The 113,794-nt window shown below is 71.7% G+C and carries 104 protein-coding genes (2 of these 104 running past the window's edge); 75 read left to right on the plus strand and 29 right to left on the minus strand.

What is annotated here, in order from left to right:
- From rplE to glmM, 22 genes are all read left to right on the plus strand, one after another.
- Nucleotides 1-72, plus strand: the 3' end of a protein-coding gene (rplE, locus tag AC3RJ6_RS10215; RefSeq protein ID WP_491426946.1) for a 50S ribosomal protein L5. 513 nt of this gene lie to the left of the window's left edge; the window shows 72 of its 585 coding nt (coding positions 514-585); the start codon falls outside the window, past its left edge; its stop codon occupies nt 70-72.
- A 173-nt stretch (nt 73-245) separates the two neighbouring features.
- A complete protein-coding gene (rpsH, locus tag AC3RJ6_RS10220; protein ID WP_491426947.1) occupies nt 246-644 on the plus strand; it encodes a 30S ribosomal protein S8 in 399 nt (132 codons plus the stop codon).
- Nucleotides 645-650: 6 nt separating this feature from the next.
- On the plus strand, nt 651-1,187 hold the full coding sequence (gene rplF, locus AC3RJ6_RS10225) for a 50S ribosomal protein L6 (protein WP_491426948.1): 537 nt from the start codon (nt 651-653) through the stop codon (nt 1,185-1,187).
- A gap of 2 nt (nt 1,188-1,189) precedes the next feature.
- The gene (gene rplR, locus AC3RJ6_RS10230) at nt 1,190-1,549 is read left to right on the plus strand and encodes a 50S ribosomal protein L18 (protein WP_491426949.1); all 360 of its coding nucleotides are present in this window, start codon (nt 1,190-1,192) and stop codon (nt 1,547-1,549) included.
- Nucleotides 1,546-2,244 (plus strand): 30S ribosomal protein S5, encoded by a 699-nt coding sequence (rpsE, locus tag AC3RJ6_RS10235; RefSeq protein ID WP_305038252.1) that lies wholly within the window; start codon nt 1,546-1,548, stop codon nt 2,242-2,244. Before rplR ends, rpsE begins: the two co-directional genes overlap by 4 nt.
- Nucleotides 2,244-2,429, plus strand: a complete 186-nt coding sequence (rpmD, locus tag AC3RJ6_RS10240; RefSeq protein WP_130353506.1) for a 50S ribosomal protein L30 — start codon at nt 2,244-2,246, stop codon at nt 2,427-2,429. The genes rpsE and rpmD overlap by 1 nt, the downstream gene beginning before the upstream one ends.
- The gene (gene rplO / locus AC3RJ6_RS10245) at nt 2,429-3,094 is read left to right on the plus strand and encodes a 50S ribosomal protein L15 (RefSeq protein ID WP_491426950.1); all 666 of its coding nucleotides are present in this window, start codon (nt 2,429-2,431) and stop codon (nt 3,092-3,094) included. The genes rpmD and rplO overlap by 1 nt, the downstream gene beginning before the upstream one ends.
- 133 nt (nt 3,095-3,227) lie before the next feature.
- Complete coding sequence (secY, locus tag AC3RJ6_RS10250) at nt 3,228-4,553, plus strand: preprotein translocase subunit SecY (protein ID WP_491426951.1); 1,326 nt, start codon at nt 3,228-3,230, stop codon at nt 4,551-4,553.
- On the plus strand, nt 4,550-5,191 hold the full coding sequence (locus AC3RJ6_RS10255; RefSeq protein ID WP_491426952.1) for an adenylate kinase: 642 nt from the start codon (nt 4,550-4,552) through the stop codon (nt 5,189-5,191). Before secY ends, AC3RJ6_RS10255 begins: the two co-directional genes overlap by 4 nt.
- A 5-nt stretch (nt 5,192-5,196) precedes the next feature.
- Nucleotides 5,197-6,024 carry a type I methionyl aminopeptidase gene (gene map / locus AC3RJ6_RS10260; protein WP_491426953.1) on the plus strand — a complete coding sequence of 276 codons (828 nt, stop codon included), beginning with the start codon at nt 5,197-5,199 and terminating at the stop codon, nt 6,022-6,024.
- 93 nt (nt 6,025-6,117) lie between these two features.
- Nucleotides 6,118-7,779, plus strand: a complete 1,662-nt coding sequence (gene ptsP, locus AC3RJ6_RS10265; protein WP_491427163.1) for a phosphoenolpyruvate--protein phosphotransferase — start codon at nt 6,118-6,120, stop codon at nt 7,777-7,779.
- Between the two features lie 242 nt (nt 7,780-8,021).
- Nucleotides 8,022-8,243, plus strand: a complete 222-nt coding sequence (gene infA / locus AC3RJ6_RS10270) for a translation initiation factor IF-1 (RefSeq protein WP_011186713.1) — start codon at nt 8,022-8,024, stop codon at nt 8,241-8,243.
- 68 nt (nt 8,244-8,311) lie between these two features.
- Nucleotides 8,312-8,425 (plus strand): 50S ribosomal protein L36, encoded by a 114-nt coding sequence (rpmJ, locus tag AC3RJ6_RS10275; protein WP_008361054.1) that lies wholly within the window; start codon nt 8,312-8,314, stop codon nt 8,423-8,425.
- Between the two features lie 194 nt (nt 8,426-8,619).
- Nucleotides 8,620-9,000: a 30S ribosomal protein S13 gene (gene rpsM / locus AC3RJ6_RS10280; protein ID WP_231430112.1), complete on the plus strand. Its 381-nt coding sequence runs from the start codon at nt 8,620-8,622 to the stop codon at nt 8,998-9,000.
- A 32-nt stretch (nt 9,001-9,032) separates the two neighbouring features.
- Nucleotides 9,033-9,431, plus strand: a complete 399-nt coding sequence (gene rpsK, locus AC3RJ6_RS10285; RefSeq protein ID WP_092668574.1) for a 30S ribosomal protein S11 — start codon at nt 9,033-9,035, stop codon at nt 9,429-9,431.
- 130 nt (nt 9,432-9,561) lie between these two features.
- Nucleotides 9,562-10,548: a DNA-directed RNA polymerase subunit alpha gene (locus tag AC3RJ6_RS10290; protein WP_204395444.1), complete on the plus strand. Its 987-nt coding sequence runs from the start codon at nt 9,562-9,564 to the stop codon at nt 10,546-10,548.
- Between the two features lie 46 nt (nt 10,549-10,594).
- Nucleotides 10,595-11,152: a 50S ribosomal protein L17 gene (rplQ, locus tag AC3RJ6_RS10295; RefSeq protein WP_491426954.1), complete on the plus strand. Its 558-nt coding sequence runs from the start codon at nt 10,595-10,597 to the stop codon at nt 11,150-11,152.
- A gap of 145 nt (nt 11,153-11,297) precedes the next feature.
- Nucleotides 11,298-12,596: an acyltransferase family protein gene (locus AC3RJ6_RS10300; RefSeq protein WP_491426955.1), complete on the plus strand. Its 1,299-nt coding sequence runs from the start codon at nt 11,298-11,300 to the stop codon at nt 12,594-12,596.
- 10 nt (nt 12,597-12,606) lie between these two features.
- Nucleotides 12,607-13,635: a tRNA pseudouridine(38-40) synthase TruA gene (truA, locus tag AC3RJ6_RS10305; RefSeq protein ID WP_491426956.1), complete on the plus strand. Its 1,029-nt coding sequence runs from the start codon at nt 12,607-12,609 to the stop codon at nt 13,633-13,635.
- 171 nt (nt 13,636-13,806) lie between these two features.
- Nucleotides 13,807-14,253 (plus strand): 50S ribosomal protein L13, encoded by a 447-nt coding sequence (gene rplM / locus AC3RJ6_RS10310; protein WP_056734989.1) that lies wholly within the window; start codon nt 13,807-13,809, stop codon nt 14,251-14,253.
- 44 nt (nt 14,254-14,297) lie between these two features.
- Nucleotides 14,298-14,783, plus strand: coding sequence for a 30S ribosomal protein S9 (gene rpsI, locus AC3RJ6_RS10315; protein WP_148733841.1), 486 nt, complete (start codon nt 14,298-14,300; stop codon nt 14,781-14,783).
- Between the two features lie 21 nt (nt 14,784-14,804).
- A complete protein-coding gene (glmM, locus tag AC3RJ6_RS10320) occupies nt 14,805-16,166 on the plus strand; it encodes a phosphoglucosamine mutase (protein WP_491426957.1) in 1,362 nt (453 codons plus the stop codon).
- Nucleotides 16,167-16,230: 64 nt separating this feature from the next.
- On the opposite strand, the gene coaA is transcribed toward glmM, so the two are convergent.
- Nucleotides 16,231-17,187, minus strand: a complete 957-nt coding sequence (gene coaA / locus AC3RJ6_RS10325) for a type I pantothenate kinase (protein WP_491426958.1) — start codon at nt 17,185-17,187, stop codon at nt 16,231-16,233.
- Between the two features lie 67 nt (nt 17,188-17,254).
- Between coaA and glmS the strand changes: the two genes are divergently transcribed.
- The 10 genes from glmS to AC3RJ6_RS10375 all read left to right on the plus strand — a co-directional run bounded on the left by glmS (nt 17,255) and on the right by AC3RJ6_RS10375 (nt 25,458).
- Complete coding sequence (gene glmS, locus AC3RJ6_RS10330) at nt 17,255-19,105, plus strand: glutamine--fructose-6-phosphate transaminase (isomerizing) (RefSeq protein WP_491426959.1); 1,851 nt, start codon at nt 17,255-17,257, stop codon at nt 19,103-19,105.
- 19 nt (nt 19,106-19,124) lie between these two features.
- On the plus strand, nt 19,125-19,487 hold the full coding sequence (locus AC3RJ6_RS10335) for a holo-ACP synthase (RefSeq protein WP_491426960.1): 363 nt from the start codon (nt 19,125-19,127) through the stop codon (nt 19,485-19,487).
- Complete coding sequence (gene alr, locus AC3RJ6_RS10340; protein WP_491426961.1) at nt 19,484-20,665, plus strand: alanine racemase; 1,182 nt, start codon at nt 19,484-19,486, stop codon at nt 20,663-20,665. The genes AC3RJ6_RS10335 and alr overlap by 4 nt, the downstream gene beginning before the upstream one ends.
- Before the next feature lie 32 nt (nt 20,666-20,697).
- Nucleotides 20,698-21,183, plus strand: coding sequence for a tRNA (adenosine(37)-N6)-threonylcarbamoyltransferase complex ATPase subunit type 1 TsaE (tsaE, locus tag AC3RJ6_RS10345; protein WP_491427164.1), 486 nt, complete (start codon nt 20,698-20,700; stop codon nt 21,181-21,183).
- Nucleotides 21,184-21,230: 47 nt separating this feature from the next.
- Complete coding sequence (gene tsaB, locus AC3RJ6_RS10350; protein WP_491426962.1) at nt 21,231-21,866, plus strand: tRNA (adenosine(37)-N6)-threonylcarbamoyltransferase complex dimerization subunit type 1 TsaB; 636 nt, start codon at nt 21,231-21,233, stop codon at nt 21,864-21,866.
- Nucleotides 21,863-22,375, plus strand: a complete 513-nt coding sequence (gene rimI / locus AC3RJ6_RS10355) for a ribosomal protein S18-alanine N-acetyltransferase (RefSeq protein WP_491426963.1) — start codon at nt 21,863-21,865, stop codon at nt 22,373-22,375. The genes tsaB and rimI overlap by 4 nt, the downstream gene beginning before the upstream one ends.
- Nucleotides 22,372-23,427, plus strand: a complete 1,056-nt coding sequence (gene tsaD, locus AC3RJ6_RS10360; RefSeq protein ID WP_491426964.1) for a tRNA (adenosine(37)-N6)-threonylcarbamoyltransferase complex transferase subunit TsaD — start codon at nt 22,372-22,374, stop codon at nt 23,425-23,427. Before rimI ends, tsaD begins: the two co-directional genes overlap by 4 nt.
- Nucleotides 23,428-23,563: 136 nt before the next feature.
- Nucleotides 23,564-23,962, plus strand: a complete 399-nt coding sequence (locus AC3RJ6_RS10365) for a DUF4190 domain-containing protein (RefSeq protein WP_491426965.1) — start codon at nt 23,564-23,566, stop codon at nt 23,960-23,962.
- 36 nt (nt 23,963-23,998) lie between these two features.
- Nucleotides 23,999-24,706, plus strand: a complete 708-nt coding sequence (locus AC3RJ6_RS10370; RefSeq protein WP_491426966.1) for a DUF4190 domain-containing protein — start codon at nt 23,999-24,001, stop codon at nt 24,704-24,706.
- Nucleotides 24,707-24,714: 8 nt separating this feature from the next.
- Complete coding sequence (locus AC3RJ6_RS10375) at nt 24,715-25,458, plus strand: DUF4190 domain-containing protein (protein WP_491426967.1); 744 nt, start codon at nt 24,715-24,717, stop codon at nt 25,456-25,458.
- Between the two features lie 29 nt (nt 25,459-25,487).
- Here the strand turns inward: AC3RJ6_RS10375 and AC3RJ6_RS10380 are convergent, their stop codons facing one another.
- Nucleotides 25,488-26,687, minus strand: coding sequence for a class I SAM-dependent methyltransferase (locus tag AC3RJ6_RS10380; RefSeq protein WP_491426968.1), 1,200 nt, complete (start codon nt 26,685-26,687; stop codon nt 25,488-25,490).
- 171 nt (nt 26,688-26,858) lie between these two features.
- On the opposite strand from AC3RJ6_RS10380, the gene groES reads away from it, so the two are divergent.
- The 3 genes from groES to AC3RJ6_RS10395 all read left to right on the plus strand — a co-directional run bounded on the left by groES (nt 26,859) and on the right by AC3RJ6_RS10395 (nt 29,773).
- Entirely contained in the window at nt 26,859-27,155 is a 297-nt protein-coding gene (gene groES / locus AC3RJ6_RS10385) for a co-chaperone GroES (RefSeq protein WP_022889766.1), read from the plus strand.
- A 149-nt stretch (nt 27,156-27,304) separates the two neighbouring features.
- Nucleotides 27,305-28,243: an EamA family transporter RarD gene (gene rarD, locus AC3RJ6_RS10390; RefSeq protein ID WP_491426969.1), complete on the plus strand. Its 939-nt coding sequence runs from the start codon at nt 27,305-27,307 to the stop codon at nt 28,241-28,243.
- Between the two features lie 231 nt (nt 28,244-28,474).
- Nucleotides 28,475-29,773: an ABC transporter substrate-binding protein gene (locus AC3RJ6_RS10395; protein ID WP_491426970.1), complete on the plus strand. Its 1,299-nt coding sequence runs from the start codon at nt 28,475-28,477 to the stop codon at nt 29,771-29,773.
- Between the two features lie 462 nt (nt 29,774-30,235).
- On the opposite strand, the gene AC3RJ6_RS10400 is transcribed toward AC3RJ6_RS10395, so the two are convergent.
- The 4 genes from AC3RJ6_RS10400 to AC3RJ6_RS10415 are packed head-to-tail and all read right to left on the minus strand — an operon-like array spanning nt 30,236 to nt 34,105.
- Nucleotides 30,236-31,009, minus strand: a complete 774-nt coding sequence (locus tag AC3RJ6_RS10400) for an ABC transporter ATP-binding protein (protein WP_491426971.1) — start codon at nt 31,007-31,009, stop codon at nt 30,236-30,238.
- Nucleotides 30,996-31,910, minus strand: a complete 915-nt coding sequence (locus AC3RJ6_RS10405; protein ID WP_491426972.1) for an ABC transporter ATP-binding protein — start codon at nt 31,908-31,910, stop codon at nt 30,996-30,998. Before AC3RJ6_RS10405 ends, AC3RJ6_RS10400 begins: the two co-directional genes overlap by 14 nt.
- Complete coding sequence (locus AC3RJ6_RS10410; protein WP_491427165.1) at nt 31,900-32,880, minus strand: branched-chain amino acid ABC transporter permease; 981 nt, start codon at nt 32,878-32,880, stop codon at nt 31,900-31,902. Before AC3RJ6_RS10410 ends, AC3RJ6_RS10405 begins: the two co-directional genes overlap by 11 nt.
- Nucleotides 32,881-32,893: 13 nt before the next feature.
- Nucleotides 32,894-34,105, minus strand: coding sequence for a branched-chain amino acid ABC transporter permease (locus AC3RJ6_RS10415; RefSeq protein ID WP_491426973.1), 1,212 nt, complete (start codon nt 34,103-34,105; stop codon nt 32,894-32,896).
- 370 nt (nt 34,106-34,475) lie between these two features.
- Between AC3RJ6_RS10415 and guaB the strand changes: the two genes are divergently transcribed.
- Nucleotides 34,476-35,978, plus strand: coding sequence for an IMP dehydrogenase (guaB, locus tag AC3RJ6_RS10420; RefSeq protein WP_491426975.1), 1,503 nt, complete (start codon nt 34,476-34,478; stop codon nt 35,976-35,978).
- Nucleotides 35,979-36,024: 46 nt separating this feature from the next.
- On the plus strand, nt 36,025-36,882 hold the full coding sequence (locus AC3RJ6_RS10425; RefSeq protein WP_491426976.1) for a hypothetical protein: 858 nt from the start codon (nt 36,025-36,027) through the stop codon (nt 36,880-36,882).
- A 10-nt stretch (nt 36,883-36,892) separates the two neighbouring features.
- Here the strand turns inward: AC3RJ6_RS10425 and AC3RJ6_RS10430 are convergent, their stop codons facing one another.
- Nucleotides 36,893-37,393 carry a GNAT family N-acetyltransferase gene (locus tag AC3RJ6_RS10430; RefSeq protein WP_491426977.1) on the minus strand — a complete coding sequence of 167 codons (501 nt, stop codon included), beginning with the start codon at nt 37,391-37,393 and terminating at the stop codon, nt 36,893-36,895.
- Nucleotides 37,390-38,553, minus strand: a complete 1,164-nt coding sequence (locus tag AC3RJ6_RS10435; RefSeq protein ID WP_491426978.1) for a MalY/PatB family protein — start codon at nt 38,551-38,553, stop codon at nt 37,390-37,392. Before AC3RJ6_RS10435 ends, AC3RJ6_RS10430 begins: the two co-directional genes overlap by 4 nt.
- Before the next feature lie 146 nt (nt 38,554-38,699).
- Between AC3RJ6_RS10435 and AC3RJ6_RS10440 the strand changes: the two genes are divergently transcribed.
- From AC3RJ6_RS10440 to AC3RJ6_RS10455, 4 genes are all read left to right on the plus strand, one after another.
- Nucleotides 38,700-40,400, plus strand: a complete 1,701-nt coding sequence (locus AC3RJ6_RS10440; protein WP_491426979.1) for an ABC-F family ATP-binding cassette domain-containing protein — start codon at nt 38,700-38,702, stop codon at nt 40,398-40,400.
- A 55-nt stretch (nt 40,401-40,455) separates the two neighbouring features.
- Nucleotides 40,456-41,580 (plus strand): GuaB3 family IMP dehydrogenase-related protein, encoded by a 1,125-nt coding sequence (locus AC3RJ6_RS10445; protein ID WP_491426980.1) that lies wholly within the window; start codon nt 40,456-40,458, stop codon nt 41,578-41,580.
- Between the two features lie 94 nt (nt 41,581-41,674).
- On the plus strand, nt 41,675-43,405 hold the full coding sequence (locus AC3RJ6_RS10450) for a glycerol-3-phosphate dehydrogenase/oxidase (protein WP_491426981.1): 1,731 nt from the start codon (nt 41,675-41,677) through the stop codon (nt 43,403-43,405).
- Between the two features lie 119 nt (nt 43,406-43,524).
- Nucleotides 43,525-44,352: an SURF1 family cytochrome oxidase biogenesis protein gene (locus tag AC3RJ6_RS10455; RefSeq protein WP_491426982.1), complete on the plus strand. Its 828-nt coding sequence runs from the start codon at nt 43,525-43,527 to the stop codon at nt 44,350-44,352.
- A 65-nt stretch (nt 44,353-44,417) separates the two neighbouring features.
- Here the strand turns inward: AC3RJ6_RS10455 and AC3RJ6_RS10460 are convergent, their stop codons facing one another.
- Nucleotides 44,418-44,822, minus strand: a complete 405-nt coding sequence (locus AC3RJ6_RS10460; RefSeq protein ID WP_491426983.1) for a VOC family protein — start codon at nt 44,820-44,822, stop codon at nt 44,418-44,420.
- Between the two features lie 93 nt (nt 44,823-44,915).
- On the opposite strand from AC3RJ6_RS10460, the gene AC3RJ6_RS10465 reads away from it, so the two are divergent.
- From AC3RJ6_RS10465 to guaA, 3 genes are read left to right on the plus strand one after another with little or no spacing between them, the layout of a single operon-like run.
- A complete protein-coding gene (locus tag AC3RJ6_RS10465) occupies nt 44,916-45,512 on the plus strand; it encodes a TetR/AcrR family transcriptional regulator (RefSeq protein ID WP_491426984.1) in 597 nt (198 codons plus the stop codon).
- Nucleotides 45,513-45,521: 9 nt separating this feature from the next.
- On the plus strand, nt 45,522-46,043 hold the full coding sequence (locus AC3RJ6_RS10470; RefSeq protein WP_491426985.1) for a DUF3817 domain-containing protein: 522 nt from the start codon (nt 45,522-45,524) through the stop codon (nt 46,041-46,043).
- Entirely contained in the window at nt 46,040-47,623 is a 1,584-nt protein-coding gene (gene guaA / locus AC3RJ6_RS10475; protein WP_491426986.1) for a glutamine-hydrolyzing GMP synthase, read from the plus strand. The genes AC3RJ6_RS10470 and guaA overlap by 4 nt, the downstream gene beginning before the upstream one ends.
- Nucleotides 47,624-47,725: 102 nt before the next feature.
- Here guaA and AC3RJ6_RS10480 read toward each other — a convergent pair whose 3' ends face one another.
- Nucleotides 47,726-49,873: a cell wall-binding repeat-containing protein gene (locus AC3RJ6_RS10480; RefSeq protein ID WP_491426987.1), complete on the minus strand. Its 2,148-nt coding sequence runs from the start codon at nt 49,871-49,873 to the stop codon at nt 47,726-47,728.
- Nucleotides 49,874-50,174: 301 nt separating this feature from the next.
- A complete protein-coding gene (locus AC3RJ6_RS10485; protein ID WP_491426988.1) occupies nt 50,175-50,981 on the minus strand; it encodes a Bax inhibitor-1/YccA family protein in 807 nt (268 codons plus the stop codon).
- A 168-nt stretch (nt 50,982-51,149) separates the two neighbouring features.
- Here AC3RJ6_RS10485 and AC3RJ6_RS10490 point away from each other — a divergent pair, with 168 nt between their 5' ends.
- Nucleotides 51,150-52,205, plus strand: coding sequence for a glycerophosphodiester phosphodiesterase family protein (locus AC3RJ6_RS10490; protein ID WP_491426989.1), 1,056 nt, complete (start codon nt 51,150-51,152; stop codon nt 52,203-52,205).
- A 7-nt stretch (nt 52,206-52,212) separates the two neighbouring features.
- Here AC3RJ6_RS10490 and AC3RJ6_RS10495 read toward each other — a convergent pair whose 3' ends face one another.
- Together AC3RJ6_RS10495 and AC3RJ6_RS10500 are read right to left on the minus strand one after the other, a co-directional pair.
- Entirely contained in the window at nt 52,213-53,037 is an 825-nt protein-coding gene (locus AC3RJ6_RS10495) for a ChbG/HpnK family deacetylase (protein WP_491426990.1), read from the minus strand.
- Nucleotides 53,034-54,425, minus strand: coding sequence for an MFS transporter (locus tag AC3RJ6_RS10500; protein ID WP_491426991.1), 1,392 nt, complete (start codon nt 54,423-54,425; stop codon nt 53,034-53,036). The genes AC3RJ6_RS10495 and AC3RJ6_RS10500 overlap by 4 nt, the downstream gene beginning before the upstream one ends.
- 105 nt (nt 54,426-54,530) lie before the next feature.
- Between AC3RJ6_RS10500 and AC3RJ6_RS10505 the strand changes: the two genes are divergently transcribed.
- The 6 genes from AC3RJ6_RS10505 (at nt 54,531) to AC3RJ6_RS10530 (ending at nt 61,619) form a co-directional block, all read left to right on the plus strand.
- Nucleotides 54,531-57,047: an ATP-dependent helicase gene (locus AC3RJ6_RS10505; RefSeq protein WP_491426992.1), complete on the plus strand. Its 2,517-nt coding sequence runs from the start codon at nt 54,531-54,533 to the stop codon at nt 57,045-57,047.
- 11 nt (nt 57,048-57,058) lie between these two features.
- Complete coding sequence (locus AC3RJ6_RS10510) at nt 57,059-57,628, plus strand: NUDIX domain-containing protein (protein ID WP_491426993.1); 570 nt, start codon at nt 57,059-57,061, stop codon at nt 57,626-57,628.
- Nucleotides 57,625-58,746: an FUSC family protein gene (locus AC3RJ6_RS10515; RefSeq protein WP_491426994.1), complete on the plus strand. Its 1,122-nt coding sequence runs from the start codon at nt 57,625-57,627 to the stop codon at nt 58,744-58,746. The genes AC3RJ6_RS10510 and AC3RJ6_RS10515 overlap by 4 nt, the downstream gene beginning before the upstream one ends.
- A gap of 82 nt (nt 58,747-58,828) precedes the next feature.
- A complete protein-coding gene (locus AC3RJ6_RS10520; RefSeq protein ID WP_491426995.1) occupies nt 58,829-60,244 on the plus strand; it encodes a ferredoxin reductase family protein in 1,416 nt (471 codons plus the stop codon).
- Nucleotides 60,241-60,813 carry an FMN-binding protein gene (locus AC3RJ6_RS10525; RefSeq protein WP_491426996.1) on the plus strand — a complete coding sequence of 191 codons (573 nt, stop codon included), beginning with the start codon at nt 60,241-60,243 and terminating at the stop codon, nt 60,811-60,813. Before AC3RJ6_RS10520 ends, AC3RJ6_RS10525 begins: the two co-directional genes overlap by 4 nt.
- The gene (locus AC3RJ6_RS10530; protein ID WP_491426997.1) at nt 60,810-61,619 is read left to right on the plus strand and encodes an FAD:protein FMN transferase; all 810 of its coding nucleotides are present in this window, start codon (nt 60,810-60,812) and stop codon (nt 61,617-61,619) included. Before AC3RJ6_RS10525 ends, AC3RJ6_RS10530 begins: the two co-directional genes overlap by 4 nt.
- An 8-nt stretch (nt 61,620-61,627) precedes the next feature.
- Here the strand turns inward: AC3RJ6_RS10530 and AC3RJ6_RS10535 are convergent, their stop codons facing one another.
- Together AC3RJ6_RS10535 and AC3RJ6_RS10540 are read right to left on the minus strand one after the other, a co-directional pair.
- Nucleotides 61,628-62,350 carry a VIT1/CCC1 transporter family protein gene (locus AC3RJ6_RS10535; protein WP_491426998.1) on the minus strand — a complete coding sequence of 241 codons (723 nt, stop codon included), beginning with the start codon at nt 62,348-62,350 and terminating at the stop codon, nt 61,628-61,630.
- 52 nt (nt 62,351-62,402) lie between these two features.
- Nucleotides 62,403-63,266, minus strand: a complete 864-nt coding sequence (locus AC3RJ6_RS10540) for a DUF72 domain-containing protein (RefSeq protein WP_491426999.1) — start codon at nt 63,264-63,266, stop codon at nt 62,403-62,405.
- Nucleotides 63,267-63,485: 219 nt separating this feature from the next.
- On the opposite strand from AC3RJ6_RS10540, the gene sucC reads away from it, so the two are divergent.
- Together sucC and sucD are read left to right on the plus strand one after the other, a co-directional pair.
- Nucleotides 63,486-64,649, plus strand: a complete 1,164-nt coding sequence (gene sucC / locus AC3RJ6_RS10545) for an ADP-forming succinate--CoA ligase subunit beta (protein WP_491427000.1) — start codon at nt 63,486-63,488, stop codon at nt 64,647-64,649.
- Nucleotides 64,650-64,664: 15 nt separating this feature from the next.
- Nucleotides 64,665-65,573, plus strand: a complete 909-nt coding sequence (sucD, locus tag AC3RJ6_RS10550; protein ID WP_491427001.1) for a succinate--CoA ligase subunit alpha — start codon at nt 64,665-64,667, stop codon at nt 65,571-65,573.
- 137 nt (nt 65,574-65,710) lie between these two features.
- On the opposite strand, the gene AC3RJ6_RS10555 is transcribed toward sucD, so the two are convergent.
- On the minus strand, nt 65,711-67,732 hold the full coding sequence (locus tag AC3RJ6_RS10555) for an MSCRAMM family protein (protein WP_491427002.1): 2,022 nt from the start codon (nt 67,730-67,732) through the stop codon (nt 65,711-65,713).
- Nucleotides 67,733-68,138: 406 nt separating this feature from the next.
- The gene (locus AC3RJ6_RS10560; RefSeq protein WP_491427003.1) at nt 68,139-70,808 is read right to left on the minus strand and encodes a prealbumin-like fold domain-containing protein; all 2,670 of its coding nucleotides are present in this window, start codon (nt 70,806-70,808) and stop codon (nt 68,139-68,141) included.
- A 278-nt stretch (nt 70,809-71,086) separates the two neighbouring features.
- Between AC3RJ6_RS10560 and AC3RJ6_RS10565 the strand changes: the two genes are divergently transcribed.
- From AC3RJ6_RS10565 to ddaH, 7 genes are all read left to right on the plus strand, one after another.
- Entirely contained in the window at nt 71,087-71,638 is a 552-nt protein-coding gene (locus AC3RJ6_RS10565) for a hypothetical protein (RefSeq protein ID WP_491427004.1), read from the plus strand.
- A gap of 64 nt (nt 71,639-71,702) precedes the next feature.
- Complete coding sequence (locus AC3RJ6_RS10570) at nt 71,703-73,202, plus strand: hypothetical protein (RefSeq protein WP_491427005.1); 1,500 nt, start codon at nt 71,703-71,705, stop codon at nt 73,200-73,202.
- A 60-nt stretch (nt 73,203-73,262) separates the two neighbouring features.
- A complete protein-coding gene (locus tag AC3RJ6_RS10575; protein ID WP_491427006.1) occupies nt 73,263-74,522 on the plus strand; it encodes a cell division protein PerM in 1,260 nt (419 codons plus the stop codon).
- 9 nt (nt 74,523-74,531) lie between these two features.
- Nucleotides 74,532-75,125, plus strand: a complete 594-nt coding sequence (gene purN, locus AC3RJ6_RS10580) for a phosphoribosylglycinamide formyltransferase (RefSeq protein WP_491427007.1) — start codon at nt 74,532-74,534, stop codon at nt 75,123-75,125.
- Complete coding sequence (gene purH, locus AC3RJ6_RS10585; RefSeq protein ID WP_491427008.1) at nt 75,122-76,732, plus strand: bifunctional phosphoribosylaminoimidazolecarboxamide formyltransferase/IMP cyclohydrolase; 1,611 nt, start codon at nt 75,122-75,124, stop codon at nt 76,730-76,732. Before purN ends, purH begins: the two co-directional genes overlap by 4 nt.
- 147 nt (nt 76,733-76,879) lie before the next feature.
- Nucleotides 76,880-77,971 (plus strand): Glu/Leu/Phe/Val dehydrogenase family protein, encoded by a 1,092-nt coding sequence (locus tag AC3RJ6_RS10590; protein WP_491427009.1) that lies wholly within the window; start codon nt 76,880-76,882, stop codon nt 77,969-77,971.
- Nucleotides 77,972-78,175: 204 nt separating this feature from the next.
- A complete protein-coding gene (gene ddaH, locus AC3RJ6_RS10595; RefSeq protein ID WP_491427010.1) occupies nt 78,176-79,444 on the plus strand; it encodes a dimethylargininase in 1,269 nt (422 codons plus the stop codon).
- 45 nt (nt 79,445-79,489) lie between these two features.
- Here ddaH and AC3RJ6_RS10600 read toward each other — a convergent pair whose 3' ends face one another.
- The 4 genes from AC3RJ6_RS10600 to AC3RJ6_RS10615 are packed head-to-tail and all read right to left on the minus strand — an operon-like array spanning nt 79,490 to nt 87,097.
- A complete protein-coding gene (locus AC3RJ6_RS10600) occupies nt 79,490-80,176 on the minus strand; it encodes an ABC transporter ATP-binding protein (RefSeq protein WP_491427011.1) in 687 nt (228 codons plus the stop codon).
- A complete protein-coding gene (locus tag AC3RJ6_RS10605; protein ID WP_491427012.1) occupies nt 80,173-81,309 on the minus strand; it encodes an ABC transporter ATP-binding protein in 1,137 nt (378 codons plus the stop codon). Before AC3RJ6_RS10605 ends, AC3RJ6_RS10600 begins: the two co-directional genes overlap by 4 nt.
- 2 nt (nt 81,310-81,311) lie before the next feature.
- Nucleotides 81,312-84,062, minus strand: coding sequence for an FtsX-like permease family protein (locus tag AC3RJ6_RS10610; protein WP_491427013.1), 2,751 nt, complete (start codon nt 84,060-84,062; stop codon nt 81,312-81,314).
- Nucleotides 84,059-87,097: an FtsX-like permease family protein gene (locus AC3RJ6_RS10615; protein ID WP_491427014.1), complete on the minus strand. Its 3,039-nt coding sequence runs from the start codon at nt 87,095-87,097 to the stop codon at nt 84,059-84,061. Before AC3RJ6_RS10615 ends, AC3RJ6_RS10610 begins: the two co-directional genes overlap by 4 nt.
- Nucleotides 87,098-87,639: 542 nt before the next feature.
- Here AC3RJ6_RS10615 and AC3RJ6_RS10620 point away from each other — a divergent pair.
- Nucleotides 87,640-89,466, plus strand: coding sequence for an ABC transporter ATP-binding protein (locus AC3RJ6_RS10620; RefSeq protein WP_491427166.1), 1,827 nt, complete (start codon nt 87,640-87,642; stop codon nt 89,464-89,466).
- Entirely contained in the window at nt 89,463-91,268 is a 1,806-nt protein-coding gene (locus AC3RJ6_RS10625; RefSeq protein WP_491427015.1) for an ABC transporter ATP-binding protein, read from the plus strand. The genes AC3RJ6_RS10620 and AC3RJ6_RS10625 overlap by 4 nt, the downstream gene beginning before the upstream one ends.
- A gap of 72 nt (nt 91,269-91,340) precedes the next feature.
- On the opposite strand, the gene AC3RJ6_RS10630 is transcribed toward AC3RJ6_RS10625, so the two are convergent.
- Complete coding sequence (locus AC3RJ6_RS10630) at nt 91,341-91,922, minus strand: hypothetical protein (RefSeq protein ID WP_491427016.1); 582 nt, start codon at nt 91,920-91,922, stop codon at nt 91,341-91,343.
- Nucleotides 91,923-92,162: 240 nt separating this feature from the next.
- On the opposite strand from AC3RJ6_RS10630, the gene AC3RJ6_RS10635 reads away from it, so the two are divergent.
- Nucleotides 92,163-92,828 (plus strand): LuxR C-terminal-related transcriptional regulator, encoded by a 666-nt coding sequence (locus AC3RJ6_RS10635; RefSeq protein WP_491427017.1) that lies wholly within the window; start codon nt 92,163-92,165, stop codon nt 92,826-92,828.
- Complete coding sequence (locus AC3RJ6_RS10640) at nt 92,828-94,609, plus strand: sensor histidine kinase (RefSeq protein ID WP_491427018.1); 1,782 nt, start codon at nt 92,828-92,830, stop codon at nt 94,607-94,609. Before AC3RJ6_RS10635 ends, AC3RJ6_RS10640 begins: the two co-directional genes overlap by 1 nt.
- A gap of 4 nt (nt 94,610-94,613) precedes the next feature.
- Here AC3RJ6_RS10640 and AC3RJ6_RS10645 read toward each other — a convergent pair whose 3' ends face one another.
- Nucleotides 94,614-94,895 carry an MGMT family protein gene (locus tag AC3RJ6_RS10645; protein ID WP_491427019.1) on the minus strand — a complete coding sequence of 94 codons (282 nt, stop codon included), beginning with the start codon at nt 94,893-94,895 and terminating at the stop codon, nt 94,614-94,616.
- A 59-nt stretch (nt 94,896-94,954) separates the two neighbouring features.
- On the minus strand, nt 94,955-95,407 hold the full coding sequence (locus tag AC3RJ6_RS10650; protein WP_491427020.1) for a GNAT family N-acetyltransferase: 453 nt from the start codon (nt 95,405-95,407) through the stop codon (nt 94,955-94,957).
- 212 nt (nt 95,408-95,619) lie between these two features.
- On the opposite strand from AC3RJ6_RS10650, the gene AC3RJ6_RS10655 reads away from it, so the two are divergent.
- The 9 genes from AC3RJ6_RS10655 (at nt 95,620) to AC3RJ6_RS10695 (ending at nt 106,861) form a co-directional block, all read left to right on the plus strand.
- Nucleotides 95,620-96,837, plus strand: coding sequence for an NADP-dependent isocitrate dehydrogenase (locus AC3RJ6_RS10655; protein WP_491427021.1), 1,218 nt, complete (start codon nt 95,620-95,622; stop codon nt 96,835-96,837).
- A 102-nt stretch (nt 96,838-96,939) separates the two neighbouring features.
- A complete protein-coding gene (locus AC3RJ6_RS10660) occupies nt 96,940-98,820 on the plus strand; it encodes a heavy metal translocating P-type ATPase (RefSeq protein WP_491427022.1) in 1,881 nt (626 codons plus the stop codon).
- Nucleotides 98,821-98,980: 160 nt separating this feature from the next.
- On the plus strand, nt 98,981-100,180 hold the full coding sequence (locus AC3RJ6_RS10665) for an ROK family transcriptional regulator (RefSeq protein WP_491427023.1): 1,200 nt from the start codon (nt 98,981-98,983) through the stop codon (nt 100,178-100,180).
- A gap of 68 nt (nt 100,181-100,248) precedes the next feature.
- Nucleotides 100,249-101,499, plus strand: coding sequence for an extracellular solute-binding protein (locus tag AC3RJ6_RS10670; protein ID WP_491427024.1), 1,251 nt, complete (start codon nt 100,249-100,251; stop codon nt 101,497-101,499).
- 152 nt (nt 101,500-101,651) lie between these two features.
- The gene (locus tag AC3RJ6_RS10675) at nt 101,652-102,641 is read left to right on the plus strand and encodes a carbohydrate ABC transporter permease (protein ID WP_491427025.1); all 990 of its coding nucleotides are present in this window, start codon (nt 101,652-101,654) and stop codon (nt 102,639-102,641) included.
- The gene (locus AC3RJ6_RS10680; protein ID WP_491427026.1) at nt 102,638-103,597 is read left to right on the plus strand and encodes a carbohydrate ABC transporter permease; all 960 of its coding nucleotides are present in this window, start codon (nt 102,638-102,640) and stop codon (nt 103,595-103,597) included. The genes AC3RJ6_RS10675 and AC3RJ6_RS10680 overlap by 4 nt, the downstream gene beginning before the upstream one ends.
- Nucleotides 103,594-105,126, plus strand: coding sequence for a glycoside hydrolase family 3 protein (locus tag AC3RJ6_RS10685; RefSeq protein ID WP_491427027.1), 1,533 nt, complete (start codon nt 103,594-103,596; stop codon nt 105,124-105,126). Before AC3RJ6_RS10680 ends, AC3RJ6_RS10685 begins: the two co-directional genes overlap by 4 nt.
- On the plus strand, nt 105,123-106,091 hold the full coding sequence (locus tag AC3RJ6_RS10690; RefSeq protein WP_491427028.1) for an ROK family protein: 969 nt from the start codon (nt 105,123-105,125) through the stop codon (nt 106,089-106,091). The genes AC3RJ6_RS10685 and AC3RJ6_RS10690 overlap by 4 nt, the downstream gene beginning before the upstream one ends.
- Complete coding sequence (locus AC3RJ6_RS10695) at nt 106,076-106,861, plus strand: glucosamine-6-phosphate deaminase (protein ID WP_491427029.1); 786 nt, start codon at nt 106,076-106,078, stop codon at nt 106,859-106,861. Before AC3RJ6_RS10690 ends, AC3RJ6_RS10695 begins: the two co-directional genes overlap by 16 nt.
- 96 nt (nt 106,862-106,957) lie before the next feature.
- Here the strand turns inward: AC3RJ6_RS10695 and AC3RJ6_RS10700 are convergent, their stop codons facing one another.
- Entirely contained in the window at nt 106,958-107,548 is a 591-nt protein-coding gene (locus tag AC3RJ6_RS10700) for a TetR/AcrR family transcriptional regulator (protein ID WP_491427030.1), read from the minus strand.
- Between the two features lie 154 nt (nt 107,549-107,702).
- On the opposite strand from AC3RJ6_RS10700, the gene AC3RJ6_RS10705 reads away from it, so the two are divergent.
- Nucleotides 107,703-108,758 (plus strand): hypothetical protein, encoded by a 1,056-nt coding sequence (locus tag AC3RJ6_RS10705; protein WP_491427031.1) that lies wholly within the window; start codon nt 107,703-107,705, stop codon nt 108,756-108,758.
- A gap of 64 nt (nt 108,759-108,822) precedes the next feature.
- On the opposite strand, the gene AC3RJ6_RS10710 is transcribed toward AC3RJ6_RS10705, so the two are convergent.
- Genes AC3RJ6_RS10710 through AC3RJ6_RS10720 form a run of 3 tightly spaced genes read right to left on the minus strand, consistent with a single transcriptional unit; the run spans nt 108,823 to nt 112,068 of the window.
- Nucleotides 108,823-109,215 carry a YrdB family protein gene (locus AC3RJ6_RS10710; protein ID WP_491427032.1) on the minus strand — a complete coding sequence of 131 codons (393 nt, stop codon included), beginning with the start codon at nt 109,213-109,215 and terminating at the stop codon, nt 108,823-108,825.
- Between the two features lie 44 nt (nt 109,216-109,259).
- Complete coding sequence (gene purU / locus AC3RJ6_RS10715) at nt 109,260-110,132, minus strand: formyltetrahydrofolate deformylase (protein ID WP_491427033.1); 873 nt, start codon at nt 110,130-110,132, stop codon at nt 109,260-109,262.
- Between the two features lie 49 nt (nt 110,133-110,181).
- A complete protein-coding gene (locus AC3RJ6_RS10720) occupies nt 110,182-112,068 on the minus strand; it encodes a sigma-70 family RNA polymerase sigma factor (RefSeq protein WP_491427034.1) in 1,887 nt (628 codons plus the stop codon).
- Between the two features lie 709 nt (nt 112,069-112,777).
- Here AC3RJ6_RS10720 and AC3RJ6_RS10725 point away from each other — a divergent pair.
- Nucleotides 112,778-113,359 carry a helix-turn-helix domain-containing protein gene (locus AC3RJ6_RS10725; RefSeq protein WP_491427035.1) on the plus strand — a complete coding sequence of 194 codons (582 nt, stop codon included), beginning with the start codon at nt 112,778-112,780 and terminating at the stop codon, nt 113,357-113,359.
- 7 nt (nt 113,360-113,366) lie between these two features.
- Here the strand turns inward: AC3RJ6_RS10725 and nagA are convergent, their stop codons facing one another.
- On the minus strand, nt 113,367-113,794 hold the 3' end of the coding sequence (gene nagA, locus AC3RJ6_RS10730) for an N-acetylglucosamine-6-phosphate deacetylase (protein WP_491427036.1). Its footprint extends 748 nt past the window's final position; only the last 428 of its 1,176 coding nucleotides appear in the window; the start codon falls outside the window, past its right edge; its stop codon occupies nt 113,367-113,369.

Consider the following 113,794-nt stretch of genomic DNA (forward strand, 5'->3'; position numbering starts at 1 on the left):
AAGAACGACGACGAGGGTCGCGCGCTGCTCAAGGCGCTCGGCTTCCCGTTCAAGCAGGTCGACGCCGCGTAAGTCCTACGTGTAGTAGGATCTACGAGTTTGTGCTTCGAGCCCGCCGGCTCTCGATCCGTCGGGAGCCGGCCGGCCCGAGGCATCCGGTCTCACGCAACCGCTGAGACCACCACCACAGGTCAGTCCCCGTGTAACGGGTCCTGAAACCTGGTGAACGTAAGGAACGAATCGTCATGACGATGACCGACCCGGTCGCTGACATGCTGACCCGTCTGCGGAACGCGAACTCCGCGCACCACGACACCGTGTCGATGCCCCACTCCAAGCTCAAGGGCCACATCGCCGAGATCCTCAAGACCGAGGGCTACATCGCCGACTTCGAGGTCGCCGACGCTCGCGTGGGCAAGACGCTCACGCTGAAGCTCAAGTTCGGCCCGAACCGCGAGCGCTCGATCGCCGGTATCAAGCGCGTCTCGAAGCCCGGTCTCCGCGTCTACGCGAAGTCGACCGAGCTGCCCAAGGTGCTCGGCGGCCTCGGCGTCGCGATCCTGTCCACTTCCAGCGGTCTGCTCACCGACCGCCAGGCCGAGAAGAAGGGCGTGGGTGGGGAAGTCCTCGCCTACGTGTGGTAATCAGCTATGTCGCGTATTGGACGACTTCCCATCGACATCCCCGCCGGCGTCACCGTGACGATCGACGGCCAGGATGTGACCGTCAAGGGCCCGAAGGGTGAGCTCGCGCTCACCGTCGCCGCCCCCATCGTGGCCAAGGTCGAGGAGAACCAGGTCGTCGTGACCCGTCCCGACGACGAGCGCGCCTCGCGTTCGCTGCACGGCCTCACCCGCACGCTCATCGCCAACGACATCATCGGTGTGACCCAGGGCTACTCCAAGGGCCTCGAGATCGTCGGTACCGGTTACCGCGTCGCGCAGAAGGGCAGCGCGGTCGAGTTCGCGCTCGGCTTCTCGCACCCCGTGACCGTCGAGGCGCCGGCCGGCATCACCCTGACCGTCGAGGGCAACAACAAGCTCACGGTCGCGGGCATCTCGAAGCAGGCCGTCGGCGAGACCGCCGCGAACATCCGCAAGATCAAGAAGCCCGAGCCGTACAAGGGCAAGGGCATCCGCTACGCCGGCGAGGTCGTGCGTCGCAAGGCCGGAAAGGCTGGTAAGTAATCATGGCCGTGAAGAGCAAGACGGCTGCGCGCTCGCGTCGCCACACCCGCCTTCGCAAGAAGATCGTCGGCACGGAGGTCCGCCCCCGTCTCGTCGTCACCCGTTCGGCCCGCCACGTCTTCGTGCAGATCGTCGACGACGCCAAGGGTCACACCGTCGCGTCGGCGTCGACCATGGAGGCCGACCTCCGCGCGTTCGACGGTGACAAGACCGCCAAGGCGAAGAAGGTCGGCGAGCTCGTCGCCGAGCGCGCCAAGCAGGCCGGCATCGAGGCGGTCGTGTTCGACCGCGGCGGCAACAAGTACGCCGGTCGCGTCGCCGCGATCGCCGATGGAGCGCGAGAGGCAGGGCTGAGCCTGTGAGCGAGAACACTGTGAAGGAGACCGAGGTGACCGCAGAGGCACCCGTCGAGACGGCTGCGGCTTCCGAGCCGGCCCGCAACGAGCGCGACTCGCGCCGTGGCGGCCGCGACCGCAACCAGGGCGGCCGCGACCGCGGCGGCCGTGACGCCGAGAAGAGCCAGTTCCTCGAGCGCGTCGTCACCATCAACCGCGTGTCGAAGGTCGTCAAGGGCGGCCGTCGCTTCAGCTTCACGGCGCTCGTCGTCGTGGGTGACGGCAACGGACTCGTCGGCGTCGGCTACGGCAAGGCGCGCGAGGTCCCGACCGCGATCTCGAAGGGCGTCGAGGAGGCGAAGAAGAACTTCTTCCGCGTCCCGCGCGTCGGCACCACGATCCCGCACCCCGTGCAGGGCGAGGCCGCTGCCGGTGTCGTGCTCCTGCGTCCGGCCGCTCCCGGTACCGGTGTCATCGCCGGTGGTCCGGTGCGCGCCGTGCTCGAGTGCGCCGGCATCCACGACGTGCTGTCCAAGTCGCTCGGCTCGTCGAACACGATCAACATCGTGCACGCCACGGTCGAGTCGCTCAAGCAGCTCGAGGAGCCGCGCGCCGTCGCCGCCCGTCGTGGTCTCGACTACGACGAGGTCGCCCCGGCCCGTCTCATCCGTGCCGAGGCACAGGCGGCCGAGGCCGCTGCAGCAGCGAAGGCAGGTGCCTGATGGCCAAGCAGCTCAAGGTGACCCAGATCAAGTCCAAGGTGAGCGAGAAGCAGTACCAGCGCGACACGCTGCGCAGCCTCGGTCTCAAGCGCATCGGCGACTCGGTCGTCCGCGACGACACCCCGCAGAACCGCGGCTACGTCAAGACCGTCGCCCACCTCGTGAAGGTTGAGGAGATTGACTAATGGCTGACGAGAAGAACGTCGCCGAGGAGACCCCGAAGAAGGCTCCGGCCAAGAAGGCGCCCGCCAAGGCGGCTGCCGACAAGGCTCCGGCCGAGAAGGCTCCTGCGAAGAAGGCTCCGGCGAAGGCCGCTGCCGCGAAGGCCGACACCGCTTCGGCCGAGAAGGCCCCTGCGAAGAAGGCTCCCGCGAAGAAGGCGGCCCCCAAGGCCGACGTCGCGGAGAAGCGCGAGCAGGTCCTGAAGGTGCACCACCTGCGCCCGGCGCCCGGTGCCAAGAAGGACAAGACCCGCGTCGGTCGCGGTGAGGGCTCGAAGGGCAAGACCGCCGGTCGCGGCACCAAGGGCACGAAGGCCCGCAACACGGTGCGCCCCGGCTTCGAGGGTGGCCAGCTTCCGTACCACATGCGTGCGCCGAAGCTCCGCGGCTTCAAGAACCCGTTCCGGGTCGAGTACCAGGTCGTGAACCTCGACAAGCTCGCCGAGCTCTACCCGAAGGGCGGCGACGTCACCGTCGCCGACCTCGTCGAGAAGGGCGCCGTGCGCAAGAACGAGCGCGTCAAGGTGCTCGGCAACGGCGACCTGCAGGTCAAGCTCAACGTGGCCGTCGACAAGGTCTCCGGCTCGGCAGAGCAGAAGATCGTCGCCGCCGGCGGCTCGGTCAAGTAAGGCCGGCACCACGATTGGTTCGAGCCAGTCGGGACCTCGCGTAGGATAAGCGGGGTCTCGACTGGCTCGAGTCGTATAACCATTCAACTCCGTGCGCCGCACCGGCGCGCAGCACGGAGCAACAGGAGGACGAGTGTTCAACGCCATCGGGCGGATCTTCCGCACGCCGGATCTTCGCCGCAAGCTCGGGTTCACGCTGGGCATCGTGGCCCTCTTCCGGCTCGGATCCTTCATCCCCGCGCCCTTCGTCGACTTCGGCAACGTGCAGCAGTGCCTCGCGGCCAACGCCGCAGCCGGTGCGACCGGGCTCTACGACCTCGTCAACCTCTTCTCGGGCGGCGCGCTGCTGCAGCTCTCGGTCTTCGCGCTCGGCATCATGCCGTACATCACCGCGTCGATCATCGTGCAGCTGCTGCGCGTCGTGATCCCCCACTTCGAGACCCTCTACAAGGAGGGCCAGGCGGGCCAGGCGAAGCTCACGCAGTACACCCGCTACCTGACGATCGCGCTCGGCGTCCTCCAGTCGACGACGCTCATCACGGTCGCCCGCTCGGGTGCGCTCTTCCCGACCGCCGACCCCGCCTGCTCGGCGCTCATCACGAACGACGCGTGGTACGCGATCCTCCTCATGGTCATCACGATGACCGCCGGTACCGGCCTCATCATGTGGATGGGCGAGCTCATCACCGAGCGCGGCATCGGCAACGGCATGTCGCTGCTCATCTTCACCTCGATCGCCGCCCAGTTCCCGGGCTCGCTGTGGGCCATCGGCATCGCGCGCGGCTGGGACGTCTTCGCGATCGTGATCCTCGTCGGCCTCGCGATCGTCGTCGCGGTCGTGTTCGTCGAGCAGTCCCAGCGCCGCATCCCCGTGCAGTACGCCAAGCGCATGGTCGGCCGGCGCACGTACGGCGGCAACAACACGTACATCCCGATCAAGGTCAACATGGCCGGCGTCGTGCCCGTCATCTTCGCGTCGTCGCTGCTCTACCTGCCGGCGCTCATCGCGCAGTTCAACCAGCCCAAGCAGGGCGAGGAGCCGCAGGCCTGGGTCGTGTGGATCACGAACTACCTGACGAAGGGCGACCACCCGCTCTACATGCTGCTGTACTTCCTGCTCATCGTCGGGTTCACGTACTTCTACGTCGCGATCACCTTCAACCCCGACGAGGTGTCGGAGAACATGAAGAAGTACGGCGGCTTCATCCCCGGCATCCGCGCGGGCCGCCCGACGGCCGAGTACCTCGACTACGTGCTCACCCGCATCACCGCACCGGGTTCGATCTACCTGGGCCTCATCGCCCTGATCCCGCTCATCGCGTTCTCGATGGTCGGGGCGAACCAGAACTTCCCGTTCGGCGGCGCGTCGATCCTCATCATCGTCGGCGTCGGCCTCGAGACGGTCAAGCAGATCGACGCCCAGCTCCAGCAGCGCCACTACGAAGGACTTCTCCGATGACGCCAGCCGCTTCCAACGGCACCGCAGCAGCCACCTCCGCCCGCCTCCTGATCGTCGGCCCGCAGGGGTCCGGCAAGGGAACGCAGGGCGTGCTCGTCGCGGCGGCGTTCGGGGTGCCCCAGGTGGCCACGGGCGACATCTTCCGCGCGAACGTCGCGGGCGGAACCGAGCTCGGCAAGCGGGTCCAGGCGATCATCGAGGCCGGCGACCTGGTGCCCGACGCGCTCACGAGCGAGCTCGTGCGCGACCGGCTCCAGCAGCCGGATGCCGCGACCGGATTCCTCCTCGACGGCTACCCGCGCAACCGGGGCCAGGTCGACGACCTCGACGCGTTCCTCACGTCGCGCGGCGAGTCGCTCGACGCCGTGATCGAGCTCGAGGTGCCGCGCGACGAGTCGATCCGCCGCATCCACCAGCGCGCGGTCGAGCAGGGCCGCACCGACGACACCGAAGAGGTGATCGACAACCGCCTCGCGATCTACGAGCGCGAGACGGCACCGATCCTCGACGTGTACCGTGCGCGGGGCCTCGTCGTGCGAGTCGACGGGGTCGGCTCGCTCGCCGACGTGACGGCCCGCATCTTCGAGGCGCTCGCCGCCCGGGGCCTCGCCCCGCGCCACCCCGGCGCCGCGGCCTGACGGCCGTGTTCCGCCGCTCGATCTACAAGTCGCCCGCCGACCTCCGCGCGATGGTCGCGGCCGGTCGGGCGACCGCGGGCGCCCTCGCCGAGGCGCGCGGCCGCGTGCGACCGGGAGCGACGGGCCTCGAGCTCGACGCCGCGGCCGAGCGCTCGATCGAGGCCGCGGGCGGCCGGTCGAACTTCAAGCTCGTGCCGGGCTACCGGCACACCCTGTGCGTGTCGGTGAACGACGACATCGTGCACGGCATCCCGGGCGATCGCCCGTTCCGGCCCGGCGACCTCGTCTCAGTCGACGGCGGGGCCGACGTGGGCGGGTGGAACGGCGACTCGGCGTTCAGCATGGTCATCCCCGACCCTGCGCGGCCCGAGATCGTCGCGGCCCGCGAGGAGCTCTCGCGGGTGACCGAGACGGCGCTGTGGCACGGCATCGCGACCCTCGCTCGGGCGTCGCACCTCAACGAGGTCGGCGCCGCGATCGAGGACTACGTCCGCGGAGCGGGCGACTACGGCATCCTCACCGACTACGTGGGGCACGGCATCGGACGCCAGATGCACGAGGAGCCGCCGGTGTTCAACTACCGGGTCGACCGCAAGGGCCCCGCGATCAAGCCCGGGCTCGTCGTCGCGATCGAGCCGATGCTCGTCGCCGGTGCGGTCGACACGTTCGTGCGCGACGACGACTGGACGGTGACGACCGCCGACGGCGCCGACGCGGCCCACTGGGAGCACAGCGTCGCGGTGCACGCCGGCGGCATCTGGGTGCTCACGGCCGACGACGGCGGCGCCGCCGGGCTCGCGCCGTACGGCATCGTCCCGGCGCCGATCGCCTGAGCCCCGCACCGCTCGAAAACGGCGGGGGATAGGGTGATGAACGGGGGAGCGCTCGTGAGCGTCCCGTCGACTCGGACCGGGGGTGGTGCGCAGATGGACGTCGTCGGCACGGGCATCGGTCGCGGAGTCGCCGTGGGGCGCGTGGCGTGGATGGCGGCGCCGCAGCCCGAGCCCTCATCGGCGCCGAGCACGATCGGCGGCGAGGCGGAGCGCGCGCGCGCCGAGTCCGCCGCGGCGGCGGTGGCCGCCGATCTCAGGGCGCGCGCCGCCGGAGTCACCGGTGCGGCGCACGACGTGCTCGAGGCGCAGGCGCTCATCCTCGAGGACCCTGCGGTGCATGCGAGCGTCGCCGAACGGCTCGCGGACGGCACGACCGCCGAACGCGCGGTGTTCGACGCGTTCGCCGGGTACCGCGACCTGCTCGCCGGCATGGGCGGTTACCTCGCCGATCGCGCGAACGACCTGGAGGACCTGTCGCAGCGCGTCATCGCGGTGCTCCAGGGCGTCCCCGCACCGGGCGTGCCGCATCCGGGCCACTCGTTCGTGCTCGTCGCGCACGACCTCGCGCCGGCCGACACCGCGACGCTCGACCTCGACGAGGTCCTCGCGATCGTGACGGTCGAGGGCGGTCCGACCTCGCACACGGCCATCCTCGCGAGGGAGAAGTCGCTCGTCGCCATCGTCGGCGCGCGGGACGCGACTTCGCTCAGCGAGGGGGAGACGGTCATCGTCGACGCCGACGCCGGCCGCGTCATCCGCGAGCCCGACGCCGCCGCCCTCGACGCGGCCGCGATGCGACGCGAACGGCTCGCCGCGGAGGCGGCGGCCCCGCCCGTGCCCGGGCGGCTCGCCGACGGCACGGCGGTGCCGTTGTACGCGAACCTGGGCAACCCCGCCGGGGCGGCGGAAGCGGTCCGCGCGGGGGCGGAGGGAGTGGGCCTCTTCCGCACCGAGTTCCTCTTCCTCGACGCGGAGCGCGCACCGTCGCGCGCGGAGCAGCAGGCCGCCTACGAGTCGCTGTTCGAGTCGTTCGCCGGCCGCCCCGTGACGGTTCGGGTGCTCGACGCGGGTGCCGACAAGCCGCTCGCCTTCCTCGGCGTCGGCCACGAGGCGAATCCCGCACTCGGCGTGCGCGGTCTTCGCGCACTCCGGCGGGCCGAACCCGTGCTCCGCGATCAGCTCGGTGCACTCGCCGACGCCGCCGCACGTCATCCGGTCGACCTCCGGGTGATGGCGCCGATGGTCGCGACCGTGGAGGAGGCGCGCTACTTCGCCCGGCAGGTGCGCGAGGCGGGCCTGCCGTCGGCCGGGGTCATGATCGAGGTGCCGGCGGCGGCGCTGACGGCGCGGCAAGTGCTCGCCGCCGTCGACTTCGCGTCGATCGGCACGAACGACCTCACCCAGTACACGATGGCCGCCGACCGCGAGCTCGCCGGCGCGGCCGAGCTCCAGGACCCGTGGCATCCGGCCGTGCTGCGTCTCGTCGGCGAGGTCGGCGACGCCGGAGCCGCACTCGGCCGGCCGGTCGGCGTGTGCGGCGAAGCGGCGGCCGACCCGCTGCTGGCCGTCGTGCTCGTCGGCCTGGGGGCGACGAGCCTCTCGATGTCGGCGTCGGCGCTGGCGGGAGTGCGCGCCGCGCTGGCGCGGGTCACCGCGCACGATGCACGCCGCATCGCCGGGGCGGCCGTCGCCGCCGACGACGCCGCCGCGGCACGCGCGGCGGCCGCCGAGGCGGCGACGCACACCGGGGCGTGACGCGCGCTCGAGGCGTCCCGCGACCATGCCGCGAACCGGCCGCACCGCGTCGGCGATCGCCGGACACGGCCTCGACTGGCGAAATCGGCGGAAATGTCCTAAAGTTGACCCTTGGTGTTCTGCCCGCCTGCCTCGGCGTGCCCGACGACCGGCCCATCGGCCGGAGAAGCGGTCGCCCGAGCGTCGCGCGTGCAGCATCATCGCACGACCAGCATCCCAACACTCCAAGCGATAGTGAGGCTATGGCCAAGAAAGACGGCGTCATCGAGATCGAAGGCTCGGTCATCGAGGCTCTCCCGAACGCGATGTTCCGGGTCGAGTTGACCAACGGTCACAAGGTCCTCGCGCACATCTCAGGAAAGATGCGCCAGCACTACATCCGCATCCTCCCCGAGGACCGCGTGATCGTGGAGCTGAGCCCGTACGACCTGACGCGCGGCCGCATCGTCTACCGCTACAAGTAAGGGCTGCCGGAAAGTAACGGCCCGCGGCACCCCGCGGGCACGAGGACAGCGAACCACGAGGAACCACTGTGAAGGTCAACCCCAGCGTCAAGAAGATCTGCGACAAGTGCAAGGTGATCCGCCGCCACGGGCGCGTGATGGTCATCTGCGAGAACCCGCGCCACAAGCAGCGCCAGGGCTAGTCGCACGACGCCGGGGCGCGCCGCGTGCGCGCCCCGCAGCTCATAACTGAATACGAATCGGCACTGCCAGAACCTCCGCGGTTTCGAGACGCGACTTCGTCGCTCCTCAACGCGCTGGAGGGGACACCTCGGGACGGAGGCCCGGGCACCGGCAGTGCTCCACACCTCCACTTCGAAACAGGAGAAGCCAACACATGGCACGTCTGGCAGGAGTCGACATCCCGCGCGAGAAGCGCGTGGAGATCGCACTGACGTACATCTACGGCGTCGGCCGCACTCGCGCGCTGACGACCCTCGCGGAGACCGGCATCGACGGCAACATCCGCGTGAAGGACCTCACCGACGACCAGCTCGTCGCCCTCCGCGACTACATCGAGGGCAACTTCAAGGTCGAGGGCGACCTCCGCCGCGAGGTGGCCGCCGACATCCGCCGCAAGGTCGAGATCGGCTCGTACGAGGGTCTGCGCCACCGCCGCGGCCTTCCGGTCCGCGGTCAGCGCACCAAGACCAACGCTCGCACCCGCAAGGGCCCGAAGCGCACCGTCGCCGGCAAGAAGAAGCCCGGCCGCAAGTAACCGCTCGTCGCCAGATCTAGGAGATTTCACACATGGCAGCACCCAAGGCGGCTACTCGCAAGCCGCGCAAGAAGGAAAAGAAGAACATCGCCGTGGGCCAGGCCCACATCAAGTCGACGTTCAACAACACGATCGTCTCGATCACCGACACCACCGGTGCCGTGATCAGCTGGGCCTCCTCGGGCGGCGTCGGCTTCAAGGGCTCGCGCAAGTCGACCCCGTTCGCCGCGCAGCTCGCCGCCGAGTCGGCCGCGCGCCAGGCGCAGGAGCACGGCATGAAGAAGGTCGACGTGTTCGTCAAGGGCCCCGGCTCGGGCCGTGAGACCGCGATCCGCTCGCTCCAGGCCGCAGGCCTCGAGGTCGGCAGCATCAACGACGTGACGCCGCAGGCGCACAACGGCTGCCGCCCGCCGAAGCGTCGCCGCGTCTAAGTTCTCCACGCCGCGAGGTCGGCCGGAACGTGCGTTCCGGCCGGCCACGCGGCATCCCGTTCTCTCACAACTCAAGATCCTCGACCTCGCAGGTGTCATATAGCGGACACCCTGCCGAAAGGAATCAACAGTGCTGATCGCACAGCGCCCGACGCTCACCGAAGAGAACATCTCGGAGTTCCGTTCGCGTTTCGTGATCGAGCCCCTCGAGCCGGGCTTCGGTTACACCCTCGGCAACTCGCTTCGCCGTACCCTCCTCTCCTCGATCCCCGGCGCGGCCGTGACGAGCATCCGCATCGACGGCGTGCTGCACGAGTTCTCGACGGTTCCCGGCGTGAAGGAGGATGTCACCGAGATCATCCTCAACATCAAGAACCTGGTCGTCTCCAGCGAGCACGACGAGCCCATCACCGCCTACCTGCGCAAGCAGGGCGCGGGTGAGGTCACCGCCGCCGACATCTCGGCTCCGGCCGGTGTCGAGGTGCACAACCCCGAGCTCGTCATCGCGACGCTCAACGACTCGGCGAAGTTCGAGCTCGAGCTCACGATCGAGCGCGGCCGCGGCTACGTCTCGGCCTCGCAGAACCGCAACGAGTACTCGGAGGCCGGCCAGATCCCGGTCGACTCGATCTACTCGCCGGTGCTCAAGGTCACCTACCGCGTCGAGGCCACCCGTGCCGGTGAGCGCACCGACTTCGACCGCCTCGTGGTCGACGTCGAGACGAAGCCGGCGATCTCGCCGCGCGACGCCATCGCCTCGGCCGGTCGCACCCTCACCGAGCTGTTCGGCCTCGCCCGCGAGCTGAACACCGCGGCCGAGGGCATCGAGATCGGCCCCGCGCCGGTCGACGCCGTGCTCTCGAGCGAGCTCTCGATCCCGATCGAGGACCTCGACCTGTCGGTGCGCAGCTACAACTGCCTGAAGCGCGAGGGCATCAACACGGTGTCGGAGCTCGTCGCCCTCAGCGAGTCGCAGCTCATGAACATCCGCAACTTCGGCCAGAAGTCGGTCGACGAGGTCAAGGACAAGCTCACCGAGATGGGCCTGTCGCTGAAGGACTCGGTGCCCGGCTTCGACGGCGCCCACTTCTACACGGGCTTCGACGACGAGAACTGAGCCCCTGCGGCTGCCCGACCCCCTCACTACCTGGAGATAACGAACCATGCCGAAGCCCACCAAGGGCCCCCGCCTCGGAGGCGGACCCGCGCACGAGCGACTCCTGCTCGCGAACCTCGCGGCTGCGCTCTTCACGCACAAGAGCATCACCACCACCGAGACCAAGGCCAAGCGGCTCCGCCCGCTCGCCGAGCGCCTCATCACCTTCGCGAAGCGCGGCGACCTGCACGCCCGCCGTCGCGTGCTCGCCGTGATCGGCGACAAGGCCGTCGTGCACGAGCTGTTCGCGGTCATCGCCCCGCAGGTCGCCGACCGTGAGGGCGGCTACACCCGCATCACGAAGATCGGCAACCGCAAGGGCGACAACGCCCCCATGGCGGTCATCGAGCTCGTGCTCGAGCCGGTCGTGAAGAAGCAGCGCGCCGCCAAGCCGGCCGCCGCCGCCGCGCCGGTCGCCGACGAGGCGCCCGCCGCCGACGAGACGGCTGCCGACGAGGTCGTGACCGAGGCCGAGGCCGCGGTCGACGAGGCCGCCGGCGCCGAGGCGTCGGAGGAGTCGGCCGAGGCTCCCGCCGAGGAGGCCGCCGAGGCCGAGGCCAAGTAAGCCTCGCGTCCACGCGTCGACGGGCCCCTGTGCGATTCGCACAGGGGCCCGTTCGCGTCTGTGGAATGATCGTCGTCGCGGGCCCGGGACGGGCCCGATCACGGCGGACCCGGCCGGGCGCCGCCGCCTGCAGCGAAGGAGCCCTGTGCGCGCACCGGTCAGGATCCCCGAGGATCGCGACCTCTCGATCGACTTCGCCCGCGCGCTCTGCCTCCCCGTCGTCGTGCTCCTGCACGCGTTGCAGATGGGCATCGGCGGCGACCCGCTGCGCGCGTTCAACGCGCTCGACGGCTTCGAGCCGCTCGCGTGGGCGACGTGGCCGCTCATGATCATGCCGGTCTTCTTCATCTGCGGCGGCTTCGCGTCGATCACGCAGTGGCGCCGGCTCCGCGGGCACGGCGAGACGGGCGCGCACTACCTGCGGGTGCGCGCGGTGCGGCTCGCGCAGCCCGTCGTGTCGGTGACCGCGGCGGTCGGGCTCGTGCTCGGCGGCATGCTGCTGACCGGTGTCGACGTCGGTTTCGTGCAGAGCTTCGCGGTGCGGCTCGCCGAGCCGCTCTGGTTCATTCCCGTGTACCTCATCTGCACGGCGCTCGTTCCGGCGATGTCGTGGCTGCACCGGCACGCACCGTGGCCGACCTACCTCGGCCTCGCCGCCGGCGCCGTGCTCGTCGACGTGCTCGCGAGGGGCCTCGGGCTGCCCGTCGGCGCCGTGAACTGGCTCTTCGTCTGGCTGTTCGCGCAGCAGCTCGGGTTCGGCCTCCGCGACGGCTGGTTCGCCCGGCGCTCGTGGGTCGTGCTCGTGGGCGTCGCGGCGTTCGCATACGGGTTCATCGCGATGCTCGTGGCCGTCTTCGGCTACTCGCACGACCTGCTCGACAACCTCAACCCGCCGAGCCTCGCGATCATGGCGCTCGCGCTCGGGCAGGCGTGCCTCTTCGCGCTGCTGCAGCCCGCCATCCGCCGATTCGTCGCGCACCGGGCCGTGCTCGGCGCCGTGTTCGTGTTCGGGCTGTACGGCATGGTCATCTACCTCTGGCACACGTTCGCGATGGCGGTCGTGACGGCGGGCCACCTCGCCCTGGGGCTGCCGTACCCGCCCGTGCTGTCGCCCGCGTGGTGGGCGACGCGGCCGCTGTGGATCCTCGCGATCGCCGTCGTCATCGCCGGGTGCTGCCTCGTCGTGCCGAAGCTCGAGGCGCGCTGGCCGGCGCCGGTCGAACGTCGCACGCCGCTCGCGGCGGTCGTCATCTGGACGCTCACGGCCGTCGCCGGCGTCGACGTGTTCCTGACGATGGGCTACGTGCCGCTCGTGAACGGGCTGTTCGGCTGGTCGCTCGTGACGGTCGCGGTGATCGCCCTCATCGTCGGCGGGCCGGGGCCGAGGTCTCCGCGACCGCGACGCCGCGAGGTCGACGCGGTCGCGGCGACGGCGCGCGCCTAGGCTGGTCGGTATGGTCACGAGCGAGGCGGATGCCGCGGGCGGCACCCCGGCGGCGCGCGGTGCGGCACCCGCCGAGTCGCGGTGGTCGTCGGGCGACGCATCGGGCGAGGCATCCCCGCTCGCCGGAGGGCTCGACGAGACGGTTCGCCTGCGCCTCGGCATCGCCTACGACGGCACCGACTTCAAGGGGTGGGCGGCGCAGCCGAGGCTGCGCACCGTGCAGGGCACGCTCGAGGGCGCGCTCGCGACGCTCTTCCGCCGCGAGCGCGTCGCGCCGCGGCTGACCGTCGCCGGCCGCACCGACGCCGGCGTGCACGCGCTCGGCCAGGTGGCCCACCTCGACGTGCCCGCTGCAGCACTCGCCGCCGTGACGAGGCCGCGCCGGGGCGACGCGTCGAGCGGCCTCGCCGATGATCCCGCCGCGGTGCTGCTGCGCCGGCTGGGCGGCGTACTCGGCGCCTCCGACGCCGACGTCGTGGTGACGCACGCCGAGCTCGCCCCGGCCGGCTTCGACGCGCGCTTCTCGGCGGTCTGGCGACGCTACGAGTACCGCGTCGCCGACGGAGCGGCGCTGCGCGACCCGCTCGCCCGCAATCGCACCGTCTGGCATCCCCGCAGCCTCGACGTCGAGGCGATGGACCGCGCCGCGAACCGGCTGCTCGGGCTCCACGACTTCGCCGCGTTCTGCAAGCCGCGCGAGGAGGCGACGACGATCCGCACGCTGCAGGCGTACGACTGGCACCGCGGCGAGGGCGGCGTGCTCGTCGCGATGCTGCAGGCCGACGCCTTCTGCCACTCGATGGTGCGGGCCCTCGTCGGCGCGTGCGTCGCCGTGGGGGAGGGCAAGCTCGACGAGGGCGACCTCGCGGGCCTCCTCGCCGCCGCCGAGCGCACGAGCGCGTTCAAGGTCATGCCGGCGAAGGGGCTCGTGCTGACCGAGGTCGGCTATCCCGACGACCACGAGCTCGAGGCTCGGGCCGTGCAGACGCGGGCGCGACGCGAACTGCACGTGAGCGGCATCCCCGACCTCGTCGAATGAGCCGCGGATTCTGCAACCCGGGCCGAAGCTGGTAAGCTCTCCCTTTGGTGCCGTGCACTGCGTCGGCACCCGAAGTTGAGCCCTCCACCGAGGCGTTCGCGCGCATCGCGTTCGAACACCCCACGGAGTGGGATTCACGAACCCCTCACTCGATCAGAAAGCAGCACTTCCGTGACGCGCACCTACACCCCGAAGTCGAACGAGATCCAGCGCGACTGGGTCGTCATCGACGCGACCGACATCGTCCTCGGTCGTCTCGCCAGCCACTCCGCAGCCCTGCTGCGCGGCAAGCACAAGCCGATCTTCGCGAACCACGTCGACACCGGTGACTTCGTCATCATCGTCAACGCCGACAAGGTGGCCCTCACCGGCCAGAAGCTCGAGCAGAAGAAGGCGTACCGCCACTCGGGTTACCCGGGCGGCCTCAAGGCGGTCGGCTACGCCGAGCTCCTCGAGAAGAACCCCGTCCGCGCCGTCGAGAAGGCGATCCGCGGCATGCTCCCGAAGAACTCGCTCGGCCGCCAGCAGCTCAAGAAGCTGAAGGTCTACGCCGGCCCGGAGCACCCGCACGCGGCTCAGCAGCCGAAGCCGTACACCCTCACCCAGGTCGCCCAGTAAGCCCGGCGCACTCGACCTTCTCGAACTAAGGATTCACAACCACCATGGCGAAGATCGCAGACCAGATCGACCAGGCTCCTGAGAGCTACACGACCGAGAGCGCCCCGGCGGCGGCTCCGGCCACCCCCCGCCCCGTCCTCAACGTCTCGGGTGCGGCCGTCGGCCGCCGCAAGCAGGCCATCGCCCGCGTGCGCGTCGTCCCCGGCGCCGGCACCATCACGGTGAACGGCCGCGAGTTCGCGGACTACTTCCCGAACAAGCTCCACCAGCAGCTCATCACCGACCCCTTCACCGTGCTCGAGCTCACCGGCTCGTACGACGTGATCGCCCGCATCACCGGCGGCGGCCCCTCGGGCCAGGCCGGCGCGCTGCGCCTCGCGATCGCGCGTGCGCTCAACGAGATCGACCGCGAGAACAACCGTCCGACCCTGAAGAAGGCCGGCTTCCTCACGCGCGACGCTCGCGTCATCGAGCGCAAGAAGGCCGGTCTCAAGAAGGCCCGCAAGGCTCCGCAGTTCTCGAAGCGCTAATCAGCCTCCGGGACTCCGTACATGCCTCGGCTTTTCGGAACCGACGGGGTCCGGGGCCTGGCCAACCGTGAACTCACGGCTGACCTGGCCCTGGGCCTCTCCCAGGCGGCTGCGGCCGTCCTCACGCAGGGGCGTCACGCCGACGAGAACCGTGCGGCGGGCAAGCGCCCGGTCGCCGTCGTCGCGCGCGACCCCCGCGTGTCCGGTGAGTTCCTCACCGCCGCGGTCTCCGCAGGCCTCGCGAGCTCCGGCGTCGACGTGCTCGACGCCGGAGTCATCCCGACGCCCGCGACCGCATTCCTCATCGACTCGATCAAGGCCGACTTCGGCGTCATGATCTCGGCGTCGCACAACCCGGCGCCCGACAACGGCATCAAGTTCTTCTCGTTCGGCGGCACGAAGCTGCCCGACGAGGTCGAAGACCGCATCGAGTCGTACCTCGGCAAGCAGAAGCTCGCTCCGGTCGGCGACGGTGTCGGCCGCATCCGCCGCTTCGCCGATGCCGAGGACCGCTACGTCGTGCACCTGCTCGGCACGCTGCCGCATCGTCTCGACGGCATCAAGGTCGTGCTCGACTGCGCCCACGGCGCCGCCGCGGGCGTCTCGCCCGAGACGTTCAAGGACGCGGGTGCCGAGGTCGTCGTCATCGGCGCCGATCCCGACGGCATCAACATCAACGACGGCGTCGGGTCGACGCACCTCGACCAGCTGCAGGCCGCCGTGCTCGAGCACGGCGCCGACGTCGGCATCGCCCACGACGGCGACGCCGACCGCTGCCTCGCCGTCGACGCGAACGGCGACATCGTCGACGGCGACCGCATCATGGCGATCCTCGCGCTCTCGATGAAGGAGCGCGGCAAGCTCACCGACGACACCCTCGTGGTGACCGTCATGTCGAACCTCGGGCTCAAGCGGGCGATGGCCGAGCACGGCATCCGCATCGTCGAGACGAAGGTCGGCGACCGCTACGTGCTCGAGGCGCTCGCCGAGGGCGGGTTCGCACTCGGTGGCGAGCAGTCGGGCCACGTCATCATGAGCGAGTACGCCACGACCGGCGACGGCGTGCTGACCGGCCTGCACCTCGTGGCCGAGATGGCGCGCACGGGCAAGTCGCTCGCCGAGCTCGCCTCGGTCATGACGGTGTACCCGCAGGTGCTCGTCAACGTGCGCGGCGTCGACCACCACGCGCTCGGCTCGAACGAGGGCGTCGCGGCCGCGGTCAAGGCGGCGGAGGCCGAGCTCGGCGACTCGGGCCGGGTGCTGCTGCGGCCGTCGGGCACCGAGCCCATGGTGCGGGTCATGGTCGAGGCCGCCGAGCAGTCGACCGCCGAGCGGCACGCCGCAGCACTGGCCGAGGTCGTGCAGGCCGAGCTGGCGCACTAGCACTCCACCCAGAACCTCGGATCGCCCGTCTCCGCCCGGAGGCGGGCGATTCGCGTCGGTACGGTCAGAGCTTGCGCAGCAGCACGCTCGACACGGTGTGGTCGGCGCTCTTGCGCAGCACGAGCGAGGCGCGCGAGCGCGTGGGCCGGATGTTCTGCAGCAGGTTCGGCTCGTTGATCGAGTGCCAGATCTCGCGGGCCCGGTGGCGCGCCTCGTCCTCGGTGAGCGACGCGAACCGGTGGAAGTAGGAGCGCGGGTTCGCGAACGCGCCCCGCTGCAGCTTCAGGAACCGCTCCTCGTACCAGCGCGCGATGTCGCTCGTGCGGGCATCGACGTAGATCGTGAAGTCGAACAGGTCGCTGACCGCGAGCCGGTGCCCCGGCCCTGGCGGCTGCAGCACGTTGAGGCCCTCGACGATGAGCACGTCGGGGCGGCGCACGGTGACCTGCGCGTCGGACACGATGTCGTAGGCGAGGTGCGAGTAGAAGGGTGCGCGCACCTCTGCGGCGCCCGCCTTGACCTCGCTCACGAAGCGCAGCAGCGCGCGCCGGTCGTACGACTCGGGGAAGCCCTTGCGCGCCATGAGCCCGCGCCGCTCGAGTTCGGCGTTCGGGAAGAGGAACCCGTCGGTCGTCACGAGCTCGACCCGGGGCGTGTGCTCCCAGCGGGCGAGGAGCTCGCGCAGCAGGCGCGCGATCGTCGACTTGCCGACGGCGACCGACCCGGCGACCCCGATCACGAACGGCGTCGACTCGAAGCGCTCGCGCAGGAACTCGCTCGTCACCTTGTGCAGCGACTTCGTACCGCCGACGTAGAGGTTCAGCAGGCGGCTGAGCGGCAGGTAGACCTCGGCGACCTCGGTCGGGTCGAGCGGCTCGCCGAGGCCCCGGAGCTTGATGAGCTCGGTCTCCGCGAGCGGCGACGGCATCGAGGGGGCGAGCGCCGCCCAGTCGGCTCGATCGAGCTCGACGAACGGCGAGATCTGCGCAGCATGCGACGACGAGCTCTGCGGATCCGGCACCGTGCCAGTGTAGTGCCGGCCCCGGCCGTGGGCGGGCGCCCAGCCGCCCGCCGCTAGAATCGCCCCCATGTGTGGAATCGTCGGATACGTCGGAGAGCGCAACAGCCTCGACGTCCTCATGGGTGGCCTGCGCCGCCTCGAATACCGTGGCTACGACTCGGCTGGAGTGGCGGTCGTCGATGACGACGGTGCCATCGAGACCGCGAAGCGGGCCGGCAAGCTGAAGGTGCTCGCCGACGAGCTCGAGCGCAACCCGCTGCACCACGGCGGCACCGGCATCGGCCACACCCGCTGGGCGACCCACGGCGGTCCGACCGACCGCAACGCGCACCCGCACCTCGGCGACGAGGGCCGGCTCGCGCTCATCCACAACGGCATCATCGAGAACTTCGCCGAGCTGAAGGACGAGCTCCTCGCTGAGGGCTACTCGTTCGAGTCCGAGACCGACACCGAGGTCGCGGCCGTGCTGCTCGGCCACGAGTACCGCGAGGCGGGCGACCTGCGCACGGCCTTCCGCAACACGGTCTCGCGCCTCGAGGGCGCGTTCACCCTGCTCGCCGTGCACCGCGCCGAGCCCGGCCTCGTCGTCGGCGCCCGTCGCAACTCGCCGCTCGTCATCGGGCTGGGCGACGGCGAGAACTTCCTCGGCTCCGACGTCGCCGCCTTCGTCGAGTTCACGAAGCGCGCCGTCGCGGTCGGCCAGGACCAGATCGTCGCGATCACGGCCGACGACGTCGTCGTGACCGACTTCGACGGCGCGCCCGTCGAGGTCGAGGCCTTCGAGGTCGCGTGGGACGCCTCGGCGGCCGAGAAGGGCGGCTGGTCGTCGTTCATGCGCAAGGAGGTGTCGGAGCAGCCCGAGGCCGTCGCCAACACCCTGCGCGGCCGCATCGCCGACGGCGGCGTCGTCATCCCCGAGCTCGAGTCGTTCGGCGACGACGAGCTCCGCGGCATCCGTCGCATCACGGTCATCGCGTGCGGCACCGCCTCGTACGCGGGCATGGTCGCGAAGTACGCGATCGAGCAGTGGGCGCGCGTGCCCGTCGAGGTCGAGCTCAGCCACGAGTTCCGCTACCGCGAGCCCGTGCTCGACGCCGACACCCTCGTCGTCTCGATCAGCCAGTCGGGCGAGACGATGGACACGCTCATGGCCGTGAAGTACGCCCGCGAGCAGGGCGCGCGCACGATCTCGATCTGCAACACGCAGGGCGCCACGATCCCGCGCGAGTCCGACGCGGTCGTCTACACCCACGCCGGCCCCGAGGTCGCGGTCGCTTCGACGAAGGCGTTCGTCGCGCAGATCACCGCGCTCTACCTCTTCGGCCTCCACCTCGCGCGCGTGCGCGGCACGCTCGACGAGGCCGCGCTCGCCGCCCAGCTCGACGAGCTCACGGCGGTGCCCGAGAAGCTCGCCCAGGTGCTCGGCGAGGCCGAGAAGGTCACCCAGCTCGCGCACTGGATGGCCGACACCCGCTCGGTGCTGTTCCTCGGCCGTCACGTCGGCTACCCGATCGCCCTCGAGGGTGCCCTGAAGCTCAAGGAGCTCGCCTACATCCACGCCGAGGGGTTCGCCGCGGGCGAGCTCAAGCACGGGCCGATCGCGCTCATCGAGCCGGGCCAGCCGGTCTTCGTCGTCGTGCCGAGCCCCCGCCACGACGGCAGCCTGCACCCGAAGGTCGTGTCGAACATCCAGGAGATCCGTGCTCGCGGCGCCCGCGTCATCGCGATCGCCGAGGCGGGCGACGCCGCGGTGCTGCCGTTCGCCGACGAGGTCGTGCGCATCCCGCTCGCGGCGCCGCTGTTCGAACCGCTGCTCGCGGTCGTGCCGCTGCAGATCTTCGCGATGGAGCTCTCGCAGGCCAAGGGCCTCGACGTCGACCAGCCGCGCAACCTCGCCAAGTCGGTGACGGTCGAGTGACCGAGAGCGCGGGGGCCGAGTGATCGCCGGCATCGGCATCGACGTCGTGGACATCGAGCGCTTCGAGCGCTCGATCGCCCGGACCCCCGCACTCGTCGAGCGCCTGTTCGCCGAGAGCGAACGCGGTCGCGCGCCGCGTTCGCTCGCCGCCCGCTTCGCCGCGAAGGAGGCGCTCATCAAGGCGCTCGGCGGCCACGCGGTCATCCGCTGGCACGACATGCGCATCGTGCAGGACGCCGAGGGCAACCCCGACTTCGAGCTCTCGGGCGCGCTCGCGGCGCACGTCGCGGGCCTCGGCATCGATCGCGTGCACCTGTCGATGAGCCACGATGCGGGCATCGCGAGCGCCTTCGTCGTGCTCGAGGCGGTGAGCGCTCGATGAGCGGCATGACGGGGCAGGATGCCTCGGCGCACGCGTTCCGCGAGGCACTGGTCGACCTCGGCGCGATCGTGCGCAACGTGCGCACCGTCGCCGAGCGCGTCGCCCCGGCCGAGATCATCGCCGTCGTCAAGGCCGACGCGTACGGGCACGGCGCCGTCGAGTCGGCGCGCGCCGCGCTCGCCGGGGGCGCCACGAGGCTCGGCGTGGCCGACCTCGACGAGGCGTTCGAACTGCGCGACGCGGGCATCGACGCACCCGTCGTCGCCTGGCTGCACGACCCCGATGCCGACTTCGCCGCGGCCGTGCGGGCCGACGTCGAGATCGGCGTCTCGAGCCTCGCGCAGCTCGAGCAGGTCGCCGCGGCGGCCCCGGGCGCGGCAGCCCGCGTGCACCTGAAGATCGACACCGGGCTCAGCCGCAACGGCGTGAGCGAGCGCGACTGGCCGGCGGTCGTCGCGCGATCGGTCGAGCTCGAGCGCGCCGAGCGAATCGGCGTCGTCGGCATCTTCAGCCATTTCGCGAACACCTCGCGCGAGGTCGACGCCGACCAGCTCGCCGCGTTCGAGCGGGCCCTCGCGGTCGCCGAGGCGGCGGGCCTCTCGGGCCGGCTGCGTCACATCGCCTCGAGCGAGCAGGCACTGCGCGACCCCTCGTCCCGCTACGACGCCGTACGGATCGGCATCGGGCTCTACGGGCTCACCCCGTTCGGCGACGGCACGACCTCGGCCGACCTCGGCCTCACCCCGGCGATGACGCTCCGCGCGAGGGTCGCGGCGGTGCGCCGGGTCGAAGCGGGTGCCGGGGCCTCGTACGGGCACATCTGGCACGCCGACACCGAGACGACCCTCGCCCTCGTGCCGCTCGGCTACGCCGACGGCATCCCCAGGCAGGCGTCGGGGCAAGGCGCCGAGGTGCTCCTCGGCGGCCGGCGCCGGCCGGTCGTCGGCCGCGTCGCCATGGACCAGTTCATCGTCGACGCGGGCGACGATCCTGTCGCGGTCGGCGACGAGGTCGTCGTGTTCGGCGACCCCGCGACCGGCGCGCCGACCGCCGACGAATGGGGCGCCGCCGCCGGCACGATCGGCTACGAGGTCGTCACCCGCATCGGCCCCCGCGTTCCCCGCCGCTACACGGGCGGCCCGCGCACCGTGCCCTGGCCCGAGGCCGAAGACCTGTGAGCCGCGTGTTCGAGGTCGCCGACGCGGCGGCCATGGAGGAGTTCGGCCGCCGCCTCGGCGCGGAGCTGCGCGCGGGCGACCTCCTCGTGCTGACGGGGCCGCTCGGCGCGGGCAAGACGACGCTCACACGCGGCATCGGCGCCGGGCTCGGCGTGCGCGGCCCCGTGCAGAGCCCGACCTTCGTGCTCGCCCGCACCCACCCGAGCCTCGGCGACGGCCCGCCGCTCGTGCACGTCGACGCCTACCGGCTCGGCTCCGCCGAGCTCGTCGACGACCTCGACCTCGACTTCGCCCGCTCGGTCGTCGTCGTCGAGTGGGGCGCCGGGCTCGTCGAGGAGGCGGGCGACTCCTGGCTCGAGGTCGTGATCGAGCGTCCCACCGGCGCGGTGGCGGTCGACGACGTCGCGGCCGTGCTCGACGCGGGCGCCGAGGCATCCGACCTCGACGGCGACGAACCGCGCACGGTCACCCTGACCGGACCGCTCCTCGCGCGGGTGTCTGGCGCGCTCGACGCGTGACCCCGCGGTCGCCCGACCCCCTCCCGAATCGGAATTAGGCTGGAACCATGCTGCTGGCGATCGACACCTCGACGGGAACGAGCGTCGCCGTCGTCGATCGCGACCGCACGACGGGCGAGCTGCGCAGGCTCGCCGAGACCGGCACCGACGACACGATGCGCCACGCCGAGGTCATCGGCGGCTTCATCCGCGACGCGCTCGCCGAGGCGGGCGTCGAGCCGGCCCGGCTCTCGGGCGTCGCGGGCGGAATGGGCCCCGGACCGTTCACGGGCCTGCGCGTCGGCATCGCCGCGGCGCACGCCTTCGCCCTCGGCATCGACCGCCCGTTCGTGCCCGTGCCGAGCCACGACGCGATCGCCTGGAGCCGGTACGCCGCGGGCGACACCGGGGCCCTGCAGGTCGTCACCGACGCCCGTCGCCGCGAGTTCGCCGTCTCCGAGTACGACGGCCTCGACGCCGATCGGCTCCCCGTGCGACTGAGCGGTCCCGGCCTCGTGCCGCGCGACGCGCTGCCCGAGGCGATCGGCGCCCGCTTCGAGGCCGCCGTCGTCTCGGCCGCAGCTGTCGGGTTCCTCGCCGAACTCGCCTTCGCGGCCGGCCGGCTGCCGCTCGCCGACGACGCGCCGCTCTACCTGCGCGCGCCCGACGTGACTCCATCCGCCGGAAAGCGGGTGCTCCCGTGAGCGTGTTCATGCGCCGTGCGAAGACGACCGACCTCGAGGCGATCATGCGACTCGAGCGGGCCACGTTCACCGACGACGCGTGGCCCGAGGACGCGATGCGGCGCGAGATCGAGAGCCCGCACGGCTACTACCTCGTGGCGGTCGACGACGAGCACGACGAGGATGCCGCGTGGCCGCCGCTGCTCGGCTACGCAGGGCTGCTCGCACCGTCGGGCGGCGACCAGGGCGACATCCAGACCATCGCGATCGACCCCGCGGCACGCGGCATGGGCCTCGGCCGCGGGCTCATGCACGCGCTCATCACCGAGTCGCGCCGGCGGGGCATCGCGCAGCTCTTCCTCGAGGTGCGCGCCGACAACCCGATCGCGCGCTCGCTCTACGACTCGCTCGGCTTCGCCGAGATCGGCGTGCGCCCCCGGTACTACCGCAACGGGGTCGACGCCGTGCTCATGCGGCTCGAGGTTCCGCCCGCGGTCACGCGGCCCGCCGGTGCAGGAGGCGATCGATGAACACCCGTGAGCCGCTCGTGCTCGGCATCGAGACCTCGTGCGACGAGACGGGCGTCGGCATCGTGCGGGGCTCGACCCTGCTCGCGAACGTCATCGCCTCCTCGATGGAGGAGCACGCCCGCTACGGCGGCGTCGTCCCCGAGGTCGCCGCCCGGGCGCACCTCGAGGCGCTCGGCCCGACTGTCCGGGCGGCGCTCGCCGAGGCATCCGTCTCGCTCGACGACCTCGACGCGGTCGCCGTGACGAGCGGTCCCGGTCTCGCCGGGGCGCTCATGGTGGGCGTCGGCGCCGCGAAGGCGCTCGCTCTCTCGAAGGGGCTGCCGATCTACGCGGTGAACCACCTCGTCGGGCATGTCGGCGCCGATCTCCTCGACGCCGCCGATCCGCTCGAGACGCCGACCGTCGCGCTGCTCGTATCGGGCGGGCACACGTCGCTGCTCCTCGTGCGCGATCTCGTCTCCGACGTCGAGCTGCTCGGCGAGACGATCGACGACGCCGCAGGGGAGGCCTTCGACAAGGTCGCCCGCGTGCTCGGCCTGCCGTACCCGGGCGGCCCCGAGATCGACCGCGCGGCCGTCGGCGGCGACCCGGACGCCATCCGCTTCCCGCGCGGACTGACCCGCCCGAAAGACCTGGCGGCGCACCGTTGGGACTTCAGCTTCTCGGGCCTGAAGACCGCCGTCGCGCGTTGGGTCGAGCAGCGCGAGGCGGCGGGCGAGCCCGTGCCGATGGCCGACGTCGCGGCGAGCTTCCGCGAAGCCGTCGTCGACGTGCTCGTCTCCAAGGCGATCGACGCGTGCACCGAGCTCGGCGTGCCGCGACTGCTGCTGGGCGGCGGCGTCATCGCGAACGCGAGGCTCCGCGAGGTGGCGACCGAGCGCGCGGCCGCCGCGGGCATCGCGCTGCGCATCCCGCCGCTGTCGCTCTGCACCGACAACGGTGCAATGATCGCCGCGCTCGGCGCGCAGCTCGTGATGGCGGGGCATGCGCCGTCGGAGCTCGGCTTCGGCGCCGACTCGACGCTGCCGGTGACCGAGATCCAGGTCGACTGACGCAAGAATCCTGTGCGCGAGGGGGCTCGCGCGATAGTGTGGGGGCGAAACCACGGGGTCGGCGACATCGATCGCGCCCCGAGCGCCTGCCGAACCGGCAGCAGCGCACCACAACACAGCATCGAGGGGAACCACCGTGACCGACCCGAACCTTCCCGAGCAGCCCGCAGGCCAGCCCGCCGTCCCGCCGGCTCCGCCCGCTCCCGAGGTTCCCGCCGCGCCGGCCGCGCCCGCGTACGGCGCACCCGCCGCGCCCGCCTACGCCGCTCCGGCCTACGCCGCTCCCGCGAGCTCGAAGACCAACGTCCTCGCGATCGTCTCGCTCGTGTCGGCGTTCTTCATCTCGCTCGTCGCGGTCATCACCGGCCACATCGCGCTCAGCCAGATCAAGAAGACCGGCGAGCAGGGCCGCGGCCTCGCGATCGCCGGCCTGGTGCTCGGCTACATCGGCCTGGTCGTCGGCCTGATCTGGATCATCTTCGTCATCGTCGCGATGACCGTGGCCGCGTCGCAGGGTTACACCACGAGCTACTGATCCCGCCGAACCTGACGCGAATCAGAGGGGGAAGAAATGACTGATCCGAGAAATCCCGACGAGACGCCCGAGACCCCCGAGGTCCCCGGCGCACCGGTCGAGCCCGAGGTGCCGAACGTGCCCGAGCCCGACGCGCCGACTCCGACGGAGCCCGGCGTGCCGGGTGCCCCCGAGCCGGTCGTCCCGGTCGACGCCGCGGCGTCGGGTCCCGAGGTGCCCGAGGTGCCGAGCGCGCCCGAGCCGCCCGCGGCGCCCGAACCCCCGGCCCCGCCCGCGCCGCCGGCGCCGCCCGCGCCTCCGGCGTACGGCGCACCTGCGGCGACGCCCCCGGCCTACGGGTCGGCGACCCCGCCGCCTCCGCCCGCTCCGAACGCCTACGGTGCGCCCACGGCGCAGCCGGGCTACGGCGCGCCAGGCTACGCGGCGCCCGCCTACGGTGCGGCGCCCGCGAAGAAGACCCCGGTGTTCAGCCTCATCTCGCTGATCGCCGGCATCGTGGGACTCGTGGGCTTCGCCGTCGTGTTCCTGCCCTTCGTCGGCGGCGTGCTGCAGCTGTTCATCCCGGCTGCGGCCGTGGTGCTCGGCTTCATCGGCAAGAGCAAGGAGCCGCAGGCCAAGGGCATGTGGCTCACCGGCATCATCCTCGGATTCGTCGGCATCGCGATCGCGCTGCTCTCGTTCGTGCTCTGGGGTGTGCTGCTGTCGACGGCGGATCTGTACGACACGCCGTCGTACGACTACTGAGCGGCGAGATGACCGAACGCGAGGGGGCTTCGCCTGACGGCGAGGCCCCCGACCGTCTGCCGGGAGGGCCGACCGCCGGGCCGGTCCTTCCCGGCGAGGCGGGCCGACCCGACGAGCCGGCCGCCGACGAGTTGGGCCGTCTCGACGCGGCCGCCCGTCCTGCCGAGCCCGCCGTTCTCGACGAGCCGGGCGGTCCTGCCGATCCGGCCGCCGACGAGCCGGGCGGTCCTGCCGAGCCGGCCGCCGACGAGCCGGGCGGTCCTGCCGAGCCGGCCGCCGACGAGCGTCGCTCCGGCCCCGTCGATCCGCTCGCGCCCTATCGGCCTGCCGAGCCGACCTTCCGCGCCGACCCCGCGATCCTCGAGGCCGACTCCGCCGGGCCCGCCCAGCGCGAGTTCGACGTGCCGGTCGACACCGGACAGCTGCGCCGGATCTCCACCGGTCAGCTCCTCATCGTGCATCGGGCCGGCTACGACCAGGCCGAGGAGCTCGAGGAGGAGGAGCAGCAGCGCCGGGCGTTCAGCTGGGTCGCCGCCGTCACGGGCGTGATCGGCGCGGCCGCGTCGCTCTTCGTCGGCTGGATGCTGCCGCTGTCGATCGCGGCGATCGTGTTCGGCGTGCTCGGCCTGCGCCGTGAGGAGCACGGCCGCGCGCTCGCGTTCGTGGGCATCGGCACGGGGCTCGCCGGGCTCGTGTTCTCGGCCGTCTGGATCGGCTACTACGCGATCGTGTTCGGCGCGCTGCCGGTCTGAGGGCGGCGTGCTCCTGCCGCGGGAGCTCCTCAGCCGGCCGCTTCGAGCCGCTCGACGAGCAGCGCCACGTGGCGGCCCTGCTCGCGCGTGAGCACGATCGTCGCGCGGTCGGAGCCCTTCAGCTTCAACCGGGTGCGCAGCGCCGCGGGGTCGACGTCGACGCCCCGCTTCTTGATCTCGACGGTGCCGATGCCGCGCGCCTGCAGCGCCTGGCGCAGGCCCCGTTCGTCGGCGGGCAGGCGATCGAGCACTCGGAAGCCCCGCGCGAACGGCGAGTCGAACGCCGTGTCGGCGGTGAGGTAGGCGATGCCGGGGCTCAGCATCCACGCGCCGTTCGCGCGCGCGAGGTCGCCGATGAGGCGCGCCCGGATGACCGCGCCGTCGGGCTCGTAGACGTAGTCGCCGAGGGGACCGTCGGGGGCGTCCTCGCTGTCGGCCGGCGCGACGAGCTCGTGGGCCGCGTCGCCGCGGATGACGAGCGCCGAGCGCCCGATGCCGGGGCGGGCGAGCGCGCCGAGCCAGACGCCGAGCTCGACGACGTCGCCGTCGACCGAGACCCACTGCGCCTCGGCACCGGCCGGCACGACGTCGCGGTCGGTGCCCGGGCCGAGCTTCACGCCGACGGGCATGCGGTCGGCCAGCCCGAACGCGAAGTCGAGGCTCGGCGAATACGCCGAGGCATCCGCGATGCGCGTCGTGGTGCCGCCCGCCGTGGTGCGCCGCGCCGGGTCGAGCCACGCGCCGTCGATGCCGCCGAGCGCGACGTCCTCGGCTCGCGAATGCAGCACGCGGGCGTGCGGGAATGGCGTGAGGTTGAAGGCCGCGATCGCCGCCGTCACCTCGTCGGCATCGGCCGCCGTGACCTCGAGGTCGATCGCGGCCATCGCGAGCGCGTCGCCGCCGATGCCGCAGCCCAGGTCGGCGACGTGGCGCACCCCGGCACGGGAGAACCGTCCGGCGTGCAGCGCCGCGACCTGCAGTCGGGTCGCCTGCTCGAGGCCCGCCTCGGTGAACAGCATGCGGTCGGCGAAGGGGCCGAACTTGGATGCCGCCTTCGCGCGCAGCTTCGACTGGCTGAGCACGGCCGCGACGAGGCCCGCGTCGTACCCCTGCCGCCGGAGCTCGGCGACGGTCTTCACGATGTCGGCCTTCGAGTCCCATGCGGGGAGGGCGTCGAGCAGTCGCAGCCCCTCGGGGGAGAGCAGTTCGACGAGGTCGGAGCGTTCCACGCGGCAACGCTAGCATCGCGCGGGAGACCCCTGTTCGCCTCGCGTGAACGGCATTGGCACTCACGTTGCACGAGTGCCAGAACGCGCCTAGACTCGCTTTAGCACTCTCGCTCTGAGGCTGCTAACCAGTCTTCGTCAAAAGACGGCATTCGTCTAGAAAAGGGGTCAACCGTGTCGGTTTCCATCAAGCCGCTCGAGGATCGCATCGTCATCAAGCAGGTCGAGGCCGAGCAGACCACGGCGTCGGGTCTCGTCATCCCCGACACCGCGAAGGAGAAGCCGCAGGAGGGCGAGGTCGTGGCCGTGGGCCCCGGTCGCATCGACGACAACGGCAACCGCGTCCCGCTCGACGTCGCGGTCGGCGACAAGGTCATCTACTCGAAGTACGGCGGCACCGAGGTCAAGTTCGGCGGCGAGGACTTCCTCGTGCTCTCGGCCCGCGACGTGCTCGCGGTCGTCGTTCGCTGAGCGACTCGAACCCGGCGCGAACGGCCCGGATGCTTCGGCATCCGGGCCGTTCGCCGTTCCTTGCGGCGATGCGGCCGAGGTGCGCGAGCCCGAGGCATCCGATGTCGAATCGATTCGGCCGGGCCGGCCGGCGGGCGTAGGCTGTATCGGTGAATTCCCGCTCCGCACACGCCGAACACGGCGCGATCAGCCGACCGGGTCTCGGCTACGCGATCTCCGCGTACCTGCTGTGGGGCGTGCTGCCCATCTACTTCATCGCGCTGCAGCCGACCGGCTCGGTCGAGATCGTCGCCTGGCGCATCCTGCTGTCGCTCGTCTTCTGCGCGCTGCTCATCACGGTGACGCGCGGCTGGCCGAAGTTCATCGCGCTCCTGCGCAACCGGCGCGTGCTCTTCACGATGGCCGCGGCCGGCGCCCTCATCTTCGTGAACTGGGAGACCTACGTCTACGCGGCGGTGAACGAGCAGGTCGTCGAGGCGTCGCTCGGGTACTTCATCAACCCGATCGTGACCATCTTCCTCGGCGTGCTCATCCTGCGGGAACGCCTCAATCCGACCCAGTGGGTCGCCGTCGGCATCTCGATGGTCGCGGTCGTCGTGCTCGCCGTCGGGCACGGGCAGTTCCCGTGGATCGCGTTGCTGCTCGCGTTCTCGTTCGGCTTCTACGGGCTCATCAAGAAGCGCGTCGGCCCGCGCGTCGACGCCGTCTCGGGGCTCACGCTCGAGACGCTCTGGCTCGCGCCCGTGGCGGGCGTGCAGCTGTGGTGGATCGCGGCGCAGGAGGGGCTCACGATGGGCGCCTACGGTGCGTGGCACGCCGTGCTGCTCTCGCTCGCGGGCGTCGTCACGGCGGTGCCCCTGCTGCTCTTCGCGGCGGCGTCGCGGCGGCTGCCGCTCATCTACATGGGCTTCATCCAGTACTTCGCGCCGTTCATCCAGTTCATCGTCGGCGTCGCGGTGCTGGGCGAGCCGATGCCGCCCGAGCGCTGGATCGGGTTCGGCCTCGTCTGGGTCGCGCTCGCCGTGCTCACCTTCGACCTGGTGCGCAGCGCCCGGTCCGCGAGGCGCGTCTTCGCCGAACCGGTCTGACGTCGCGCGAGGGCGCGAGGATGGCGGATTCCGCAGCGGATGCCGTCGTATGACGCGGATTTCGTGCGTCCGACCCCCGAAAAGGTGTCGAGCGGGTAACGATCCGGCCGGTGTTACCGGGTTGTGACCGGGGTGACTTGTCTCGGTGGGATGCCCCGGCATACTGTCGATCAACGGCGTCGTTACGGCGCTTGATCGTGTAACGAAATTCCTTCAGTCCCAAGGAGCAACATGAGCGTCTTCGCGAAGGCTTCGGCCAAGCGTTCTGCGCGCGCTGCATGGACGGGTCTCGCCATCGTCGGCGTCAGCACCCTCCTGCTCACCGCGTGCACTTCAGGCGGCACCCCGTCGTCGACCGAGAGCGAGAAGCCCGCCGACACCGGCGACGCCCAGCCCGTCGAGGCCGGCGACCGCGACCTCACGCTGAAGGTCGGCCAGATCGCGCCGCAGTCCGGCACCCTCGCGGTGCTCGGCCCGCCCCAGATCGCGGCCGCGCAGCTCGCGGTGAACGACATCAACGCCGCCGACCTCGGCATCACGGTCGAGCTGACCCTCCGCGACGAGGGCGACAGCACGGTCGATGTCGCGACCGGTTCGGTCACCGACCTGCTCTCGCAGGACGTCGCGGCCATCTCGGGCGCTGCGGCCTCCGCGACGACCCGCAACATCTACGAGCAGGTCACGAGCGCGGGCGTCGTGCTCATGTCGCCGTCGAACACGGGTCTCGACCTGTCGTCGATCAACGACAACGGCCTGTACTTCCGCACCGCGCCGTCCGACCTCCTCCAGGGCGAGGTGCTCGGCAACCTGGTCGCCGAAGACGGCAACTCGACGCTGGGCATCATCTACCAGAACGACGCCTACGGCACCGGCTTCGCCGACGCCACCAAGAAGGCGTTCGAGGGTGCCGGCGGCGAGGTCGTGGCCGAGTCGTCGTTCAACACGGGCGACACGAACTTCTCGACCCAGATCGGCGACGTGACGGCCCAGAACCCCGACGCGATCGTCATCATCTCGTTCGACGAGGCGAAGGTCATCATCCCCGACCTGGTCGGCACGGGCTTCCCCGGTGACAAGATCTACCTCACCGACGGCAACCGGCTCGACTACAGCGCCGACTTCGCCCCGGGCCTCATCAAGGGCGCGCACGCGACCACGCCCGGTCTCGACCTCGCGACGCTCGGTGACTTCACCGACCGCCTGAAGGAGATCGACCCGAGCCTGACCGACTTCACCTACGCGGCGGAGTCGTACGACAACATCGTGCTGTTCGCCCTCGCGGCCTACGCGGCCAACGAGGCGAGCGGTCAGTCGATCGCCGACTACCTCACGCAGGTGTCGGGCTCGACCGGCGACGGCGAGAAGGTCACCTCGTTCGAAGACGGCGCGAAGGCGCTCGCCGAGGGCAAGCAGATCGACTACGACGGTCTGTCGGGCCCGATCTCGTTCGACGAGAACGGCGACCCGCAGGGCGCCACGATCGGCATCTACGAGTACAACGACCAGAACGTCTCGGAGCGCATCAACTAAGCGTTCAGCGACATTCGGAACGGCCCCGGCGCATCGCGCCGGGGCCGTTCTCGTGCTCTCGTGCGCGCAGATACGCGCTCGCCCGCTCGTCGCGTCGCCGCAGCTCCGGCGCGCGTGGGAGGCGTGGGGATCGAGTGGGCGCATATCGCCCTGAAACACGCTCTGCAGGGGCGATATTGGCCCACTCGAGGCTCATGGCATGGCATGGCATGGCATGGCGTGGCGTGGCGTGGCATGGCATGGCATGGTGTGGCGTGGCGTGGCGTGACGTGGGCCCGGGCGGTCCAGCGACGTGTGGCGGGGCGCTGGTCGGGCGGGTGGTTCAGGCGCGACGTGGCGCGCTGTCGGGGACGGCCTTCAGCCGCGAGACGTGGCCCGCACGCCAGACAGCGGCGCCGCCGTCGACGAACGAGAACGGGCGGATGCCGCAGCATCCGCCCGTTCTTCGGTGAGGGGTTCCGGTCAGTCGTCGTCCTGGCCGAGCGTGCCCAGGTAGAGCCCGATGACCTTCGGGTCGTTGAGCAGCTCGCGGCCCGTGCCCGTGTAGGCGTCGCGGCCCTGGTCGAGCACGTAGCCGCGGTCGCAGATCTGCAGGCAGCGGCGCGCGTTCTGCTCGACCATGATGGTGGTCACCCCGGCCTTGTTGATCTCCTTCACGCGCAGGAACGCCTCGTCTTGACGGACGGGCGAGAGGCCGGCGCTCGGCTCGTCGAGCAGCAGCACGTGCGGGCCCATCATGAGCGCGCGCGACATCGCGACCATCTGGCGCTCGCCGCCCGAGAGCGATCCGGCGCGCTGGCCGAGCCGCTTGCCGAGCTCGGGGAAGATCGCCGTGACGAACTCGAGCCGCTCGGTGATGCCCTTCGGGCGCAGGTAGATGCCCATCTCGAGGTTCTCGCGGATCGTGAGCGACGGGAACACGTTGTTCGTCTGGGGCACGAACCCGACGCCCTTCGCGACGAGCTTGTTCGCCTTGAGGTTCGTGATCTCCTCGCCGTTCAGGAAGATGCCGCCGTCGCGCACCTTCACGAGGCCGAAGATCGACTTGAGCAGCGTCGACTTGCCGGCGCCGTTCGGGCCGATGATGCCGATCAGCTCGCCGGGAGCCGCGGTGAGCGAGCACCCGTTGAGGATGTTCACCCCCGGCAGGTATCCGGCGGTGATGTCGCGCACCTCGACGACGAGATCGCCGGCGGCCGGCTGCTCGATGGCGGGGGCGGGGCTACTGTTCGTCATCGATGAGCTCCTTCAGCGCTTCGACGTGACCGGTGTCGGCTGCGCCGAGATCCTGGTCGTGGTGCTGGCCGAGGTAGGCGTCGATCACGGCCTGGTCCTGCATGACCGTGTGCGGGTCGCCCTCGGCGACGACCTTGCCCTCGGCCATCACGATCACCCAGTCGGCGATGTGGCGCACCATGTGCATGTCGTGCTCGACGAAGAGCACCGTCATGCCCTGGGTCTTCAGGTCGAGGATGTGATCGAGCAGCGACTGGGTGAGCGCGGGGTTCACGCCGGCCATCGGCTCGTCGAGCATGACGAGCGTCGGGTCGCTCATGAGCGCCCTGGCCATCTCGAGGAGCTTGCGCTGACCGCCCGAGAGGCTCGCGGCGTAGTCGTCCTTCTTGGCGTCGAGCTTGAAGCGGCCGAGGAGCTCGAGTGCCTTCTGCTCGATCTCGTCGTCCTGCTTGCGCCACAGGAACGGCAGCAGGGCCCGGAACGCGTTCTCGCCCCGCTGGCCCGTCGCCCCGAGCTTCATGTTGTCCATGACGGTCAGGAGGCCGAGCGCCTTCGTGAGCTGGAAGGTGCGGATGAGGCCCATGCGCGCGACCTTGAACGCGGGGACGTGCGCGAGCGACCTGCCGTCGAAGCTCCAGTTGCCGGTGTCGGGCTTGTCGAACCCGGTCAGCAGGTTGAAGAACGTCGTCTTGCCGGCGCCGTTGGGGCCGATGAGGGCCGTGATGGCGCCGCGCGGGATCTCGACGTGCGCGACGTCGACCGCGGTGAGGCCGCCGAACGTGCGCTTGACGCCGTCGGCGATCAGGATCGGATCGGTCTTCTTGCAGCCCGGTGCGGCGTCGCCGACGTGCAGGCCGACGGACTTGACCGGCTTCTTCGTGGGAACGGCGTCACTTGACAAAGGACATCTCCTTCTTGTTACCGAGCATGCCCTGTGGTCTGAACACGACCATGAGCATGATCGCCACGCCGACGAGGATGAATCGGAGCTGGCCCGACTGCACCTCGGTGATCGGCAGCCAGCCGGCCTCGACGGCCCGCGCGACGAAGCCCGAGAAGAACGACAGCACGACCCAGAACACGATCGAGCCGAGCACGGGGCCGAGCACGGTCGCGGCCCCGCCGAGCAGCAGGATCGCCCACGTGAAGAATGTCAGCGAGGTCGCGTAGTTCGCCGGGACGACGGCGCGGGGCAGGATGAAGATCATGCCCGCGAACGTGCCGAACACGCCGCCGAGGATGAGGCTCTGCATCTTGTACGAGTAGACGTTCTTGCCGAGCGACCGCACGGCGTCCTCGTCTTCGCGGATGCCCTTGAGCACGCGGCCCCACGGGCTGCGCATGAGCAGCCAGACGAGCACGCAGGCGATCGCGACGATCACCCACGCGACGAGGATGCTCCACCAGTCGTTCGCGCTGAACACCCACGGGCCGAAGCCCGCCGTGCCCTCGAAGGTGAACGGGTTGAGCGCGCGGAATCCGTCTTTGTACTCGCTCAGGCCGTTCGCCGAACCCGTGACGTCGCGGAACGTGTTGGTCGTGAACAGCAGTCGCAGGATCTCGGCCGCCGCGATCGTCACGATCGCGAGGTAGTCGGCGCGCAGACGCAGCGTCGGGATACCGAGGATGAGCGCGAAGACGACGGACGCCCCGACGCCGACGAGCACGGACGCCCACACCGGGAACCCGAACGTCAGGGTCGAGATCGCGTAGCCGTAGGCGCCGAGCGCCATGAAGCCGGCCTGGCCGAAGTTCAGGAGGCCCGTGTAGCCGAAGTGCACCGCGAGGCCGAGGGCCGCGAGCGCGTAGGCGGCGGTGGTCGGGCTCAGCACCTCGACGGCCGCGTTCGAGAAGATTGCTCCCCAGTCGATCATTTCGGGCCTCCTAGCCGATCCGCTCTCGGCGACCGAGGATGCCCTGCGGACGCAGCAGCAGCACGAGGATGAGGATCACCAGTGCCGCGACGAACTTCATGTCTGCCGGGATCCAGAGCGTCGAGAGCTCGACGAACAGTCCGACGATGAGGGAGCCGATGAGGGCTCCGAACGCGGTGCCGAGCCCGCCGAGGGTGACGGCCGCGAACACGAGCAGCAGGATCTGGAAGCCCATGTCCCAGCTCGCGCCCGGTCGGTAGTAGGCCCAGAGGATGCCGCTGAGGCCCGCGAGCGCGGCGCCGAGCACCCACACGATGCGGATCGTGCGGTCGACGTCGATGCCGCTCGCGGCGGCGAGGCTCGGGTTGTCGGACACCGCGCGCGTCGCCTTGCCGATGCGGGTGCGCAGCAGGAAGAACGCGACGGCGAGCAGGACCACGATGCTGATGCCCATGCTCGCGACATCGACCCACGACAGCGACAGCGGCCCGAGGTGGAACTCCGCCGGCGCCGCGCCGGGCAGCTGCCGGGTGCGTCCGCCGTAGAAGAACTGGTAGGTGTACCGCATCGCGAGGGCGAGGCCGATGCTCACGATCATGAGCTGGATGACGCCGACGCCGCGTCGTCGCAACGGCTTCCACAACGCCGCATCGAGGGTCCAGCCGAGGCCTGCGCTCAAGATGATCGCGATGAGGATCGCGATGGCGATCGGCAGGCCGAGGATGTTGGCGAACGTCAGGGTCATGAGCGCGCCGAACGTGATCATCTCGGAGTGCGCGAAGTTGCTGAGCCCCGTGGTGCCGTAGATGAGCGACAGCCCGATCGCCGCGAGAGCGAGCAGCAGGCCGAAGTTCAGGCCGTTGACGACGCGGTTGACGAGCTGGTCGAAGAACGACACAGTCACCCGCGTGCCTTCGCCGAGGAAGAAGTTCACCGACTTGTTGTTCGTCAGCCCGAACTCCGCCGTGCGGGGGTTCTCGCCCTTCGACACGACGACGCCCTTGGGCAGCGTGTCTTCATCGAGCTCGACGGTGTACTCGGTCTTCTCGGGCACGCCGATGGTCCACTTGCCGTCGGCGTCGGTCTCGGTGTCGGCGGAGAATCCGCCGCCCTCGACCGTGATCTTCACGCCTTCGAGCGGTTCGTCGTTGTACTGCACATTGCCCGAGAAGTGGTACTCGAACTCGTCGGAAGCCGAGGCCGCACTCCCATCCTCCGCCATCGCAGGGGACGCTGCGATGCCGGACAGAGTGAGTGCGGACAGGAGTATTCCGAGGAGAAGGAGCCACCTCCCGCGAGAGCGAGTCTGGACAGATCTCGTGGGTTCCACTGCACCTCCAAGGGGTCACCGGAGAGCGTGGTGAGACCTCCGGGACCGGTCCTTTCCGCCGACGGCGTCGTCGACGGTACCTGCCGATTATGACCCATGCTCGGCGTGCCCGTGTGCTGTCGCCCGTCACCGGCCGCCGTTTGTGCTGGATCGTTATGAAGATCGGGGGGAATGCCCGCGGCGAGAACTCGCTTAACATTGATGCACCGCCACCTCCACCCACCACGCCGACCGGCTCGGGTGTTCGACACGAAGGGAAGTCATGGATCAGGCAGATCCGTTCGGATTCACTGGACTCACGTACGACGACGTCCTCCTCCTGCCAGGTCACACCGACGTGATCCCCTCCGAGGCCGACACGGCCTCGCGGCTCACCCGCCGCATCACCGTCGCCACGCCGCTGCTGTCGGCCGCGATGGACACCGTCACCGAGGCCCGCATGGCGATCGCCATGGCGCGCCAGGGCGGTATCGGCATCCTGCACCGCAACCTGTCGATCGAAGACCAGGCCGACATGGTCGACCGCGTCAAGCGCAGCGAGTCGGGCATGGTCTCCAACCCCGTGACGACGACGCCCGACGCCTCGGTCGCCGATGTCGACGCGCTGTGCGCCATGTACCGCGTGAGCGGCCTTCCGGTGGTCGACGACGAGGGCAAGCTCGTCGGCATCATCTCCAACCGCGACATGCGCTTCGTCGCCGACTTCGAGAAGCCGTCGACGAAGGTCTCCGAGGTCATGACGAAGATGCCGCTCATCACGGGCCGGGTCGGCATGAACCCCGACGAGGCGCTCGCGATCTTCGCGAAGCACAAGGTCGAGAAGCTTCCCCTCGTCGACGACGAGGGCCACCTCACGGGCCTCATCACCGTGAAGGACTTCGACAAGAGCGAGCAGTACCCGAACGCCACGAAGGACGACGAGGGCCGCCTCCGCGTGGGCGCGGCGATGGGCTTCTTCGGCGACGCGTGGGAGCGCGCCGAGGCGCTGCGCGACGCGGGCGTCGACGTGCTCGTGGTCGACACCGCGAACGGCGAGTCGGCGGGCGTGCTCGACATCATCCGCCGCCTGAAGGCCGACCCGACCTTCGCCCACATCGACGTCATCGGCGGCAACGTCGCGACCTACGAGGGCGCCAAGGCGCTCGTCGAGGCCGGCGCCGACGCCGTCAAGGTCGGCGTCGGGCCCGGCTCGATCTGCACCACACGCGTCGTCGCGGGTGTCGGCGTGCCGCAGATCACCGCCGTCTACGAGGCATCCAAGGCGACGAAGCCGGCCGGCGTGCCGCTCATCGCCGACGGCGGCCTGCAGTACTCGGGCGACATCGCGAAGGCGCTCGTCGCCGGGGCCGACACGGTCATGCTCGGTTCGCTCCTCGCGGGCACCGCCGAGAGCCCGGGCGAGCTCGTCTTCCAGAACGGCAAGCAGTTCAAGGCCTACCGCGGCATGGGCTCCCTCGGCGCCCTGCAGACGCGCGGCAAGAAGACCTCGTACTCGAAGGACCGCTACTTCCAGGCCGACGTGCCGAGCGACGACAAGCTGATCCCCGAGGGCATCGAGGGCCAGGTGCCGTACCGCGGCCCGCTGTCGGCCGTCGCGTACCAGCTCATCGGGGGCCTCCGCCAGTCGATGTTCTACGTCGGTGCGCGCACGATCGCCGAGCTCAAGACCAAGGGCCGCTTCGTGCGCATCACGCCCGCGGGCCTCAAGGAGTCGCACCCGCACGACGTGCAGATCGTCGTCGAGGCGCCGAACTACACGCGCTGACGCGCGGCCGCCCGACGAGGTGGACGCGCTGGAGTACGCCCGCATCGTGCAGAAGCACGTGCTCGTGCGCGATCCCGACGCGGTCGAGCGCGTGCTCGTCGGCGAGGCGCCGGCCTATGCCGGGCGCCTCGCCGAGATCGCCGGGGCCGCGCGGCGGGAGGCCGAGCAGGTGCGGCCGCGGCTGCTGGAGGAGCTGCAGGCCTCCCCGTCGGAGGCCGCGAAGGACGCGGCTCGTGCCGTCGGACCGATGCGCGGGCGCACCGGGTGCGGCCTCCTCATCGCGCTCCTCGCGGTCGCCGCGGCGTTCGCGTTCTTCTTCTCCCGGGCGAAGCTCGATCCGGCCGACATGATGCCGTATGCGATGGTGCTGCTCGCGGTGGCCGCGATCGGGTGCGCGATCGCGGCGCTGCCGATCCGCCGAGCCGATCCGCCGGGCCCGGCGGTCGCGTTCACGAGCGCGGCCTTCGCGATCCTCAGCGCTCTCACGATGTGGCCGTCGGTGTGGGTGGTGACGAGTGTCGATCGGCAGCTCGTCCCGTGGCTGTGGCTCGGTGCCGCCGCGACGCTCACGACGGGCGCGATCGCGGTCGCCGGTGCGGTCGCGCGGCACCGGCTGCCGAGCGAGGTCGAACGCGAAGCGGTCGTCGACGACTTCCGGGCACGGGTGCAGGCCGGACTGCGCGCGGCGCGCGAACGCGCGGTGGACGACGCGGTCGCCGCCTATGCGCTCCTCGCGCCCGAGCAGCGCGCCTCGCTCGAGCGGACGCAGCTCGCGGTGCGCGCCGAACTGCAGCGCCGCGGCATCCCCGTGCCGGCCGACACGCCGGTGCCTCCGGGCGTCGGCATGGTCGGACGGGCCGTCGAGCTCGGGGCCGCCGCGTCGGGTGCCGCGATCGGGCCGTGAGCGTCGACGACTACACCAGCTCCCTGATGTAGCAGAGCATGCGGTAGTCGGTGCCCGGCTCGATGTTCACGAAGCCGTGGCGCTCGTAGAACCGGCGGGCGTCGACGTCGACCTCGTCGACGTTGATGTGCATCTCGCCGCCCCCTCGGCGGAGCACCTCGGCGATCGCATGCCCGAGGAGCGCCGTGCCGATGCCGTCGCCGCGCCGGGCGGGCACGACGTAGAGCTCGTCGAGCACGGCGAGCAGGCCCTCGCAGTACACCGTGGGTCGCAGGGTCACGACGGCGTAGCCGGTCGGCTCCGCTCCGTCGCCCGAGAACAGCACGAACCCGTCGGGGTCGGCGATGAGCCGGCGGAAGCGGGGTTCGAGCTCGTCGCGGGTCGGGGTGGGGGTGTCGAACTCCTCGGCGAACTCGACCTGCAGGCGGGCCGCGGTCGCGGCGTCGTCGACGCCGGCGAGGCGGATGCCGCGGGGCGAGGCATCCGGTCGCCGGACGCCGCCCGTGCTCATGCGTCGCCGCCGGCCGCGTCGGCGAGCCGGGTGATCGCCTCGGCGAGCACCTCGGGCGTGCACGCGAAGTTCAGCCGCACGTGGCCGCGCCCGACCTGCTTGCCGAACATCGTGCCGATGCCGAGGGCGACCCTCGCCCGCTCGAGTGCGACCTCGGCGGGGTCGTCGCCCCAGCCGAGCGACGAGAGATCGAGCCAGGCGAGGTAGGTCGCGTCGGGGATGCGGTAGCGCACGCCCGGCAGCTCGTCGGCGATGAGCTCGGCGAGCAGGCGCCGGTTGTCGTCGAGGCTCGCGAGCACGCCGTCGAGCCAGTACCCGCCCTCGCGGAAGGCGGCGACCGAGGCGATCGAGCCGAACTGGCTCATGCGCCACTCGACCTCGTAGGGCATGGCACGGCGCACCGCGTCGCCGCGGTCGGACGCCGTGACCATCATGGCCGCCTTGAGGCCCGCGAGGTTGAACGCCTTCGACGCGGCCGTCACCGTGACGCCGTGCTCGCGCGCGGCGTCGGAGACCGTCAGGAACGGCGTGTAGACGGTGCCCGGCTGCGACAGCGGCCCGTGCACCTCGTCGGAGACGATCGTCACCCCGTGGCGCGCGGCGATCTCGGCGAGGGCGGCCAGGTCGTCGCGCGGCGGAACCAGCCCGATCGGGTTGTGCGGGTTGCAGAGCAGCATGGCCTTCGCGCCGGCCGCGAACGCCGCGTCGATGCCGTCGAGGTCGAGCGCCCACCCCTCGTCGATGCCGCCGCGCATGGGCACCTCGACGACCCGCGCCGACGCCTCGGTCACGATGTCGAAGAACGGGGGATAGATGGGCGGCGTCACGATGACCGCGTCGCCCGGCGTCGTCACCTGGCGAAGCACCTCGACGAGTCCCATCGCGACGTCGCCCGTGCACGTCACGCGCGCCGGGTCGACCTCCCACCCGAACCGCTCGGCGGCGAACGGCGCGAACGCCTCGGCGACCGCCCGGCTGCCCGCGGCGTAGCCCGTGTCGGAGCGGTCGATCGCGGCGTGCAGCGCCGCGGCGACCGGCTCGGCGAGCGGATAGTCCATCTCGGCGACGGGCAACGGCAGCACGTCGGCGTCGTAGTGCCGCCACTTCTCGCTCGTGCGGGTGCGGAGGGCGTCGAGGGGCTCAGCGGCGATGCGATGCATGCCTCCAGCTTGCCGCAGAACGCCGAGGACTGGCAGGGGTGGCGGGTGCGGCTGTAGTCTGGTCGGCTGCCCAGCTCTGCTCGTCACCTGGCGGCGCGACCGCGGGCGTCCCGATTCCGGTCGCAGACCGATCGGAACACGAACCCATGGGCTTCATCGACGTCAACGGCGTCTCGTACTCGCTCCCCGACGGGCGGCCGCTGCTCGCGCGCCTCGCCTGCCGCGTCTCGGAGGGTGCGACGACCGCGCTCATCGGCGCCAACGGCGCCGGCAAGTCGACCCTCCTGCGCATCATCCGCGGCGACCTCCGGCCCGACGAGGGCAGCGTGCAGGTCGACGGCGGCCTCGGCGTGATGGACCAGTTCATCGGCACCGGCCGAACCGTCGAGGGGGCGGATGCCTCGGTGCAGGGCCTGCTCGTCTCGGTCGCGCCGCGCCGCATCAGGGAGGCCGCGCTCGAGCTCGAGGCATCCGAGAACGCCCTCATCGAACGCGACGACACCGACGCGCAGATGCGGTACGCGACCGCGCTCGCCGAGTACGCCGAGGCCGGCGGCTACGAGCAGGAGGTCGTCTGGGACCACTGCACGCAGGCGGCGCTCGGCATCCCCTACGAGCGCGCGAAGTGGCGCGAGCTGTCGACGCTCTCGGGCGGGGAGCAGAAGCGGCTCGCGCTCGAGGCGCTCTTGCGCGGGCCCGAGCAGGTGCTGCTGCTCGACGAGCCCGACAACTCGCTCGACGTGCCCGGCAAGCGCTGGCTCGAGGACCGGCTGCGGGAGACCTCGAAGACCGTGCTGCTCGTCTCGCACGATCGTGAGCTGCTCGCTCGCGCCGCCGACCGCATCGTCACGATCGAGCTCGGCACCGCGGGCAACACGGCGTGGGTGCACGGCGGCGGGTTCGAGGGGTACCACGAGGCCCGCGAGGCGCGGTTCGAGCGGCTCGACGAGCTGCGGCGACGCTGGGACGAGCAGCACGCGGCGCTCAAGGCGCTCGTGCTGCGGATGCGCGAGAAGGCGAAGTACAACGCCGACATGGCGGCCGCGTACAAGGCGGCGACCACGCGTCTCTCGAAGTTCGAGGAGGCGGGGCCGCCGCAGGAGCGCCCGCCCGCGCAGGCCGTGTCGATGCGGCTGCGCGGCTCGCGCACGGGCAAGCGCGCGGTCGTGTGCGAGGCGCTCGAGCTCACCGGGCTCATGCGGCCGTTCGACCTCGAGGTCTGGTACGGCGACCGCATCGCGGTGCTCGGCTCGAACGGGTCGGGCAAGTCGCACTTCCTGCGGCTGCTCGCGGGCGGCGGCACCGAGCCCGACCGCACGCTCGGGCACGTGACGAGCGTGGGGGAGACGCTCGCCCGGGTGCCGCACGAGGGGCGCGCGGTGCTCGGCGCACGGGTCGTGCCCGGCTGGTTCGCGCAGAACCACGAGCACCCCGAGTTCCGTGGCCGCACCCTGCTCGACATCCTGCACCGGGGCGACGCCGACCGCGACGGTCTGCCGCGCGAGGCCGCGAGCTCGGCGCTCGACCGCTACGGGCTGGCCGGTGCCGCGCTGCAGAACTTCGAACAGCTCTCGGGTGGGCAGCAGGCGCGCCTGCAGATCCTGTTGCTCGAGCTCTCGGGGGCGACCCTGCTGCTGCTCGACGAGCCGACCGACAACCTCGACCTCGTCTCGGCCGAGGCGCTCGAGGAGGCGCTCGAGCGCTTCGACGGCACCGTGCTCGCGGTCACCCACGACCGCTGGTTCACCCGCAGCTTCGACCGCTTCGTGGTCTTCACCGAGTCGGGCGAGGTGGTCGAGACCGACGCGCCGGTGTGGGATGAGGGCCGGGTCGCCCGCGCGCGATGACCGTCGCGCGGCGGGGGACCCGGGCCGCGGCCGGGCCGGACGGTAGGGTGGAACGGTGAGCCAGGAGATCGAGATCGGCCGCTCCAAGCGGGGCCGGCGAGTGTACGCGTTCGACGACATCGCGATCGTGCCGAGCAGGCGCACGCGCGACCCCGAAGACGTGTCCGTCGCGTGGTCGATCGACGCCTACCAGTTCGACATCCCGTTCCTCGCGGCCCCCATGGACTCGGTCGTCTCGCCGCAGACGGCGATCATGATGGGGCAGCTCGGCGGCCTCGGCGTGCTCGACCTCGAAGGCCTCTGGACCAGGTACGACGACCCGGCGCCCGTGCTGGCCGAGATCCGCAACCTCCCCGCCGACCGCGCCACCGAGCGCATGCAGCAGCTCTACGCCGAGCCGATCAAGCCCGAGCTCGTGTCGGCGCGGCTCGCCGAGATCCGCGCCGCGGGTGTGACCGTCGCGGGTGCGCTCTCGCCGCAGCGCACGCAAGAGCTGTACGAGACCGTCGTCGCCGCTGGCGTCGACCTCTTCGTCATCCGCGGCACGACCGTCTCGGCCGAGCACGTGTCGAAGAACCAGGAGCCGCTCAACCTCAAGAAGTTCATCTACGAGCTCGACGTGCCCGTCATCGTCGGCGGGGCAGCGACCTACACGGCCGCGCTCCACCTCATGCGCACGGGCGCGGCGGGCGTGCTCGTCGGCTTCGGCGGCGGTGCCGCGTCGACCACCCGCACGACGCTCGGCATCCACGCGCCCATGGCGACGGCCGTGGCCGACGTGGCCGGCGCGCGCCGCGACTACCTCGACGAGTCGGGCGGCCGCTACGTGCACGTCATCGCCGACGGCGGCGTCGGCACGGCCGGCGACATCGTGAAGGCCGTCGCGTGCGGCGCCGACGCGGTCATGCTCGGTGCGGCGCTCGCCCGCGCGACCGACGCGCCCGGCGGCGGCTACCACTGGGGTGCGGAGGCCCACCACGCGAAGCTGCCCCGCGGCCGCCGCGTGCAGGTCGGCCAGGTCGCCCCGCTCGAGGAGGTCCTCTACGGCCCCGCCCCGGCGGCCGACGGCACCGCGAACCTCGTCGGCGCACTCAAGAAGTCGATGGCGACCACCGGCTACTCCGACCTCAAGGAGTTCCAGCGCGTCGAGGTCGTCGTCGAACCGTACCTGGGTTCGTAACGCGCGCCAGCCCCCTCCTCACCGCGACGGTGTTCGGGTAGCGTGGAAACGGATCACGCGGCCGGGCCCTGAGCCGCGGGGATGGGGTGGCACGATGGCCAAGCTCAAGTCGGTGACGCGTTCGCAGAAGCTCGGACCGGAGGAGCGCGAAGCCGCCATTGCGCGCCTGAAAGAGAAAGAGCTCGACGTGCTCGTCGTCGGCGGCGGCATCGTCGGCACCGGTGCGGCGCTCGACGCCGTCACCCGTGGCCTCTCGACCGGGCTCCTCGAGGCCCGCGACTGGGCGTCGGGCACCTCGAGCCGCTCGTCGAAGCTCGTGCACGGCGGCATCCGCTACCTCGAACAGCTCGACTTCCGGCTCGTGCGCGAGGCCCTCATCGAGCGCGGGCTCCTGCTCCAGCGCATCGCCCCGCACCTCGTGAAGCCCGTGCGGTTCCTCTACCCGCTCAAGAAGCGCGTCTTCGAGCGGTTCTACGTCGGCGCGGGCATGATGCTCTACGACATCTTCAGCTACACGGGCGGGCGTCCGCCGGGCGTGCCGCACCACCGGCACCTGTCGAAGCGCCAGGTGATGCGCGCCATCCCCTCGCTCTCGAAGGACGCCCTCGTCGGCGGCCTCACGTACTACGACGCCCAGGTCGACGATGCCCGCTACGTGGCATCCCTCGCCCGCACCGCGAGCTTCTACGGCGCCCACGTCGCGAGCCGCGTGAAGGTCGAGGGCTTCATCAAGGTCGGCGAGCGGGTCGTCGGCGTGAAGGCCCACGACCTCCAGACCGACGAGCACTTCGAGGTGCGCGCGAAGCAGGTCGTCAACGCGACGGGCGTCTGGACCGACGACACCCAGCGCATGGTGGGCGAGCGCGGCACGTTCAAGGTGCGCGCCTCGAAGGGCATCCACCTCGTCGTGCCCCGCGATCGCATCCAGTCGGCGATGGGCATGATCTTCCGCACGGAGAAGAGCGTGCTCTTCGTGATCCCGTGGGGCCGGCACTGGCTCATCGGCACGACCGACACCGACTGGAACCTCGACAAGGCCCACCCCGCGGCGACCGCGGCCGACATCGACTACCTGCTCGAGCACGTGAACGGCGTGCTCGCCATTCCGCTCACCCGCGAGGATGTCGAGGGCGTGTACGCAGGCCTGCGGCCGCTGCTCGCCGGCGAGAGCGAGCAGACGTCGAAGCTGTCGCGCGAGCACCTCGTCGCCCACACGGTGCCCGGGCTCGTCGTCATCGCGGGCGGCAAGTGGACGACCTACCGGGTGATGGCGAAGGACGCCATCGACGCGGCCGTCGACGCCCTCGACGGCAAGGTTCCGCCGTCGGCCACGCAGGACATCCCGCTGCTCGGCGCCGAGGGGTACCAGGCGGCCTGGAACAAGCGGGGCAAGATCGCGCGCGCGTTCGGCGTGCACAAGGTACGCATCGAGCACCTGCTGAACCGCTACGGCACGCTGACCGACGAGCTGCTCGACCTCATTCGCAGCGACCCCGAGCTCGGGGAGCCGCTGCCCGGCGCCGACGACTACCTCGCCGCCGAGGTCGTGTACGCGGCCTCACACGAGGGCGCCCTGCACCTCGACGACGTGCTCGCCCGCCGCACCCGCATCTCGATCGAGTCGTGGGACCGAGGGGTGTCGGCCGCGCCCGTCGCGGCGAAGCTCATGGGTCGGGTGCTCGGCTGGGACGAGGCGCGCGAGACCCTCGAGGTCGAACGCTACCTGCAGCGCGTCGCCGCCGAGCGCGCGTCGCAGGAGCAGCCCGACGACGAGTCCGCCGACCGGGTGCGGCTCGAGGCGCCCGACATCGTGAAGGTCGACTGAGCCCGGAGCCCGCGGCCTCGATACGGCGCTGCGCGCCTCGGTTTCGATACGGCGCTGCGCGCCTACTCAACCCGGCGCTCGACCGACCTCCCAGCCGCGCGCGGGTAGGCTTGTGGATCGTGTCCGCCGACTCACGCCGCGCCGTCGTGCGCATGATGCTGCGCCCCCGCTGGATCGCGGCGCTCGTGGTCGCGCTCGCCGTCGCGGCGGGCTTCGCCCTCCTCGGCCAGTGGCAGATCGAGCGCGCCGTCGAGCAGGCGGTCGTCGTCGAGCGGCCGACCGAGGAGGTGCTGCCGTTCGACGGCATCGCCGAGCCCGACCAGCCCACCCGCCAGGCGGTCACCGCCCAGCGCGTGGAGGTCACGGGCACGTACGTTCCGGGCGACACGGTCGTCATCGAAGGACGGCTGAACGACGGCGTCCTCGGCTACTGGGCGGTCGCGCACCTCGAGGTCGCCGACGCCCCGCCCGGAGGCATCCCGATCGCCCTCGGCTGGGCCCCCGACGTCGAGACCGTGCAGGCCGCGATCGACGAGTTCGAGGCGGGCCTCGACGGCACCTCGCAGGTGAGCCTCGTCGGCCGCTTCCTGCCGACCGAGGCACCCGTCGCGCCCGACACGGATGGCGACCCGTTCGCGATGAACACGGTGGCCGTCGCCCAGCTCATCAACCTGTGGGCCGACTACGACGACCGGCCCGTGTACTTCGGCTACATCACGGCTGCCGACCCGGTCGCTGGACTCGACGCCATCTCGTCGCCGCCGCCCGAGCAGACCACCGAGCTCAACTGGCTCAACGTCTTCTACGCGGTCGAGTGGGCCGTGTTCGCGGGCTTCGCGATCTACCTCTGGTACCGCCTCGTGCGCGACGCCGTCGAGCGCGAGCGCGACGAGGCCGACGCCGCCGAAGCGGCCGCGCCGGCCGGGGGAGCCTCGGGCGACGCCTGACCGCGACGGGCGGCCGCGATGCGGGGCGCGCGGCCCGTTCGCGAGGCCCGGCCGCGAGGCCCGGCTCAGCCCCCGAACGCCGCGGCGAACTCGGGTGACGGCTCGATCTCGGTGATCACGTCGACGAGCACGCCGCCGGGGTCGAGCACGATCACGTGGCGCTGCCCGAACGGCTCGCTGCGGAGCGGCTGCACGACGGGCACGCCGGATGCCTCGAGCCTGGCCGCGACCTCGTCGACGTCGTCGACCTCGAGGTTGACGAGCACGCCGCGCGCCACCGCGCCGTAGCCCGACGGCATCGACTCGTGCGCGGGGTCGAGCAGCGCGAGCTCGTGCCCGCCGTCGGGGTGTCGCAGGCTCACGTACCAGTCGGTCTCGAACGCGGTCTCGAATCCGAAGTGCTCGCGGTAGAAGCGGGCGCCGGCGGCGACGTCGGTCGAGCCGAGCACGGGATAGCAACTGCGCAGCATGGGGGTCTCCTCGGGTCGGCGGCAAGAAACATACACACTGTATGTATGTGTCATGATGGTGACATACAGTGTGCATGTCAACCAGGAGGTGCCGTGGCGACGAAGGCCGAGCAGCGCGACCGCACGCGCGCCGAGATCGTGCGCATCGCGACGCGCCGGTTCGCCGCCGACGGCTACGGGGGCGTCGCCCTCGACGACGTCATGGCCGAGGCCGGCCTCACCCGCGGGGCGCTCTACCACCACTTCGGCAGCAAGCGCGGGCTCTTCCAGGCCGTGGTCGAGCAGGCGCAGCTCGGCGTCGCCCGCGCCGTCGAGCAGGCCGCGACGGGCCATGACGACGTGCTCGACGACTTCCTCGCGGGCTGCCGCGCCTTCCTCGCGGCGAGCCTCGCGCCCGAGGTGCGTCGCATCCTGCTCATCGAGGGGCCGGCGGTGCTGGGCTGGGGCGAATGGCGCGACGGCGATCTCGAGTCGAGCGTGCGGCTGCTCGACGAGGGCGTCGCCGAGCTCGCCGAAGCGGGAATCATCGCCGACCGGTCGCTCGAGACCGTCGCGACGATGCTCTCGGGCGCGCTCAACGAGGTCGCGATCGCGAACGCGGCGGCGCCCGACCCCGCTCGGGGCATCGACGAGGCGGTCGCGACGCTGCGCCGCTTCGTGCTCGGTCTTCGCCCAGCCGACGCCACGTAGACTGTACGCATGCCCCTCGAGCCCAAACTCGCCGATCTGCCGCGCATTCGCGGGGCGCTGAAGTTCTACCAGGTGGCCTCGGTCATCACGGGCGTCATGCTGCTGCTGCTCTGCGCCGAGATGCTCCTGAAGTACGTCTGGCACTACGAGCTCTTCGCGTTCGGCCCGAACGGCTTCGTGAGCTTCGAGCCCGTCCTCGAGACGGCCTCGGGCCTCGAGTCGACCGGGCAGGGCGTGAACCTCTCGACCGGCATCCTCATCGCCCACGGCTGGTTCTACGTCGTCTACCTGTTCAGCGACTTCCGCCTGTGGAGCCTCATGCGCTGGCCGTTCACGCGGTTCATCGTGATCGCGCTCGGCGGCATCATCCCGTTCCTCTCGTTCTTCCTCGAGGCGCGCATCGGGCGCGAGGTGCGTGCGTACCTCGACCGGCGCGAGGCCGACGCGGCCACCGGCGACGCCGGCACCGCGCAGGGCGCCCGCCCCGAGGCATCCGACCCCACCCCCGACTCCGTGGAGGCACAGCAGTGACCGATCAGCAGACCGAGCAGCGCCCGGTCCTCGTCGTCGACTTCGGCGCGCAGTACGCGCAGCTGATCGCGCGACGGGTGCGCGAGGCATCCGTCTATTCCGAGATCGTGCCGCACTCGATCACGGCCGACGAGGTGCGCGCGAAGAACCCGATCGGCATCGTGCTGTCGGGCGGGCCGAGCTCGGTGTACGAGCAGGGCGCCCCGCAGCTCGACGAGGAGATCCTCGAGCTCGGCGTGCCGACCCTCGGCATCTGCTACGGCTTCCAGGTGATGGCCCGCCACTTCGGCGGCGAGGTCGCCGAGACCGGCGCGCGCGAGTACGGCGCGACGGCCGCGAACGTCACGGATGCCTCGGGCAACGCGCTGCTCGTCGACCAGCCGGCCGCGCAGACCGTGTGGATGAGCCACGGCGACTCGGTCGCCCGTGCGCCCGAGGGCTTCGAGGTGCTCGCGTCGACCGAGTCGACCCCGGTCGCCGCGTTCGCGAACGACGAGCGCAAGCTCTACGGCGTGCAGTGGCACCCCGAGGTGAAGCACTCGCCGTTCGGCCAGGGCATCATCGAGAACTTCCTGCACCGCGCCGCCGGCATCCCGGCCGAGTGGAACTCGGGCAACGTCATCGCCGAGCAGGTCGCCCGCATCCGCGAGCAGGTCGGCGACGCCCGCGTCATCTCGGCACTCTCGGGCGGCGTCGACTCCGCCGTCTCGACCGCGCTCGTGCAGCGCGCCGTCGGCGACCAGCTCACGGCGGTCTTCGTCGACCACGGGCTGCTGCGCAAGGGCGAGCGCGAGCAGGTGCAGAACGACTACGTCGCCGCGACGGGCGTTCGCCTCGTCACGATCGACGCCGAGGAGACGTTCCTGAACGCCCTCGCCGGGGTCACCGACCCCGAGGAGAAGCGCAAGATCATCGGCCGCGAGTTCATCCGCGCGTTCGAGGCCGCCGAGCGCGATCTCATCGCCGAGGCCGCCGCCGACGGCACGCCGATCAAGTTCCTCGTACAGGGCACGCTGTATCCCGACGTCGTCGAGTCGGGCGGCGGTTCGGGCACCGCGAACATCAAGAGCCACCACAACGTCGGGGGCCTCCCCGAAGACCTGCAGTTCGAGCTCGTCGAGCCGCTGCGCACCCTCTTCAAGGACGAGGTGCGCGCGATCGGCCGCGAACTGGGCCTGCCCGAAGCGATCGTCGGCCGCCAGCCGTTCCCCGGCCCGGGCCTCGGCATCCGCATCGTCGGCGAGGTCACCCGCGACCGGCTCGAACTGCTGCGCGACGCCGACGCGATCGCCCGCGAGGAGCTGACCAAGGCCGGCCTCGACCAGGAGATCTGGCAGTGCCCGGTCGTGCTGCTCGCCGACGTGCGCTCGGTGGGCGTGCAGGGCGACGGCCGCACCTACGGCCACCCGATCGTGCTGCGCCCCGTCTCGTCCGAAGACGCGATGACCGCCGACTGGACCCGCCTGCCCTACGACGTGCTCGCGAAGATCTCGAACCGCATCACGAACGAGGTGCGCGAGGTCAACCGCGTCGTGCTCGACGTCACGTCGAAGCCGCCGGGGACCATCGAGTGGGAGTGATCGCTCCCGACCCCGTCGCTCGGTGACGGGGGTGCGCGAAGGGCGCCGGCCGTTGGCCGGCGCCCTTCGGCGTCGCCGGACGGGTGTCGGCCGTCCGAACCCTCAAGAGTATGGATTCGGCTCGCGCCACAGGTTCGAGAGCTGCGACTCCACGGCAGCGCTCACCGCCCCGGTGCCGCCGAGGACGACGATCCGAGCAGGGCGCAGCCGTTTGAGTTCGCTGACCACGGCTGAGGGGAGGGAACTGGGCGGCGTGAGGAGGACTGGTCCGCCCTTGGACGCGGCGAGCGGGCCGCCGGCGAGTGCATCGGGGAAATCGCTGCCGCTGGCGACATATGCGACAGGTGTCCTTTCGGTGAAGCTCTCTCGCGAGATCGCGACGGCGGTCGCGTATCGGTCGGCGCCCGCGATTCTCGTCACCTTCCCGGTCGTATAGGCATCGAGTTGCTCGGCGACGGAGGTGCTGACCGATCCGGGGCCTCCGAGCACCACGATGCGCTTGGGGTTCAAGCGCTTGAGCTCGGCCACGATGACAGGAGGTAGCGATGAGCGCGCCGTGAGGAGGAGCGGTCCACGTTCCTTCGTGGCCAACGGTGCGCCGGCGAGCGCATCGGGGAAGGTCGTGCCGTTGGCGATGAAGGCGACGTCGGGCGGGCCGCCAGACCAGTACTGCATCTTCGCGATTGCGGCCGAGGTCGCGTATCGGTCAGCGCCGGAGAATCTGTCGACGGCGATCTGCCACGAGGTCAGCTGTCGAATCTGATCTTCGACGCGCTTGCTCACAACACCCGTGCCTCCGAAGATGACGACGCTTTGGGGTCTGAGCCGCTTGAGCTCGGCGATCGTCGACGCAGGAAGGGCCGCCGAACCGGTGAGCAGGAGTGGACCGTCACGCTCGCCTGCAACCGGTCCACCAGCTAGTGCATCGGGGAATGAGGAGCCGCTTGCGATGAAGAGGCCCTCTGCCGGTGGTGCGAAGTTGGCTCCTGAGATCGCCGAAGCGGTCGAGTAACGGTCGCTACCGGAGAGGCGCGATGTCTTGCCCCACTGCTGAGCCGCCACGGGGGCTGTCGTAGCGGACGTGCGTTCGGTCGGGGAGAACTCGTCTGCGGACGCAGTCACCGTCACCGAAATGCGAACGCCGCGTTGGGCCTCTCCGAGTAGGAGCCGCTCATTCGTGTACGAGTCGATCGGCTTGCCGTCAGCGAACCAGCGGTAGCCCAGGGTCGCATTCGGCGTCGAAGACGAGGCTTTTGCCGTGAGAGTCGATCCGACGACGAGCGAGCCCGAGATGGTCGGTGTCGTGACAGCCGTGTGTCCGCGCCAGACGTAGACGCCCTCCGCAAACTCGTACTTCGTCGAATAACCCGGCTTGGTTCCCGTGACGGAAAGGTCCAAGGCGGCGCCGAGATACTCCGAGGTGAGCTTGAGTTGGCGGTCGTGCGTGATGATCGTAGCCGTGTCGGGCTGGTACGTGCTCCAGGTGTAGGTCAGCTCGGTACCCGCGCTCCACTCACCCGGAATCGCGGTCAGCGTGGAACCGAGAATCGGGTCACCGGAGATGATCGGCGTCGACGAAAGCAGTGTGGCCGGCCGCACTTCGACATGCGCCGTCGACGAGAGCGATCGCGGGAGGCGCCCTGGAGCCGTCGCCGTCACCTTGACGTCGATCACCGCCCCGAGCAGGCTCGCGTCGAGGGCGAGGCGCTGCGAGGTCTGCCCGATGAGGGGCTCTCCACCGGCGAGCCAGACATAGTCGAACTCCGTGCCGGGAGTGGTGGACGAGGCCCGCGCCGTCAAGGTCGAGTCGACCACCGGCGCGCCTGCGATCGTCGGAACGGCTAGCTGGGTGGGTCCGCCCGACACGTTGAGCTCCGCAGTGCGGTTCTCGCCTTCTGCGAGCGCGATCGTCGGGCCGCGTTCAGCAGTTCCGCCTTGGCATTCTGCGACGGAGGTCCAAGTGGGGTCGGCGCACAACGAATAGGATCCGGCCGGAAGTGCGTAGAACGTGAATGTCCCATCCGATTCGATCGCCGTACTGCTCACGGCTTGAAACGCGTCGGAGTCGGCCGCGTACCGGAATAGGTGAACGCGAACGGTCGCCCATGGGAACGGGCTGCCCTCGTCATCGACGACCTGCCCCGTGATCCGAGACGTGCCCGCCAGAGCGTTCATGCTCGCCCTGTCAGGGGAGGCGACCGCCGATGCCGGGGCGAAGAGGAGGCTCAGGGCGGCCACCATCGCGACCATGGGTCCGATCGCCCGAGCGATCACGTGGCGGCGTCGCGGCAGGCGGGAACCGTGGCCGCGGAGGGGGACGACGGAGTCAGGGCGGGGCAATCGGGTCTCCGGATGTTCGGGTCGCAGGGGACGGGCCTGCCGCCTGCGCAACGCCGCGGGATGCCTCGAGCGATTCCACCACACCCGGGCCCCGTTTGGGAAGATTCCTGATCCCGTTGAACGCCCGCCCCCGGAAACGACGAACGGCCGCCCGAAGGCGGCCGTTCGGGTCTCGATACGGCGCTGCGCGCCTACTCGACCGGCGGAGCGACTAGTCGCGCGCGATCGCGAGCATGCGCAGGATCTCGAGGTAGAGCCAGATGACGGTGACCATGATGCCGAAGACGCCGGTCCACTCGTACTTCTTCGGGGCGCGGTTGCGCACGCCCTGCTGGATGAAGTCGAAGTCGAGCACGAGCGAGTAGGCGGCCATGATCACGACGAGCACGCCGAGGATGATGCCGAGCGGGATGCCCATGATCTCGGCGCCGCGCATGCCCCACGGGTCGTTGTTCACGCCGAAGACCATGAGGCCCCAGTTGATGAGCGAGAACACGAGGTACCCGACCATCGCGATGAGGAAGATCTTCGTGGCCTTCTTCGACGCACGGATCTTGCCCGAGGCGAAGAGGGCGAGGGTCACGCCGAACACGACGAACGTGGCGAGCACGGCCTGCGCGACGATGCCGCCGCCGTAGGCCATCTCGTACCAGGCCGAGATGCCGCCCACGAACACGCCCTGCACCGCGGCGTAGGCGAGGATGAGGCCGGCCGACGGCTCGCGCTTGAACGTGTTGACGAGGGCGAGCACGAAGCCGACGATGCCCGCGCCGATCCAGAGGAACGGCACGCTCTCGACCGTGAGCCAGCCGATCGCGGCGCCCACGAGCAGCAGGCCGAAGCCGGCGACCGACTTGCCGAGCGTCGACTCGACCGTCATCGTCTCGCCGGCGGGCGGCGTCGACGGCTGGTTGTACATCTCCTGCAGTTGCTGGGCGGAGAGGTCTTGCGCCTGCGCCACGGCTCCCTGCTGCGAGAATGCGGAGTTCCGCGAGAATGCGGGATTGTCGAGAGCCATGGGTTCCTCTGCTTTCGGCTGTCGTCGGATGCGGGGGATCGGCGACCGGATGCGGCATCCGTGCCAGGTAACAAACCTATCGGAGTTCTTCGTGACAACGCCGAGAGTTCGCGCGGAATTCCGCGGGCGCGCGGCCGGGCTGCGCGACCGGCTCGCTACGCTGGGCGGATGCAGCCCGACCCGGCCCGCCGCCCGCTCGTCATCGGGCACCGAGGTGCCCCGGGCTATCGGCCCGAGCACACCCGCTCCTCCTACGAGCTCGCCTTCGCGCTCGGCGCCGACGCGGTCGAGCCCGACATCGTGTCGACCCGCGACGGCGTGCTCGTGCTGCGTCACGAGAACGAGATCTCGGGCACCACGGATGTCGCGTCCCGGCCCGAGTTCGCCGGTCGGCGCACCACGCGCGAGGTCGACGGCGCTGCGCTCACGGGCTGGTTCACCGAGGACTTCACGTGGGCCGAACTGTCGACCCTGCGCGCCCGCGAACGACTCGGGTCGCTGCGACCGGCCAGCGCGAGCTTCGACGGGCGTTACCCGGTGATCCGGCTGCGCGACCTGTTCGGGCTGATCGACACCGCCGCCGACGAGCAGCGCCGCCTGATCCGCATGGTCGCCGAGTTCAAGCACGCCGCGCATTTCGAGTCCCTCGGGCTGCCGCTCGACGAGCTGTTCGCCGCCGAGCTCGCGGCGGCCGGGTGGGGCACGGGCGACGAGCGCCTCATCATGGAGGCATTCGAGCCCACCCTGCTCGACCGGCTCGCGGCACGAGGCATCCGGGGCAAGCGCATCGCGCTCATCGAGAACACCGGCGCCCCGTGGGACCTCGTGCTCGCGCAGGGCCGGCACGCTCCCCGGTACGACGCGTTCGTGACCGCCGACGGCCTGAGCGGGCTCGCCGGCAGGTTCGACGGCGTGAGCGTCGGCAAGGGCCGGCTCGTCGGCCCGCCGCCGAAACGACGTGGGGATGCCGCGACGCCGCCGCTGCGCGGGGCGGCGCTCGTCTCGGCCGCCCACGCCGTGGGCCTCGAGGTCTACACGTGGACGCTCAGGCCCGAGAACCGCTTCCTCACGGCGGCCAGGCGACGCGGTTCCGCCCGTGCCGGTTACGGCGACTGGGCGGGGGAGTTCGCCGAGGTGCTCGCCACGGGCGTCGACGGCGTGTTCGTCGACCACCCCGACCTCGGCATCGAGGCGCGCTCCGACTTCGCGTCGACGGCGGGTTGACCCCTCCTCACCATTCCGCGACGAGCTCGAACCCCTCGGCCTCGATCGCGTCGCGGAACGCCGCGTCCCCGAGCAGCCGCAGCTCCCACGACCGGATGATGCCGTTCGGACCGGCCACGGCGTGCTCGGGCGCCGGGTGCAGGAAGAGCTCGCTCGTGCCCTCGGGCAGTGCGCCGAGGAGCCGCAGGTAGTGGTCGCGGAGGGCCTCGTACCCGCTGAGGTCGGCGGCCGTGCGTCGGTTGGTGGCGATCGAGGCCGGAAGCGCGACGCCGGCGGCGTCGGCGGCGGCGACCGCTCGCGCGTGCAGCTCGCGCAACCCGGCGGGCAGCTCGCCGCCGAGGTAGAGGGCCGGGTCGCGCGGAAGCCGGAAGCCCATTCCGTGTCGTGCGGCCAGGGCGAGCGCCTCGCCGAGGAACGATCGACCGGTGAGGCCGTAGAGCGTTCCCGAGTGGGAGTCGAGGGCGGCGGGGCGGATGCCTCGCACGTGCAGCCACGCGAGCTGGGCGTCGAGCTCGGTCGCGACCTCGGCAGGGTCGGCGCGTTCGCCGACGACGGCCGGGGCGTCGGGCAGGGTGCCGTTCGCGGTCGCGAGCGATCGGCCCCCGGTGAGCGGGCGCCACGGCGCGGTGCCGCCGTCGCTCGAGAGCGTCGCGTGCAGGTGCGGCACGAGCCCGGCCGCCGTCACCGCAGCGACCCCGGCCTCGGCGGCGGGCGCGACGACGATCGCGGTCGTGGCCGTGATCGCCCCGTCGGCGGCGAGAGCGGCGATCGCGTCGGCGCTCTCGGGCTCGCGGCCGAGGTCGTCGGCCGTGATGACGAGACGGCGGCTCATCGCACCGTGTCGTCGTCGGCGGCGCGGGCCGCGGTCGACGCGATCGTGGCGGTGGCGTCGACCTCGGCCTCCGACAGCCCGTCGGGCACGCGGATGAACCGGGCGAGCACGGCCCCGATCGTGCACAGAGCGAACGGGTACACGCAGAGGTAGACGCGGTACGCCAGGTCGGGTTGCGTGCCCGGGTCGTCGCCCGAGTAGTACCCGAAGAAGACGCCGAGCGAGGCGAGCGCGAGGCCCGTGATGATGCCGTTGAGGCGCCCGAAGAAGCCGAACGCCGAGAGGAACAGCCCCTCGCGGTGCTGGCCGTGCCGGCGGGCGTCGTCGTCGAGCACGCGGGCGACGATGAGGTCGTTCGTCGCGAGCATGCCCGAGTAGCCGGCGCCGACGAGGATGCCCGCCGCGAGCGCCGTGACGAGGTCGGTGGCGAAGAACAGGGGGACGAAGCTCACCGCGAGCACGACGAAGGCGAGGCGCCACGCGAACGCCGCGCCCTTGCGGCGCACGACGCGCGTCCAGATCGCGAGTCCGCCGACCGAGCACAGGATGACGGCGCCCTGCAGGTAGAGCGCGTTCGCGACCGGCAGGCCGAGCGAGTAGCGCACGTAGAGCTGCAGGCCGGCCAGCACGAGCGCCATCGCGCTCGCGTAGCAGGCGCCGGCGACGCCGATCGACCAGAACCGGGGGTTGCGCACGATCGTCAGCAGCGTGGCGACGAAGCGCGGGCGCTCGCCGGAGCCGTAGCGCGGGTTCTCCTTCGCGCCGAACGCCATGAAGAGGATGACGGCGACGGCGATGACGCCGTAGATGATCGCGGTGACGGTGAAGCCGACGGTCGTGTCCTCGGTGCCGAAGACCGAGGTCGTCAGCAGCGGCGTCACCGCGAGCGAGAGCACGAGCGCGACGAGCTGGAACGCCTGCCGCAGCGAGTTCGCGACCGCGCGGTTGCGCTCGCGGGGGAAGAGCTCGGGCAGGAGGGCGCCGTAGTTCGCGTTCAGCATCGAGTCGGACGCCTCGCAGAGGATCGCGAACACGGCGAACCAGATGACGAGGCCGAGTCCGTCGAGCGAGGTCGGCGCGGAGAAGAAGCCGATCATGCTCGCCGCGAGCAGCGGTGCGCCGACGACGAGCCAGGGTCGGCGCCGACCCCAGCGGGTGCGGGTGCGGTCGGAGAGGAAGCCGAGCACGGGGTTGTCGATCGCGTCGATGATGGCGTACACGACCATGACCGCGCCGTAGACGCGCACGTCGAGGCCGAGGATGTCGACGTAGTAGAGGATCATCGAGCCCTTGATCATGTTGATCGGGATCGAGGTGCCGAACATGCCGATGGCGTAGCGCCATGGCGCGGTGGCAGGGGGCGGCGTCGTGGTTGCGCGATCGGTCATCGTCGTCCTTCGCTGGGGGTGCGCAAATGTTACGACATTCTGACTCCTTGCGCTGCTCGGCCGGAGGCCGCGGTGTCGGGGGCCGCGCCTAGACTTGAAGGCGACATGACGCTGATCCTCGACCCCGACGACCCGGCCGGCTGGCGCGAGGCGCCGCCCGCACGTTCCACCGACGCATCGGCCGCGGCATCCGGCCCCGGCTCCCGCCTGACCGACGGCCTCAACCCGCAGCAGAAGGAGGCGGTCGAGTACCGCGGACCGGCGCTGCTCATCGTCGCGGGTGCGGGCTCGGGCAAGACCCGCGTGCTCACCCACCGCATCGCGCACCTCATCGAGACCCGTGAGGCCTGGCCGAGCCAGATCCTCGCGATCACGTTCACGAACAAGGCCGCCGCCGAGATGCGCGAGCGCGTGCAGGCGCTGCTCGGCGACAGCGCGTCGGGCATGTGGATCTCGACGTTCCACTCGGCGTGCGTGCGCATCCTGCGCCGCGAGGCCGAGTCGCTCGGGCTCTCGTCGACGTTCACGATCTACGACTCAGCCGACCAGCGCACGATCCTCAAGCGCATCATCAAAGAGCTCGACGCCGACACGATGGGCTTCACGCCCGCGAGCGCGCAGGCGAAGATCTCGAAGCTCAAGAACGAGCTCGCCGACGTCGAGACGTACGCGCGCAACGCGAACACGAACGACCCGCAAGAGGTCATGTTCCTCGAGATCTTCCGGCAGTACACGCGGCGCCTGCGCGAGGCGTCGGCCCTCGACTTCGACGACCTGATCGCCGAGACCGTGTACCTGTTCCGCGCCTTCCCGAAGGTCGCGGCGCTCTACCAGCGCCGGTTCCGGCACATCCTCGTCGACGAGTACCAAGACACGAACCACGCGCAGTACGCGCTCATCCGCGAGCTGACCCGGCCCATCGAGCCCGCGATCGTGCGCGAGCTCGACGAGCACGGCATCCTCGTGCGCGCCATGACCGACGCGACGGGTGCGATCCCCGGCGCTTCGCTGACCGTCGTCGGCGACTCCGACCAGTCGATCTACGCGTTCCGCGGCGCCGACATCCGCAACATCGTCGAGTTCGAGCGCGACTTCTCGGGGGCGCGGGTCGTGCTCCTCGAGCAGAACTACCGGTCGACGCAGAACATCCTGTCGGCGGCGAACGCGGTGATCTCGAACAACTTCGACCGCAAAGACAAGAAGCTCTGGACGGCCGACGGCGACGGCGATCAGATCGTCGGCTACACGGGCTACACGGCGCACGACGAGGCCCAGTTCATCGCCGACGAGATCGAATCGCTGCACCGCGACGGCATCGCCTACCGCGACATCGCCGTGTTCTACCGAACCAACGCGCAGACGCGCGCCCTGGAAGAGATCTTCGTGCGGTCGGCGCTGCCGTACCGCGTCGTCGGCGGCACGAAGTTCTACGAGCGCGCCGAGATCAAAGACGCGATGGCGTACCTCATCTCGGTCGCGAACCCGCTCGACGAGCTCGCCCTGCGGCGCATCCTCAACACGCCGAAGCGCGGCATCGGCCCGGCGACCGAGACGGCGATCGCGACCTTCGCCGAGCAGAACGAGGTGAGCTTCCGCGAGGCGATGCGCGCTGCGGGCGGTCTCGGGCTCGGGCCGAAGGTGACGGGTGCGATCCTCGCGCTCGCCGACGTGCTCGACGAGGCGGCGGCGATGCTGGCCAACACCGGCGGCTCGACCGACGCCGAGGGCAACCCCACGGCGGGCGCCTCGGCCGGCGCGGCGACCGGGGTCTCGGGCACGAAGGTCTCCGACGTGCTCGTGTTCCTGCTCGAGCGGTCGGGCCTCCTCGACGCGCTGCGCAACAGCCGCGACCCGCAAGACGAGACGCGGGCCGAGAACGTCGAGGAGCTCGTGGCGCAGACCCGCGACTTCGACCGCGAGAACCCGGGCGCGACGCTCGTCGACTTCCTCACGCAGGTCTCGCTCGTCGCCGCAGCCGACGAGCTCGACGACGCCTCGGGCACGGTCTCGCTCATGACCCTGCACACCGCGAAGGGGCTCGAGTACCACGCGGTGTTCCTCACGGGCATCGAAGAGGGCCTGCTGCCGCACCAGATGTCGGCCTCCGAGCCCGGCGGTCCGGCCGAAGAGCGCCGCCTGTTCTACGTCGGCATCACCCGCGCCCGCAAGCGCCTCTACCTGTCGCTCGCGATGAGCCGTGCCCAGTTCGGCGAGGTCGCGGTCGCGATGCCGAGCCGCTACCTGCAGGAGATCCCCGAGGGGCTCATCGACTGGCGCCAGTCGCCGGGCATGGCGACGAGCCGTGGCGGCACGCAACCGCGCGCACTCAACGCACGTCGCGACGGCGGCGCCTGGGGCACGCGCGACCGCGACCTCGAGCGGTTCAGCGTCACCCGCAGCGCGAAGCCGAAGACCGAGTGGGCGAACAAGGTCACGGGCACGGTGCGCGACAACGGCGACCTCACGCTCGAGGCGGGCGACCGCATCCGCCACACCGACTTCGGCGAGGGCAAGGTCACCCAGGTCACGGGCGAGGGCACGAAGAAGATCGCGCACGTCTCGTTCGATCGCGCCGGCCAGAAGAAGCTGCTCATCAAGATCGCCCCGATCGAGAAGCTCTGAGGCTCGCCCGAATGCCCTGGCCGACGCACTCCTCGCGCACCGTCTACGAGAACCGCTGGATCCGCGTGATCGAAGACGAGGTCGTGCGCCCCGACGGCGACACCGGCATCTACGGCGTCGTCGAGATGGCGCACCCGGCGGCATTCGTGGTCGCCGTCACCGACGCCGACGAGGTGCTGCTCGTGACGGTCGACCGCCACACGGTGGGTGCGAGCATCGAGGTGCCCGCCGGCGGCACCGACGGGGAGGACCCGCTCGTCGCCGCGCGGCGCGAGCTGGCCGAGGAGACCGGGTACGAGGCATCCGAGTGGCGCGAGATCGGTCGCATGACCGCGCTCAACGGCATCGCCCGGGCGGTCGAGCACGTGTTCCTCGCGACGGGGCTGCATCGCCCCGGCGCGGCCGCTGGGGGCGACGGCCGCGAGACCTCGCACGCGACCCGGCTCGAGGAGGGCATCACCGCCGTGCGGGCGGCGCCGTGGCCCGAGGTGCTGCGCATGGTGCGCGAGGGCGAGATCACCGACGGCGAGACGATCGCCGCGCTGGGATTCGCGGCGCTCGAGCTCGGCCGCCTGGCGTGAGCCCCGTGCGCGCGACCCTCGCCGGCTGGTGGCGGTCGGCACGTGCGCTCGACCTCGAGGTGGCGCTGCGCGCCGCCGTCGCCGCGGCGGTGCCGCTCGCGATCCTCGTGGCGGTCGGCCGAGTCGACTGGGCGTCGTACGCGGCGTTCGGCGGCATGGTCGCGATCTTCGGCCGCAGCGAGCCGTACGGCACCCGGTTGCGCACGGTGACGGCCGCCGCGGCGGCGCAGCTGATGGCGACGGGGCTCGGCATCCTGCTCTCGGCCTCGGACGCGCCGCTCGCCGTGCAGGCCGGGGCGCTCGTTCTCGTCGTCGCCGCGGTGATCGTCGGCTTCAACCTGCTCGGCGTCACGCCCTCGACGCCGCTGTTCGCCGTGTTCGGCCTGCTCGTGTGCGCGGCCCAGCCCGTCGACGACGGCACGGGCTGGCAGCGTTGGAGCGTCGCGTGGGCGGCGGCCGGGTTCGCCTGGCTGCTCGCGATGTCGGGCTGGATGCTGCGCCGGCTCGCCGGCCGGGCGGGCCGCTCGCGAGAGCTGTTCAAGCCGTTGCCGCGCCGCACGCCGACACGACTGCGCGGCTATGCCGACCCTCGCCTCTGGCTCAACGTCGTGCAGAACGTGCTGGCCGCACTCGTCGCGGGCGGCATCGCGCTCGCACTCGGGTTGGGCCATCCGTACTGGGCCGTGGTCAGTGCGATCGCCGTCATCCCGCCGGCACGCGCCGCGCACACCGTCTCGCGGGCCGTGCATCGCGTGCTCGGCACGATCGCGGGCGTCGCGGTGACGGCGCTCGTGCTGTGGCCCGAGCCGTCGGTCTGGGTGCTCGTCGCCGTCGTGGCGGTCTGCCAGTTCGGGGCGGAGGTGCTCGTCACCCGCCACTACGGCACCGCGCTCGTGTTCGTCACCCCCATGGCGCTGACGGTGGCCCACCTCGCCTCGCCCGTTCCCGTCGCGACCCTCATCGGCGACCGGGTGCTCGAGACCGTGCTCGGTGCCGCCGTCGGCGTCGTCGCCGTGCTCGCGGCCCGTCGGTTCGTCGAGGCGGTGCCGATGCCCCCGCCGACGACCGCGACGCCGAGCGTCGGTCCGTCCGGTCCGCCCCGCCCTCCGCGCGGATGACCGGCCACCGGGTGCTCGATCTCCCAGCGCGCGCATAGCCGACTCACCGCCCGGCGATAGGTCGGCGGCGCACGATGAGCCCATGGCATTCCTCGTGCACGACGCCCGGCACCTCGAGCGGCCCTCGCGCCCGCTCGGCGCCCCTGGCGTGCGGGGCGCGGGGCGGCTGTGGCGCGTCGACGTGCTGCAGGCGCTCGCCGTGGCCTCCGTCGCGGTGGTGATCGCGTTGTTCCTCGCCGACGGCGGAGCATCCCGATTCGGCGACCCGGGTGCCGCGCTCACCTCGCTCGGCATCATCGCCGGGCTCGTCGCCACCGACCTCGTGCTCGTGATGCTGCTGCTCGCCGCTCGCGTGCCGCTCATCGAACGCGCGGTCGGGCACGACGCCGCGATGGCGCTGCACGGCCGGCTCGGCAAGCCCGTGCTGTACCTGCTGGTCGCGCACGGCGCACTGCTCGTCGCCGGGTACACCGTGGCCGACGGGGTCGACGTCGTCGCCGAGGTCGTGACGATCTGGAACCTGCCCGATCTCCCGCTCGCGATGCTCGGCTTCGCGCTGTTCATCGCGGTCGTGGCCACCTCGCTCGTCGCGGTGCGGCGGCGCCTGCGGTACGAGGCCTGGCACCTCGTGCACCTGCTCTCGTACGCCGCCGTGCTCGCCGCGCTGCCGCACCAGTTCAGCGTCGGCGGGCTCTTCGCCGAGGGCGGGTGGCAGCGCTGGTTCTGGCTCGCATTCGTCGTCGTCGTGTTCGCTGCGCTCATTGTCTTCCGGCTGGTGGCGCCGATCGTGGTGTCGATGCGGCATCGGCTCGTCGTCGACTCGGTCGTGCCCGTCGGCCGCCCGACCGACGGCGTCTTCTCGATCACGATGCGGGGCCGACGACTCGAGACGCTCGCGGCTTCGGGCGGGCAGTTCTTCATCTGGCGGTTCCTCGCCGGAGGCCAGTGGTGGCAGGCGCACCCGTACTCGCTGTCGGCGGTGCCGCGCGGTGACCGGCTGCGCATCACGGTGCGCTCGCTCGGCGACGGATCGTCGTCGCTCGCCCACCTCCCGGCCGGCACCCGTGTCGCGCTCGAGGGGCCGTACGGCATCTTCAGCGAGGCCGCGCGCACCCGTGACCGCATCACCCTCGTCGGCGCGGGCATCGGTGTCACGCCCATCCGTTCGCTCCTCGAGCAGGCGACGTTCCGTCCGGGTGAGGCGACGGTCGTGCTCCGTACGACGGGAGCCGGAGAGGGCTGGTTGCTCGACGAGGTGGCGGCGCTCTGCCGGGCACGCGGTGCGACGCTGTTGACCGTGCCGGGCCCGCGCGGCAGCGGGTGGCTGCCGGATGCCGCCGAGCGACAGGGTCTCGACCTCGCCGCGCTCGTTCCGTCGGTCCGTGACAGCGATCTCTACGTCTGCGGCCCCCGCGGCTGGGCCGAGCAGCTCATCGGCGAGGCGCGGGCGGCGGGGCTCGCGCCCGAGCAGATCCATCACGAGAGGTTCGACTGGTGAGACGACGCGCGATCCTCCTGGCCTCCGCGGCGTCGGCCGCGGCCATCGTCGGCGGCTGGCAGCTCGGCGAGGTCGCGACGGCCGGCCTGACCGCCACCGGCACACCGACGGTGACGAACGCCTCGGCGGGCGCGACCGGCACCGGCGCCACCGGCAGCGACCAGGCGACCGATTCGGGTCGGGTCGACTTCGACGCGCTGGAGCCGAGCGACGCGACGTCCGGCACCGGAACCGAAGGCAGCGCCGGCAGCACCGGAACCGACGCCGCCGCACCGGCGACCGCGACCGACGGCACCTACGCAGGCTCGACCGTCTCGACGCGATTCGGCGACGTGCAGGTGCAGGTCACGATCGCGGGCGGGGCGATCTCCGACGTGACCGCACTGCAGCTCACCGACCACGACGGCCGGTCGGTGCAGATCAGCAACCGTGCCGAGCCCGTGCTCCGCTCCGAGGTGCTGCAGGCGCAGTCGGCCTCAGTCTCGCTCGTGAGCGGCGCCACCTACACGAGCGCGGCGTACTTGCAGTCGTTGCAGTCCGCGCTCGATGCGGCGGGGTTCCGGGGATGACGACCGCGCCGCCCACGATGCTGCCGCCGGGCGCGTTCGCCGCGATGGGCACGGTCGTCAGCGTGCGGCCCGGCGAACCCGCGATCGGTGACCGGGATGCGTCTGCGTCGCCGCCGGTCGACGACCGGGCGACGCTCGGCCTGGTCGCCGAGGTCTTCGCCCGCTGGGAGCGCCGGTTCAGCCTCTACGAGGCGGGCTCGGAGCTCAGCCGGGTCGCGCACGGCGAGCTCGCACTGACCGAGGCGAGCGAACAACTCCGTGGGGTGTACGCCCGTGCGCTCGAGTGGCGCGACGCCACCGCCGGGCGATTCACCCCGCACCGCCCCGACGGGGTGATCGACCTCGACGGCATCGTGAAGGCGCTCGCCGTCGAAGCGGCGGGCGACGCCCTCGATGCCGCGGGCCGCGCCGGCTGGGCGATCGACGCGGGCGGCGACATCCTCGTCGCCCGAGGCAGCCGAGCGCGGGTCGGCGTCGTCGACCCGCACGACCGCACTCGCCTGCTCACCGGATTCGACCTCGACGGGGCGCGCCGACGCGCGCTCGCGACCTCGGGCAGCGCCGAGCGCGGCGACCACATCTGGACGACCGCGGCGCTCGGGCGCACCCCGTTCGTGCAGGTGAGCGTCGCCGCGGCCGACCTCGTGACGGCCGACGTGCTCGCCACCGCGATCGTCGCGGGAGGATACGAGGCCCTCGACGACCTCGCCGCACGACACGACGTCGACGTGCTCGCCGTCGGGACGGATGGCGCGCTGCGCGCGACGCCCGGCTGGCCGCGAGCCGCGAACGCGCACGTCGGGTGATTCCCGCGTCAGACCACCCCGCCGAGCAGCCCGCCGATGACCCACGTCACGACGAGCGCGAGCGCCCCGCCGATCACGACTCGCAGCACCGCGCGGCCGCGCGGCGCCCCGCCGATCCACGCCGACAGCCATCCGGTGATCGCGAGGGCGACGACGACCGCGACGAAGGTCGTCGCGATGCGCCACTCGGGCGGCGGCAGCAGGATCGCGAGCATCGGCAGCACCGCGCCCACGAGGAACGAGAGGGCTGAGGCCCCGGCCGCATGCCACGGGTTCACGACGTCGTCGGCCGAGATGTGCAGCTCGGCCTCGAGGTGCGCGGCGAGCGCGTCGTGCGCCGTGAGCTCGCGGGCCACCCGGTCGGCGGTCTCCTCCGAGAGGCCCTTCGCGCGATAGATGCCGACGAGCTCGGCGAGCTCCTGGTCGGGCATCTCGGCGAGCTCGCGGGTCTCCTTCGCGATGAGCGCGTGCTCGGTGTCGCGCTGGGTCGAGACCGACACGTACTCGCCGAGGCCCATCGAGATGGCTCCCGCGACGACCGAGGCGATGCCGGCGACGAGGATGGCGCCGAGGTCGGTCGTGGCGGCCGCGACGCCGACGACGAGCGCGGCCACCGAGATGATGCCGTCGTTCGCGCCGAGCACCCCGGCGCGCAGCCAGTTGAGCTTCTCGTGCACCTTCGGGTCGTGCGGGTCGTCGCCGTGCTGCGGTTCGGTCGAGGCATCCGTCATGTCGGCAGTCTGGCAGCGGGCGCAGCGGGCCGCCAGCATGGCGAGGCTCGCCTCACCCGGGCGTGCCCGGGCGGGGGAGCCGCGCGATGAGCGACATCGCGTCGAACGGGGCGCGCACCTTCACGTCGTTGTCGAAGAAGAGGTAGGCGTCGCGGCCGGCGGCGACCTGCCCGCGTGCCCAGGCGGCCCAGCGGTCGAGCGCCTCGTCGTCGTAGCCCGAGGCGTAGAGCTCCTCCTCGCCGTGCAGCCGGGCGTAGGCGAAGTCGGCGGTGGCGCGATCGATCCGAGGGTATCGGCCGGCCGTGTCGGCGACGACGCTCGCCACCCGGTGCGCGGCGAGCAGGGCGGCCCAGTCGTCGGCGGCCGATTCGAACGACGGATGGCGCACCTCGACCGCGTGCCGAAGCGGGGCGTCCTCGCCGAGCCGATACGACGCGCGGCCTCGCATCCGGTCGTCGTGATGGGCGGCGAGCGCCGCAGCCTCCGTGCGGGTGCGCGGCAGCCTGGCGAGGAACGCTTCGAGGAGCGCGCGGTCGTACCCGAGGGTGGGCGGCAGCTGCCACAGGATCGGACCGAGCTTCCGGCCGAGGTCGAGCACGCCCGACGCGAAGAAGTTGGCGAGCGGAGCGTCGGCCTCGCGCAGCCGCTTGATGTGCGTGATGAACCGCGGGCCCTTGACCGCGAAGACGAAACCGTCGGGTGCGGTGTCGCGCCAGCGGGCCCAGCTCTGCGGCCGCTGGAGCGCGTAGAACGAGCCGTTGAGCTCGATCGCCGTCATCCGGTCGGCGGCGTACGCGAGCTCGTCGGCCTGACGGAGGCCGGCGGGGTAGAACGAGCGCCGCCAGCGCGGGTACACCCATCCCGAGATGCCGATCCGAACCTCGGGATGCCGCGTGCGGGGGAGCGGCCGAGCCATCACGCCAGTCTTCCGAAGGCACCTCGCCCCGCCAAGGGGGTTGCAGTCCGGTCGGCGAGACACCGGGGCATCCCGGCCGATTCTCGGCCCGTCGAGGCGGGGAGTAGCATAGTAGACGGCCCACTTGTCTTGACGTCGAGATGTTTTTCGTCGCCCTCCGGGCCGAAACCCACCAGCCCCTGTGCGTGATCGCGCGTGCGGACCGATTGGAAGTAGAGCGTGGATCTTTACGAGTACCAGGCCAGAGACCTGTTCGAGCAGTACGGGGTCCCGGTGCTCCCGGGCATCGTCGCCGACACCCCCGACGAGGTGCGTGCGGCGGCCGAGAAGCTCGGCGGCGTCGTCGTGGTCAAGGCCCAGGTGAAGACGGGCGGCCGCGGCAAGGCCGGCGGCGTCAAGGTCGCGAAGACCCCCGACGAGGCGTACGAGGCGGCCCAGGCCATCCTCGGCCTCGACATCAAGGGCCACGTCGTCAAGCGCGTCATGGTCGCCGGCGGCGCCCGCATCGCGCAGGAGTTCTACTTCTCGGTGCTGCTCGACCGCGCCAACCGCTCGTACCTCTCGCTCACGAGCGTCGAGGGCGGCATGGAGATCGAGCAGCTCGCGGTCGAGAAGCCCGAGGCGCTCGCGCGCATCGAGGTCGACCCGATCGCCGGCGTGACAGTCGAGAAGGCCAAGGAGATCGCGGTCGCCGCGAACTTCCCGGCCGAGCTCGTCGACAAGGTGGCCGACGTCTTCGTGAAGCTCTACGAGGTCTACAAGGGCGAGGACGCGACGCTCGTCGAGGTCAACCCGCTCATCCTCTCGGAGGACGGCGAGATCATCGCCCTCGACGGCAAGGTCTCGCTCGACGAGAACGCCGAGTTCCGTCACCAGAACCACGCCCTCCTCGAAGACAAGGCCGCGGCCGACCCGCTCGAGGCGCAGGCCAAGGCCCTCGACCTCAACTACGTCAAGCTCGACGGCGAGGTCGGCATCATCGGCAACGGCGCGGGCCTCGTCATGTCGACGCTCGACGTCGTCGCCTACGCGGGCGAGAACCACGGCAACGTGAAGCCCGCCAACTTCCTCGACATCGGCGGCGGCGCGTCGGCCGAGGTCATGGCCAACGGCCTCGGCATCATCCTCGGCGACCCGCAGGTCAAGAGCGTGTTCGTCAACGTCTTCGGCGGCATCACTGCCTGCGACCAGGTCGCCAAGGGCATCGTGGGCGCGCTCGCCGAGCTCGGCTCGGCCGCGAACAAGCCGCTCGTCGTGCGTCTCGACGGCAACAACGTCGTCGAGGGCCGCCGCATCCTCGAAGAGGCCGCGCACCCGCTGGTGACGCTCGCCGAGAACATGGACCAGGGCGCCGACAAGGCCGCCGAGCTGGCGAACGCGTAAGGGGCGTACAGAGCAATGACGATCTTCCTCAACAAGGACAGCAAGGTCATCGTCCAGGGCATCACCGGCGGCGAGGGCTCGAAGCACACCGCGCGCATGCTCGCGGCCGGCACCCAGGTGGTCGGCGGCGTCAACGCGCGCAAGGCCGGCACCACGGTGCTGCACACGGATGCCTCGGGCAACGCCGTCGAGCTGCCCGTCTACGCCTCGGTGGCCGAGGCCATGGCCTCGACCGGCGCCGACGTCTCGATCGCGTTCGTGCCGCCCGCCTTCACGAAGGACGCGGTCATCGAGGCCATCGACGCCGAGATCCCCCTCCTCGTCATCATCACCGAGGGCGTGCCCGTGCAGGACTCGGCCGAGTTCTGGGCCTACGCCAAGGAGAAGGGCGGCAAGACCCGCATCATCGGGCCGAACTGCCCCGGCATCATCAGCCCCGGTGAGTCGCTCGTCGGCATCACCCCGGCGAACATCACCGGCAAGGGCCCGATCGGCCTCGTGTCGAAGTCGGGCACCCTCACCTACCAGATGATGTACGAGCTGCGCGACCTCGGCTTCTCGACCGCCATCGGCATCGGCGGCGACCCGATCATCGGCACGACGCACATCGACGCGCTCGCCGCGTTCGAGGCCGACCCCGAGACGAAGGCGATCGTCATGATCGGCGAGATCGGCGGCGACGCCGAAGAGCGCGCGGCCGACTTCATCAAGGCGAACGTGACCAAGCCGGTCGTCGGCTACGTCGCGGGCTTCACGGCGCCCGAGGGCAAGACGATGGGCCACGCCGGCGCGATCGTCTCGGGCTCGGCGGGCACCGCGCAGGCGAAGAAGGAGGCCCTCGAGGCCGCCGGCGTCAAGGTCGGCAAGACCCCGAGCGAGACGGCGCAGCTGCTCCGCGAGGTGTACGCCGCGCTCGGCGAATAGGCACCGCGCCGGAGCATCCCGGCTGAATCGACAGAACCCCGCAGGCTCGCGCCTGCGGGGTTCTGCGTGCGGCGGGGCGAATCGGGGGGACGCACCCGCCGGGTCGGTTACCTCATCTCAGGATTCTGCGCCTCCGATCAGGGATCGATGACGACCGTGCACACGTAGGTGCCGGGGTCGAGGTCGTGCAGCGTGACACTCCCATCGCCGTCACCGCTCGTGAGGGGCAGGTCGGGGTCGTCATCGCTGGGCTCGCAGTCGATGCTCGAGAACGTACCGCCATCGACCAACGAGTCCACCGAGACGGTGAGGTCGGTCAGCGGGATGTTCTGGAACGAGACGGTCGCGGCCGCTCCGACGTCGGAGCAGTCGTTCGCGCTCGTCGCCACCGCGGCGAGTTGCGAGATGTCCCCGTCGACGCGCTCGCCGGCCGGCTCCGTCTCGGTGACGGTGTAGGTGCCGGCGAAGATGCTCACGAGCAGGTTCGGGACGCAAGCGGTGCCGTCCGGTCCCGTCGTGACCTCGATCGGGGTGACGATCCCACCGCCGGTGACGGTGAACGTGACGCCGGCTTCAGGGTGCTGTTCACCCAGGCCCGAAGCAGCGTGCTTGTGCGTCTTCTCGATCAGGATCGCGCCCGTGTTCCGCTCGTTGTGGAACGTGCACGTGATGTCCTCACCGGGGTCGACCACGATCGTCGCCGGGTTCGTTCCGTCGTCGTCGTCGCAGGTCGAGCTGACGAGGTGCCAATTCGCGGGAACGGTCTCTGCGACGTCGTAGGTGCCGGGAACGAGGTCGTCGAACAGCCTCGAATCCTTGCCCGCGTCACCGGGGCCGCTCGTCGTCAGCGTGAACGGCGACGGGGTGAGCGTGCCCGACGTGAAGTCGAACGCCCCATTGCCGCTGTCGGTGATCTTCTCGACCGTGATCGATCCGCGCGCCTTGTTGTAGTACGTGCAGTCGACCGTGTCCTCCGCGCTGTCGAGGTTGAAGGTGATCTCCGTTCCGCTGGTCGTGACGTTCGCTCCGTCGGTGCTGAGACTGCAGTCGAGGTGGTCGAAATCCCACCCGACGGGCAGGTCGGTTTCGGTCACGTGCCCGGTCACGCCGATCGGCACCTTCGTGAACTCGATCGACTCGTCGTCGCTCAGCGTGAAGCTGCTCGATGCCGGTTCGCTCGAGAAGTCACCCTCGTAGCCGAAGTCGGCGGTCGCGCCGTCGGGGTCGGTCTGCTTGGTGATCTTCACGCCGCCACAGGTCGGGAAGTTGGTGTCGATCGGGGCGATGAAGTCCTTCAGCGCGGCCGTGAACGAGTCGGAGGACCGGCTCTTCAGGTACGCACTGCCGAACGTCGCGCACTCGTCGAGGGTGCTGGCGAGCGCCGTGAAGTCGAGCGACGCCTCCCCGAAGGTGCGTGCCGAGATCGGGCCGAGCCCGTCGGAGTTGCCGTTCGTGATCGCGGACGTGTTGATCGACCCGGTCGCGAGTCCCTGGGCGGAGAAGTTGACCTTCGTCGACCAGCACGGCAGGCTCCCGGCCTCGCAGGCGTTGAGCGGCGCCGCTTCGAACGCGGTGAGCCATCTCGACACCGAGAGCTGGGGATTGGTGCCGCCGTTCGACAGGTCGTACTGGATCAGCACGTCGCCATGCGTCCGTTGCGGTGTCACGCCGTTGCCCGAGTCGACGCTCGACTGGTTGAACTCGAAGTCCATGTTCGTCGTGCCGGTCGGGTCCTGGACGCGATGCCAGAACAGGTGCAGGTACTGGTGCCCGCCCGCGGTCGTCTCCAGGTAGAACCCGAAGTTCTTGAGGTCGCTCTTGTTCGGCGGAATGCCGCCCGTCACGACCGAGGGAACCTCGGTGTCCTCCTTCGTGCCCTGGCCGAACGAGTCGTCGTTCTTCGGGTTGGTGATGTCGGATGTGCGCTCCTCGTCGACGTTCGCCCAGTCGAGATTGCCGGCGTGGTTCACGATGAGATTGGCGTCGGTGTCGATCTCGAACGTGCTCGTGCCGAACGGGACATGGCTCGCGTAGGCCGGAGCCATCGCGAGACCCGACAGGATCAGGCCGCCGACCGCGGCCGCAGCGATGAGCGGCGAGCGGCGCCTGCGGCGTGCGGGCGGGGTGGGACAGTTCTCGGATTGCTTGCGCAGTGGCATCGTCGCCTCCGGTGTTGCGCAGCGTCATCCGATCCGGGCGGACCGGACGGTCCTCCGCGGGGCGATGGTGCGGGGCGGCAGTGCGCGGGCGTGGCAGGGCGTGCGGGTGAGAGTCGTCGGGCCCGTCGTCGCGGGTAATCGACGGCGGGAATCATCGGACCCGAGGGGGAGTCTCAGGGCTCACGAGCGACGGTACTCCGACTTCGGCGGAGGGAAAAGAGCAATGAGCAATCCTCAATAACCCAGAACGGGGGGTATCCCGGATGCCTCGTGGCGTGCGCGGCCCGGGTCGAGGCATCCCCGGCCGAACCGGACAGCACCCCGCAGGCCGAGGTCTGCGGGGTGCTGCGTAGCGGCGGGCGAACCGGGGGGAATGCCCGCCGGGCTCATCTCATGCGATCAGCTCTTAGGGATCGACGACGATCGTGCATGTGTACGTGCCCGGCTCGAGGTCCTCGATCGTCACGCTCGGGTCGCCGAGCTTGTCGTCGAGCGACACCGAGTCGGAGCCCTCGACGTCGCACTCGATGCTCGAGTACGTGCCGCCCTCAACCTGCGAGTGCGCGCTCACGGTGATGTCGGTCAGCGGCATGTTCTCGAAGGTGACGGTGGCCGAGTCGGTGACCTCGTCGCAGTCGTTCTCGTTCGACACGTAGGCGAACTGCGGGTTGTCGGTCATGACCTTCTCGCCGGCGGGCACCGTCTCCTCGACGGTGTAGGTGCCGACGAGCCCGCTCACGAGCAGGTCCGATACGCAGGCGATGCCGTCGGCGTTCGTCTCGACCACGATCGGATCGGCGAGCCCGCCGCCGGTGATCGTGAACTCGACGCCCTCCTGCGCGTGATCGCCGGGGCCGTCGGCCGCGTGCTTGTGCGTCTTCTCGATGAGGAGCGCACCGCGGTCGCGGGCGTTCGTGAAGGTGCACGTGATGTTCTCGCCGGGGTCGAGCTGCACTGACGCCGGGTCGTCGCCGTCATCGTCGCCGACGCATTCCGCACCGGTCTGGTGCCAGTTCGGCGGCACGATCTCGGCCACGTCGTACGCGCCCGGGTCGAGGTTGGCGAACGACTTCGAGTCCTTACCGGCCTCTCCGGGTGCGATCGTCGTGAGCGAGAACGACGCGGGGTCGAGCGTGTTCGACGTGAAGCCGAACGTGCCGTGCCCGTCATCGGTCACCTTCTCGACGGTGAGTCGCCCGCTCGCGCGGTTCGTGTAGGTGCACTCGAGCGTGTCGCTCGCGTCGTCGATCGCGAACGTCACCGTCGCGCCGGAGACGTCGGTGACGACGCCGTCGGTGCTCGCCGAGCAGTCGAGGCCGACGAGCGCCCAGCCCGGCGGCAGCGCGCCCTCGGTGACCGTGAGACCCGAGCCGAACAGCACGTTCTCGTACGTCTCTGTCTCTCCGTTCTTCAGGTCGAACGCGGGATCGGAGCTCTCGCCGAGTCTCGACAGGTGCGTCGAGTAGTCGAACGTCGTCGTCGTGTCCGAACCCGGTTGCGTCACCTTGTGGATGATCACCCGGCCGCCGGTCTCGTTGTAATAGGTGCAGTCGAGCACGTCGTCGGCGTCGGTGAGGTCGAAGGTGATCGTCGCGCCGTCGATCGAATTCGCGACGCTGTCGTCGGTGCATTCGACCTTGTCGAGCTTCCAGCCGTCGGGCAGGTCGTCCTCGGTGATGGTGAGGTCGTTGCCGAGCAGCACGTCGGTGTACTCCTGCGTCTCACCGTTCGTCAGGTCGAACGCGGGGTTCGATCCGTTGCCGAGGGTGCCGAGCTGGGTCGAGTAGTCGAACGTCGTCGTCGTGTCGGAGGCTGGATCGGTGATCTTGTGGATCCTGACCGTGGCACCCGTCTCGTTGTAGTACGTGCAGTCGACCTTGTCCGCCGCGGTGTCGAGATTGAACGTGATCTGCGCGCCCGACGTCGTCACGTTCGCGCCGGGGGTGCTCGCCGAACAGTCGATCCGGTCGAACTTCCAGCCCGCCGGAGGCGTCGCCTCGGTGACGTGGCCCGTCGTGTCGATCGGAACGTTCTCGAACTCCTGCACCCCGTCGTCGGTCAGCGTGAAGCTGCTCGACGAGGGCGAGCTCGCGAAGTCGCCCGTGTACGAGAACTGCTGGGTCGCGCCGTCGGGGTCGGTCTGCTTGCGGATCGTGACGCCGCCACAGGTGGGGAAGTTGGTGTCGATCGGGGCGATGAAGTCCTTCAGCGCGGCCGTGAACGAGTCGGAGGACCGGCTCTTCAGGTACGCACTGCCGAACGTCGCGCACTCGTCGAGGGTGCTGGCGAGCGCCGTGAAGTCGATCGACGCCTCCCCGAAGGTGCGTGCCGAGATCGGGCCGAGCCCGTCGGCGTTGCCGTTCGTGATCGCGGACGTGTTGATCGACCCGGTCGCGAGTCCCTGGGCGGAGAAGTTGACCTTCTTCGACCAGCACGGCAGGCTCCCCGCCTCGCAGGCGTTGAGCGGTGCCGCTTCGAAGGCGGTGAGCCATCTCGACACCGAGAGCTGGGGGTTGGTGCCGCCGTTCGACAGGTCGTACTGGATCAGCACGTCCCCGTGCGTTCGCTGCGGCGTCTTGTTGTTCGACGTGAGCACGTCCGACTGGTTGAACTCGAAGTCCATGTTCGTCGTGCCGGTCGGGTCCTGGACGCGATGCCAGAACAGGTGCAGGTACTGGTGCCCGCCCGCGGTCGTCTCGAGGTAGAACCCGAAGTTCTTGAGGTCGCTCTTGTTCGGCGGAATGCCGCCCGTCACGACCGAGGGAACCTCGGTGTCCTCCTTCGTGCCCTGGCCGAACGAGTCGTCGTTCTTCGGATTCGCGACGTCGGCGGTGCGCTCTTCGTCGACGCCGACCCAGTCGAGATCACCGGCGTGGTTCACGATGAGATTGGCGTCGGTGTCGATCTCGAACGTGCTCGTGCCGAACGGGACGTGGCTCGCGTAGGCCGGGGCCACGGCGAGTCCCGTGAGGATCAGCCCGCCGATGGCGGCCGCCGCGATGACGGGGGAGCGGCGGCGACGTCGCCGCCGCTGGGCCGGGGTGGGACAGCTCTCGGGTTGGTTGCGCAGTGGCATCGTCGCCTCCAGGATCGCGCAGTTTCGTCCGATCCGGGCGGACCGGACGGACCCTCCGCGGGGCGATGGAAGGCGCGGCGGCAGTGCGCGGGCGTGGCAGGGCGTGCGGGTGAGAGTCGTCGGCCCGTCGTCGCGGGTAATCGACGGCGGGAATGCATCGGACCCGAGGGGGGCGTCTCAGGGCTCACCCGCGAGGCTACACCGCGAGGACCGGTCAATCGAGAGAACCTCACGTCCCAGAACAGGGGGTACGCGGACACTGTGAGAGAGTTGCGGACATGGAGATGGATGAGGGGGATGCCTCGCGCGAGGCATCCCGTCGGCAAGCACCGACCGAGCCGCGCGAGAGCCTCGTGCGCACCGCGTTCGTGACCGAGGAGTCCATCTACGGCGTGCTGCTCGTCTCGGGCATGATCGTCGTCGCCGGCTCGCACGGGTCGAGCTCGTGGCAGGTCTTCTGGACGGTCGTCATCACGGTGCTCGTCTTCTGGGCGGCGCACGTCTACGCGGGCACGGTCGCGCGCCACGGCCTGGCCGTCGGGCGGGTGATGGGCCTCCGTGACGCCTTCGCCGAGTCGTTCCGACGCTCGCTCGGGCTCCTGCTCTCGGCGCTCATCCCCTCGGCGATCCTGCTGCTCGGGGCGGCGAAGGTGGTGCCCGACGTGCTCACGATCTGGATCGCCCTCTGGGCGGGCGTCGTCGTGCTCGCCGTGCTCGGGTTCGTCGCCTACCGCCGGCGCGGCGCACCACTGCACCTGCAACTGCTCGGGGCCCTCGGCACAGCGGCGTTCGGCATCGTCATGATCCTGCTCAAGGCGATCATCCACTGATCTGTGTGATGAACCGCGCCCCCCGACCCGCTATCGTCATGCCAAAGGGGGCACCATGCCGAAGATGACCAATGCCGAGCTGCAGGCCCGGATCGCACAGCTCGAGGGCGAGAACGCGCGTCTGCGCGAGCAGGCCGAGGCCGCTTCGGCCGCCGCGACCGAGGCCGCGGTGGCGGCCGAATCGGCGGCGACCGCTGCAGCCGGCGCCCCGCGCGTCAAGCGGGGTCGGGGGCGCACCGCCGGCGCGATCGTGCTCGTCGTGATCGGTCTCCTGCTCGCGCCGGTCGCGGTCGTGACCGGCTGGGCCCGCGCCGAGCTCGTGAACACCGACCAGTTCGTCGCGACCTTCGCCCCCCTCGCCGAAGACCCGGCGGTGCAGAGCTTCGTCGCCGACGAGGTCACGGCGGCGATCGAGAAGCAGGTCGACATCCCGCAACTCACCTCCGACGTCTTCGACGGCATCCGGTCGCTCGACCTGCCGCCGAAGGCCGAGCAGGCGCTCGGCCTGCTCGAGGCCCCCGCCGTACAGGGTCTGCAGTCACTCGTCTCGGGGGTCGTCGACCGCATCGTGGCCTCCGACGCGTTCGCCGAGATCTGGGCCAACGCGCTGCGCGTCTCCCACAAGCAGTTCGTCGCGGCCATGCAGGGCGATCCGAACGCGGCACTCGAGGTCGGCGGCGACGGCACCCTGTCGGTGCAGCTCGGGCCGATCATCGAGGCCGTGAAGCAGCGACTCGTCGAGAACGGCGTCGGATTCGCCGACGCCATTCCGGTGGTGAACCAGAGCATCGTCATCGCCCAGGCCGACGCGTTCGTCTTCGTGCGCACCGTGTACGCCCTCGCGCTCGCCGTCGGCACCTGGCTGCCCTGGGTCGCGTTCGCCTTCCTCGTGGCCGGGGTCTTCGTCGCGAAGCGGCGATCGGCCGCGCTCTTCTGGACGGCGGGCGGGTTCGCCCTCATGATGGCGCTCCTCGCCTCGGGCTTCGCGGTCGGCCAGCTCGTCTTCCTCGGGGCGGTCAGCCCGAGCATCATCCCCGCGGGCGCCGCGACCGCCATCTACGGCTACGTCACCGAGGCCATGGCGTCGACCACCGCGGCAGCGCTCGTGCTCGGCCTGCTCGTGGCGATCGTCGCCTGGTTCGCCGGACCGTGGCGCCCCGCACGGGCCGCGCGCGGGCTCGCCGGCTCGGGCTTCTCGGCCCTGCGGCGCACCGCGGCCGCGCACGGCATCACGACCGGTGCGTTCGGCGTCGCGCTCGACCGCGGACGCGGCTTCGCCTACGGCGCGATCGCACTCGTCGCGGCCCTCGTGCTCATGTTCAACCGTCCGGTCACGACCGGAACGGTCTGGGGCACGATCATCGTCGCCCTCATCGCGCTCCTGCTCGTCGAACTCCTCCGACGGCCGGCCGACGAGATCGAGGCGGACGCCGCGGCGGCGCTCGATGACGACACCGAGGTCGTCGTCGTCGAGGTCGACGAGCCCGACGACGACGCCGACACCGCGGTGCTCGACGTCGACCGGCAGGAGACCGAACCGCTGGACACGTCGCCGCGCACGTGATCGGCCTCGCCGCCGCGCCGGCGGGCGAAACCCGCCCGCGCCGGTAGGCTCGTCCGGGTCATGAGTCGCACGACGATCGCCCTGCTCTCCGCCCTCGAAGCCGCCGTTGCCGCGCTCATCGGGCTCGGCCTCGCGCTCGTGCCGCTGCTCGTGGTCTGGGCCGTGCACTTCGGTCTCGCCGTCGACGCCGCAGCGTTCTTCCGTGCCGCGGCCGACGGGTGGCTGCTCGGCCACGGCGTCGACCTCGTCGTGCGGCTCGACGAGCTCACGGCCGCTCGCATCGGGCTCCCGGGGGCGGGCGACCCGTTCCCGATCACGATCGCGCTGCTCGGGTTCGCCCTGCTGACCGTCGTCGCGGGCCGCCGCATCGGGCGCCGTTCGGCGGCGGGCGGCCACTCGATCACGGGCGCGCTCTCGGCGGTCGCCGCCTATGCCGCGATCGGCGCGGCGCTCGGCCTCACCGCGACCACGGGTGCGGCGAGCGCGTCGTTCTGGCAGGCGCTCGTGCTGCCGCCCGTCGTGATGGCGATCGGCGTCGTGCTCGGGGTCGTGCCCGAGACGCTGCGCGAGACCGACGCCGGCGACCTCGCCGGCGGCTGGATACGGGAACGCCTCGCGGACCTCCCCGCCGGCCTCGTCGCCGCGACGCGCCAGGCGACCCGCATCGGCGCGGGCGCCGCGTTCGGCGTGCTCGCGGTCGCGGGCGTCGTCGTCGCGCTGCTCATCGCACTCGACTACGCCACGATCGCCGGGCTCTCGCAGGCGCTCGGCGCCGGCGTCGACGGCGGGCTCCTGCTGTTCATCGGCGAGCTCGCGTTCCTGCCGAACTTCGTGATCTGGGTCGCGTCGTGGCTGCTCGGCCCCGGCTTCGCGATCGGCACCGGCACCACGGTCGCACCCGGCGGCACCGTGCTCGGCCAGGTGCCGGGCGTGCCGCTGCTCGGCGCGCTGCCCGCCGACGCCCCTGCGCTCGGCGTGCTCTGGCTGCTCGTGCCGGTGGTGCTCGGTTTCGGCGGAGCCTGGCTCGTGCTCCGCACCGCCGCGCCCGTCGAGGGGCGCGACCCGTGGTGGCGACCCGTCGCGGTCGGCGGCGGGTCGGCCGTCGTGGCGGGACTCGTGCTCGGGCTGCTCGCGTGGTGGTCGGGCGGTGCCGTCGGACCCGGGCGGCTCGCCGACGTGGGCCCCGACGGCTGGGCCGTCGCGCTGGTGGCCGCGGCCACGATCGGCGTCGGCGCGATCGTGGGCGGCGTGACCGCCCGGGTGCAGCAGCGCGCCGGCGTCGGCGCATCCACGACGTCACGCCTCGATCTCGGCCGGTAGGCTCGAGGGGTGCTCAAGCTCGTCGTCCTGATCTCAGGTGGAGGTTCGAACCTCCGGGCCCTGCTCGAAGCCGCCGAAGACGCCGAGTTCCCCGCGCGCGTGGTGGCGATCGGCGCCGACCGCGAGGCATCCGGTCTCGTGCTCGGCGAGGAGTTCGGCGTGCCCACCTTCACCGTGCCGTTCACGGCCTACGACGACCGCGACGCCTGGGGCGACGCGCTCATCGAGCAGGTGCGCGCCTGGGAGCCCGACCTCGTCGTGCTCTCGGGGCTCATGCGCCTCGTGCCGCCGGCGGTCGTCGACGCGTTCTCGCCGCAGCTCATCAACACGCACCCGGCCTACCTGCCCGAGTTCCCGGGCGCGCACGGCGTGCGCGACGCGCTCGCCGCGGGGGTCGCGCAGACCGGGGCGAGCCTCATCGTCGTCGACAACTCGGTCGACGGCGGACCGATCATCGCGCAGGAGCGCATCCCGGTGCTGCCGGGCGACACCGAGTCGAGCCTCCACGACCGCATCAAGCCCGTCGAGCGGCGCCTGCTCATCCAGGCCGTGCTCGACATCGCCAATTCGCACCTCGACCTGAAGGGCCTCGCACGATCATGAGCGGCCACGCCATCGACCCCAGCCTCTACCGCGACCGCGACGTCGTGCCCGTGCGCCGGGCGCTCATCGCGGTGAGCGACAAGCGCGGCCTCGTCGAGCTCGCGACCGCGCTCGTGGGCGCGGGCGTCGAGATCGTCTCGACGGGCGGCACCTCGAAGGCGATCGCCGACGCCGGCCTGCCGGTGACGCAGATCGCCGAGGTCACGGGCTACCCCGAGCACCTCGACGGCCGCGTGCGCACCCTGCACCCCGCCGTGCACTCGGGCCTCCTCGCCGACCTGCGCCTCGAGTCGCACGAGCAGGAGCTCGCGGGCCTCGGCATCGCGCCCTACGAGCTCGTCGTCGTGAACCTCTACCCGTTCGTCGAGACCGTCGCCTCGGGCGCCGAGCCCGACGCGGTGGTCGAGCAGATCGACATCGGCGGTCCCGCGATGGTGCGCGCCTCGGCGAAGAACCACGCGAACGTCGCCGTGGTCGTCTCGCCCGACCGCTACGACGAGCTCGTCGCGGCGGTCGCCGCGGGCGGCACGACGCTCGCGCAGCGCCGCGAACTCGCGCGCGAGGCGTTCCGGCACACCGCGTCGTACGACGTCGCGGTCGCGAGCTGGATCGGCAGTGTCGTGGCGCCCGACCAGCCGGTCGACGTCTCGCCGTTCCCGGCGTGGGTCGGCGGCACCTGGCTCAAGGACGCCGATCTGCGATACGGCGAGAACTCGCACCAGCGGGCGGCGATCTACGCCTCGCAGGGCGGCCGCCCGGGCATCGCCCAGGCCGTGCAGCTGCACGGCAAGGAGATGAGCTACAACAACTACGTCGACGCGGATGCCGCGGTGCGGGCGGCCTTCGACTTCGACGAGCCCGCCGTCGCGATCATCAAGCACGCGAACCCCTGCGGCATCGCCGTCGCATCGCCCGGCGCCGCCGACCCCATCGCCGACGCGCACCGCCGTGCCCACGAATGCGACGCGGTGTCGGCGTTCGGCGGCGTCATCGCCGCGAACCGCACCGTCACGCGCGAGATGGCCGAGACGGTCTCGGGCATCTTCACCGAGGTGCTCGTCGCGCCGGCGTTCGAGGCCGAGGCGGTCGAGCTCCTCACGCAGAAGAAGAACATCCGCCTGCTCACCCTGCCCGAGGGCTTCGCGCCGACGGCGGTCGAGCTCAAGCAGGTCTCGGGCGGCATGCTCCTGCAGCAGGCCGACCGGCACTTCGCGCCCGCCGCCGAGTGGACGCTCGCCGCTGGCGAGCCCGCCGACGAGGCGACCCTCGCCGACCTCGAGTTCGCGTGGCGCGCATGCCGCGCCGTGAAGTCGAACGCGATCCTGCTCGCCTCCGGCGGCGCGTCGGTCGGCGTCGGCATGGGCCAGGTCAACCGCGTCGACTCGTGCAAGCTCGCCGTCGAGCGGGCGGGCGACCGCGCGGCCGGATCGGTCGCGGCATCCGACGCGTTCTTCCCGTTCGCCGACGGCCTGCAGATCCTGCTCGACGGGGGCGTGAAGGCCGTCGTGCAGCCCGGCGGATCGGTGCGCGACGAAGAGGTGATCGAGGCGGCGAAGGCGGCCGGCGTGACCATGTACTTCACGGGCGAGCGCCACTTCTTCCACTGAGCGCGGCCGCGGGCGACGGTCGGTCGTCGTCGCCCGCCACTATGCGTCATCGGGCATCCGCCCGGCGGTACCCTTGAACCGACCCTGCGCACACCGAGCGAGGGCCAGGTTCCGCCCACGAAGCGGATGATTCGAGGAGAACGATCGATGTCGATCACCCACGCCCCGGCGCGAGCCGCCGAGGTCAGCGCCACCCTGCCGAGCGACGCCCCCGACCACGAGCGGGTGCTCATCACCCGCGGTCCCCGCTCCGGCCTCACCGTCATCGTCGCCGTGCACTCCACGCGCCTCGGCCAGGCGCTCGGCGGCGCCCGGGTCTGGAACTACGGGCACTGGACCGACGGGCTCGCCGACGCACTCCGACTCTCGCAGGCGATGACCATGAAGAACGCGGCCGCCGGTCTCATGCGCGGCGGCGGCAAGTCGGTCGTCGTCGTGCCGTCGGGCGTCGTGCTCGACGACGCGCAGAAGCGCGACGCGATGCTCGACCTCGGCGACGCCGTCGAGTCGCTCGGCGGCGCGTACATGACGGCTGAAGACGTCGGCACGAGCGCCGAGCTCATGGCCGTCGTCCACGAACGCACCGAACACGTCTGCGGCCTGCCGCCCGAGCAGGGCGGTGTCGGCGAGCCCGCCGATGCGACCGCCGCCGGCGTGCACGCCTCGATCCTCGCGACGCTGGGCCACGTGTTCGGCTCGCGCGACGCCGCCGGCCGCCACTTCGTCATCTCGGGCCTCGGCCAGGTGGGCGGCCGCCTCGCGCGCAGCCTCGCCGCCGCGGGCGCGCGCCTGACCGTGACGGATGTCGCGGAGTCGAAGCGCGCGCTCGCCGTCGAGCTCGGCGCGACGTGGGTCGAGCCCTCCGAGGCGCACCGCGTCGAGGCCGACGTCTTCGTGCCGTGCGGACTCGGCGGCGTGCTCACTCCCGAGGTCGTCGCCGAGCTGCGGGTCGCCGCCGTCGTCGGCGCCGCGAACAACCAGCTGGCCTCGCGCGACATCGCCGAGCTGCTGCGCGACCGCGGCATCGTCTGGGCGCCCGACTTCGTGGTCAACGCGGGCGGCGTGATCTACCTCGACGTCGCCGGTCAGCCCGGCGCCGACCAGGCCGCGCTCGACGCGCGCATCGAAGGCATCGGCGAGGTCGTCGCCGAGGTGCTGCGCGACGCGGCCGAGCAGGGCACCACGACGCTGGACGCCGCCGAGCGGCTCGCCCGCGCCCGCCTCGACGCGGGCCGCTGAGCCGCGGCGCACGTCGCGTCCATTCGACGGTCGAGGAGCGGCCGACGCAGGAGGACGAGTTTCGAAGCCCGGTGAGGCTCGGTCACCATGGTCTCGAGACGCGTCGCCGCTCCGCGTCGGCGCTCCTCACCCAGCGGGCGGGGGGCGTCGGCGCGCTCGGCCGGCAGGCCCCCGGGCATCGGCACGGCCAGTAGGCTCGTCTGCATGACGTCCCCCGCCTCACCGTCTTCGACCGCGCCCGCACGACCGTCGGCGAGGTACACGCCCGCCGCGAGTCGCGGCCGCCGGGTCGCTGCGGTGCTCGTGTCGGCGGCGGTGGTGGCGATCGTCGCGATGAGCGTCGCCGCGCTGGCGTTCTTCATCGGCAGCGGGCAGACGCCGGCCGTCTTCACGCAGGTCTTCGGGCACTTCGCGCTCGCCGCGTTCTTCGCCTGGGCCCTGCTGTCGATCGCGAACGCGATCGGGGCGACCCGGGTCTGGTTCCTCGCGCTCATCACCGGGCTCACCTCGGGCTGCCTCGCCGCCCTCATCGCGACGACCGCCATGGTCGTCGCGAGCGCCCGGTCGCCGTTCGGCCCGGCCATCCTGTTCGTCATCGGCTCGCTCGTGAGCCTCAACCTCATCTTCGTGCTCGCGATCGTGCTGGGCGAGGTCTTCCTCGCACCGCGGGTCATGCGCGGCATCCTCGACCACCGCGCCGAGCGTGCGCCCCGCCGGCTCGGGCTCGTGCGCATCCCCGCGTCGAACCTCGACGAGGCCGAGCTCACCCACCTCGAACGCCGCCCGGTCGACCAGGCTCGCGCCGACGAGCAGTGGGACAACTACTGCGCCGCCCTCGTCGCCGAGGGATGGGAGACGGTCGAGGTCGACGCCGCACCCGAGATGGCCGACTCGGTCTTCGTCGAGGACGCGGTCGTCATGTTCGGCGACCTCGCGGTGCTCACGCGCCCCGGCGCCGAGTCGCGTCGCGGCGAGGTCGAGGGCGTCGAGCGGGCCGTGCGCTCGATCGCGGGGGTGAACGTCGAACGCATCACCGAACCCGGCACCCTCGACGGCGGCGACGTGCTCAAGGTCGACGACGTGGTCTACGTCGGGGCATCCGCCCGCACGAACGGCGAGGGCATCCGCCAGCTGCGCGCGCTGCTCGCGCCGCACGGCTACCGCGTCGTCGGCGTGCCGATGACGAAGGCGCTGCACCTCAAGAGCGCCGCGACCGCACTGCCCGACGGCACCGTGATCGGCGACCCCGCACTGCTGGATGCGCCCGGCGTGTTCGAGCGCTTCCTGCCGGTGCCCGAGCCCGAGGGCGTCGCGGTCGTGGCGCTGTCGGACACGTCGCTCGTCATGTCGGCGTCGGCCCCGCGCACCGCGGCGATGCTCGCGGGCCTCGGCTACCGCGTCGTCACGGTCGACATCTCGGAGTTCGAGAAGCTCGAGGGCTGCGTCACGTGCCTCTCGGTGCGGGTGCGCTGACCGGGGCGCTTCAGCACTCGGCCGCGGCCGGCCGACCCGTACGGGTCAGCCGACCGGCTGCGGCTCGCGCGCCCGGCCGTCGTGCAGCTCGATGACCCGGTCGGCACGGCTCACGAGCGCCGCGTCGTGGGTGGTCACGACGGCGGCGACGCCGCGCGCGTGCACGAGATCGCCGATGAGGTCCATGACGGTCGCCGCGGTACCGCTGTCGAGCTGGCCGGTCGGCTCGTCGGCGAGCAGCACCTGCGGGCGCGCCGCGAGCGCCCGGGCGATGCCGACGCGCTGCTGCTGGCCACCCGAGAGCTCGTACGGCCGCTGCGCCGCGTGCGCGCCGAGCCCGACGAGCTCGAGGGCCTCGGCGACCCGGAGGGCGCGTTCGGCCGGGTCGGTCCGCTGCAGCCGCAGCGGCACCTCCACGTTCTCGGCGGCCGACAGCACCGGGATGAGCCCGAACGACTGGAACACGTAGCCGACGCGGTCGCGGCGCACCGCCGCGAGCGCCTCCTCGTCGAGCGTCGACAGGTCGTCGTCGCCGAGCAGCACCCGGCCCGAGGTGGGCCGGTCGAGGCCACCGAGCAGGTTGAGCAGCGTCGTCTTGCCGGCGCCCGAGCGGCCCGTGACGACGACGAGCTCGCCGGGAGCGACGTCGAGCGAGACGCCGTCGACGGCGTGCACGGTCTCACCGCGCCCTTCGAAGACGCGGCCGACGGCTTCGGCGCGGAGCGTGGTCATCGTTCCTCCTCGGGCGCTTCGGATGCCTCGGGCGATTCGGGTCCCGCAGGCTCGCCGCCGTCGGCGGAGTGCCGCCCGCGGCCGGGGGGAGCGGCGGCTCGCCCCTCGTCACGGGGCGCGGCGGCCTCGGCGTCGGCGGACGCCGCGGCCGTGGCATCCGCCTGCCGCTCGTGGCCCGGCCAGACGCCGACGTGGTCGCTCTCGAGCGCGAGGCGCACCCGGTCGCGCAGTTCGAGGCTCTGCATGAAGTCCTGCGGCAGCTGCAGCCGGCCGACCCGGTCGAGCACTGCGAACTCCTCGGCGACGTGCTGCTCCTCGCCGTGCTCGTCGACCCGCGTCGAACGCAGCACCTCGGTCGAGGTGCGACCGTCGCGGATCTGCACCGTGCGGCGCACGTGGCCCGACACGGCCGGATCGTGGGTGACGATCAGGGTCGTGACGCCGAGCTCCTCGTTGACGCCGCGCATCGCCTCGAGCACCGCCGACGACATGGCCTCGTCGAGCTCGCCCGTGGGTTCGTCGGCGAGCAGCACGAGCGGGTCGTTCGCGAGGGCGACCGCGATCGCGACGCGCTGCTGCTGGCCGCCCGACAGCTCGCCCGGCCGCCGGTCGCGTTCGGCGCCGACCTCGAGCAGGTCGAGCAGTTCGTCGATGCGCCGGGCGCGCTCGGCGCCGCGACGGGTGCGCGCGACGTTCATCGCGAGGGCGACGTTCTCGGCGGCGGTGAGGTAGGGGAGCAGGTTGCGCGACGTCTGCTGCCAGACGAAGCCCACGGTGCGCCGGCGGTAGGCGACCCGCTCGCGCGAACCCATGGCGAGCAGGTCGTGGCCGGCGACGCGGGCGACACCGGCCGTGGCGGTGTCGAGGCCCGACAGGATCGTGAGGAGGGTCGACTTGCCCGAGCCCGAGGCGCCGACGACGGCGACCATCTCACCCGCGTCGACCCGGAGGTTGAGCCCCTGCAGGGCCTGCACCTCGATGCCGTCGGCCGTGAAGATGCGCACGAGGTCGGTGCACAGGATGTGCGGCTCGCCCTGGGCGGCGCCGGCGCGCGTGGCCGACGCCGCCGACGTCGCCGACGCCGCCGACGAGCGGTCGACGACGCCGACCTCGGGGCTCGATGGTCTTGGCATGATCAGCCTTCCTCTTCTTTGCGCATCGCCCGTGCGGCGCTCGCGTCGCCGCCGGCCCGCGACGCGATGAGCACGGCGAGGGCCGTGACGGCGAGCGACGCGACGAGCACGACGCCGATGAGCACGGGATCGAACACCACCGCGGGCTGGATGTCGCCGCCGGTGAACGCCCGCAGGTCGATGCCCTGCAGCACGATGAACGGCAGCGCCACGCCGAGCGCGACGCCTGCGACGAGCGCCGCGACGACGACCGGGCCGATCTCCCAGGCGACGAGCGCGCGTTCGCCCCGCCGTCGCAGGCCGAGGGTCGCGAGCAGGGGCAGCAGGCGTTCGCGTGCGCCGCGGCCGACGACGAGGGTGAGCACGATCGCGAGCGCGGTGAGCAGGCCCGTGAGCACGATCGCGCCGATGAGGGCCACGACGAGCCCCTGCGTCGTCGGCCCAGCGCCGAGCTCCGAACGCACCATCTCGGGCGTCGTGACCGTGCTTCCGGGACCGGCGACCGCCTGCAGGTCGTCGACCACCTGCTCGGGGTCTGCTCCGGGCTCGAAGCGCACGAGCACGGTCTCGGGCACGAACGTGCTCACGAAGCGGTCGGCGTTCGCCGTGTCCATGAGCACCCAGCTCGTGCGCGGCATGTACGGGGTGCGTCCGTCGACGACCCCCAGCACCTCGAAGGCGTCGCGGTTGATCTCGACCTCGTCGGCACCGTCGATCGAGTCGGCGATCACCTGCGAGATGATGACCGGCACCTCGTCGCCGTCGGTGGTGGCGAGCGTCTCGGGCAGCGGGGTCGCGTCGACGCGGCCCGCCTGCACCCGGCGCATCTCCTCGGTGTCGATCACGATGAGCGTGGTGGTGCGCAGGCGCCCGTCGATCGAGACCTGCACGGGCGTCGTGGCGTAGACCGGCGCGGTCGCCTCGACACCGGGCACCTCGGCGAACGACGCCTGCTGCTCGAGGGTGAACGGGCCGCCCGCGACGAGGGCATCGGCGCCGACCCGGGCCTGCGCGGCGCGGTCGACGCCGGCCTGCACCGTGCCGAGCAGCGCGGCGGAGAACATCGCCACCGAGATGCCGACCACGACCGTGAGCACGGGCACGACGCCGGCCGAGGGGTCGCGCAGGGCCCGGGCCGAGCCGAGGAACGCGACGAGCCCGCGTCGTCGGCCGGCTCGGCGCACGATACCCGCGAGGGGGATCGGATAGAGCCGCAGCACGATGAGGCAGGCGGCGAGCGACAGCAGGAGCGGTACGGACGCGAGCAGGGGGTCGACGCCGACGGCCCCGGCCGCGGTCGTGAGCCCCCGTCGCAGCAGCAGCACGACGGCGACGACGGCGACGATCGCGACGAGCGCCTCGACGACCCAGCGGAACCGTCCGCCGCCGCGCGGCGCGAAGTCGGCGCGCGCGCGCCGGAGCGGACTCAGCGCCGGTGCGGAGGCGATGAGCAGCGCGGCCGGGGTGAGGGCGAAGAGCGCGGCGATGAACCAGCCCACCGTGCCGCCGTCGGCGGGCACCGCGAATGCGCCGAGCACGGAGCCCAGCACGGCGGCGGGCAGGCCGATGATGAGTCCCTCGATCGCGAGCGCAGCGCGCAGCTGCCCGTCGGACGCGCCGCGCGCCGCCGCGAGCTCGAGCCCGTTGCGCCGTCGCTCGAAGACGACGCGCGCACCCAGCACGAGCACGGCGACCACCACGCCGATCGGACCCGAGGCGATCGTCGCCAGCACGGCGTCGCTCGTGTCGGCGGTGAGTGCGGCGTCTTCGAGCGCGTCGCCGAGTCCGCTGCCGAACGCCACGACGCCGACCGTCCTGAAGTACTGATTCGGGGGCCATTCGCCCGAGCCCATCGTGTAGCCGATGCTCGTGAACTCGTCGAGCTCGGTGCGCAGCTCGGCCGAACGGTCGGCGCGCACGCGGTCGGTCGCGACGGGGTACCAGAGTTCGACGGTCGACGGCAGCTGCGCGTCCTCGAGCGCCGGCCACGAATTGGGGTGCGCGAACGCGAATCCGGTAACGCGGAGCGAGCCGTCGGCGGCGAACGCGACCGACGGTTCGAGCGGCACCGGCAGGTGGCTCCAGAACCCGTCGTCGGGGTCGACCGCGGCGAACGTGCCGACGAGCTCGACGGGCTGGGATTGCGTGCCGACCGGCATCGAGCGGAGTTGACCGACGTCCCACTCCATCAGCTCGGCGAACGCCTCGGTGGCCACGATCTCGAGCGGCTCGCCGCTCGAAGGCAGCGGAGCCGGCCATTCGCCGCTCGTGAGCTCGACGTGTTCGTCGAGCCGCGGGTCGAATCCCGCATAGAGCACGTACGAGGCCGACCCCATGCCGGCGCCCGGCTTCTTGGCGTCGTTCGGGCCGGCGATCACGACGGCGAGCGGGTCGTCGGTCACCCGGCGCAGTTCAGGGGCCATCTGCTCCTGCGCGTCGAGCATGTGCTGCTCCTGCGCGCCCCACACGGCGTCGATGTCGTCGGGCAGGGTCGTGCCGTCGCTCGACGGTCCGAGGTCGGGGATGTTCGACCGGTTCGACGACACGACGTCGAGCGTGCGGGCGGGGAAGCCCTCGAGATGCTCGGAGAGCGCGGCGGTGTGCATCGCGGCGACCGCGCGGGGCAGCGCGGTCGCGAGGAACGCGCCCGAGGCCACGAGGAGTGCGAGCATGATCGATGCGAACGGGGCCGCGAAGAACTGCCGCCGCAGGAGGCCGGTCGTCGACAGTCGGGAGTGGTGGCGGGCGCTCATCGCTCCTCCTCCCTGAGCCCGGGTCGAGACGCGGTGCGGCGCACGGCGCGCGCGGCGCCCGCGGCGATGATCGCGGCGAGCAGCACGAAGCCGAGGAGCCCGGCGAGCCACGGCGCCAGGTCGATCGCGAGCGGGGCGCCCAGCGCGTCGGGCGCTCCCGTGATCGCGGCGCGCGCGAGCTCGCGGGCGACGAGCCACGACGTCGCCCAGCCGACCAGGATGCCGACGGCCACGGCGCCCGCGACGGCGGCCGCGAGCTCGGCGAACCGCCCGCGGGACTGCACCTTCGGCCCGACGCCGAGCGCACGGAGCACGACGATCTCGCCGAACCGGCCGGCGGCGAGTGCGCTCGTGAGGGCGACGAGGGCGATGAGCGCGAAGAGCAGCGCCCCGGCGGCCCCGGCCCAGAGCGCGAGGATCGCGGGCGCGGCGAACGCCGCCGACGAGGCGGATGCGCGGGTCGACGACGTCATCGGGGTCTGCTGCTCGCGCGCGAGCTCGGCGGACGCGGCGTCGGGAGCGCTCGTCGCGATCCACCATTCGTCGAACTGGGGCACCCCGCTGCCCGCGTCGAACGCGGAGCGCTCGAGCGCGCCGAGGTCGACGAGCATGGCATTCGCGCCCGCGGTCGGCACGGCGGGCGTCGTGCCCGCGACGACGGCCGTGACCGCAGCGCCGCCGGTCGAGACGCGGAACTCGACCGTGTCGCCGACCTCGGCCGCGATGCGCGTCGCCAGCTCGGCGCCGAGCACGACCGGCAGCGACGCGTCTCCCTCGCGGAGGAGGTACGCGCGCCCTTCGGGCGACGCCGAGTCGAGCCGGACGTCGGCGAAGTCGTCGGGCGCGGTGCCCGGCACGGCGGCGCCGTCCGCCACCACGTCGCCGAACGAGACCTGGACGCCGCGCACGCCGGGGCCGCTCTCGAGCCGCGCCTGCAGGCCGAGCAGGCGCAGACCCGGGGCATCGGGCAGTTCGAGGCGCGCCGTGCCGCCGCCGTCGGCGATGGGCACCGTGCCGGCCGGAAGCCGCATCGCGGCGCCCTCGTCGGTGAGCAGCCACGCCGAGACCGCGACGTCGCCCGGGGTTCCCTCGAGCGCGGAGACGCGGACGCCGACCTCGAGTGCGGCGGCGTCGGCCGGCAGCGGAATCGCCGCCGCGGCGGCCGAGTCGGCGAGGGCGGACGCGGCCGTGCCCGCCGGCGTGCCCGGCGCGATGTCGCCGATGGAGCCGGCCGGCACCGCGACGAGCGTCGTCGGGTCGGAGCCGATGCGGGCCTCCCCGCGGAAGACCGGGCCGTCGGCCGAGACGCCGCTGAGGCGCTCGAACGGTTCGCCGAGGGCGAGCGGGTCGGGGCCCTGCACGACGCTGCGCCCGGGCAGCGACACGCGCACGTCACCCCCGGTCGCATACGCCTGCGCCTGCACGTCGACCGATCGCCACGCACCCGCGACGACGGCCGAGAGGGTGAGCCCGGCGACCGCGATGATCGTCACGAGCGACGCCGCGGCGAAGAGCGAGCCGCGGCGGGCGAGCTGGCGCATCGGCAGCGCCGGCACGAGGGCGGGCGCGGCGGCCGCAGCACGTTCGAGCACGGCGCCGGCGGGCCGGGAGAGCCCGAGGGCGAGGAGCGAGAGCGCCACGAGCACGAGCACGGGTGCGACGACCGCGACGGGGTCGACGTCGACGCCGCCGGTCGCGTCGACGACGAGCGGCGACCCGTACAGCCGGAACTGCCAGAACGCGATGGCGGCGGCGGCGATGATGAGCACCACGCCGCCCGCGACGGCGGTTCGCGACGCGCGGCCGAGCTCGTCGCCGGCGCCGCGGAGCATCGGGCGCCGGGCGTCGGCGAACGCGCGGCCGCACACGAGCAGCACCGCGATCAGCACGCTCGAGGCGCCGACCACCCAGCCGATGAGGGGATGGTGGACCTCGTCGGGGCGGGCGAGCGCGAGGGACGCCTCGGCCGCGACCGCGCCGACCGCCGCGGCCGGCACCGAGATCGCGAGCACTTCGAGGGCGGTGTCGCGGGCGAGCCGGGTCGCGGAGGCGCCTCGGGCACGCAGCAGCAGGGTCTCGCCGCGACGGGCGGCGCCGAGCAGGGTGGCCAGTCGCGACAACGCGGCGATGCCGGCGAACGCGAGCAGCAGCACGGGCACCGGTGCGAGCGCCCGGACCGCGCCGATGCCGGTCAGCAGCCGCTCGAGCGTGCCGTGGAGGCCGCCCCCTGCGGCGAGTCCGCTCGCCCCGATCGCCGGCTCGTTGCGGAGGGCGGGCTCGACCTTGGGCAGCTCGTCGGCGAGTGCCGCCGCGGCGTCGGGCGTCGCGCTCGCCGCGTCGACCGTCGCGGTCCAGCGCACGAGCGTCGCCTCGGGCACGGCGGTCGCCGTCGCCTCGTCGACGACGAACGGACCGGCGCTCCCCTCGGCGACGCCGACCGAGACGATCGGCTCGCCGAACCAGATCGGCGCCGCGGCGTCGACGGGCTCCCAGACGCCGACCACGACGAGTCGGAGGCCCTCGTCGCCGACGGCGACGACGTCGCCGAGCCCCAGCCCGAGCTGCTCCGCCGCTGCGCGGTTGACCGCGGACGGCGCGGGTTCACCGGAGCCGCCGCCGGACGCGCCGCCGGCCCCCGGCCAGTCGCCTTCGACGAGCCGTGAGCGCCCGGCCAGCATCGGGTCGGCCGTCAGCACCGCGCCGAACGCGGCGTCACCGGCCGTCGAGTCGACCGGCCGGGACTGCACGCTGCGCTGCCACGAGGCGCCGTGCGGCACGATCATGCGGTCGAGGACCTCGGCCGCGGCATCCGCCTGGGCCTCGGCGTCGGCGTCGACACGGATCTGCCAGCGGGCGGCGCCCGACGTGCCGGTCGCCTCGTCGAGGCCCGACCGCAGGCCGCTCGTCGCGGTCGCGGTCAGCGAGCCGACGACGGCAGTGCCGATGCCCGAGAGCAGCAGGACGACCGCGGCGATGCCGACGAACACGCCGGCCCGGGCGTTCGCGCGGGCGAACACCGTCCGTGCTGCTCCCACGCGCGCTCCTCATCGAATCGGGTCCCCGGCACGCGGGCGGTGCAGGGCCGGCGCGTGCCGCCGCAGGAGAGAGCGGTTGCACGCAGGCCCGCGTGACAGACGAATCCGCACAGCCTACTCCCGGAGGTGGTCTTGCGTGCCACCGCGATTCGGTCCTAGTCTGTAAGGCTGGCCGCGCAGCCCTACCGCGCGACCACGAGGGTTCGAGACGACGACGCCAGGAGGACACCATGCAGACAGACATCAACGCCCGCACCGCGGCCGGTGGTGCTGCCCGCACCCGATCCCCGCTCGTCGAGGCCGTGTACGCCGGGTAGCAGGCCCGCACACGCCCGCAGGCTCCGCCTGCGCAATCCCGCGGTCCGTCCGCGCGACGACGCCGAAAGCGTCGCGACCTTCCCGCTCTTCCGCCGCCGAGGCTCGACGACCGAGCCCGCGGCCATGCCTCTGGAGAGGACCCGTTCTTGTCGGAACAGACCAACCCCAACCGCCTCGGAGCAGTGCGCTCGCTCTGGCGACTGCGCGAGTACGCGGGGCCCGCGATGCCCGCGTTCATCGCGAGCATGGCGACCGCGCTCGTCGCGCAACTGATCGCCCTCACCATCCCGCAGGTGTTCGAGCAGATCGTCGACGGTCCGCTCGCCGACGGCGACGCCTCGGCGATCGTGCCGCTCGCCCTGCTCGTGTTCGCGCTCGGTGCGGCGGAGTCGCTGCTCTACGCGCTGCGCCGCTGGCTCGTCGTCGGCCCGGGCACGAAGGTCGAGGCGCGCATGCGCAACGCGCTCTACGCGAAGCTGCAGGACCTGCCGGTGAGCTTCCACGACCGCTGGCCGAGCGGCCAGCTGCTCTCGCGCGCGGTGAGCGACCTCGGCCTCATCCGCCGCTGGCTGAGCTTCGGCCTCGTGCTCACGGGCGCGAACCTCGTCATCATCGTGGTCGGCGTCGGCATCCTCATGTCGATGAACTGGATGCTGGGACTCATCTTCCTCGTCTGCTCGCTGCCGCTCTGGTGGGCCGGCTGGCGGTTCGAGGGGCGCTACTCCGAGAAGTCGCGCCTCAGCCAGGACCAGCAGGGCGACCTCGCGACCGCGGTCGAGGAGTCGGTGCACGGCATCCGCGTGCTCAAGGCGTTCGGCCGGGGCAAGTACGCGCTGTCGAGCTTCCGCGCCCAGGCCGAGTCGCTGCGCTCGACCGAGATCGAGAAGGCGCGACTCGACGCGAACATCTGGGTGTGGATCATGGTCGTGCCGACCGTGGCGCTCGCGCTCTGCCTCGTCGTCGGCATCTGGCTCGCCGCGAACGGCCAGCTCTCGGTCGGCGAGCTCGTCGCGTTCTTCGCGACCGCGACGGTGCTCGCGTGGCCGATCGAGTCGATCGGCTTCATGCTCGCGTTCGCGCTCGACGCGCGCACCGCGACCGACCGGTTCTTCGACATCCTCGACTCCGAGAACGCGATCGTCGACCCCGCCGACCCGAAGCACCTCGAGCGGCCGCGCGGCGAACTCGCCTTCACGGGCGTGCACTTCCGGTACCAGGACTCGCCCGAGCGCTTCGGCGACCTGCTCGACGGCGTCGACCTCGTCGTCGAGCCCGGCGAGACGATGGCCCTCGTCGGCCTCACCGGCTGCGGCAAGACGACGATGACCGCCCTCACGACGCGCCTCTACGACGTGACCGGCGGCTCGGTCACGATCGACGGCGTCGACGTGCGCGCCTTCACGCGCGAGGAGCTGCGCACGCACATCGCGATGGCCTTCGAGGATGCGACGCTGTTCAGCGCCTCCGTGCGCGAGAACGTGCTCCTCGGGCGCCCCGAGCTCGCGGGCGACGACCCCGAGACCGTGGCCGAGGCGAAGCGCGTGCTCGACGAGGCGCTGCGCATCGCGCAGGCCGGGTTCGCCTACGACCTCCCCGAGGGGGTCGAGACGAAGGTCGGCGAAGAGGGCATGAGCCTGTCGGGCGGCCAGCGCCAGCGGCTCGCGCTCGCGCGCGCCGTCGCCGCGAAGCCCGCCGTGCTCGTGCTCGACGACCCGCTGTCGGCGCTCGACGTCGCCACCGAGGCGAGGGTCGAGGCCGAGCTGCGCACGGTGCTCGCCGACACCACGGCGCTCATCGTCGCGCACCGCCCGTCGACGGTCATGCTCGCCGACCGGGTCGCGCTTCTCGAAGCGGGGCGCGTGACGGCGGTCGGCACCCATTCCGAGCTCCTCCGCGAGAGCGAGCACTACCGCTTCGTCATCTCGAGCCTCGAGGACGAGGAACGGCGCGACCTCGAGTCGCGTCCGCACCCCTCGCCCGCGCCAGGGCCGGCCGACGGGGGCGATGCCGACGAGGCATCCGAATTCGAACGAGAGGAGGCCGCATCATGAGCGTCACCGGCGTACAGGGCGAAGAGCGCGACCAGTACTCGAAGGCCGAGTCGCGGCACATCCGCATCCGTTCGCGGCGCCTGCTCGGGTCGCTCCTGCGACCGCTCACGGGCAAGCTCTGGCTGACCGCCGCGGCGGTCGTCGTCTCGTCGGCCGCGCAGGTCGCGGGCCCGGCGATCATCGCGTACGGCATCGACCAGGGCATCCCCGCGCTCATGGCGCAGGACTGGATGCCGGCGGCGTTCGCCGGCATCGCCTACCTCGTGACCGGCCTCGTCGGCGCGTTCCTCATCTCGGCGTACATCCGGCTGTCGGCGCGCGTCGCCCAGGCCGTGCTCATCGACCTGCGCACGCGGGTGTTCCTGCACACGCAGAAGCTGTCGCTCGAGTTCCACGAGACGTACACGTCGGGCCGCATCATCTCGCGGCAGACGAGCGACCTCGACGCGATCCGCGAGCTCATGGACGAGGGGCTCACGCTGCTCGTGCGCGGCCTCATGTACATGGTCTTCACCGCGATCATGCTGTTCATCCTCGACGCGCCCTCGGGGTTCGTGCTGCTCGTCGCGCTCATCCCGCTCGGCATCCTGACGCGGTGGTTCCAGGTGCGGTCGCAGACGCTGTTCCGCCGTTCCCGGGTGGCGTCGGCGAAGCTCATCGTGCAGTTCGTCGAGACGATGACGGGCATCCGCGCCGTGCAGGCGTTCCGCAAGGAGCAGCGCAACGAGCGCGAGTTCGGCGGCCTCGTCGAGGACTACCGCGACGTCAACGCGAAGGTGCTCGGCCTCTTCGTCGTCTTCAACCCGGGGCTCGCGCTCATCGGCAACACCGCGGTCGCGGTGACGATCGTGCTCGGCGGGTTCCGCGTCATCGACGGCGGCCTCGAGGTCGGCGTGCTGCTCGCCGCGGTGCTCTACACGAAGCGGTTCTTCGACCCGATGGAGGACCTGGCGATGTTCTACAACGGGTACCAGTCCGCCTCGTCGGCGCTCGAGAAGATCTCGGGCGTGCTCGAGGAGGAGCCGAGCGTGCCCGACCCCGCGCACCCCGTCGACCTGTGGAAGGCCGACGGCCGGGTGCAGTTCGACGGCGTCGAGTTCTCGTACGTCGAGGGTCGCAGCATCCTGCCGCGGTTCGACCTCGACATCCCGGCCGGCCAGACGATCGCGCTCGTCGGGTCGACGGGCGCCGGCAAGTCGACCCTCGCGAAGCTCATCGCCCGGTTCTACGACCCGAGCGAGGGCGTCGTCTCGCTCGACGGGGTCTCGCTCGCCGAGCTCCACCCCAAGGACCTGCGCCGCGCGATCGTCATGGTCACGCAGGAGGCGTACCTGTTCTCGGGCTCGGTCGCCGACAACATCGCGCTCGGCAAGCCCGACGCGACGTTCGACGAGATCGTCGCCGCGGCGAAGGCGGTGGGCGCGCACGAGTTCATCGAGGGCCTGCCGGGCGGGTACGACACCGACGTGAACAAGCGCGGCGGCCGGGTCAGCGCGGGGCAGCGCCAGCTGATCTCGTTCGCCCGCGCGTTCCTCGCGAACCCGGCGGTGCTGATCCTCGACGAGGCGACGAGCTCGCTCGACATCCCGAGCGAGCGCCTCGTGCAGGAGGGCCTCACGAAGCTCCTCGCCGACCGCACCGCGGTGATCATCGCGCACCGCCTGTCGACGGTCGCGATCGCCGACCGCGTGCTCGTGATGGAGCACGGCCGCATCGTGGAGGACGGCGCGCCCGCCGACCTCATCGGCGGCGAGGGCCGGTTCGCGGCGCTGCACGCGGCCTGGCGCGACTCGCTCGTCTGAGCGGGGGCCCGGGAGCATTCCGGGCGAACGAGGATGCCCCGAGCCGGACTCCGGCTCGGGGCATCCCCGTGCTCAGGCGGCGCTGCGGGCCACGACGCGATAGCGGCGTGCTGCGCCGCGCACGGCGGTGCGGATGCCCCGGGTGACCGTGAGTCCGGTGCCGTCGACCGCCGGGTCGCCGAAGTCGAGGTCGAGGGTCTCGAAGCCGAGCCGGCCGCGGCGTTCGAGGCGGCGCATGAGGGCGAGCGTGCGGCGGATCCGACGGCCTCGCCCGACGGCGGGAGCCCGCGAGAGGTCGAGCGTGAAGCCCGCGACCCGGATGCCGGCCGCGCGGCACGCGCCGACGGTGCGGGCGGCGGCGTGCGGCGCGACCCCGCGCCCGGCGCGGCGGGCCCGCGCGAAGGAGCCGGCGAAGTCGAGCTCGACGAGCACCGTCACGTCGGGCAGCTCGCGGAAGTCGGCGAGCTCCTCGGCGCCGCCGATCACGAACATGCGCACGCCCCGGAGGTAGGCGCCCGTGATCTCCGCGACCGAGCGCGCCCGGCGGGTGCGGATGCACCCGTCGAGCGGGACGCCCCGGCGTTCGAGCCGGTCGATGTCGCGGTGGGAGTCGACGGCGATCGCCGGGGTGAAGGGGAACTGGATCGTGGACATGCCCGCAGTCTTCCCGCCGCACGGGCGCGCCGGATCAGGAGTCGCCACGATTCGCGGAGAGGGTTCTCCCTGAACCCGCGGTCGCACGCACGTCGCCCGGGCAGCCTTCCACGTCGCGGGCCCCGCCCGGATCCGGGTACCCCCTGAACCGGGGGAGCGCGCCGAGCGACGAACGCGCTACCGTCGAGTCAGGCGGGGGCGTCCGTTCGGTCGCCTGCGCCCGTTTGAAGGAGAGGTGCGATGGTCGAGGCATCCCGGCCGCTGCGGGTGGCCATCGCCGACGACGCGCTGCTGCTGCGTGAGGGCATCGCGAAGGTGCTCGAGGGCGGCGGGCTCGAGGTCGTCGCCTCCGTGGGCACCGGCGACGAGCTCGTCGAGGTCGTGCGCGCGGGCGGCATCGACGCGGCGGTGCTCGACATCCGCATGCCGCCGAGCTTCCGCGACGAGGGCATCCTCGCGCTCGAGGAGCTGCGGGCGGGCGGGTCGACCATCGGCGTGCTGCTGCTGTCGATGTACGCGACGCCCGAGTACGCCCTGCGCGTCATGGGCGCGGGCAGCGGCACCGGATACCTGCTCAAGGAGCGCGTCTCCGAGCCGCAGACGCTCGTGCGCGCCGTCGAGACGGTCGCCTCGGGCGGCTCGGTCGTCGATCCCGAGGTCGTCGAGCAGCTCGTGCACCGCACGCGCGCCGACGACCCGCTGTCGCGGCTGACCGAGCGCGAGCGCTCGGTGCTCGAGCTGATGGCGCAGGGGTACTCGAACGGCGGCATCGCCCAGACGCTCTTCCTCGGCCTCAAGACGGTCGAGACGCACGTCAGGTCGATCCTGCAGAAGCTCGACCTCGAGGAGTCACCCGAGCACCACCGGCGCGTGCTCGCGGTGCTGACGCTCCTCGGCGCGAGGTGATGGCTCCCGGCCGCAAGGGCCGGATCGTCAGACGCAGCATCACGATCGCGATCGTCGTCGCGCTCAGCCTCACGATGGAGGTCACGGGCTTCATCGCGACGCCCCCGGCCGAACGCCCCGAGGTGAGCTACACGACCCTGCACGCGATCGTGCCGCTCGTGTTCGCCGCATGCGCCGGCGTCGCCTGGGCGATCGGGCCCTCGCGGGCGCCCGCACGGCTCATGGTGCTGTTCCCGGTGCTGTGGATCCCGCTGGCGTTCCTCCGCGTCGTCGAGGACCTCGCGTGGGTGTGGCCGCTCCTCTACGGCGTCCACCTCTGGTGGGGACTGCTCACCGGCATCCTCGTGCTGCTCTACCCGCGCGGCGGCCTCGCCGACCGTACCGACCGGGTGATCGCGACGATCGCGGTCACCGCCTCGATCGTGTTCCTGCTCGGCACGGTGCTGCTCGCGCCGCCGCCCGAGGCGCTGTGCGACTGCGCGCCGAACCCGTACCACGTCGCCGACGCCCCCGCGGTGTACGCCGTCATCGACATCGGCTACCGCCTCATCGGCGTGCTGCTGGCGCTCGTGATCGCCGGCCGCCTGCTCGTGCGCTGGGTGCGCGGCAGCGTGCCGGCCCGCACGGTCGCGTTCCTGATGCCGCTCGCGCTGTTCGCGTGGGCGACGACGCTCGCCGCGCAGGCGGTCACCTACGCGACCTCCGGCACGTCCGACCAGGTGCTCGCGACCGTCTCGCTCGTCGCGATCGCGTCGATCCCGGTGAGCTTCGTCGCCGGCATCGCGCACACCCGCAACATGCGCGCCCGCGTCGCCGACCTCATGCGCATCACGCGCGAGGGCGCCGACCGCGGGCTCTGGGCCGAGTCGCTCGCGCGCACCCTGCGCGACGCCTCGGTGCGGGTCTACTGGTGGGACGAGGAGCGCGGGCGCTATGCGGATGCCTCGGGCGAACCCATCGTGCACGATCCAGCCGATCGCAACGGCGACCACGGCCTGCTGCCGGTGGCCTCGCCGACGGGCATGCCGATCGCACTCATCCGGCACGACCGGGTGCTCACCGACAACATGCGCCTGCTCGACGGGGTGTCGAGCGCGCTCAGGCTCTCGGTCGACAACGGCCGACTCCGGTCGGAGATCGAGCGCACGCTCGAGCAGGTGCGCCAGTCGCGCGCCCGCATCGTCGAGGCCGGCGACGAGGCGCGCCGACGCATCGAGCGCGACCTGCACGACGGGGCCCAGCAGCACCTCGTGTCGCTCGGCATGCGGTTGCGGCTCGCGGCGAACGAGGCGCGCGACCGCGGGGTCGAGCCGCTCGGGGTCGAGCTCGACGGCAACATCGCGATGCTGAACGACGCGCTCAAGGAGCTGCGAGAGCTCGCCCACGGCATCCACCCGTCACTGCTGTCGTCGGGCGGGCTCGCGCTCGCCGTGCCCGAGCTCGCCGGGCGCTGCCCGGTGCCCGTCGAGATCGACGTGCAGGCCGAGGGCCGGCTGCCCGAGGTCGTCGAGTCGACCGCCTACTTCGCCGTCGCGGAGGCGCTCGCCAACATCGCCAAGCACGCGCAGGCGACCCGCGGGTGGGTGCGCGCCCATCTCGTCGACGGCGTGCTCGAGCTCGTCGTGCGCGACAACGGGGTCGGCGGCGCCTCACCCGAGGGGAGCGGCATCGTCGGCATCGGCGACCGCGTCGACGCGGTCGGCGGGGAGGTCTCGGTCGAGAGCCCGCCGGGGGCGGGCACGACGATCACGATCCGCATCCCGGTCGCCCGGGCGGACTGAACGCTCAGGGACGCCAGCGCGCCGCGGCGAGGTCGACGCGATAGCCGTCGGCGTCGCGGGTCTCGACGATCGGGGTGCCCTCTCGTTCGTAGTGCTCCCGGGCGCGCTCGGCATGGCCGGCGGGCGGCCGGCCGCCGGCGCGGATGACGCGCCACCACGGGGCATCCGACCCGTACCTGGCCATCACCTGCCCGACCGCGCGCGCGCCGCGCGAGCCGAGCAGGGCGGCGACGTCGCCGTACGTCGCGACGCAGCCCGGAGGGATGTCGGCGACCACGACGAGCACCGCCGCGACGAAGCCGTCGACCGGCTCGTCGGCGTGCTCGCCGGACGGAGGGATCGGGCTCAGAGCTCGATCGCCCCGATGACGTCGCCGTACTGGGTCTCGCCCACATCGACGAAGCCGACCCGGTGGAAGAACTTCTCGGGTCCGAGCTCGCCCGGCTCCCACAGCACGGTGATGCGGTCGAAGCCGCGGCGCTTGGCCTCTTCGGCGAGGGCGCGGGTGAGGAACCGGCCGACGCCCTTGCCCTGCACCTCGGCGTCGACGTTGATGCGCCAGATGCACGCGCGGAACTCCTCGTGCACGTTGTCGGGGTCGAAGTTGCCGTGGATGAAGCCGACGACCTTGTCGCCCTGCAGGGCGACGCGCTGCCACGCCGTCTGCGGATTCACGACCGACGCCTCGGCCGAGTAGGTGACGGGCGCGATGAACTGCTCCTGGCCGGGCTTCAGCGACAGCGTGTTCGCAGCCACGATGTTCGAGGCGGACAGTTCTTCCAGTCTCAGCTCAGCCATGCGCCAAGGCTAACCCGTCGATCCGGCGCCACGGTAGCCGGGATGACCCTGAGACGACCCTGAGCCGACCGGGGTCGCCCGCCCGACCGCCGGGCGAGGCATCCCGGTTATCTCGATGTCGAGACAGTCTGGGTGACACGGTAAGCTGGCGGGTGGCGTATCCGCCCCACGAGACTTCCTCAATTCCCCGAGAGATCCAAGGAGAACTCAACTTGTCCAAGATCAAGGTTGAAGGCACGGTCGTCGAGCTCGACGGCGACGAGATGACCCGCATCATCTGGCAGGCCATCAAGGACCAGCTCATCCACCCGTACCTCGACGTGAACCTCGAGTACTACGACCTCTCGATCCAGAAGCGCGACGAGACCGACGACCAGATCACGGTCGACGCGGCCAACGCGATCAAGAGGCACGGCGTCGGCGTCAAGTGCGCGACCATCACCCCCGACGAGGCCCGCGTCGAGGAGTTCGGCCTCAAGAAGATGTGGCGCTCGCCGAACGGCACCATCCGCAACATCCTCGGCGGCGTGATCTTCCGCGAGCCGATCATCATCTCGAACATCCCGCGCCTCGTTCCCGGCTGGAACAAGCCGATCGTCGTCGGCCGCCACGCGTTCGGCGACCAGTACCGCGCCACCGACTTCCGCTTCGAGGGCGAGGGCACCCTCACGATGACCTTCACCCCGAAGGACGGCTCGGAGCCGCAGTCGTTCGAGGTGTTCCAGGCGCCGGGCGCCGGCGTCGCGATGGGCATGTACAACCTCGACGAGTCGATCAAGGACTTCGCGCGCGCCTCGCTGAACTACGGCCTCGCCCGCAACTACCCGGTGTACCTCTCGACGAAGAACACCATCCTGAAGGCCTACGACGGCCGCTTCAAGGACCTGTTCCAGGAGGTGTTCGACACCGAGTTCAAGGAGCAGTTCGACGCCGCCGGCCTCACCTACGAGCACCGCCTCATCGACGACATGGTCGCCTCCTCGCTCAAGTGGGAGGGCGGCTACGTCTGGGCGTGCAAGAACTACGACGGCGACGTGCAGTCCGACACCGTCGCGCAGGGCTTCGGCTCGCTCGGCCTCATGACGAGCGTGCTCGCGACGCCCGACGGCAAGGTCGTCGAGGCCGAGGCGGCGCACGGCACCGTCACCCGCCACTACCGCCAGCACCAGCAGGGCAAGCCGACCTCGACGAACCCGATCGCCTCGATCTACGCCTGGACGCGCGGCCTCGCGCACCGCGGCAAGCTCGACGGCAACCAGGAGCTCATCGACTTCGCTGCGACCCTTGAAGACGTGGTCATCAAGACCGTCGAGTCGGGCGCGATGACGAAGGACCTCGCCCTCCTCGTCGGCCCCGAGCAGGGCTACCAGACGACCGAGGAGTTCCTCGACACGATCGACGCGAACCTCAAGGCGCGCCTCGGCGCGTAAGCGCACGGCCGGCCGCGAACGCGGCGGCTCACGGAGGGGGCGGATGCGGATGCATCCGCCCCCTTCGTCGTGTCCGGGCCGTGTCCGGGGCAGGATGGACGCATGGCTCGACTCCTGAAGCTCGCCCGCCGGTACTGGGTCGTGACCCTCACCCTCGGAATCGGACTCGTGGGCATCGTGCTCGCCCTCTCGGGCGCCGGCGCGGCCGTGCAGTGGCTGTTCAGCGGCTACGCGCTCGCGATCGCCGCGTGGCAGGCGGTGGAGATGGTGCGCGACATCCTGCGCGGGCACTGGGGGCTCGACATCCTCGCGGTGACCGCGATCGTCGCGACCGTGCTCGTCGGCGAATACGTGGCGGCGCTGCTCGTCGTGCTCATGCTCACCGGGGGAGCGGCGCTCGAGGACTACGCCGACCGCCGGGCGAAGCGCGAGCTCGACGCCCTGCTGACCCGGTCGCCGCAGCTCGCGCACCGCGTCGAGGGCGACGAGCTCGTCGAGGTGCCCGTCGACCGGGTCGTCGTCGGCGACGTGCTGCTCGTGCGCCCGAGCGAGATCGTGCCGGTCGACGGCGAACTGCGCTCGCACGAGGCCTCCTTCGACGAGTCGTCGATCACCGGTGAGAGCGTGCCGGTCGAGAAGCACGCGGGCGACGCGGTGCTGAGCGGCGCGGTCAACGGGCAGTCCGCCGTCGAGATCACCGCCACCGCGACCGCGGCCGACAGCCAGTACCAGCAGATCGTCGCGCTCGTCGCCGGCGCGGCCGAGTCGAAGGCGCCCGTCGTGCGGCTCGCCGACCGGTACGCCGTGCCGTTCACGCTGTTCTCGCTCGCGCTCGCCGGCGTCGCCTGGTGGGCGTCGGGCGATCCCGTGCGGTTCGCCGAGGTGCTCGTGCTCGCAACTCCCTGCCCGCTGCTCATCGCCGCGCCGGTCGCGTTCATCGGCGGCATGAGCCGCGCCGCCCGAAACGGCGTCATCGTGAAGTCGGGCGGAGTGCTCGAGTCGCTGGCGGCGGCGAAGACCGCGGTGTTCGACAAGACCGGCACCCTGACGCACGGCGAGCCCACGCTCGTCGCGATCCGGCCCGAGAACGGATTCGTCGAGGACGAGCTGCTCGGGCTCGTGGCGTCGGCCGAGCAGTACTCGTCGCACGTGCTCGCGGCCTCCATGATCGAGGCGGCCCGCGCTCGCGGGCTGACGCTCGCCGAGGCGGATGCCGCCCGCGAGGAGGCGACGAACGGCGTCGTCGCGACGATCGGCGGCCGCGAGGTCGTCGTCGGCAAGTTCGCCTTCGTGCAGTCGCGCGCGCCCGAGGCCGAGCGCACCGCGATCGCGCCCGGGGAGCTCGCCGTCTACGTCGCGGTCGACGGCCGGTACGCGGGGGCGCTGCTCGCGAGCGACCGCCTGCGCGAGAACGCCAGGGCGACCCTCGAACGCCTCGACGCGCTCGGCGTGCACGACACGATGATGCTCACGGGCGATGCGAAGGCGACCGCCGACCACATCGCCGCGGAGCTCGGCATCACCCGCGTGCGGGCGGAGTGCCTGCCGGCCGACAAGGTGCGCGAGGTCGCGGCCGTGGCCGCGCGCCCGGTGATCATGGTCGGCGACGGGGTGAACGACGCGCCCGTGCTCGCCGCGGCCGACATCGGCATCGCGATGGGGGCGAAGGGGGCGACGGCCGCGAGCGAGTCGGCCTCGGCCGTCATCCTCGTCGACGACATCTCGCGCACCGCGAAGGCCGTCGAGATCGGTCGCGACACCGTGCGCATCGCGCTGCAGAGCATCTGGATCGGCATCATCGTGAGCGTCGGGCTCATGACGATCGCGGCCTTCGGCGTGATCCCCGCGACGATCGGGGCGCTGCTGCAGGAGGTCGTCGACCTGATCGCGATCCTCGCGGCGCTGCGCGCCATCGGCGGCCGGCTGGATGCCTCGAGCGAGACGCCGGCCGCGGCATCTGCGCCGGTCTCGCAGCAGGCGTGAGCCGCACGCACGCACCCACCGTCACAACTCGGTAACGCGCCGAGAAATCTGGGACGAACACTTGCGCGAGGTTTGTTCGTAATGTTTACTAACAAACGTGACTGCTACGGAAGCACAGCGAGGCCCGGTCACCACGGAGCCGACGCCCACCACCTCGGTGGTGCCTTCCGAGCCGCATTCGGTCGACCTGCTCACCGTGCCCTTCGCTGGCGCGCCGATCTTCACCAGGTCGCGGGCGCTCCGCCCCACGAGCAAGGTGCTGCCCGAGCACGCGCGCAGCCACAACCGCGCCCTCGTCCTGCAGACGCTCTACACGGCCGGCGCGCAGAGCCGCGCCGACGTCGCCCGTGAGACCGGGCTGACGCGCGTCACGGTCTCCGACCTGGTCGCCGAGCTCATCGCCGAGGGCCTCGTCGTCGAGCTCGGGCAGCGCGAGGGCGTCCGCCCGGGCAAGCCCGCGACGATCATCGACGTCGACCGCGGCGCGTTCCAGATCATCGGGCTCGACCTCTCCGAGCACGAGGTGTTCCGCGGCGTCGTGAGCTCGCTCGACGGCGGCATCCTCGAGCGCGTCGAACTCGCACGCGCCGGCGCCACGGGCGAGCAGGCCGTCGCGCTCGTCGAGTCGATCGTCGACCGGCTGCTCGGCCTCGCGACGGCGCCCGTGCTCGGCATCGGCGTCGGCTCGCCCGGTGTCGTCGACCCGCTCGGCGTCGTGCGATCGGCGCCGAACCTCGGCTGGTTCGACCTGCCCCTCCAGGCGCGCCTCACCGCCCGCACCGACCTGCCCGTGCACGTGGCCAACGACGCGAACGTCGCGGTGCTCGCCGAGCACGGCGCGACGCCGCTCGACGACCTGCTGCTCATCAAGATCGGCCACGGCGTCGGCGCCGGCCTCATCGTCGGCGGCCGCCCGGTCATCGGCGGCGGCTTCGCGGCCGGCGAGATCGGCCACGTCGTCGTCGGCACCGACGGCGGCCCCCGCTGCGCGTGCGGAAAAGACGGCTGCCTCGAGGCGTGGCTCGCCGTGCCCCGCCTGACCGAGCAGCTCGACGCGCTCGCGGGCGACCCCGCCGCGGTCCGCGCGGCGCGCGACGAGATCCTGCGCGAGGCGGGCCGCCGGCTCGCGATCGTGCTCGCGCCGGTGGTCGGCGCCCTCAATCTGACGGAGGTCGTGCTCAGCGGCCCCGCCGAACTGCTCGACGGCCCGTTCCACGACGCGGCCGTCGACACCCTCCGGCAGCGGACGATGGCGGTCGTCAACCGTGATCTGAGGCTCCGGATGTCCGAGCAGGCGGAGGACGTCGTCCTCCGCGGCGCGGCCGTCATGGTCCTCTCCGGACAACTCGGGGTCTCGTGAGAGACCTCAGGCACCAAGGGTGACAGCGAACCCCCGCTGACCGCCCAACCCCCATGAAAGGAAAAGAAATGCGGAAACTCGGCATCGTGGCCCTCGGCGCCGCAGCTGCCCTGACGCTCGCCGGTTGCAGCACCGGCGGCGGCGACAACGGTGGTTCCGCCGACGGCGGCGACATCACCGTCTGGGTCGTCGGCTCCGACACCCCGAAGGAGGCCCGCGCCTACCTCAAGGACACCTTCGAGTCGGAGAACGAGGGCTGGACCCTCACCGTCGAGGAGAAGACCTGGGCCGACGTGAGCGACACCTACGCCGCCGCGCTCCAGTCGAACGACTCGCCCGACGTGGTCGAGGTCGGCAACACCCAGACGGCGAGCTTCGCCGACCAGGGCCTCTTCCTCCCGCTCGACGACTTCGACAGCTCGGCGTACCTGCCCGGCCTCGTCGACTCGGCGACCTACGACGACGAGCTCTACGCCGCGCCGTACTACGCCGGTGGCCGCATCGTGTTCTACAGCCCCGAGGTCCTCGGCGACACGGCGATCCCGACGACGCTCGACGAGTACGTCGCGACGGGCGAGGCCCGCAAGACCGACACCGTCTCGGGCATCTGGGCTCCGGGCCGCGACTGGTACAACGCGCTGCCCTACGTCTGGGAGCACGGCGGCTTCATCGCCGAGCAGGACGGCGACACCTGGAAGGCCGGCTTCTCGAGCGAGGGCGGCATCGAGGGCCTGACGCAGCTGCAGCAGGTCTACGAGAAGGCCTCGAACGCCCCCAAGGACGGCGACGAGACCGACCCGCAGGTGCCCTTCTGCGCCGGTGAGGTCCTCTTCCTCTCGGCTCCCGCCTGGGTGCAGTGGTCGATCACCGCTCCGGCCGACGCCGAGGCGCCCGGCTGCCCCGACACGTACGGCAAGGACCTGCAGGCCTACCCGCTGCCCGGCGGCACGGCCGGCGAGACCGCCCCGATCTTCGCGGGCGGCTCGAACATCGCCGTCGCGACGAAGAGCGCCAACCCCGAGCAGGCTCGCGCCGCGCTCGACATCATGGCCGGTGAGGGCTACCAGAAGCTCCTCGCCGAGGGCGGCCTCACCCCGGGCCTGACGGCGGCCGCGTCGTCGCTGCCCGACACCCCGATCGCGAAGGCCCAGGCCACCGCGCTCGAGAACTCGAAGGTCACCCCGACCACCCCGAAGTGGGCCGAGGTCGAGGCCTCGCAGATCATCCAGGAGGCGCTGGTGAAGATCGCCCAGGGTGGCGACGTCACGGCCATCGCGACCGACCTCGACAAGCAGATCGAGGAGATCCTCAACAGCTAGCCTGTTGAGCCCCGCGGGGGCGGAGTCCCACACAGCTCCGCCCCCGCTCTTCTGCCCGGCCGTGGCCGGGAGCGGAACGAGCGGCGCCGGTGCCGCGAGTCGTACCATCAGTCATACCCGCGTCCCCCTCGCGGTCACCCAGAGGAGCAGCCATGAGCGCAACCCTCACCGAGCCTGACGCAGCGCCGCGCACGCCGACCACCAAGCCACCCCGTCCCCCCAAGGGCGCCCCCGCCGGCGCCCGCAAGAAGAAGCCGCTGCCCTGGGCGCCCTGGGTGCTCCTCGGCCCGAGCATCGCACTGCTCGTCGTGATGGTCGTCTACCCGACCATCCTGATGTTCATCACCTCGTTCACGAACCTCGAGATCAAGAACAAGATGCTGGGCACCGCGCCCGACTTCGTCGGGTTCGACAACTACCTCGAGATCTTCACCGACTCGCAGTTCCCCCAGGTGCTCGCCCGCAGCCTCGGCCTCATGGTCGTGCTCACCATCCTCATCGTCGTCTTCGGCATGCTCATCGCCCTCACGATGACGAAGCTGTCGAAGGCGTGGCGCCTCGCGGTGTCGATCTCGCTGCTGTTCGCGTGGGCGATGCCGCCGCTGGCCGCGACGGTCGTGTGGGGCTGGATGTTCGACACCGACTACGGCGTCGTGAACTGGGCCCTCAACACCATCACGGGCACGCAGGACTGGCGTGGCCACGGCTGGCTCGAGAACCCGTGGTCGTTCATGATGGTGCTCGTCCTCATCGTCACGTGGCAGAGCATCCCGTTCGCCGCGATCACCTTCTACGCCGGCCTCGGCCAGGTGCCCGACGAGGTCATCGAGGCCTCCTCGCTCGACGGCGCCGGTGCGTGGCAGCGATTCCGGCTCATCGTCCTGCCGTACATGCGCAACGTCATCACGGCCGTGCTCGTGCTCGAGACGATCTGGAACCTGCGCATCTTCACGCAGGTGTATTCGCTGCAGCAGCAGGGCGGCCTCGCGAGCGAGACCAACGTGCTGCCCACCTACCTGTTCCGGCAGGGGATCGGAGAGTTCGGCACGACCGCTGCGATCGGCGTGTTCATGATGGTCCTGCTGATGGCCCTCTCCTACTTCAACGTCCGCAACTCCCTGAAAGACGAGGACGAGCTGTGAGCATCAGTCCCGGAATGCAGCTCGCCGAAGAGCCCGGCTCGGTCGACGCCTCGACCCGTGCCGCGACCACGATCCGCGACGGCGGCCGCCTCGGTGGCAGGGTCGGACGCCGCAAGGGCCTCATCGGCCGGCTCGGCCTCAACCTGTGGGCGCTCGTGATCATCGTGTGCTCGATCTTCCCGGTCTACTGGATGGTGAACATGTCGTTCACCCCGTCGAACCAGATCATCAGCCGCAACCCCAACCTGCTGCCGTTCGACTTCACGTTCAAGAACTACATCACCGCGTGGACGCGCGAGGCGGCCCCCGGGCAGACCGACTTCCCGCACGCCCTCGGATCGAGCATCGTCGTCGCCCTCGGCGTGGTCGCGGTCGGCGCGGTCTTCGCCTTCCTCGCGTCGATCGCGCTGTCGCGCTTCGTGTTCAAGGGTCGTGTCTTCTTCATCATCGCCGTGCTCGTCGTGCAGATGGTGCCGGGCGAGGCGATGATGTTCACGATCTACAACATGATCGATGACTGGCACCTCATGAACACGCTGCTCGGCCTGTTCATCGTGCACCTCGCCGCCGTCGTGCCGTTCACGATCTGGACGCTCCGCGGCTTCGTCAAGGGCGTGCCCGAAGAGCTCGAGGAGGCCGCCCAGATCGACGGCTGCACGAAGGCGAAGGCGTTCTGGAAGGTCACCTTCCCGCTCATGGCGCCCGCACTCGTCTCGACCGGCATCTTCGCGTTCATCCAGAGCTGGAACGAGTTCCTGATGGCGCTCCTCCTCCTCAAGGGCTACAACCTGACGCTGCCGCCGTGGCTGAGTTCGTTCCAGTCGGCGACCGAGGCGACGAACTGGGGCGCCGTGATGGCGGGCTCCACGCTCATCACCATCCCCGTCGTGATCTTCTTCCTCTTCGTGCAGGGCCGCATGGTCGGCGGTCTCGTGTCGGGAGCCGTCAAGGGATGAGCACCGCGACTCCGACCGGCGGCGCCTCGGCGCTCGACCGGGACATCTTGACGACCCTGCTTCCGGCCTTCACCGGCCCGGTCGCCCCCGAGTGGGTGCTCGCCCGGCTGCGGGCGGGGCTCGGCGGGATCTGCCTCTTCGGCGAGAACGTCGTCGACCCCGAGCAGCTCCGCGCGCTCAACGAGAGCCTGCGCGAGGCGAACCCCGAGGCGGTCATCGCGATCGACGAGGAGGGCGGCGACGTCACGCGGCTCTTCTACGACCGCGGCGCGCCCTTCCCGGGCAACGCCGTGCTCGGCCGCATCGACGAGCCCGAGCTGACCAGGCGGGTCGCCGCCGAGGTCGGCCGAGCCCTCGCCGCGACCGGCTGCACGGTGACCTTCGGTCCCGACGTCGACGTGAACGCGAACCCCGACAACCCGGTCATCGGCGTGCGCAGCTTCGGCGCCGATCCCGAGCTCGTCGCCCGCCACTCGGCCGCGTGGGTCGAGGGGCTGCAGCAGACCGGCATCGCCGCGAGCGCGAAGCACTTCCCCGGCCACGGCGACACCGCGACCGACTCGCACCTCGCGCTGCCGGTCGTCGACGTCCCCGTCGAGACGCTGCGCGAGCGCGAGCTCGTGCCCTTCGAGGCCGCGATCGCCGCGGGCACGCGCACGATCATGACCTCCCACATCCTCATCCCGCAGCTCGATGCGGAGAACCCCGCCACCCTCTCCCCGCGTATTCTGCACGGCCTGCTCCGCGGGGAGCTGGGGTTCGAGGGCGTCATCGTGAGTGATGCCCTCGACATGAAGGGGGCGAGCGGCGTGCACGGCATACCCGAAGCCGCTGTGCGCGCCCTCGCCGCCGGTTGCGACCTGCTCTGCATCGGCGCCGACAACAGCGACGCGCAGATCGGCGAGATCGCCGACGCCGTCGCCCGGGCCGTTGCCTCCGGCCGGCTCCCAGCCGACCGGGTGCGCGACGCCGCCTCGCGGGTGCGCGCGCTCGCGGCGACGGCGCCGTCGGTGCCGGCCGGCCCCGCGGCGCCCGACGTGATCGAACCGGCGCACGACGACGAGGAGATCGCGCGCGTGGTCGCCGCCTTCGAGGTGTCGGATGCCGCGCGCGAGCGCCTCTCGCGGGCATCGGGCATCGGCACGGTGATCCGCGTCGACACCGTCGCGAACATCGCGATCGGCGTCGCGCCCTGGGGGCCGTTCGCCGCCGAGGCGGTCGCCCCGGCCCCGTCGTGGCTCGGCCGCGCCGAGATCGTGCCGATCGCCGACGGCGCGGGCCTCGCCGACCCGGCCTCGCTGCCCGGCGCCGTGCTCGTCGTCGGCAAGGACCTGCACCGCCACGAGTTCGCGCGCGCCGCGATCGACGCGCTGCGCGCGGTGCGCGACGACGTCGTGACGATCGACATGGGCTGGCCCTCGCACGACCGCGCCTATGCGGACGTCGCGACCTTCGGCGCCTCGCGCCTCGTCGGCGACGCCGTGCTCGCGTTCGTCGACGGCGCCCACGCGCCGGTGGCGGCCCGGTGAGCATCGGCCCAGCCGTGCGACTCGGGATCGACATCGGCGGCACGAAGACCGCCGCCGTCGCGATCGGCGACGGCGGGGAGCTGAGCGACCAGGTGCGCATGCCGACGGGCTTCGGCGCCGAGGAGGTCGTCGCCACCGCGCTCCGCACGGTCGAGCGCATGGCGGAGCTGCACGGCGTCGGCGCGTTCACGTCGATCGGCATCGGCATCCCGGGCGCCGTCGACAACGAGACGGGGCGCGTCGCGCACGCCGTGAACCTCGGGCTCGAGGGGCTCGACCTGGGGCCGCGGCTCGCCGACCGGCTGGGCATCGAGGTGCGCGTCGAGAACGACGTCAAGGCGGCCGCACTCGGGGCGCAGCACCTGCTGGGCCTCGGGCGCGCGGGCGCACCGTCGGCCGCGACCCGCGCGGGCTCCGACGAACGGTCGATGGCCTACCTCAACCTCGGCACCGGCCTCGCGGCCGGCATCGTGCAAGGCGGCAGGCTGCTCCGCGGCGGCCACGGCGTCGCGGGCGAGATCGGGCACATCCCCGTCGATCCGGCGGGCGACCGATGCGGCTGCGGCCAGCGCGGCTGCCTCGAGACGTTCGCCTCGGGCTCCGCGATCGCGAAGACGTGGCCGACGCTCGCCGAGCTGCCCGCGCGCGAGCTGTTCGACGCCGCCGAGGCGGGCGACGCCGAGGCGATCCGGGTGCGCGAGCGATTCCTGTGGGGCGTGGCGTCGGCGGTGCGGCTGCTCGTGCTGACGGCCGACGTCGACGACGTGGTGATCGGGGGCGGGCTCGCCGCGCTCGGCGCGCCGCTCGTCGAGGGCACTCGCCGTATCCTGAACGAGTGGGCCGCCGACTCGGCGTTCCTCGCCTCCCTGGATCTCGCGGAGCGGGTCCAGGTCATCCCCCTCGGTTTCCCGGCAGCGGCAGTGGGCGCCGCACTGGTAGGAGTTGCGCAATGGCAGAAGTCGTAATCGTCGACAACGACGCGGCCGCAGGCGAGCTGGTCGCCGACGCGATCGTCTCGCTCATCCGGCACAAGCCCGACGCGGTGCTCGGGCTCGCGACCGGATCGACGCCGCTCGCGAGCTATCGGGCGCTCGCCGCGCGCATCGCGGCCGAGTCGATCGACGTGCGCGGCGTGCGCGGGTTCGCGCTCGACGAGTACGTCGGACTCCCGGCGGGGCATCCCGAGAGCTATCGCGCGGTCATCACGCGCGAGGTCGTCGAACCGCTCGGCCTCACGCCCGAGCTCGTGCGGGTGCCGAACGGCGACCCGGCGACGATCCAGCACGCGGGCGCCGACTACGAGGCGGCGATCACGGCCGCCGGCGGTGTCGACCTGCAGATCCTCGGCATCGGGCGCACGGGCCACATCGGCTTCAACGAGCCCGGTTCGTCGCTCGCCTCGCTCACGCGCGTGAAGACGCTCACGGAGCCGACGCGCATCGACAACGCGCGCTTCTTCGACTCGCCCGACGACGTGCCGATGCACTGCATCACGCAGGGCATCGGCACCATCCTGCGGGCGCGGCACCTCGTGCTGCTCGCGTTCGGCGAGGCGAAGGCCGATGCGGTCGCCGCCGCCGTCGAGGGTGCCGTCTCGGCGAGCCAGCCGGGGTCGGCGATCCAGTTGCACCCGCACGCGACGGTCATCGTCGACGCGGCCGCGGCCTCGAAGCTCGCGAACCTCGACTACTACCGGCACGCCTGGGCGAACAAGCCGGCCTGGCAGGGCATCTGACTCCTGCGGGATCGAACCGGATGCCTCGGGCGCGCGTCGCTCCGAGGCATCCGTCGTCTGCGGGGCCGACCGGCGGCACGGGCCGACCGACCGCCGTCAGTGGGGGAGGAGCTCGGGCAGCGCGGCGAGGAAGCCCTCCTCGTCGAAGCCGTCGACGAGCTCACGCTGCACGACGAAGCCGGGGCCGAGGGCGATGACCACGGGCGTGAGTCGATCCGCCCACGCGGCCGGGTCGCCGTCGACGCGGTCGGGGTTCGCCTCGGCCCACTCGACGAGCTGGTCGTGCAGCGTCGCGCGCAGCCGGGCCAGCACGCCCTGCACGAGGCCGCGGACCTCGGGGTCGTGCGCGGCCTCGGCCCACAGCTGCACGAGGATCCGGCTGAACTTCTCGTGCCGCATGCCGTCGACGACGGTGGCCATGACCTCGCCGGGGGAGAGGGGGCGACCTTCGGCCCTGCGGGCGACGAGCTCGGAACGGCGGGCCTCGAGGGTTCGCGCGGCCACCGCCGCGACGAGCTCGCGCTTGCCCGCGAAGTGACCGTAGATCGCCCCAGCCGACAGCCCCGACTCCGCGATGATGTCGGCCATCGAGGTGCGCTGGAAGCCCTGTTCGGTGAATGCGCGCAGCGCCGCGTCGAGGATCTCGTCGCGGCGGGCGGCCCGGTACTCGGCGGTCACCTTCGGCATCGGCGTCCCCCTCGGTCGCAAACAGAATGAACGTTCTTGACAAGCATAGGCGCCGGGCGCATTCTTATAAAGAACGAACATTCGTTTTGAGTAGACGTCCTGCGACCCGCCGGCCCACCCGGCCCAGCGCGGGCGCACCAGGCCGGAGGAGACCATGCCCCACACCGATGCCGTGAACCGGCACACTCCCATCGCACGCGTGATCGGCCTCGGCCTCGTGCTCGCGGCGATCGTCGCGGTCATCGTGCTCGCCTTCTCGTGGCCGTCGGTCACGGCCGAGGCGAAGGACCTGCCGATCGCGATCACCGGCCCGGCCGAGGCGGTCGCCGCGGCCGAAGCGGCCGTCGACGAGCAGCAGCCCGGCGCGATCGCGTTCACCGAGGTCGACGATCGCGACGCCGCCGTCGACGCCATCGAATCCCGTGAGGTGTACGGCGCGATCGTGCTCGGGCAGGAGCCCGAGGTGCTGACCACCTCCGCCGGCAGCCTCGTCGTCTCGCAACTGCTCACCGCCGTGGCCGGCAACCTCGAAGAGGGCGTCAACGCCCAGGCCGCAGCCGCGGCCGAGGCCGCTGGGGCCCCCACCGCGCCGCCGCACATCGACGTCGTCGTGACCGACGTCGTGCCGCTCGCCGACACCGACCCCCGCGGCACGGGGCTCGCGGCGGCGCTCTTCCCGCTCGTGCTCGGCGGCATGCTCGGGGGCATCGCGATCTCGCTCGTCGTGATCGGCGCCATGCGCCGCGTGCTCGCGGTCGTCGTCTACGCCGCGGCGGGCGGGCTCGTGCTCGCCGGCATCCTGCAGGGCTGGTTCGGGGCGCTGCAGGGCGACTACTGGCTGAACGCGGCCGCCATCGGGCTCGCGCTCGCCGCGATCGCCGCGCCGATCACCGGGTTCGTCGCGTTGTTCGGCCGGGCGGGCATCGCGGTCGGCCCGATCGTCATGCTGCTGTTCGCCAACCCGATCTCGGCGGCGGCGATCCCGAAGGAGTTCATCGCCGAGCCGTGGGGCGAGGTCGGCCAGTGGTTCCCGCCCGGCGCCGCGGCGACCCTCGTGCGCGACCTCTCGTACTTCCCGGCGGCCGACACGACGTTCCCGTGGCTCGTGCTCGCGGCGTGGGCGGTCGGCGGGCTGCTGCTCTCGGTCGTCGGGCACTTCCGCACGGCCGGTGGGGCCGAGCCGAACGCCGAAGCGGCGCTCGAGGCGTAGCATCCCGGCATCGACCACGCCTGCGCGCCGTGCGTCGCCCCGCGAACCGGGGCGGCGCGCGGTGTCAGCCGGCCAGCTCCTTGCGGCCGTTGATGATGCCGCTCACCGCGGCCACGACGGCGAACACGATCGCGACGACCGGCTGGCCCATGATCCACCACGCGATCGCCGCCGACGAGAACACGGCGATCTCGACGAGCGCCTTCACGAACGGGTCGACCCGGAACACGGCCTTGGGCGAGCGGAAGAGCCCCCACAGCAGGATCGCCAGGGCGGGTGCGCCGAGGCCGATCAGGATGCCGGGCCACGGCAGCGCGAACGCGGTGAAGCCGAAGATGCCGAGCGAGACGATCGCGAACAGCTCGAGGAAGAACCGGAGGATGTCGTTCGGCCCGACCTTCGGCTGGGCGCTCTGCGCAGAATCGGGTGCGCCGGCGGGCTGGGGTGCGTTGCTCACAACCCTCGAGTCTACCCGCGCCCGCTCGGCGCAAACCGCGCCGCTCAGCGGAAGATGATCGTGCGGGCGCCGTCGAGCAGCACGCGCCGCTCGGCGAACCACTTCACGGCCTGGCTGAGGGTGCGGCTCTCCTCGTCCTGGCCGATCGCGACGAGCTCGGCCACCGAGCGCGAGTGGTCGACGCGCACCACGTTCTGCTCGATGATCGGACCCTCGTCGAGGTCGCTCGTCACGAAGTGCGCGGTCGCCCCGATGAGCTTCACCCCGCGCGCGTGCGCCTGCCGGTAGGGATTCGCGCCCTTGAACCCGGGCAGGAAGGAGTGGTGGATGTTGATGCATCGCCCGGCGAGCGCCTCGCAGAGCTCGGGCGAGAGGATCTGCATGTACCGGGCGAGCACCACGAGCTCGATGTCGTGCTCGTCGATCGCCTCGAGCACGCGCCGCTCGAACGCGGCCTTCTCGTCGGGGCTCGTCACGGGAGCGGACTCGAACGGGACCCCGTAGAAGTCGACGAGGTCGCGCAGGGTGCCGTGGTTCGAGAGCACGAGCGGGATCTCGACCGGCAGCTGCCCCGCGTGCTGGCGGAACAGCAGGTCGTTCACGCAGTGCCCGGCGGTCGAGGCGAGCACGAGCGTTCTGAGCGGTCGGCCCACCTCGTCGAGGTGCCACTGCATGCTCCACCGCTCGGTGACGGGGGCCAGGGCGGCCTCGAACTCGGCGCGCGTCGCCGGCGACTCCACCTGCAGTCGCATGAAGAACCGGCCGGTGTCGAGGCTCGCGAACTGCTGGCTCTCGGTGATGTTGCCGCCCGAGCCGACGATGGCCCCCGAGATCGCGTGCACGATGCCGGGTCCGTCGATGCAGCTGAGGGTCACGACCCAGTGGTACAGGCGTTCGGGCGCGGCATCCGTCGTCATCAGCCCAGATTACCGGCCCCGCGTCGCCGGCAACGCATGATGGGATGCCTCAGCCGGCGGTTCGATCGACCGCGTTGACCTTCGTCGTGAGCGACGGGCCGAAGCGCCCCTCATGGGTGTAGCGCACGGAGACCAGGTCGCCGTTCGTGAGCCTGCCGATGCCGAAGAGATCGGCCTCGCCGCGACCGTCGAGCCGGACCACCCGCGGCGACCAGCGCGAGCTCGCGACCTCGACGAGCGCGTCGGGACGGCCCTCGACGAACACGAAGAGGAAGCCCGTGAACCGGTAGACGTCGAGCGACGGCGCCTCGAGCGAGAAGCTCGCGGCGGCCGGGGCCGACGTGTTGCCGGCGATGTCGGTCTGCCGGGCCGAGAACGTGTGGTCGCCCGCTGCGATGCCCTCGTAGGCGTACGACCAGGCACCTGCCTCGTCGGCCGTCACCGTGGTGGTCGCGCCGTCGAGCACGAGCTCGACGGCCGCACCCGCCTCGGCCGTGCCCGAGACGATCGGGTCGACGAGCCCACCCGCGGTGTCGATCGGGAGGACGACCGGCGGCAGCGCTTCGGTGTCGACGGGCTCGGGGTTCGGGGTCGGGGTCGGGGTCGGCGTCGGGGTGGGGGTCGGCGACGGGCCGGGCGTGGGCTCGGGAGTCGGGGTGGGCGTCGGCGTCGGGCCGGGGGTCGGGCTCGGCGCGGGGGCCGGCTCGGGTGCCGGGTCCGGCGCGGGCGGTTCGGGCTCGGCCGTCGGGCCGGGCGCGGGAATCGCACCCGGATCGTCGAGGGACGGCGGGGCCTCGACCGGCTCGGGGCCGGGCGCGGCCGCATCGGCGGGAGGCGCCGGCTCGGCGGCGGCCTCGACGACCTCGGCCGGGGCCGCGGCGGGCTCGCCGACCGGGGCGAGGTTCGGAGCGATCACCGCCACCGCGACCGCGGCGGCGGCGAGGACCAGCGCACCGGTTCCGACCGCGATGCCGGTGCCCGTGGCGCCGAGACCGGCGCCCGCGGTGCCCGCGGCTCCGGTCGTGCCCGCGGTGCCGGTCGTGCCCGCAGCGCCCGTCGCGCCCGCCGTGGAAGCGGCGCCGGCGGTGCCGGTCGCGCCCGCCGTGGCCGCGCCGATGCCGCCCGCCCCCATGGCGAGCGTCGTGACGGCGGTGCCCTGCGAGAGCCACGCCGAGTACGCCGTCGCACCGCCGATGCCCGCCGCGAGCGGCAGGAGCACGAGCGCGAGCCGGGAGCCGACCTCGCGCGCCTCGGCGGCGACGATCGTGCAGCGGGCGCAGTCGTCGAGGTGCGCCTCGAGCTTCGCGGTGTCGCGTGCGCGCAGCTTGCCCCGCGTGTAGGTGCCGAGGCGGTCGATCGTCCACCGGCACTCGGGCTCGACCGCGTTCTTGAGGTGCGCCTGGATCCACGCCTGGCGGAGTCCCTCGCGAGCCCTGTACGCGAGCGCCGCGGTGGCGTTGGCGCTCATGCCCAGGAGGGGAGCGATCTGCTGCGGGGTCATGCCCTCGACCTCGCTGTACCAGAGCACCTCCTGCCAGCGGGTCGGCAGCGACCGGAACGCCTGCGCCGTCGTCGAGCGGTCGAGCGCCTCGAGCGTCGCCTCTTCGCTCGTCTCGGGGTCCTCGAACGACTCGAGCGTCTCGAGGTTCGTCTCGTGGCGGGCGCGCCCCCAGCTCGCCGCGGTGTTGCGGATGGTCGTGAACAGGTACGGCCGGAACGCCGCGGTCGGCCCCTTGCCGGCCAGGATCGCGTCGTAGATCCGCGTGAACGACTCGGCGACGAGGTCGTCGGGATCGAGCGAACTGAACGACCGCGCGACCGTTCGCCCTGAGGCGGCGTGCCGCTGCCAGAGCTCGCCGTACGCCGCGGAGTCGCCGCGGCGGGTGCGCTCGATGAGCGCCGCGTCGGCGGAATGGTCGGTGCGCACGGGGGGCACGCGCGGCTCCTTCGGGGTCTGGGCGATTCGGGTCGAGTCGGTTCGCGTCTGGGGAAACTGGGGTCCGGGCTCGCGGGTGTCGGGTCGCCCGCAGGCCTCACCGAAGAGACGCACGACCGGGCGAATCATGACGTGGAAGCCGGACTCGGTCAATTCCAGCAGATTTCTCCGTGATTCGCGTCATAGATCTGAGGTGACCCCGTCTCATCAGGTGAGGGCATGAACACCGCCCTCGAGAACCGCCGTCGCGGAGACCCGAAATCCGTGACGGCCGCCGGGTACCCGCCGGCGGAGCAGCGGTGGCGCCGGGGGAGGTGCACCGCTCGATCGGGCTGGGGTCCGGAGGCGATGGGGAACACGCCTCGGGGCCCCGCCCTCACTCCTCACGCCGCCGCCTCACTCCTCGGGCCCCCGCCCTCGACTTCAGGTCCACCTCCGCGTGTCCACCGTGTCTGCACACCGCCGCGATGCCGCACGATCCGCAGGTTCCGCCGCCACTGGTTCCCGCCTCGACTGGTTCCCGCCTCCACTCGTTCCCGCCCTCACCGAGGTGATCGCTCCCGCCCGATCGCCTCAGGGCACTGACCGGGCGCTCCTCTGACACTGATGCCGAATAGGCATCAGTGTCAGAGGAGCGCTGAACCGAATCTCCGCACGCCGTCTCGCCTCGGCGACGGCGCATGGCACGCACCCGCACGACGGATTGTCGGTGGTCGCCGCGAGGCTGCGGGTGCGGCGAATGGCCGACCTCAGTCAGCGAGACCTGGGCTTGCGGGTCGGCATGAGTCAGTCGCATATCGCGCGACTCGAGTCGGCTCAGCGGAACCTGGACGTGGGCGACTTCGCGACCGTGCTCGCGGTGGCCGGACTGCGCATGGTCGTGGTCGATGCGTCCGGCACCGAAGTGCCGCCCGTCTCGGCCGATGTCGTGCGCGACCGTGCCGATCGGAGGCTGCCGGCGCACTTCGATGTGCGATTCCCGGACGACCGACCCTCGCTGCTCGACCACGCCACGAGATACGACCGGCCCGATCCGGTCGCATGGTTCCACCATCGTGCCGAGCGCGACCGCCTCCGAGCGAGACGCGGAACGAACGAGCACGACGACCAACCGACCTCGAGCGAGCTGATCAGGCGTCGGGTCGATCGCGACCTCGCCCGTCGCGAGAGCGCACGACGACGGGCCGGCGTCGATCCCCATCCCACGTGGGCGACGTGCGTGTGTCCGGTGAAGTGCCGGGAGACGCCGGGGTGCGTCGACGAATGCACCTGCCGCTGCGAGTCCGGCTGACGGCGGCTCAGGCCAGCCGGGCCCCGGCCGACCACACGCCCTGCACGTCGAGCTCCTCGCCGAGCAGCACGGCGTCGGCCGCATAGCCGCGGTCGAGGCGGCCGAGATCGTGGGCGCGTCCGATGGCGGCGGCGGGCACCATCGTGAGCGCCGCGACCGCCTGGTCGAACGGGAGGCCGCACTCGACCACGGTGCGGCGGAGCGCCTCGTCGAGCGTGAGCGTCGAACCGGCGATCGACCCGCCCTCGCGCAGGCGGGCCACGCCGTCGGTCACGACGACGTCGAGCGAACCCAGGATGTAGTCGCCGTCGGCCGACCCCGCGGCGGCCATGGCGTCGGTGATCAAGGCGACACGTCCGGGCGCGCCCGAGAACGCGAGCCTCACGACGTCGGGGTGCACGTGCACGCCGTCGTTGATGACCTCGAGCGTGACGT

It is taken from the genome of Agromyces cucurbitae (assembly GCF_058349945.1).

Excerpts from the sequence above, each read along its gene's own strand:
- AC3RJ6_RS10505 (WP_491426992.1), top strand. The coding sequence starts at position 54,531 with ATGACGCTGATCCTCGACCCCGACGACCCGGCCGGCTGGCGCGAGGCG.
- AC3RJ6_RS10560 (WP_491427003.1), bottom strand. The coding sequence starts at position 70,808 with ATGCCACTGCGCAACCAACCCGAGAGCTGTCCCACCCCGGCCCAGCGG.
- AC3RJ6_RS10450 (WP_491426981.1), top strand. The coding sequence starts at position 41,675 with ATGGCCAAGCTCAAGTCGGTGACGCGTTCGCAGAAGCTCGGACCGGAG.
- AC3RJ6_RS10675 (WP_491427025.1), top strand. The coding sequence starts at position 101,652 with ATGAGCGCAACCCTCACCGAGCCTGACGCAGCGCCGCGCACGCCGACC.
- glmS (WP_491426959.1), top strand. The coding sequence starts at position 17,255 with ATGTGTGGAATCGTCGGATACGTCGGAGAGCGCAACAGCCTCGACGTC.
- tsaB (WP_491426962.1), top strand. The coding sequence starts at position 21,231 with ATGCTGCTGGCGATCGACACCTCGACGGGAACGAGCGTCGCCGTCGTC.
- rplO (WP_491426950.1), top strand. The coding sequence starts at position 2,429 with ATGGCTGACGAGAAGAACGTCGCCGAGGAGACCCCGAAGAAGGCTCCG.
- AC3RJ6_RS10660 (WP_491427022.1), top strand. The coding sequence starts at position 96,940 with ATGGCTCGACTCCTGAAGCTCGCCCGCCGGTACTGGGTCGTGACCCTC.
- AC3RJ6_RS10625 (WP_491427015.1), top strand. The coding sequence starts at position 89,463 with ATGAGCGTCACCGGCGTACAGGGCGAAGAGCGCGACCAGTACTCGAAG.
- AC3RJ6_RS10610 (WP_491427013.1), bottom strand. The coding sequence starts at position 84,062 with ATGAGCGCCCGCCACCACTCCCGACTGTCGACGACCGGCCTCCTGCGG.
- AC3RJ6_RS10400 (WP_491426971.1), bottom strand. The coding sequence starts at position 31,009 with ATGACGAACAGTAGCCCCGCCCCCGCCATCGAGCAGCCGGCCGCCGGC.
- AC3RJ6_RS10440 (WP_491426979.1), top strand. The coding sequence starts at position 38,700 with ATGGGCTTCATCGACGTCAACGGCGTCTCGTACTCGCTCCCCGACGGG.
- truA (WP_491426956.1), top strand. The coding sequence starts at position 12,607 with ATGGTCACGAGCGAGGCGGATGCCGCGGGCGGCACCCCGGCGGCGCGC.
- AC3RJ6_RS10570 (WP_491427005.1), top strand. The coding sequence starts at position 71,703 with ATGACCAATGCCGAGCTGCAGGCCCGGATCGCACAGCTCGAGGGCGAG.
- rplF (WP_491426948.1), top strand. The coding sequence starts at position 651 with ATGTCGCGTATTGGACGACTTCCCATCGACATCCCCGCCGGCGTCACC.
- AC3RJ6_RS10415 (WP_491426973.1), bottom strand. The coding sequence starts at position 34,105 with ATGGCGGAGGATGGGAGTGCGGCCTCGGCTTCCGACGAGTTCGAGTAC.
- rpmD (WP_130353506.1), top strand. The coding sequence starts at position 2,244 with ATGGCCAAGCAGCTCAAGGTGACCCAGATCAAGTCCAAGGTGAGCGAG.
- AC3RJ6_RS10375 (WP_491426967.1), top strand. The coding sequence starts at position 24,715 with ATGACCGAACGCGAGGGGGCTTCGCCTGACGGCGAGGCCCCCGACCGT.
- alr (WP_491426961.1), top strand. The coding sequence starts at position 19,484 with ATGAGCGGCATGACGGGGCAGGATGCCTCGGCGCACGCGTTCCGCGAG.
- rplR (WP_491426949.1), top strand. The coding sequence starts at position 1,190 with ATGGCCGTGAAGAGCAAGACGGCTGCGCGCTCGCGTCGCCACACCCGC.
- AC3RJ6_RS10620 (WP_491427166.1), top strand. The coding sequence starts at position 87,640 with ATGCCCGCGTTCATCGCGAGCATGGCGACCGCGCTCGTCGCGCAACTG.
- AC3RJ6_RS10650 (WP_491427020.1), bottom strand. The coding sequence starts at position 95,407 with ATGGCTGAGCTGAGACTGGAAGAACTGTCCGCCTCGAACATCGTGGCT.
- infA (WP_011186713.1), top strand. The coding sequence starts at position 8,022 with ATGGCCAAGAAAGACGGCGTCATCGAGATCGAAGGCTCGGTCATCGAG.
- AC3RJ6_RS10480 (WP_491426987.1), bottom strand. The coding sequence starts at position 49,873 with ATGGTCGCGATGGTGGCCGCCCTGAGCCTCCTCTTCGCCCCGGCATCG.
- AC3RJ6_RS10490 (WP_491426989.1), top strand. The coding sequence starts at position 51,150 with ATGCAGCCCGACCCGGCCCGCCGCCCGCTCGTCATCGGGCACCGAGGT.
- AC3RJ6_RS10485 (WP_491426988.1), bottom strand. The coding sequence starts at position 50,981 with ATGGCTCTCGACAATCCCGCATTCTCGCGGAACTCCGCATTCTCGCAG.
- AC3RJ6_RS10575 (WP_491427006.1), top strand. The coding sequence starts at position 73,263 with ATGAGTCGCACGACGATCGCCCTGCTCTCCGCCCTCGAAGCCGCCGTT.
- tsaE (WP_491427164.1), top strand. The coding sequence starts at position 20,698 with ATGGAGGAGTTCGGCCGCCGCCTCGGCGCGGAGCTGCGCGCGGGCGAC.
- AC3RJ6_RS10520 (WP_491426995.1), top strand. The coding sequence starts at position 58,829 with ATGGCATTCCTCGTGCACGACGCCCGGCACCTCGAGCGGCCCTCGCGC.
- rpsM (WP_231430112.1), top strand. The coding sequence starts at position 8,620 with ATGGCACGTCTGGCAGGAGTCGACATCCCGCGCGAGAAGCGCGTGGAG.
- AC3RJ6_RS10630 (WP_491427016.1), bottom strand. The coding sequence starts at position 91,922 with ATGTCCACGATCCAGTTCCCCTTCACCCCGGCGATCGCCGTCGACTCC.
- AC3RJ6_RS10700 (WP_491427030.1), bottom strand. The coding sequence starts at position 107,548 with ATGCCGAAGGTGACCGCCGAGTACCGGGCCGCCCGCCGCGACGAGATC.
- AC3RJ6_RS10470 (WP_491426985.1), top strand. The coding sequence starts at position 45,522 with ATGCCCCTCGAGCCCAAACTCGCCGATCTGCCGCGCATTCGCGGGGCG.
- AC3RJ6_RS10500 (WP_491426991.1), bottom strand. The coding sequence starts at position 54,425 with ATGACCGATCGCGCAACCACGACGCCGCCCCCTGCCACCGCGCCATGG.
- AC3RJ6_RS10600 (WP_491427011.1), bottom strand. The coding sequence starts at position 80,176 with ATGACCACGCTCCGCGCCGAAGCCGTCGGCCGCGTCTTCGAAGGGCGC.
- rpsH (WP_491426947.1), top strand. The coding sequence starts at position 246 with ATGACGATGACCGACCCGGTCGCTGACATGCTGACCCGTCTGCGGAAC.
- AC3RJ6_RS10460 (WP_491426983.1), bottom strand. The coding sequence starts at position 44,822 with ATGCTGCGCAGTTGCTATCCCGTGCTCGGCTCGACCGACGTCGCCGCC.
- sucD (WP_491427001.1), top strand. The coding sequence starts at position 64,665 with ATGACGATCTTCCTCAACAAGGACAGCAAGGTCATCGTCCAGGGCATC.
- AC3RJ6_RS10605 (WP_491427012.1), bottom strand. The coding sequence starts at position 81,309 with ATGCCAAGACCATCGAGCCCCGAGGTCGGCGTCGTCGACCGCTCGTCG.
- AC3RJ6_RS10635 (WP_491427017.1), top strand. The coding sequence starts at position 92,163 with ATGGTCGAGGCATCCCGGCCGCTGCGGGTGGCCATCGCCGACGACGCG.
- AC3RJ6_RS10670 (WP_491427024.1), top strand. The coding sequence starts at position 100,249 with ATGCGGAAACTCGGCATCGTGGCCCTCGGCGCCGCAGCTGCCCTGACG.
- tsaD (WP_491426964.1), top strand. The coding sequence starts at position 22,372 with ATGAACACCCGTGAGCCGCTCGTGCTCGGCATCGAGACCTCGTGCGAC.
- AC3RJ6_RS10370 (WP_491426966.1), top strand. The coding sequence starts at position 23,999 with ATGACTGATCCGAGAAATCCCGACGAGACGCCCGAGACCCCCGAGGTC.
- AC3RJ6_RS10540 (WP_491426999.1), bottom strand. The coding sequence starts at position 63,266 with ATGGCTCGGCCGCTCCCCCGCACGCGGCATCCCGAGGTTCGGATCGGC.
- AC3RJ6_RS10685 (WP_491427027.1), top strand. The coding sequence starts at position 103,594 with ATGAGCACCGCGACTCCGACCGGCGGCGCCTCGGCGCTCGACCGGGAC.
- purU (WP_491427033.1), bottom strand. The coding sequence starts at position 110,132 with ATGACGACGGATGCCGCGCCCGAACGCCTGTACCACTGGGTCGTGACC.
- AC3RJ6_RS10395 (WP_491426970.1), top strand. The coding sequence starts at position 28,475 with ATGAGCGTCTTCGCGAAGGCTTCGGCCAAGCGTTCTGCGCGCGCTGCA.
- purH (WP_491427008.1), top strand. The coding sequence starts at position 75,122 with ATGAGCGGCCACGCCATCGACCCCAGCCTCTACCGCGACCGCGACGTC.
- AC3RJ6_RS10705 (WP_491427031.1), top strand. The coding sequence starts at position 107,703 with ATGCCCCACACCGATGCCGTGAACCGGCACACTCCCATCGCACGCGTG.
- AC3RJ6_RS10435 (WP_491426978.1), bottom strand. The coding sequence starts at position 38,553 with ATGCATCGCATCGCCGCTGAGCCCCTCGACGCCCTCCGCACCCGCACG.
- AC3RJ6_RS10640 (WP_491427018.1), top strand. The coding sequence starts at position 92,828 with ATGGCTCCCGGCCGCAAGGGCCGGATCGTCAGACGCAGCATCACGATC.
- AC3RJ6_RS10535 (WP_491426998.1), bottom strand. The coding sequence starts at position 62,350 with ATGACGGATGCCTCGACCGAACCGCAGCACGGCGACGACCCGCACGAC.
- AC3RJ6_RS10255 (WP_491426952.1), top strand. The coding sequence starts at position 4,550 with ATGACGCCAGCCGCTTCCAACGGCACCGCAGCAGCCACCTCCGCCCGC.
- rplQ (WP_491426954.1), top strand. The coding sequence starts at position 10,595 with ATGCCGAAGCCCACCAAGGGCCCCCGCCTCGGAGGCGGACCCGCGCAC.
- ddaH (WP_491427010.1), top strand. The coding sequence starts at position 78,176 with ATGACGTCCCCCGCCTCACCGTCTTCGACCGCGCCCGCACGACCGTCG.
- glmM (WP_491426957.1), top strand. The coding sequence starts at position 14,805 with ATGCCTCGGCTTTTCGGAACCGACGGGGTCCGGGGCCTGGCCAACCGT.
- AC3RJ6_RS10495 (WP_491426990.1), bottom strand. The coding sequence starts at position 53,037 with ATGAGCCGCCGTCTCGTCATCACGGCCGACGACCTCGGCCGCGAGCCC.
- rpsK (WP_092668574.1), top strand. The coding sequence starts at position 9,033 with ATGGCAGCACCCAAGGCGGCTACTCGCAAGCCGCGCAAGAAGGAAAAG.
- AC3RJ6_RS10510 (WP_491426993.1), top strand. The coding sequence starts at position 57,059 with ATGCCCTGGCCGACGCACTCCTCGCGCACCGTCTACGAGAACCGCTGG.
- AC3RJ6_RS10590 (WP_491427009.1), top strand. The coding sequence starts at position 76,880 with ATGTCGATCACCCACGCCCCGGCGCGAGCCGCCGAGGTCAGCGCCACC.
- AC3RJ6_RS10565 (WP_491427004.1), top strand. The coding sequence starts at position 71,087 with ATGGAGATGGATGAGGGGGATGCCTCGCGCGAGGCATCCCGTCGGCAA.
- AC3RJ6_RS10430 (WP_491426977.1), bottom strand. The coding sequence starts at position 37,393 with ATGAGCACGGGCGGCGTCCGGCGACCGGATGCCTCGCCCCGCGGCATC.
- ptsP (WP_491427163.1), top strand. The coding sequence starts at position 6,118 with ATGGACGTCGTCGGCACGGGCATCGGTCGCGGAGTCGCCGTGGGGCGC.
- AC3RJ6_RS10695 (WP_491427029.1), top strand. The coding sequence starts at position 106,076 with ATGGCAGAAGTCGTAATCGTCGACAACGACGCGGCCGCAGGCGAGCTG.
- rpsI (WP_148733841.1), top strand. The coding sequence starts at position 14,298 with ATGGCGAAGATCGCAGACCAGATCGACCAGGCTCCTGAGAGCTACACG.
- guaB (WP_491426975.1), top strand. The coding sequence starts at position 34,476 with ATGGATCAGGCAGATCCGTTCGGATTCACTGGACTCACGTACGACGAC.
- AC3RJ6_RS10530 (WP_491426997.1), top strand. The coding sequence starts at position 60,810 with ATGACGACCGCGCCGCCCACGATGCTGCCGCCGGGCGCGTTCGCCGCG.
- AC3RJ6_RS10555 (WP_491427002.1), bottom strand. The coding sequence starts at position 67,732 with ATGCCACTGCGCAAGCAATCCGAGAACTGTCCCACCCCGCCCGCACGC.